Origin of the sequence: Streptococcus mitis bv. 2 str. SK95, from assembly GCF_000222705.1 — a bacterium.
Taxonomy (GTDB): domain Bacteria; phylum Bacillota; class Bacilli; order Lactobacillales; family Streptococcaceae; genus Streptococcus; species Streptococcus mitis_AY.
Window position 1 is genome coordinate 1 of the sequence record NZ_AFUB01000066.1, and the last position, 109,898, is coordinate 109,898.

The 109,898-nt window shown below is 40.4% G+C and carries 97 protein-coding genes, 3 tRNA genes and 2 pseudogenes; 36 read left to right on the plus strand and 66 right to left on the minus strand.

Annotation, left to right across the window (positions count from 1 at the left end):
• Nucleotides 1-4 precede the first annotated feature (4 nt).
• From HMPREF9965_RS12090 to HMPREF9965_RS12105, 4 genes are all read left to right on the plus strand, one after another.
• Nucleotides 5-331, plus strand: coding sequence for a PadR family transcriptional regulator (locus tag HMPREF9965_RS12090; protein WP_000273860.1), 327 nt, complete (start codon nucleotides 5-7; stop codon nucleotides 329-331).
• Nucleotides 318-911 (plus strand): DUF1700 domain-containing protein, encoded by a 594-nt coding sequence (locus HMPREF9965_RS12095; RefSeq protein WP_000198653.1) that lies wholly within the window; start codon nucleotides 318-320, stop codon nucleotides 909-911. Before HMPREF9965_RS12090 ends, HMPREF9965_RS12095 begins: the two co-directional genes overlap by 14 nt.
• Nucleotides 904-1,836: a DUF4097 family beta strand repeat-containing protein gene (locus HMPREF9965_RS12100; protein ID WP_001229033.1), complete on the plus strand. Its 933-nt coding sequence runs from the start codon at nucleotides 904-906 to the stop codon at nucleotides 1,834-1,836. Before HMPREF9965_RS12095 ends, HMPREF9965_RS12100 begins: the two co-directional genes overlap by 8 nt.
• A 62-nt stretch (nucleotides 1,837-1,898) precedes the next feature.
• Nucleotides 1,899-2,861 carry a DUF6574 domain-containing protein gene (locus HMPREF9965_RS12105; RefSeq protein WP_000191323.1) on the plus strand — a complete coding sequence of 321 codons (963 nt, stop codon included), beginning with the start codon at nucleotides 1,899-1,901 and terminating at the stop codon, nucleotides 2,859-2,861.
• Nucleotides 2,862-2,923: 62 nt separating this feature from the next.
• On the opposite strand, the gene HMPREF9965_RS12110 is transcribed toward HMPREF9965_RS12105, so the two are convergent.
• The 11 genes from HMPREF9965_RS12110 to HMPREF9965_RS12160 all read right to left on the minus strand — a co-directional run bounded on the left by HMPREF9965_RS12110 (nucleotide 2,924) and on the right by HMPREF9965_RS12160 (nucleotide 16,621).
• Entirely contained in the window at nucleotides 2,924-3,784 is an 861-nt protein-coding gene (locus HMPREF9965_RS12110; RefSeq protein ID WP_001140331.1) for a DUF4299 family protein, read from the minus strand.
• Nucleotides 3,785-3,906: 122 nt separating this feature from the next.
• On the minus strand, nucleotides 3,907-4,893 hold the full coding sequence (locus HMPREF9965_RS12115) for a rhodanese-related sulfurtransferase (protein ID WP_001030018.1): 987 nt from the start codon (nucleotides 4,891-4,893) through the stop codon (nucleotides 3,907-3,909).
• A gap of 131 nt (nucleotides 4,894-5,024) precedes the next feature.
• Entirely contained in the window at nucleotides 5,025-5,321 is a 297-nt protein-coding gene (locus tag HMPREF9965_RS12120) for a bacteriocin immunity protein (protein WP_000188100.1), read from the minus strand.
• A gap of 68 nt (nucleotides 5,322-5,389) precedes the next feature.
• Complete coding sequence (locus tag HMPREF9965_RS12125; RefSeq protein WP_000760773.1) at nucleotides 5,390-6,079, minus strand: CPBP family intramembrane glutamic endopeptidase; 690 nt, start codon at nucleotides 6,077-6,079, stop codon at nucleotides 5,390-5,392.
• Between the two features lie 160 nt (nucleotides 6,080-6,239).
• The gene (locus HMPREF9965_RS12130; protein WP_000800422.1) at nucleotides 6,240-7,724 is read right to left on the minus strand and encodes an ABC transporter substrate-binding protein; all 1,485 of its coding nucleotides are present in this window, start codon (nucleotides 7,722-7,724) and stop codon (nucleotides 6,240-6,242) included.
• Between the two features lie 107 nt (nucleotides 7,725-7,831).
• Nucleotides 7,832-8,752, minus strand: a complete 921-nt coding sequence (locus HMPREF9965_RS12135; protein WP_000818290.1) for a carbohydrate ABC transporter permease — start codon at nucleotides 8,750-8,752, stop codon at nucleotides 7,832-7,834.
• 13 nt (nucleotides 8,753-8,765) lie between these two features.
• Nucleotides 8,766-9,695, minus strand: coding sequence for an ABC transporter permease (locus HMPREF9965_RS12140; RefSeq protein WP_000714573.1), 930 nt, complete (start codon nucleotides 9,693-9,695; stop codon nucleotides 8,766-8,768).
• Nucleotides 9,696-9,906: 211 nt separating this feature from the next.
• Nucleotides 9,907-11,022: a DUF4767 domain-containing protein gene (locus HMPREF9965_RS12145; protein ID WP_000735129.1), complete on the minus strand. Its 1,116-nt coding sequence runs from the start codon at nucleotides 11,020-11,022 to the stop codon at nucleotides 9,907-9,909.
• A 113-nt stretch (nucleotides 11,023-11,135) separates the two neighbouring features.
• Complete coding sequence (locus HMPREF9965_RS12150) at nucleotides 11,136-13,016, minus strand: beta-N-acetylhexosaminidase (protein ID WP_000251381.1); 1,881 nt, start codon at nucleotides 13,014-13,016, stop codon at nucleotides 11,136-11,138.
• Nucleotides 13,010-13,879, minus strand: a complete 870-nt coding sequence (locus tag HMPREF9965_RS12155; RefSeq protein WP_000150734.1) for an ROK family protein — start codon at nucleotides 13,877-13,879, stop codon at nucleotides 13,010-13,012. Before HMPREF9965_RS12155 ends, HMPREF9965_RS12150 begins: the two co-directional genes overlap by 7 nt.
• Before the next feature lie 96 nt (nucleotides 13,880-13,975).
• Entirely contained in the window at nucleotides 13,976-16,621 is a 2,646-nt protein-coding gene (locus HMPREF9965_RS12160) for an alpha-mannosidase (protein ID WP_000432743.1), read from the minus strand.
• A gap of 108 nt (nucleotides 16,622-16,729) precedes the next feature.
• Here HMPREF9965_RS12160 and HMPREF9965_RS13435 point away from each other — a divergent pair, with 108 nt between their 5' ends.
• Nucleotides 16,730-16,921 carry a hypothetical protein gene (locus HMPREF9965_RS13435; RefSeq protein ID WP_000693085.1) on the plus strand — a complete coding sequence of 64 codons (192 nt, stop codon included), beginning with the start codon at nucleotides 16,730-16,732 and terminating at the stop codon, nucleotides 16,919-16,921.
• Here HMPREF9965_RS13435 and HMPREF9965_RS12170 read toward each other — a convergent pair.
• Nucleotides 16,918-18,198: a glycoside hydrolase family 125 protein gene (locus HMPREF9965_RS12170; RefSeq protein ID WP_000640539.1), complete on the minus strand. Its 1,281-nt coding sequence runs from the start codon at nucleotides 18,196-18,198 to the stop codon at nucleotides 16,918-16,920. The genes HMPREF9965_RS13435 and HMPREF9965_RS12170 overlap by 4 nt on opposite strands.
• A 170-nt stretch (nucleotides 18,199-18,368) precedes the next feature.
• Between HMPREF9965_RS12170 and HMPREF9965_RS12175 the strand changes: the two genes are divergently transcribed.
• Entirely contained in the window at nucleotides 18,369-20,456 is a 2,088-nt protein-coding gene (locus HMPREF9965_RS12175; RefSeq protein ID WP_000803419.1) for a GH92 family glycosyl hydrolase, read from the plus strand.
• Nucleotides 20,457-20,492: 36 nt separating this feature from the next.
• Here HMPREF9965_RS12175 and HMPREF9965_RS12180 read toward each other — a convergent pair.
• Nucleotides 20,493-22,170 (minus strand): annotated as a pseudogene (locus tag HMPREF9965_RS12180) (alpha-L-fucosidase).
• A gap of 754 nt (nucleotides 22,171-22,924) precedes the next feature.
• Between HMPREF9965_RS12180 and arcA the strand changes: the two are divergent.
• From arcA to HMPREF9965_RS12205, 5 genes are all read left to right on the plus strand, one after another.
• On the plus strand, nucleotides 22,925-24,154 hold the full coding sequence (arcA, locus tag HMPREF9965_RS12185) for an arginine deiminase (RefSeq protein ID WP_000094625.1): 1,230 nt from the start codon (nucleotides 22,925-22,927) through the stop codon (nucleotides 24,152-24,154).
• A 58-nt stretch (nucleotides 24,155-24,212) separates the two neighbouring features.
• Nucleotides 24,213-25,229: an ornithine carbamoyltransferase gene (gene argF / locus HMPREF9965_RS12190; RefSeq protein WP_000149840.1), complete on the plus strand. Its 1,017-nt coding sequence runs from the start codon at nucleotides 24,213-24,215 to the stop codon at nucleotides 25,227-25,229.
• 293 nt (nucleotides 25,230-25,522) lie between these two features.
• Nucleotides 25,523-26,470 (plus strand): carbamate kinase, encoded by a 948-nt coding sequence (gene arcC / locus HMPREF9965_RS12195; protein WP_000019633.1) that lies wholly within the window; start codon nucleotides 25,523-25,525, stop codon nucleotides 26,468-26,470.
• Between the two features lie 97 nt (nucleotides 26,471-26,567).
• Nucleotides 26,568-28,079: a YfcC family protein gene (locus HMPREF9965_RS12200; RefSeq protein WP_001291838.1), complete on the plus strand. Its 1,512-nt coding sequence runs from the start codon at nucleotides 26,568-26,570 to the stop codon at nucleotides 28,077-28,079.
• Nucleotides 28,080-28,101: 22 nt separating this feature from the next.
• The gene (locus HMPREF9965_RS12205) at nucleotides 28,102-29,430 is read left to right on the plus strand and encodes a dipeptidase (RefSeq protein ID WP_001089795.1); all 1,329 of its coding nucleotides are present in this window, start codon (nucleotides 28,102-28,104) and stop codon (nucleotides 29,428-29,430) included.
• Nucleotides 29,431-29,485: 55 nt separating this feature from the next.
• On the opposite strand, the gene adcA is transcribed toward HMPREF9965_RS12205, so the two are convergent.
• From adcA to HMPREF9965_RS12255, 10 genes are all read right to left on the minus strand, one after another.
• A complete protein-coding gene (gene adcA / locus HMPREF9965_RS12210; protein WP_000724046.1) occupies nucleotides 29,486-30,991 on the minus strand; it encodes a zinc ABC transporter substrate-binding lipoprotein AdcA in 1,506 nt (501 codons plus the stop codon).
• 9 nt (nucleotides 30,992-31,000) lie between these two features.
• Complete coding sequence (locus HMPREF9965_RS12215; RefSeq protein WP_000950024.1) at nucleotides 31,001-31,807, minus strand: metal ABC transporter permease; 807 nt, start codon at nucleotides 31,805-31,807, stop codon at nucleotides 31,001-31,003.
• Nucleotides 31,800-32,504: a metal ABC transporter ATP-binding protein gene (locus HMPREF9965_RS12220; protein WP_001269481.1), complete on the minus strand. Its 705-nt coding sequence runs from the start codon at nucleotides 32,502-32,504 to the stop codon at nucleotides 31,800-31,802. The genes HMPREF9965_RS12215 and HMPREF9965_RS12220 overlap by 8 nt, the downstream gene beginning before the upstream one ends.
• Nucleotides 32,504-32,944, minus strand: coding sequence for a zinc-dependent transcriptional regulator AdcR (gene adcR, locus HMPREF9965_RS12225; protein WP_001249331.1), 441 nt, complete (start codon nucleotides 32,942-32,944; stop codon nucleotides 32,504-32,506). The genes HMPREF9965_RS12220 and adcR overlap by 1 nt, the downstream gene beginning before the upstream one ends.
• 148 nt (nucleotides 32,945-33,092) lie before the next feature.
• A complete protein-coding gene (nt5e, locus tag HMPREF9965_RS12230) occupies nucleotides 33,093-35,120 on the minus strand; it encodes a cell surface ecto-5'-nucleotidase Nt5e (protein ID WP_001042701.1) in 2,028 nt (675 codons plus the stop codon).
• A 142-nt stretch (nucleotides 35,121-35,262) separates the two neighbouring features.
• The gene (gene dltD / locus HMPREF9965_RS12235; protein ID WP_000919838.1) at nucleotides 35,263-36,531 is read right to left on the minus strand and encodes a D-alanyl-lipoteichoic acid biosynthesis protein DltD; all 1,269 of its coding nucleotides are present in this window, start codon (nucleotides 36,529-36,531) and stop codon (nucleotides 35,263-35,265) included.
• A complete protein-coding gene (gene dltC, locus HMPREF9965_RS12240; RefSeq protein ID WP_000351970.1) occupies nucleotides 36,524-36,763 on the minus strand; it encodes a D-alanine--poly(phosphoribitol) ligase subunit DltC in 240 nt (79 codons plus the stop codon). Before dltC ends, dltD begins: the two co-directional genes overlap by 8 nt.
• 13 nt (nucleotides 36,764-36,776) lie before the next feature.
• A complete protein-coding gene (gene dltB, locus HMPREF9965_RS12245; protein ID WP_000970399.1) occupies nucleotides 36,777-38,021 on the minus strand; it encodes a D-alanyl-lipoteichoic acid biosynthesis protein DltB in 1,245 nt (414 codons plus the stop codon).
• On the minus strand, nucleotides 38,018-39,568 hold the full coding sequence (dltA, locus tag HMPREF9965_RS12250) for a D-alanine--poly(phosphoribitol) ligase subunit DltA (RefSeq protein WP_004244359.1): 1,551 nt from the start codon (nucleotides 39,566-39,568) through the stop codon (nucleotides 38,018-38,020). The genes dltB and dltA overlap by 4 nt, the downstream gene beginning before the upstream one ends.
• A gap of 20 nt (nucleotides 39,569-39,588) precedes the next feature.
• Entirely contained in the window at nucleotides 39,589-39,720 is a 132-nt protein-coding gene (locus HMPREF9965_RS12255; protein WP_025168981.1) for a teichoic acid D-Ala incorporation-associated protein DltX, read from the minus strand.
• 293 nt (nucleotides 39,721-40,013) lie between these two features.
• On the opposite strand from HMPREF9965_RS12255, the gene hslO reads away from it, so the two are divergent.
• Nucleotides 40,014-40,886: an Hsp33 family molecular chaperone HslO gene (gene hslO / locus HMPREF9965_RS12260; protein WP_000357857.1), complete on the plus strand. Its 873-nt coding sequence runs from the start codon at nucleotides 40,014-40,016 to the stop codon at nucleotides 40,884-40,886.
• The gene (gene dusB / locus HMPREF9965_RS12265) at nucleotides 40,873-41,853 is read left to right on the plus strand and encodes a tRNA dihydrouridine synthase DusB (protein ID WP_004244308.1); all 981 of its coding nucleotides are present in this window, start codon (nucleotides 40,873-40,875) and stop codon (nucleotides 41,851-41,853) included. Before hslO ends, dusB begins: the two co-directional genes overlap by 14 nt.
• Nucleotides 41,854-41,908: 55 nt before the next feature.
• Here the strand turns inward: dusB and HMPREF9965_RS12270 are convergent, their stop codons facing one another.
• The 21 genes and pseudogenes from HMPREF9965_RS12270 to HMPREF9965_RS12370 form a co-directional block, all read right to left on the minus strand.
• Nucleotides 41,909-42,595 (minus strand): YoaK family protein, encoded by a 687-nt coding sequence (locus tag HMPREF9965_RS12270; protein ID WP_000764008.1) that lies wholly within the window; start codon nucleotides 42,593-42,595, stop codon nucleotides 41,909-41,911.
• A 126-nt stretch (nucleotides 42,596-42,721) separates the two neighbouring features.
• Nucleotides 42,722-43,405, minus strand: coding sequence for a hypothetical protein (locus HMPREF9965_RS12275; RefSeq protein ID WP_000730888.1), 684 nt, complete (start codon nucleotides 43,403-43,405; stop codon nucleotides 42,722-42,724).
• A 272-nt stretch (nucleotides 43,406-43,677) separates the two neighbouring features.
• A complete protein-coding gene (locus tag HMPREF9965_RS12280) occupies nucleotides 43,678-44,451 on the minus strand; it encodes an NUDIX domain-containing protein (RefSeq protein ID WP_000763398.1) in 774 nt (257 codons plus the stop codon).
• Nucleotide 44,452: 1 nt separating this feature from the next.
• The gene (gene pnuC / locus HMPREF9965_RS12285; protein WP_000860155.1) at nucleotides 44,453-45,232 is read right to left on the minus strand and encodes a nicotinamide riboside transporter PnuC; all 780 of its coding nucleotides are present in this window, start codon (nucleotides 45,230-45,232) and stop codon (nucleotides 44,453-44,455) included.
• A gap of 9 nt (nucleotides 45,233-45,241) precedes the next feature.
• Nucleotides 45,242-46,300, minus strand: a complete 1,059-nt coding sequence (locus HMPREF9965_RS12290) for an AAA family ATPase (protein WP_000730563.1) — start codon at nucleotides 46,298-46,300, stop codon at nucleotides 45,242-45,244.
• Nucleotides 46,301-46,445: 145 nt separating this feature from the next.
• Nucleotides 46,446-48,878, minus strand: coding sequence for an ATP-dependent Clp protease ATP-binding subunit (locus tag HMPREF9965_RS12295; protein ID WP_001109662.1), 2,433 nt, complete (start codon nucleotides 48,876-48,878; stop codon nucleotides 46,446-46,448).
• A gap of 1 nt (nucleotide 48,879) precedes the next feature.
• Nucleotides 48,880-49,338, minus strand: a complete 459-nt coding sequence (locus tag HMPREF9965_RS12300) for a CtsR family transcriptional regulator (protein WP_001211251.1) — start codon at nucleotides 49,336-49,338, stop codon at nucleotides 48,880-48,882.
• Nucleotides 49,339-49,456: 118 nt separating this feature from the next.
• Nucleotides 49,457-50,186: pseudogene (locus HMPREF9965_RS12305) on the minus strand (ABC transporter ATP-binding protein).
• Nucleotides 50,186-51,193 (minus strand): ABC transporter substrate-binding protein, encoded by a 1,008-nt coding sequence (locus HMPREF9965_RS12310; RefSeq protein ID WP_000754532.1) that lies wholly within the window; start codon nucleotides 51,191-51,193, stop codon nucleotides 50,186-50,188. The pseudogene HMPREF9965_RS12305 and the gene HMPREF9965_RS12310 overlap by 1 nt, the downstream one beginning before the upstream one ends.
• Before the next feature lie 36 nt (nucleotides 51,194-51,229).
• The gene (locus tag HMPREF9965_RS12315; RefSeq protein WP_080566901.1) at nucleotides 51,230-51,988 is read right to left on the minus strand and encodes an ABC transporter permease; all 759 of its coding nucleotides are present in this window, start codon (nucleotides 51,986-51,988) and stop codon (nucleotides 51,230-51,232) included.
• On the minus strand, nucleotides 51,951-52,241 hold the full coding sequence (locus tag HMPREF9965_RS12320) for a thiamine-binding protein (RefSeq protein ID WP_000647673.1): 291 nt from the start codon (nucleotides 52,239-52,241) through the stop codon (nucleotides 51,951-51,953). Before HMPREF9965_RS12320 ends, HMPREF9965_RS12315 begins: the two co-directional genes overlap by 38 nt.
• A gap of 279 nt (nucleotides 52,242-52,520) precedes the next feature.
• Nucleotides 52,521-55,154, minus strand: coding sequence for a DNA polymerase I (polA, locus tag HMPREF9965_RS12325; RefSeq protein ID WP_004244327.1), 2,634 nt, complete (start codon nucleotides 55,152-55,154; stop codon nucleotides 52,521-52,523).
• Nucleotides 55,155-55,238: 84 nt separating this feature from the next.
• Nucleotides 55,239-56,348 carry an SH3 domain-containing protein gene (locus HMPREF9965_RS12330; RefSeq protein WP_000143402.1) on the minus strand — a complete coding sequence of 370 codons (1,110 nt, stop codon included), beginning with the start codon at nucleotides 56,346-56,348 and terminating at the stop codon, nucleotides 55,239-55,241.
• 90 nt (nucleotides 56,349-56,438) lie between these two features.
• Complete coding sequence (locus HMPREF9965_RS12335; protein WP_001278166.1) at nucleotides 56,439-56,714, minus strand: Veg family protein; 276 nt, start codon at nucleotides 56,712-56,714, stop codon at nucleotides 56,439-56,441.
• Between the two features lies 1 nt (nucleotide 56,715).
• A complete protein-coding gene (gene dnaB, locus HMPREF9965_RS12340) occupies nucleotides 56,716-58,068 on the minus strand; it encodes a replicative DNA helicase (protein ID WP_000852474.1) in 1,353 nt (450 codons plus the stop codon).
• Between the two features lie 43 nt (nucleotides 58,069-58,111).
• Nucleotides 58,112-58,564: a 50S ribosomal protein L9 gene (gene rplI / locus HMPREF9965_RS12345; RefSeq protein WP_000864212.1), complete on the minus strand. Its 453-nt coding sequence runs from the start codon at nucleotides 58,562-58,564 to the stop codon at nucleotides 58,112-58,114.
• Nucleotides 58,561-60,534 (minus strand): DHH family phosphoesterase, encoded by a 1,974-nt coding sequence (locus tag HMPREF9965_RS12350; protein ID WP_000739994.1) that lies wholly within the window; start codon nucleotides 60,532-60,534, stop codon nucleotides 58,561-58,563. Before HMPREF9965_RS12350 ends, rplI begins: the two co-directional genes overlap by 4 nt.
• Nucleotides 60,535-60,696: 162 nt before the next feature.
• Entirely contained in the window at nucleotides 60,697-61,875 is a 1,179-nt protein-coding gene (locus HMPREF9965_RS12355; protein ID WP_000656066.1) for an acetyl-CoA C-acetyltransferase, read from the minus strand.
• 87 nt (nucleotides 61,876-61,962) lie between these two features.
• A complete protein-coding gene (gene hpf, locus HMPREF9965_RS12360) occupies nucleotides 61,963-62,511 on the minus strand; it encodes a ribosome hibernation-promoting factor, HPF/YfiA family (RefSeq protein WP_000599119.1) in 549 nt (182 codons plus the stop codon).
• 79 nt (nucleotides 62,512-62,590) lie between these two features.
• On the minus strand, nucleotides 62,591-63,253 hold the full coding sequence (locus HMPREF9965_RS12365) for a ComF family protein (protein ID WP_000995707.1): 663 nt from the start codon (nucleotides 63,251-63,253) through the stop codon (nucleotides 62,591-62,593).
• On the minus strand, nucleotides 63,250-64,548 hold the full coding sequence (locus HMPREF9965_RS12370; protein WP_000867710.1) for a DEAD/DEAH box helicase: 1,299 nt from the start codon (nucleotides 64,546-64,548) through the stop codon (nucleotides 63,250-63,252). The genes HMPREF9965_RS12365 and HMPREF9965_RS12370 overlap by 4 nt, the downstream gene beginning before the upstream one ends.
• A 56-nt stretch (nucleotides 64,549-64,604) precedes the next feature.
• Between HMPREF9965_RS12370 and HMPREF9965_RS12375 the strand changes: the two genes are divergently transcribed.
• The 3 genes from HMPREF9965_RS12375 (at nucleotide 64,605) to cysK (ending at nucleotide 66,722) form a co-directional block, all read left to right on the plus strand.
• A complete protein-coding gene (locus HMPREF9965_RS12375) occupies nucleotides 64,605-65,240 on the plus strand; it encodes a YigZ family protein (protein ID WP_000395751.1) in 636 nt (211 codons plus the stop codon).
• Nucleotides 65,241-65,255: 15 nt separating this feature from the next.
• Nucleotides 65,256-65,699, plus strand: a complete 444-nt coding sequence (locus HMPREF9965_RS12380; RefSeq protein WP_000863905.1) for a PH domain-containing protein — start codon at nucleotides 65,256-65,258, stop codon at nucleotides 65,697-65,699.
• 96 nt (nucleotides 65,700-65,795) lie between these two features.
• Nucleotides 65,796-66,722, plus strand: coding sequence for a cysteine synthase A (cysK, locus tag HMPREF9965_RS12385; RefSeq protein ID WP_000158485.1), 927 nt, complete (start codon nucleotides 65,796-65,798; stop codon nucleotides 66,720-66,722).
• 111 nt (nucleotides 66,723-66,833) lie between these two features.
• On the opposite strand, the gene tsf is transcribed toward cysK, so the two are convergent.
• From tsf to yfmF, 12 genes are all read right to left on the minus strand, one after another.
• Complete coding sequence (gene tsf, locus HMPREF9965_RS12390) at nucleotides 66,834-67,874, minus strand: translation elongation factor Ts (protein WP_000808090.1); 1,041 nt, start codon at nucleotides 67,872-67,874, stop codon at nucleotides 66,834-66,836.
• Nucleotides 67,875-67,952: 78 nt separating this feature from the next.
• Complete coding sequence (gene rpsB, locus HMPREF9965_RS12395) at nucleotides 67,953-68,732, minus strand: 30S ribosomal protein S2 (RefSeq protein WP_000268475.1); 780 nt, start codon at nucleotides 68,730-68,732, stop codon at nucleotides 67,953-67,955.
• A 222-nt stretch (nucleotides 68,733-68,954) separates the two neighbouring features.
• Nucleotides 68,955-70,160 carry a peptidoglycan hydrolase PcsB gene (gene pcsB, locus HMPREF9965_RS12400; protein ID WP_000726998.1) on the minus strand — a complete coding sequence of 402 codons (1,206 nt, stop codon included), beginning with the start codon at nucleotides 70,158-70,160 and terminating at the stop codon, nucleotides 68,955-68,957.
• A gap of 93 nt (nucleotides 70,161-70,253) precedes the next feature.
• On the minus strand, nucleotides 70,254-70,748 hold the full coding sequence (mreD, locus tag HMPREF9965_RS12405) for a rod shape-determining protein MreD (RefSeq protein WP_001237917.1): 495 nt from the start codon (nucleotides 70,746-70,748) through the stop codon (nucleotides 70,254-70,256).
• Between the two features lie 2 nt (nucleotides 70,749-70,750).
• Nucleotides 70,751-71,566 carry a rod shape-determining protein MreC gene (gene mreC, locus HMPREF9965_RS12410; protein WP_001078965.1) on the minus strand — a complete coding sequence of 272 codons (816 nt, stop codon included), beginning with the start codon at nucleotides 71,564-71,566 and terminating at the stop codon, nucleotides 70,751-70,753.
• Between the two features lie 59 nt (nucleotides 71,567-71,625).
• Nucleotides 71,626-72,420 carry an energy-coupling factor transporter transmembrane component T family protein gene (locus HMPREF9965_RS12415; RefSeq protein WP_000377876.1) on the minus strand — a complete coding sequence of 265 codons (795 nt, stop codon included), beginning with the start codon at nucleotides 72,418-72,420 and terminating at the stop codon, nucleotides 71,626-71,628.
• A complete protein-coding gene (locus HMPREF9965_RS12420; protein WP_000513206.1) occupies nucleotides 72,413-73,252 on the minus strand; it encodes an energy-coupling factor transporter ATPase in 840 nt (279 codons plus the stop codon). Before HMPREF9965_RS12420 ends, HMPREF9965_RS12415 begins: the two co-directional genes overlap by 8 nt.
• Nucleotides 73,237-74,064: an energy-coupling factor ABC transporter ATP-binding protein gene (locus HMPREF9965_RS12425; RefSeq protein ID WP_000835742.1), complete on the minus strand. Its 828-nt coding sequence runs from the start codon at nucleotides 74,062-74,064 to the stop codon at nucleotides 73,237-73,239. The genes HMPREF9965_RS12420 and HMPREF9965_RS12425 overlap by 16 nt, the downstream gene beginning before the upstream one ends.
• Complete coding sequence (gene pgsA, locus HMPREF9965_RS12430; RefSeq protein WP_000712154.1) at nucleotides 74,061-74,606, minus strand: CDP-diacylglycerol--glycerol-3-phosphate 3-phosphatidyltransferase; 546 nt, start codon at nucleotides 74,604-74,606, stop codon at nucleotides 74,061-74,063. The genes HMPREF9965_RS12425 and pgsA overlap by 4 nt, the downstream gene beginning before the upstream one ends.
• Nucleotides 74,607-74,616: 10 nt before the next feature.
• The gene (gene rodZ / locus HMPREF9965_RS12435) at nucleotides 74,617-75,441 is read right to left on the minus strand and encodes a cytoskeleton protein RodZ (RefSeq protein ID WP_001227953.1); all 825 of its coding nucleotides are present in this window, start codon (nucleotides 75,439-75,441) and stop codon (nucleotides 74,617-74,619) included.
• Nucleotides 75,442-75,477: 36 nt separating this feature from the next.
• The gene (gene yfmH / locus HMPREF9965_RS12440) at nucleotides 75,478-76,761 is read right to left on the minus strand and encodes an EF-P 5-aminopentanol modification-associated protein YfmH (protein WP_000189298.1); all 1,284 of its coding nucleotides are present in this window, start codon (nucleotides 76,759-76,761) and stop codon (nucleotides 75,478-75,480) included.
• On the minus strand, nucleotides 76,758-78,008 hold the full coding sequence (gene yfmF, locus HMPREF9965_RS12445) for an EF-P 5-aminopentanol modification-associated protein YfmF (RefSeq protein WP_000424606.1): 1,251 nt from the start codon (nucleotides 78,006-78,008) through the stop codon (nucleotides 76,758-76,760). Before yfmF ends, yfmH begins: the two co-directional genes overlap by 4 nt.
• A gap of 160 nt (nucleotides 78,009-78,168) precedes the next feature.
• Between yfmF and yaaA the strand changes: the two genes are divergently transcribed.
• Both yaaA and recF read left to right on the plus strand, forming a co-directional pair.
• On the plus strand, nucleotides 78,169-78,537 hold the full coding sequence (gene yaaA, locus HMPREF9965_RS12450; RefSeq protein ID WP_000455884.1) for a S4 domain-containing protein YaaA: 369 nt from the start codon (nucleotides 78,169-78,171) through the stop codon (nucleotides 78,535-78,537).
• Between the two features lie 2 nt (nucleotides 78,538-78,539).
• The gene (gene recF / locus HMPREF9965_RS12455) at nucleotides 78,540-79,637 is read left to right on the plus strand and encodes a DNA replication/repair protein RecF (protein ID WP_000266683.1); all 1,098 of its coding nucleotides are present in this window, start codon (nucleotides 78,540-78,542) and stop codon (nucleotides 79,635-79,637) included.
• Between the two features lie 53 nt (nucleotides 79,638-79,690).
• Here recF and guaB read toward each other — a convergent pair whose 3' ends face one another.
• Together guaB and trpS are read right to left on the minus strand one after the other, a co-directional pair.
• Entirely contained in the window at nucleotides 79,691-81,169 is a 1,479-nt protein-coding gene (gene guaB, locus HMPREF9965_RS12460) for an IMP dehydrogenase (protein ID WP_000073411.1), read from the minus strand.
• A gap of 162 nt (nucleotides 81,170-81,331) precedes the next feature.
• A complete protein-coding gene (gene trpS / locus HMPREF9965_RS12465; protein WP_000165454.1) occupies nucleotides 81,332-82,357 on the minus strand; it encodes a tryptophan--tRNA ligase in 1,026 nt (341 codons plus the stop codon).
• A 195-nt stretch (nucleotides 82,358-82,552) separates the two neighbouring features.
• On the opposite strand from trpS, the gene HMPREF9965_RS12470 reads away from it, so the two are divergent.
• A complete protein-coding gene (locus tag HMPREF9965_RS12470; protein ID WP_000958774.1) occupies nucleotides 82,553-84,175 on the plus strand; it encodes an ATP-binding cassette domain-containing protein in 1,623 nt (540 codons plus the stop codon).
• A 62-nt stretch (nucleotides 84,176-84,237) separates the two neighbouring features.
• Entirely contained in the window at nucleotides 84,238-86,781 is a 2,544-nt protein-coding gene (locus tag HMPREF9965_RS12475; RefSeq protein WP_000834506.1) for a YfhO family protein, read from the plus strand.
• A gap of 30 nt (nucleotides 86,782-86,811) precedes the next feature.
• Here HMPREF9965_RS12475 and HMPREF9965_RS12480 read toward each other — a convergent pair whose 3' ends face one another.
• Nucleotides 86,812-89,454 (minus strand): YhgE/Pip domain-containing protein, encoded by a 2,643-nt coding sequence (locus HMPREF9965_RS12480; RefSeq protein ID WP_000472060.1) that lies wholly within the window; start codon nucleotides 89,452-89,454, stop codon nucleotides 86,812-86,814.
• A 128-nt stretch (nucleotides 89,455-89,582) separates the two neighbouring features.
• Here HMPREF9965_RS12480 and HMPREF9965_RS12485 point away from each other — a divergent pair, with 128 nt between their 5' ends.
• The gene (locus HMPREF9965_RS12485; RefSeq protein WP_000665073.1) at nucleotides 89,583-90,125 is read left to right on the plus strand and encodes a TetR/AcrR family transcriptional regulator; all 543 of its coding nucleotides are present in this window, start codon (nucleotides 89,583-89,585) and stop codon (nucleotides 90,123-90,125) included.
• Nucleotides 90,126-90,164: 39 nt separating this feature from the next.
• Here HMPREF9965_RS12485 and HMPREF9965_RS12490 read toward each other — a convergent pair.
• The 7 genes from HMPREF9965_RS12490 to rlmH all read right to left on the minus strand — a co-directional run bounded on the left by HMPREF9965_RS12490 (nucleotide 90,165) and on the right by rlmH (nucleotide 93,345).
• Nucleotides 90,165-90,238 (minus strand) — tRNA-Asn (locus HMPREF9965_RS12490).
• 5 nt (nucleotides 90,239-90,243) lie between these two features.
• Nucleotides 90,244-90,315: transfer RNA gene (locus tag HMPREF9965_RS12495), tRNA-Glu, on the minus strand.
• A gap of 51 nt (nucleotides 90,316-90,366) precedes the next feature.
• Nucleotides 90,367-91,119, minus strand: coding sequence for a competence system response regulator transcription factor ComE (comE, locus tag HMPREF9965_RS12500; RefSeq protein ID WP_000866080.1), 753 nt, complete (start codon nucleotides 91,117-91,119; stop codon nucleotides 90,367-90,369).
• Nucleotides 91,116-92,435, minus strand: coding sequence for a competence system sensor histidine kinase ComD (gene comD / locus HMPREF9965_RS12505; RefSeq protein ID WP_001048120.1), 1,320 nt, complete (start codon nucleotides 92,433-92,435; stop codon nucleotides 91,116-91,118). The genes comE and comD overlap by 4 nt, the downstream gene beginning before the upstream one ends.
• A gap of 21 nt (nucleotides 92,436-92,456) precedes the next feature.
• The gene (comC, locus tag HMPREF9965_RS12510) at nucleotides 92,457-92,582 is read right to left on the minus strand and encodes a competence-stimulating peptide ComC (protein ID WP_000799681.1); all 126 of its coding nucleotides are present in this window, start codon (nucleotides 92,580-92,582) and stop codon (nucleotides 92,457-92,459) included.
• Nucleotides 92,583-92,748: 166 nt separating this feature from the next.
• Nucleotides 92,749-92,822: transfer RNA gene (locus HMPREF9965_RS12515), tRNA-Arg, on the minus strand.
• 43 nt (nucleotides 92,823-92,865) lie between these two features.
• Nucleotides 92,866-93,345, minus strand: a complete 480-nt coding sequence (gene rlmH, locus HMPREF9965_RS12520; RefSeq protein WP_000694222.1) for a 23S rRNA (pseudouridine(1915)-N(3))-methyltransferase RlmH — start codon at nucleotides 93,343-93,345, stop codon at nucleotides 92,866-92,868.
• Nucleotides 93,346-93,528: 183 nt separating this feature from the next.
• On the opposite strand from rlmH, the gene HMPREF9965_RS12525 reads away from it, so the two are divergent.
• The 15 genes from HMPREF9965_RS12525 to ftsH all read left to right on the plus strand — a co-directional run bounded on the left by HMPREF9965_RS12525 (nucleotide 93,529) and on the right by ftsH (nucleotide 109,894).
• Nucleotides 93,529-94,719 carry a S1C family serine protease gene (locus HMPREF9965_RS12525; protein WP_000681809.1) on the plus strand — a complete coding sequence of 397 codons (1,191 nt, stop codon included), beginning with the start codon at nucleotides 93,529-93,531 and terminating at the stop codon, nucleotides 94,717-94,719.
• 57 nt (nucleotides 94,720-94,776) lie between these two features.
• Nucleotides 94,777-95,535: a ParB/RepB/Spo0J family partition protein gene (locus HMPREF9965_RS12530; protein WP_000410366.1), complete on the plus strand. Its 759-nt coding sequence runs from the start codon at nucleotides 94,777-94,779 to the stop codon at nucleotides 95,533-95,535.
• Between the two features lie 224 nt (nucleotides 95,536-95,759).
• The gene (dnaA, locus tag HMPREF9965_RS12535; protein WP_004244340.1) at nucleotides 95,760-97,121 is read left to right on the plus strand and encodes a chromosomal replication initiator protein DnaA; all 1,362 of its coding nucleotides are present in this window, start codon (nucleotides 95,760-95,762) and stop codon (nucleotides 97,119-97,121) included.
• Between the two features lie 159 nt (nucleotides 97,122-97,280).
• Nucleotides 97,281-98,417 carry a DNA polymerase III subunit beta gene (gene dnaN, locus HMPREF9965_RS12540; RefSeq protein ID WP_000581150.1) on the plus strand — a complete coding sequence of 379 codons (1,137 nt, stop codon included), beginning with the start codon at nucleotides 97,281-97,283 and terminating at the stop codon, nucleotides 98,415-98,417.
• Between the two features lie 64 nt (nucleotides 98,418-98,481).
• Entirely contained in the window at nucleotides 98,482-98,676 is a 195-nt protein-coding gene (locus HMPREF9965_RS12545; RefSeq protein ID WP_000285189.1) for a DUF951 domain-containing protein, read from the plus strand.
• 84 nt (nucleotides 98,677-98,760) lie between these two features.
• Nucleotides 98,761-99,876, plus strand: coding sequence for a redox-regulated ATPase YchF (ychF, locus tag HMPREF9965_RS12550; protein WP_001218724.1), 1,116 nt, complete (start codon nucleotides 98,761-98,763; stop codon nucleotides 99,874-99,876).
• 73 nt (nucleotides 99,877-99,949) lie between these two features.
• Nucleotides 99,950-100,519: an aminoacyl-tRNA hydrolase gene (gene pth, locus HMPREF9965_RS12555; RefSeq protein ID WP_000163924.1), complete on the plus strand. Its 570-nt coding sequence runs from the start codon at nucleotides 99,950-99,952 to the stop codon at nucleotides 100,517-100,519.
• Complete coding sequence (gene mfd / locus HMPREF9965_RS12560) at nucleotides 100,520-104,023, plus strand: transcription-repair coupling factor (protein ID WP_000258134.1); 3,504 nt, start codon at nucleotides 100,520-100,522, stop codon at nucleotides 104,021-104,023. It begins immediately after the preceding gene.
• A 57-nt stretch (nucleotides 104,024-104,080) separates the two neighbouring features.
• Nucleotides 104,081-104,347, plus strand: coding sequence for an RNA-binding S4 domain-containing protein (locus tag HMPREF9965_RS12565; RefSeq protein WP_001234973.1), 267 nt, complete (start codon nucleotides 104,081-104,083; stop codon nucleotides 104,345-104,347).
• On the plus strand, nucleotides 104,340-104,708 hold the full coding sequence (locus HMPREF9965_RS12570; RefSeq protein ID WP_000041917.1) for a septum formation initiator family protein: 369 nt from the start codon (nucleotides 104,340-104,342) through the stop codon (nucleotides 104,706-104,708). Before HMPREF9965_RS12565 ends, HMPREF9965_RS12570 begins: the two co-directional genes overlap by 8 nt.
• Nucleotides 104,709-104,712: 4 nt before the next feature.
• Nucleotides 104,713-104,835 carry an SP_0009 family protein gene (locus HMPREF9965_RS13440; protein WP_000429343.1) on the plus strand — a complete coding sequence of 41 codons (123 nt, stop codon included), beginning with the start codon at nucleotides 104,713-104,715 and terminating at the stop codon, nucleotides 104,833-104,835.
• Entirely contained in the window at nucleotides 104,828-106,099 is a 1,272-nt protein-coding gene (locus HMPREF9965_RS12580; protein WP_001224823.1) for a serine hydrolase, read from the plus strand. Before HMPREF9965_RS13440 ends, HMPREF9965_RS12580 begins: the two co-directional genes overlap by 8 nt.
• The gene (tilS, locus tag HMPREF9965_RS12585) at nucleotides 106,096-107,373 is read left to right on the plus strand and encodes a tRNA lysidine(34) synthetase TilS (RefSeq protein ID WP_001209064.1); all 1,278 of its coding nucleotides are present in this window, start codon (nucleotides 106,096-106,098) and stop codon (nucleotides 107,371-107,373) included. Before HMPREF9965_RS12580 ends, tilS begins: the two co-directional genes overlap by 4 nt.
• Before the next feature lie 4 nt (nucleotides 107,374-107,377).
• Entirely contained in the window at nucleotides 107,378-107,920 is a 543-nt protein-coding gene (gene hpt, locus HMPREF9965_RS12590) for a hypoxanthine phosphoribosyltransferase (protein WP_000889402.1), read from the plus strand.
• A gap of 15 nt (nucleotides 107,921-107,935) precedes the next feature.
• On the plus strand, nucleotides 107,936-109,894 hold the full coding sequence (ftsH, locus tag HMPREF9965_RS12595; RefSeq protein WP_000744583.1) for an ATP-dependent zinc metalloprotease FtsH: 1,959 nt from the start codon (nucleotides 107,936-107,938) through the stop codon (nucleotides 109,892-109,894).
• Nucleotides 109,895-109,898: the final 4 nt, after the last annotated feature.

Sequence of the window (109,898 nt, forward strand, 5' to 3'; positions counted from 1 at the left end):
TCCCATGTACTTCCCAACATCCTCTGCCTTGATCGAGTTTCTCATCTTGGCTGTACTGGAGCAGGGGGATTCTTATGGTTATGAGATTAGTCAAACCATTAAGCTCATCGCCAATATCAAAGAATCTACGCTCTATCCCATTCTCAAAAAATTGGAAGCCAGTGGCTTTCTGACCACCTACTCTAGAGAGTTTCAGGGGCGTATGCGCAAATACTACTCCTTGACTAATCGGGGCGTAGAGCAGCTCGTTACTCTAAAGGAAGAGTGGACGCTCTATACCGACACCGTCAACGGCATCATAGAAGGGAGTATCCGCCATGACAAGAACTGACTATCTGACTCAGTTAGAAACCTATCTCCATAAACTGCCTGAAGCTGACCGCATCGAAGCTATGGACTACTTTAAGGAACTATTTGACGATGCAGGTCCAGAGGGCGAAGAAGAGCTCATTGCTAGTCTAGGAACTCCAAAAGAAGCAGCTCATGATGTCCTCTCTAACCTCCTCAACAAAAAAGTTAATGAGGCACCTGCTCAAAAGAATGACCGTCAACTGCTACACATTGCCCTACTTGCCTTACTAGCAGCCCCTATCGGCATTCCGGTCGGGATCGGCATCCTCATGGCCATCATCGGTATTTTTATCGCAGCTGTCTCCGTCATTCTAGCCTTTTTCACCGTTTCGGTGACGGGTATCCTACTGGGCGGACTCTTTATCGTAGAGAGCTTTAGTGTCCTAGTCGAAGCCAAATCTGCCTTTATCTTGATTTTCGGGGCTGGTTTGCTTGCTATCGGTGCTTCTTCTCTTGTTCTATTAGGCATCTCCTATGTAGCTCGTTTCTTTGGGCTCCTGGTCGTTCGCTTGGTGCAATGGATTCTTAAAAAAGGAAAGAGAGGTGACAGACATGCGTAAATTGACGAAAGGATTTCTCATTTTTGGTGTGGTTTCTACAATCCTTGGTTTTATCATGATCATTGTAGGGGCCCAGTCCAATGGTATTCAAAGTTTGCTTGCCATGTCAAAAGATCCCATCTATGACAATCGTACCGAAGAAGTGACCTTTGGAAATGAAGTGGAAAAACTTGATTTGACCCTTGAAGAACATAGCCTAACCATCACAGAGTCTGTAGATGACAAGATCCACATCACCTATCATCCGTCAGTGTCTGGTCGTCACGATCTGACTACTGGCATGAGTGACAAAACACTGAGCGTCACTGACAAACAAGCCTCCCAACATCGTTTTCTCGGTTCAGGAATCGAAGGCCTACTTCGTATTGCCAGCAGTTATTCTCACCGCTTTGACGAAGTCGTTCTCTCCCTACCTAAAGGAAGAAAGCTGCAAGCTATCACCGTCTCAGCCAATCGTGGACAGACCACTATCCGGCAAGCCAACCTTGAAAATGCGACAATCAAAACAAAAGGCTACCACTTAAGAATAACAGAAAGCTCCATCAAGAACAGTACACTAACGACACCTAGTATTATCAATATTTTTGATACAGAATTGACAGATAGTCAAGTCAAGACGGAGGGGGGGCACATCTATGCTGAAAACATCAAGATCCAAGGCAAGGTTGAACTAGACTCTCATAACGACTTAAGACTCTTTCTTTCTAAGACAGAATTCGATCGTATCAATCTAGATATGTCTTCTAAGCACGGCGGTATTTATCGTAAAGCACAAAGAGAACATCCTAAACAAAAAGAGAATGAACTTGCCAACCCCTACAAGACAGACAAAGCAGATGTTAAGGATATACTCATTATAAAAGCCAATCAGGATATCTACCTACCCAAGGAGGAAGAGTACTCTGCTGCATCTAGAAACCATTGACAAAAACGCTTTCATCTGCTAGTCTAAAAATAGAAAATAACCATAAAAAAGGAGGTTCCACCATGACACAAGAATGGTTTGAAAGTGCCGATCTTGAGAAGAAATCGCCTCAGTCGAAATCGGAAATCCAGCCCGACGAGCCTGAGACTTCGGAAACCGTGGAGACTGAACCACAAGCAAGCGAAGAAATACCTGTCTCACCTGAAGAGTCGGAAACGCATGAGGAGGAAGCTCCCGAAACGATAGAAGAAACCCAAACCGAGGAAGAGGGAGAAGGGAAAGCTGAAGAGGAACACAACCAAGAAAACTCTGTAAAAGAGAAAAGCATCCTCAGCAAGGCTTTAGAAAGCCCCTATATCCCAGATATTGACCCTCGTAAAACTGCCCGATTAAAAGAAGAAATCGCACTATTTTGGACTTGGCTACTGGATGCTATCCAAGAACCAACTGCTAGCAAAACTACAGATCAAAAGCATCGTTACAGTGTCTTTGCCCTGCTCACTCTTCTGTCCTCGATTAACCTTTTCTTTAGTATCTATCATATCAAGCGCCTCTACTATGGCTATATGATTTCTATTGCTAATGGTTCTCCTAACCAGCTCCCACCTTTGGATCTCTTTGCTGGACTTTCTATCTTGGTCGCTAGCGCTTTATTTTACTTTTCTATCATTTTGGGAGGCTTTACTGTCCGACGTGTACTGGACCAGGAGAGCGACTTCACATTCCAAGAAGCCTTTGATCGTTACAGCAGACTCTTTGCTATCCCACTTGTCCTAACAGCTCTAGCAAGTTTCTTTGCACTCTTTGGTGGCTTGCGATTTGCTGGCATCCTCACTCTTCTAAGCATGGCCATCTTTGCCCTTGGCAATCTCTTTGTGATTAGCAAGCCAAGTAAGACCAGTAGCCTCGACCCATTTTATCGATTCCTGCTAGCTGTCTTACTTGATGGCGCTATTCTCTTACCCTTCCTCATTGCAGAGTTAGCCCTGACAGTGGACTACCTTCGCATCCTGACATTCTTTTAACCAAAATCCCTGCCATTCATTAATGACAGGGATTTTTATGCTTACTCTTTTTTGGACAGTGTCTATTCGATGGTTGCCAATCCTTCAAACTCTTGTCCTAGGATGGGTTGTACTTCTAATTGATTAGCATCTAATTGCTGGTAAAATGCTTTTGGTAGTGACTCTAGGAATTTTTCATAATCCAAGCGAGCGATGGCTTCATAGTCTTCTGCTTTTGAGCCATCACCAGAAATCTTCACTAAGTCAATCTCCCAAACAAGCTCCTTGCCTGCCAGCTGCTCGGTATAAGGAGCTGGTACAAAGGGTTCCTTTGGCAAAATCGTCTTGACTCCCTGGGCTAGGTGATAGATACCGTGCACCTTACCTTGAGCATCTGGGTAAAATTTCACACTGGCAAGGTAGGCATCAGAGCCTTGAACCTTCTTGACCAGCTCTTCAAAACGTGCCAATCCATCCTCAACCAAAAAGCTCTCCAGGTATTCCTTGTTGAGATAGATAGGGGACAAGAGCCCTTGGCAATATACTAGACGAGCCGCCTTATCCGCTAGATAATGCTTGACCGTTTGTCGGAAATAAGCTTCAAAGCCAAAGCCTTCTAGCCCTTCTACCGCTTGCCCCAACTTGCCAGATAGGGCCTGGAGGAGAGTTTCTACAATCTCCCAGTCCGCTCTAGTAAGGAGATCTGGAATCACCACTTGATAGCCTTTTCGACTATCCGCATAGTTGACCTTGAAGAGAAATTGCGACTGACCTACAATCCCACACTCGATATACTCGAGACGGTTGAGAGGCTGACGGAGATAGACCGCATCATAACTGTGTGACTCCAAGCCCTCCACCAAGGCTAAGATGGACTTGGCAGTCAAGACCTCCTGTTGTCCTAGAATGCTTTCTTTATTTGGGATAAAAAATGTTTTCGCCATAACCGGCCTCCTTTGAAATCGTTTACATATAGTATAACCTATTTTCCTGAAAGATACAGAAACAAACTTTAGATTTTTAGATAAAAAGCATAGAAAAACAGCCCCTGAGGAGCTGTTTGATGTTATACAGTAGCGACTTGATCCAAGCTTTCTCCAATCGCAGCCAAACGCTCCACCACTTCTGCCTGGCTCAAGCCGTTTTCAGCCACATAGCGGTTTCGTGGGTGAACACGACACTCGTGTGAGCATCCACGAAGATACTTGTCTTCGTTTTCTTCTGATGTCAAGATACGACGGTTACAGAAGGGATTTCCACAGTTGACATAACGTTCGCATGGTGTTCCATCAAACCAATCTTTCCCTACAATGGTAGGGTTGACATGGTTAACATCAACTGCGATACGCTCGTCAAAGACGTACATTTTCCCATCCCAAAGTTCACCTTGGACTTCTGGGTCTTTACCGTAAGTTGCGATTCCTCCGTGCAATTGGCCGACGTCTTTGTAGCCTTCACGGACCATCCAACCTGAGAATTTCTCACAGCGAACGCCACCTGTACAGTAAACCACGACACGCTTGTCCATGAATTTTTCCTTGTTGTCACGAACCCATTGTGGCAACTCACGGAAGTTGCGGATGTCTGGGCGGATAGCCCCACGGAAATGTCCTAGGTCGTACTCATAATCGTTACGTGTGTCAAGGACCACTGTATCTTCATCAAGAAGGGCTTCTTTAAACTCTTTTGGAGACAAGTAAGCACCTGTTGTTTCAAGTGGGTTGATGTCGTTGTCAAAATCGTTGTCTTCCAAACCAAGGTGGACAATTTCTTTCTTGTAGCGAACAAACATCTTCTTGAAGGCTTGTTCACTTTCTTCGTCAATCTTGAACCAGAGGTCTTCCATGCCTGGGAGGCTGTGAACGTAGTCCATGTATTTTTGAGTTGTTTCGTAGTCACCTGAAACGGTTCCGTTGATTCCCTCGTCAGCGACTAGGATACGACCTTTAAGGCCGATTGATTTACAGAAAGCCAAGTGGTCTGCAGCAAATTGCTCTGCATTTTCAATTGGAGTATAAAGGTAGTAAAGTAAGACACGAATATCTTTTGCCATAAGATTTGTTCTCTTTTCTATTCTTAAATTTTCAGAATTTTTCATTCAACTATACTAGTATACCCACTTGGGAAAACGAATGCAATTTATTTGACCGGAAATTATATAGAGAGACCTGCCACTGCACTTCATCAGTAACCATACCGAATCGCAGATAATTCTCTCAATTTTTTTATTTGCTTAGCTTGACTTTCTGACAAACACAGCTTATTGTCAATCAACACACGTGAGATGTCAACGTTCATTTGGCTCAGAATAAATGGAGTAGAGGTCCCATCATCCTCTAATCGTCTTTTATAAATCACTAGCTGATTTTTCAAGGGAGTCAGTTGAGGCGTATCCTTTATATCTTCCAGTAGATGATCAATGATCATCATGGCTTCACAACGTCTTTCGCTTCCTCCAGCAAACCATTTTAATGGTGTCATACTCATTTACCTCCTGAAATTCGCTTATAAATTGAAACACTATAATTCCTAACTCTCGTACCAATATTTTACCCAAATACCCTATGTAAAAAAGTCAGCAAAAATGGTAATGTTGCGAAAATATTATTAATCACATGCACCGCATAGGATGGATAAATGCTCTTGGTATAGCGGGTCAAACCAGCAAAGATGATTCCAACTGTTGCAAAGACGAAGATTTCTAACAGACTAGGCAGGCTTGAAAAATGAGGGAGAGCAAATAAAATAGAAGGAAGAAGCAAATCAAGGCCAAATCGCGAATGTTTAAAGAAGGCGTGTTGAAGTAATCCTCTATAAATCAATTCTTCCATCAATGGCACTAGAAAGAACAGAGTTATATAGATACCTAGCTCAGCAAAATTGGTTTCACTATAACCAATTAATACGGCCCAACCTTCAGCAGTTGACTGAACATGTTTAGCTGTCTGAACGTTAAAAGAGATCTGGAGCACTACCACTAATACTGTCAAAATCGAATACCAAAGCCATTTTTTTCTTGGAATGCGAAAGAGATAGCCGTGGCCTGTCTTAACAAGAATCCCAATCATGACTCCACTAAATAGCAAACTCAAGATATTTCGAATCCAGAAGAAGTTTCCTATCTGAGAAGAAAATTGCCAATAGTTTTGGATAATAAGCGTCAGCTGAGAAAGGCCAAATACGAAAAATAGGTAAGAGAAGACAGCACTCATTTTGAAAAGAAGACGATATTTTTTCATAATAAATCCCCTATAGATGTATGTGTATCACATCGCCAAAACTCTCAGAATCACTTCTTTCATTTTTGCATCCTAAAAATCACTACCTCCCCTAGAGAACTAGGGAAGGCAGTGATCACATTTTTAGGAATTAGGAATGAATACACGAAATCAGTTTGTCTTATGATTTTTTGTTTTTCAAGAATTCATCGTATTGTTTTTGCATTTCATCCAATACTTTTTGGTATGCACCTTCAGATTTCAATTTTTCCATCAATTCTGGAATCGCTTTATCTGGGTCTACAGTACCAGTGTTGATAGCTGTATCGAATTGTTGCATTGTATTAGTGATTGCAGAGATTTCAGATTTCACGCTATCAGTGTTAAAGATGAATCCAAGCGCTGGAGATTCTTTAGCTTCTGCCAATTGTTTCTTAGAATCTTCGATTTGTTGGTCTGTAACGTTTTCGTTGATGTAAAGGATCCAGTTGTTACCAGTGTTCCATCCACCCATGTGAGTGTTTCCTTTGTATCCTTCAAGGACGCGTACACGGTTTTCTTTACCTTCAATTTTCTCCCAGTTCTTGCCTTCTGGACCGTAAACAAGTCCATTCAAGAGTTCAGGGTTAGTGTTCAAGAGGTTCAACACTTCCATTGATTTTTCTTTGTTCTTAGAGTTGTTTGAGATGACAAAGTTAGCAACTTGAGTTGTTTGGTTTTTCTTGATGAAGTTAGTGAATGGTTTGATTTGGATATCTTTGTTAGCAACACGTGAGAGCAAGCTGTTACCGTAGTCAGCTGGTCCTACTGTTTCTTCACGAACGAACCAAGTATCTTGTTGAAGGTCGAATGAAGTGTCGCTTGTTGCTACGTCTTTTGGAATGTATCCTGCTTCGTAGAATTTGTGAAGAGTCTTCAAGTGTTCTTTGAAACGAGGAACATCGTAACGGTTTACGATCTTAGTAGTATCTCCTTCAAGGTCGATAACGAATGGAAGTCCGTTTGCTACTGGGTAGTCAAAGTTTTCAGAAGGGATGAAGTTCTTAGTAACTGCAAATGGTACTACATCTGGAGCTTTTTCTTTGATTTGTTTCAAGACTGGTTCAAGTGTTTCGTATGAATTTACACCTGAAATGTCGATACCGTATTTAGCAAGAAGAGTTCCGTTGAAGGCAAAGTTTTGTGAAGATGCAACGTTAGCCGCAACTGGAACAGCGTAGATCTTGCCGTTTACAGTGTTTCCTTTGATGTAAGCTGGGTCAAGTGCTTTATAAAGCTCTGCTCCTTCTTTCTTGTACAATTCTGTCAAGTCAGCATAAGCACCTTTTTGAGCGTTTACGATGTAGTTATCTGCAAAAGCGATATCGTAGTTTTCACCTGATGATGTGATAACTGACATTTTCTTACCGTAGTCACCCCATCCAAGGTATTGGATATCCAATTTGGCACCAACTTTTTCTTCGATGATTTTGTTTGCATTTTCTAGCAATTCATCCAAGTTGTCTGGCTTGTCACCGATTTGGTACATTTTAAGAACAGGTTTGTCACCTGAAGCTGAGTCAGCAGCTTTTTTGTTGTTACCTGAAAGGTTTCCACAAGCAGCAAGACTTGCAGCCAAAGCTACTACGCTAGCAGATGCAAAAGCATATTTTTTCCAGTTTTTCATGATAAAAACTCCTTTTTTTATTTTTAAACTTATAAACGATTTAATGATTTTAACTTCAGCTACTAAGATGAAGTTGGGAAGAGAGAAACGGTGTTTCTCAGTAAGTCCTATTCTTTCACACCACCGATGGTCAAACCTTTTACAAAGTAGCGTTGGAAGAATGGATACAGAATGGCAATCGGAAGGGTTGCAACCACAACCATGGCCATACGTCCTGTTTCCTTTGGAAGAGCGACTCCCAGTTGACCAGAAAGGCCGACTGCTTTGGCAATGTAGTCCATATTTTGCTGGATTTGCATGAGCAAATACTGCAATGGATACAAGTTGTCACTCTTGATGTAAAGAAGGGCGTTGAACCAGTCGTTCCAGAAACCAAGAGCTGTCAACAGCGTGATGGTTGCGATACCTGGGAGCGACAATGGTAAACAGATTTGGAAGAAGATCCGGGCTTCACTAGCACCATCGATACGAGCGGACTCGAGAATGGCTTCTGGAATTGTCTTCTTGAAGAAGGAACGCATCAAGATGATGTTAAATGGTGAGAGAAGCATTGGAACAATCAAGGCCCAAACTGTGTCACCCAGTTGAAGCAAACGAGTTACCACGATATAGCCTGGAACCAAACCGGCGTTGAACAACATACTAAGTAGGACGAAAATCGTAAAGAATCTGCGGTACTTAAAGGTTGTCCGTGAAATGGCATAGGCATAAGTCGTTGTGATAAAGACGTTTGTCAAGGTTCCGACCACTGTTACAAACACTGAGATAAAGAGCGCTTGTAATATCTTATCTTTAAACTGAGCCAAAAACTCGAAACCATCTAATCCAAACTGTGATGGGAAAAAGCTATATCCATGTTGAAGGATGCTCTTTTCATCTGTGATGGAAATCATGATGACAAAGATAAAGGGCAAGATACAAGAGAGAGCAATCAATCCAGAAATAATACTGAAGAATATATCTGCCTTCTTACTAAAGGAGTGAATGCCGACATTATCAATTTTTGCTTTTTTAATTTTTTCTGCCATGCTTTCCTCCTTTCTAGAATAGTGCTGAATTTGGATCGACTCGTCTTGCAAGTATATTTGAGAAGATAACGAGAATCAAACCGACAACTGACTGATAAAGACCAGCTGCTGATGCCATACCAATATCCGCTGTCTGAGTCAAACCATTATAGACATAGACGTCTAGTACGTTGGTAACATTGTAAAGCTGACCAGCATTGTGAGGGATTTGGTAGAAAAGACCGAAGTCTGCGCGGAAGATGTTTCCGACTGCAAGAATGGTCAAAACGGTTATCAGCGGTGTCAACTGTGGAATCGTTACGTTGCGAATCCGTTGCCACTTGCTAGCCCCGTCCACTGTTGCTGCTTCGTAGTAGGTTGGGTCAATTCCCATGATAGTCGCATAGTACATGACACTGCTATATCCAAAGCCTTTCCAGATACCTAGGAAAAGGAGAAGATATGGCCAGATACCCAAGTCTGCATAGAAGTTAATCCCCTTCACACCAATGGTTTCTAAGAAACGGTTAATAACCCCTTTGTCGATGTTTAGGAAAGCATCTGTAAAGAAACTGATGATAACCCATGACAAGAAGTAAGGGAACAACATAGATGTTTGGAAGATTTTAACCATTCTCTTAGAGCGGAGCTCGCTGAGGATGATGGCAATACCCACCGACACAATCAAGCCGATAAAGATAAATCCAAGGTTGTAAAGAACGGTATTACGAGTGATAATAAAAGCATCTTTAGAACTAAATAAGAACTTAAAGTTATCGAAACCAACCCACTTACTATTCATAATACTGTGGATAAATCCTTCACCACTCATATGGTAGTCTTTGAAGGCGACCACATTTCCAAATACTGGGATGTAGAAGAATAGAATCAACCAAAGTGCCCCTGGTAAAACCATCAAGAGAAAAATCCAGTTATCTCTCAAGGTCTTTGAAAACTTTTTCATAATTTCCTCCCATTTTATTCCTAAAAACTGATTTCATCGAATTTTTAGGTTTGATAACGATTACATTATTAGTATACTCCTAATTGATGGCTAGGTTAAACTACTAATTATAGAAAAAACTCCACAAATTATTTTATGTGGAGAAGTTTTTTATATAAGAAGGATGTTTCACGAGAAACCCTTTGCATGCGATAAATGTATTTTCTCTTCACTAATTGAAAACTTGTTCTAATACTGGATGATGAAACTCGACAAAATGAACCTGGGCATTTATGATAGCCCCTGATTCATTTTTCTCAATCTCCGGCTGTCCTTCTGTGTGTAAAAGAGTAGGATTGCCATCCTTGCAACCAAAGAGAATCACCTCTGTCCCTGCTTCATTCACGTAGCACGCTAGGATATCGAACCGCCTAGAACCTGAACCTGCAATATAGCCATACCATTTAAAAGTATAATTCATTCCATCCACTTGTCCAAATTGCATTATCTGGTCTGGCACTGCAAGCCCATAGTAATTACCATAAGTGGCCAAATTGGTTGACTTGAATACTTCACCTTTACTATCCGAGTAGGATTCCATGGCTTTTTTTATCTTGTCTCTTAGAGACCTATTATCTGTAATCGACTTATCCTCTACAGTTACACTAGTTTTGGAAATAAACTCCTTAAAACGCTGCGCTAAATCTGTATTTTCAGTCTCTTCAAAGTTTGCAGTACTGATAGTTTCTAGCGTCTTATCTGTATGCAAGACCTGTGCTTGCCCATCCTTCAGTGTAAACAAGTAGAAATGTTTGTTCTGCTTGTCATAGTAAGCATCTAAAATCAAGTAGTCATAAGCATTGTCACTCGATACTCCAAAAACATTCCATTTGACACTTTTCTGAGAGACTGTTGTAGCTTCTAATTTTTTGATTAGTTCATTTTTTTCATCAAAGTTTGCATGCTCTAATCTATGATAGGACTGCCCCATAGAAGAAGCCCAGCTTGCAAACTCTTCCTCCCACTTTTCGGTATTGTATTGGATTAGCTTCTGAAAATCTGAGTAGTTCTTCATAATCAAGGCTTGATCAGTCGGATTAGATAACTCAAGTTCTTCCATGGCTGCAACTGTGGCAGCCATCGGTGATTGAACAGTTGCAGCCTTGACTTCTTTTTCGTGCGAAAGAGCCTTTTGATAGGAATCTGCTAAATAGTGAAAACAGTTGATTGTCTCCTTGGTTTGTTGCTCCCTTGATATTGACGGACTAGGTGCTCTATCCTCTGTCGATTTATGGCAGGCAGATAAGACTAGCACACTCGCACCTAGAACTAGTAGTAGCTTTTTCATGTTCAAACCTCCAAACTATCCTTATACCTTCATTATACTCCTTCCCTATCTCCAAATCAAAAAAACATCTCCATGTATTTAAAAGGAGATGTTTAACTATCTGTGATAAATTTCTAGGTTGTATAAATCGTCGATGCGGTCGCAATAGTGTGCCACTGGTTAGCTGTAGTTGCTGCGAAATCCTTGTCTCCATAAAAATCGTTAAATGGAAGGATTTCGACTTCTAATTCTTCAATGCGGTCAATCTGACCTGCCAGATAAGTCTCGATGCGATTTTCAGCTCGCTTGATGCGTTGCAAGAGTCCACCCATACGGATATCGACCGTATCCAAACCAAATACCTTGTTTTCTTTCAGCCATTGGTGGCTAAAGAGGGCATGGAAGTGTTCGATTTGGCTTCTGAGTTTTGGTAATTCTTCTCTGGCGATTTCTTGCAAGCTGACTTTGTCACCGACTTTATAAGTTTCACGGATGCGTCTTCCCACATCCACTTTGCTACTTAAAATAGCATTCAACTGAGCCTGAGTTTCAAAGAGATAGGCGTAGATGCCTGCTTTTCCTTTGATTTCAGAAAGAGTCTCCGCAGCATGCGCAAAGTGGGGCTTGTCCTGTTCAGGTGTCATGTGCTGGTCAAGAATCGGGCAAAGAACATCCTGATAAAAGACATAGCGGTTGGGATTGATACCACTGAGATTGCCTGGCAGGTCTGGCAAGAGGTTAGCTAGGTCAATCTGCATGAAATCCTCAACTGATAGACCTGTATTGGTCTGGAAATGAGTAGACAAACGGTCTAGGTCATTGCGGTAGCTGAGTTCTGCCCAGATTTGCAAACTTGGTAGGATAGAAAATTGGGCTGTTTCCCCACCATTATCCCCCCAACCCGTCACGATGACTTCTTTGATGTCATTGGCACGGCAGGCTTTATTGGCCTCCATAGCGATAAGACGGCTGAAATGGTTGTTGGGTGTGAAACCAATCCACTTCCAAGCTCCCCCTGCAAAGGCGATATCCTGGCTAATCTTGTGGTGGTTGCGGAAGTTGCGATTGTATTTTTCCTCACTATCCTGGTAATAATCCCAGTAAACCAAGGTTACACGGTCTTTAAGACGATCTAGGTAGACACGAGTTTCCTCTGGAATTTCCACATCACGATCGTACTGGCCATCTGCTGACATGAGTTTAAAGAACATATCGCTCCACATTTGGCAGTGGAAACCGTATTTGTCTGCGATATCCAGCACGCGCTCCAAGTGTTGGCACATGAGAAGACTACGATCCACAACACCGTTCAAGATGAGGTAGCGTCCCAAGCCAACCAAGTGGGCTTCGTCCATCCCGATATTGACCTTGCGAGTCTGCAGTTTAGACAGAGTGGCAAACATCCCATCAATCAGGTCATAAACCTTTTCTTCGCCGATAAGGAGAATATCCTCTACATCACGGAGTTCTTGTACTTCCTTAACACCCCATTTAACGAAGGCTGACAAGTGGGCCAAGGTCTGGATGCAAGGAACAAAGGTCATGTCAAACTGCTGGGCGTAGGCTTCTATTTCCTGCAACTCCTCAGCCGAATAAGCTCCACGGAAATAACCAAAGTAAGGTTGTCCCTCAATCTGGTAGGTGTCCTCCATATAAAGCTCAAAGGTTGAGTAGCCCATGAGAGCCAAGACCTCAATCATCTGCTTGGCAGAAGCGACATTTAGCACTGCATTTCGCGAACAGTCTGCCATGTAGGCTAAATCTTCATAAGCAGCTTGTTCTTCAATCGCTACTTTTTCACCTTCTACTAGAGCTGTTGCCAACAAGGACAAGGCGCGGTAAAGTTGGTGAGGTTTGCGATAGGTTAGTTGATAGTGTCCACCTTGACCTATAATCGAGATAGACGTTTGATCAGACTGAGCGACTGCAACTTCCACATCTGGTAAAGAGATATGTTTTGTCAGCAAGTCGATTGCCTGCGTTTGTTTGGGACTAAGTCCTGTAAATCTTACCACTGGTTTTCCTCCTGTAGCCAGTTGACAAGGGCACCGTAGAGATTGGCATCTGCGTGATAGGTGCATGCCTGGATAACTGGTGCGACCGTGTATTCTTCGTAGGTCTCGACAAAGTTATCGACAGCCTTCTTGACACCTTGGATAAAGTCTGGATTTTGGCTGATAGACCCACCCAGGCTAATGACATCTGGATCGATCAGATACTGGATATTGAGCAAGCCTTGCGCCAAATTGCGGTTCATGCGCTCAATGGCTTCTTGGCAAAGGGCATTTCCTGCTGCAGCTTCTTGGTAAATCTTGCGTCCATCCCAGTCAGTCTGACCAGATTTTTCAATCACGTATCGAGCCATGTTTCCTGTAGAGGCTAGTAGCGACCAGTTGTTGAGTTTTTCAGCTGGTTCAATGGTTGTCATATAGCCAAACTCACCACCTAAGCCGTGGCGACCACGGTGAAGTTTGCCATTGATAATCATAGCTCCGCCAATTCCTGTCCCAATCACGACACAGGCCGCATTTTCAATTTCTGGATGAGCCAGCAGTTCACTAAGTCCAACACAGTTGGCATCATTTTCTAGATGGACAGGGAGTTGATGATGTGCAAGAGCTTCATACCAAGAAAAGCCATGAATGTAAGGCACTGCACTGATTCCCTCAATCACACCTGTTTCTTGATTGACCGCTCCTGGAACGCTCATGGCGACCCCTCTGTAATCCTGCTCTGACAAGCGTTGGTCTAGCCATGCCAGTAAATCTTCTAGGGTTTCTGGTGTCGGTGTACTTGTCTTATCTAGTATTTTTCCATCAGGAGTCAGACTGGCAAACTTAATCCCAGTCCCTCCGATATCAATGGTTGCAATCGTCATATTTTCACCAAAAAAGGGGCGAATCAGTAGTTTATCCTTACTCTTTCGCCCCTCCTTTCTATCTCATAGTATTCGTTATCAAACACTTTAAAACTGTTAGATTTCTTCTTTTTTAATCAATTCTGTGCGAATTTCTTGTGGAGCTAAGAGTCCTGAATGAACCGGATAAGGTCGCTCAAGCAAGTCCAAAATGGTTTGTTGGTGCTCTGATATACGCACATTTTCTTGACTCATATTGTAGTAACGGAGTACATATCCTTCTTCATTTTCCGCCACTTTAAAGGCTGTTGGGCAAACTTGTGGTAAGCTAAGTGCCGCATGACTCAAGAGGCTACCAGTCGCAGCAACACTTCCTTCTTGTTTAGCAACTTGAAGACTAGTGAATGGTGTTTGGAAGGCTTTAGCACGACGGAAGGCTGAGAAGCGTTCCCCTGCTTGGTGGCATTCGAGAGCAAACTCGACTTCAAACTCACGCAAGCACTGAGCCTCTGGTGTCGGGAAGTAACCCCAGTCTCCTAGCTCACCTGAGGCACGAAGGATGGTCACGGCAATGGTGTCATCTCCAAGGATTTCATACTCGTGCAATCCTTTATTGGCCACCGTCACTCCTTTTTCATCATCATAAAGGCTGACAAAGGCTTGTTGGTGTTGTGGATTTTCAGGATTTTCCCATGAAGTTGCTGGTTTGTTTGGTCGTGTCACTACCTCATAAATGCTTTCCGAATCATTGCTTGGACGCGTATTATGAGTCTTAACCAAGAGACGGATACGGTGGTCCTTGGCTGTGTTAGTAAAGCGAGTCTTGAAACGGATTTGTGGATTATCAACAAAGACGGTCATCTCTGTTTCAAGAAGAATGCTTGTCAGTTCATCTGAACGTCCAGCTTCACGCGTCATAAACTCGATGATACCTCTTTGTTCCGCATCCAGTTTTTCGTCTGCACTTACTGGAATTGTCAATTCATGCTTGAGCAAAACCTTGACAAAACGAGCTGTATTTTCCAAGACCTCATAGCCTTTGAGTTCTGCGTAGATAGGCTCTGTTCCTTTTGGTTGGAAATAGATGTACTCATTTCCGATGTCACCACGGTCTTCAAAGCGAACAACATCTTCATAAGCTTCATGAGTTGTCTTGTCGTAGACTGTGATATTTTCATCCACACTAACCGTTACAAATGGCGTATCAATCACTCCATTTTGGTAAATACCGTCACGGTGTTCTTGTTCTCCTTCGAGCAATTGGAAGGTTGTCCAAGAAAGTGGTGCCAGGTGAACAGGCACTGTCACGCGCACTTGTCGAGCAATACGAGCTTGGCGGAACTTGTCTTTTGGTAAATCATACTCAAAATTAGCTCCCAAATCTTCGATTTTCGCTTCTACAGCATGCCCTTCCAAGTCTTCAACACGGTAGCTTGGCAAGGTCAAGGCTGCCATCTTCTTATAGCCTTCTGTTGGGTGCAATTCTTTGAAATCACAAGTCGCCACATCAATCACTGTGCTGACCGTATCAACCTTGTCATGCAAGCCTGTGTTAATGACGGTAAAGAGATGGTCGCTTTGGGCTTCATGAGTTGCAATTTTACCCTTCCACTCGTTGAGAAGGTTAGTTTTCACAAAGTTACCGACTTGGTTGACCTTAGCAAAACGTGTCTCCATCTCACGGTGAACTTCGTCCACACTACAGCCACAGATACTATCATGGGGCGCATTTTGTAGAAGGACTTTCCAAGCATAGGTCAACTGGTCCTTGTGGTTGTGGCCGCCAGTGATGACCGTCAATGGTTCCACCACTTGTTCTAGCAAGTTACTGTTTTCTTGGAAGGCTTGTTTAAGGTAAATCCGTGATGAAGAAGTATTAGCAAGTGTGTACCAACCGTCTGTTTCTTGACTGGTCAACTCACCTGTAACCGTAGATAGTTGCTCTGGTAGAGCACTTTCTACTGCATGAACATAGTCATCAAAGGAACTATGCACAAAGGTCACATCTGGGAAGAGTTCATTGGCCACACGAATGGCTTCACTCAGATTTCGCTGTACAGGCTGGTGGTCACATCCGTTCATCATCAACCACTGGTTGGTCGAAGCGTAGTCACGCACATCTGACAGTTTTTGTTTCCAAAAGGCTAGGGCTTCATCCTTATCAACTGGGATTTCATTCCCATTGCTATACCAGTTGGCAAAGAGAATACCGAGGACACGACTTCCGTCTGCACCTTGCCAGTACATTTCTGAAAACTGGGAAGTAAACTGCTCATCTTCGAGGACTTGGTTGTCAAAGCCAATCGGCTTCACACCACGGCCAAAGGCTGCCACGTGAATACCTGATTTTTGAAGGATTTGAGGCGCTTGTCCCATGTTTCCAAAGGTATCTGGGAAATAACCAATCTGGGTTGATTTGCCCCATTTTGCACATTCTGCTTGACCAATCAAGGTATTGCGGACATTGGCTTCACTGGAAATCAAGTAATCATCCTGCAAGATGTAAAATGGACCAATTTTGAGTTTGCCTTGGTCGATGTAACCTTGAACTTTGTCGCGATTTTCAGAGCGAATTTCCAAGTAGTCATCAAGGACAATGGTTTGTCCATCCAAGTGGAAGCTCTTGAACTCAGGATCATTTTCAAAAAGATCAAAAAGATTGTCAAATAATTCCACCAACTGCATACGGTGGCTTTCAAAAGGTAAGTACCACTCACGGTCCCAGTGACTGTGTGAGATAATATGTACGACAACATTTTCCATGAAGTAAAACCTCATTCTAAATTTAAATTTTTATTTTTAACGTTTTAAATGTGAATTCGTGATTCTGACACGAATCGGTGAAACTAAAGCGAGCCCCTTTTATACTCAATGAAAATCAAAGAGCAAACTAGGAAGCTAGCCGCAGGCTGCTCAAAGCACTGCTTTGAGGTTGTAGATAGAACTGACGAAGTCAGCTCAAAACACTGTTTTGAAGTTGTGGATGGAACTGACGAAGTCAGTAACCATACCTACGACAAGGCGAAGCTGACGTGGTTTGAAGAGATTTTCGAAGAGTATTAGCGGATATCCAGGTAATCCAAGACTAACTCACAGAACATCATGTTGGCCCATGAGAACCATTCACGTGAGTAAAGCGTTGGGTCGTCAACGTGGAAGCTTTCATGCATGACACCTGTGCCCCCATCGCAGGCAACGAGCTGATCGAGCAAGAATTTCTTCTCTGCCTTATCTCTTGTTGTCAAACCTTGGATAGAGAGAGCAATCGGCCAGATATAGCGATAGAAGGTATGAGAACTTCCGAGACCGCTAGCGTATTTCCCTTGGTAGAAATATGGATTTTCAGGGCTCAGAATGGTACGACGAGTTGCTTGGTAAACCTCATCGTCAATCGCACAGTAACCAAGATATGGAGCAGCCAGTAGACTTGGTACGTTTGGATCATCCATGATGCTAGCATTCCCTAAACCATCCACTTCAAAGGCGTAAATCTTTTCACCCTTGCTATTGGTTGTGTAGGCGTAATTTTCGATGCCTTCTTGGATCTCCGCTTGGAGACCCTTAGCGTCTGCGATAATACTCTCGCTATCAGCCAAGTTTAATTCTGCAAAGATTTCTTGGACATAACCCAAGACTACTACGGCAAACATATTTGACGGAATCAAGTAGCTATACTGACAGCAGTCATCACTCGGGCGGAAGGCTGACCAGGTCATACCTGTCACTGCAAAATCAGGTCCAAGGCCATCATTTACCAGAGTATCTTCCTTGCGGTCTGTATCCCGAACGAAACGATAAGGAGAGTTCTTGTGGTCTTGTTCTACCGTCCAAAGATGAAGAATTTCCTTGGTCGCAGCGACAAAAGTCCCATCAAACTGACTAATTTCTCCTGTTTCTTTCCAGAGGAGATAAGCCAACTGCAAAGGATAGCAAAGCGAGTCCACCTCGTACTTGCGCTCCCAAATCCAGCCATTAAGCTCTGTGTGGTCAGTCTCATGGTGGCCCTTCCAGTTTTCCTCAATGTTAAAGGAGTTGGCATAAGGATCTTTGAGTACTAAGGTCATCTGACGCTTGACCAAACCTGCAATGGTCTGACGCAAGAGAGGATCTCTTTTAGCTACATGAAGGTAAGGTCTGAGTTGGGCCGTCGAATCCCGAAGCCACATAGCAGGGATATCCCCTGTCAGTACAAAGGTCGAACCATCTTCGAGGATCTCGACCGTATTGTCCAAGGTGTCTGTGTAGCAACGCTCAAAGACATCCACCCACTCTGGATGGTCTTTGGCCCGCTCTGCTACTTCATCCAGCCATTCTCTAACAATTTCTTTCGAATAAATCATCGTGCAGTTTCCTCTTTCAAACAAGTTTCATGTTCAGTATATAGTTTTTGAGACAGAAAATACATACACAAATGATAGTCATTTTTCTACAAAATTGCTTACTTTCGAGCTCCATATCTAAAGGCCCCCTTTTTCTGATATAATGTAGAAAAACAGCTAAAGGAAATACTATGAAACCACTACTTGAAACCATCGATACCCGCTTTGGGACTGCTAGCAAGCATGCCTTTTCTCGGGGAAATACCCTGCCTTACACGGGCGTCCCTTTTGGGATGAATTATTTTGTACCTCAGACCAGTGACCAGGAGGGAGCTTGGTTTTTCGATCCGCATCTGCCCATTTTTCAGGGGATTCGATTGACCCATCAACCAAGTCCTTGGATTGGCGACTATTCTTGGCTACTCCTAACACCTGTCATAGACCAGATTCGGGGAGACAGTCTCTTTCACCGCCAGTCTTCTTATGATATCGAAAAAGCTTGCTTCCAGCCTCATTATCTGAAGATTTTCTCCCTGCGCTATCAGATTGAAGCCCAACTGACACCAACTTGCTACGGCGCCTCTATTCGCCTAGAGCAAAAGCAAGGCAAAGCCCTCTCCCTCTACCTTCACGCAGCAGATGAACTGACAGTAGAACAAATAGATAAGCGGACTCTTGCCCTGCGTCAAGAGGGAAAAACAGAGACCAACAAAAATCCGCTGATACTGTTTACTGCTCTACAAATGAATACGGATATTCTTGCTATCACACAAGAAGAGGGAGACTGGCGAATTGACTTAGCAAGCAGTCAAGCCGAGATTCAACTAGGCACTTCTTTCATCTCCCCTTCTCAAGCTCTAGTCAATCTACCTCAAAAGGACTTTGATAGCTGTAAAGTAAGTGCGAAAGCGGACTGGGAAAATCTCCTCCATCGTTTTGATATTATGGATACAGGAGAAGCTGACCGAACCTTCTTTGATCACTGCCTCTACAGACTCTTCCTCTTCCCACAGACATTTTATGAGGTGAATGAGTCAGGGCAGGCCATCCACATGGATTTGGCTTCTGGTACTGTCAAGCCCGGCGTCCTCTTTAGCAACAATGGCTTCTGGGATACCTTCCGCACCACCTTCCCCCTCTTTGCCCTGATCATATCGGAACACTATCACCGCTTTTTAGAAGGTTTCCTCAATAGCTACCGCGATACTGGTTTCCTTCCAAAATGGCTGGCTCCAGATGAACGTGGCATGATGCCTGGTACTCTGCTAGATGGCATTATCGCAGACAGCGCCTGCAAGGACATGGCCCCCGACCTAGAAAAAGAACTCCTCCAAGCTATGCTTGAAACAGCCACTAAGTCCGACCCTCTCGGCATCAATGGTCGTCACGGACTAGCCCAATACCAAGAGCTTGGCTACCTCTCTACCGACCACCACGAAAGCGTCAGCCACACCCTAGACTATGCCTATAGTGACTTTTGTATCGCTAGCTGTGCCGAAAAGCTTGGTCAGAATGACATCGCGGAAACTTATAGAACTTCGTCACAAAATTACCGTCATCTATTTGACACTGCGACGGGCTACATGCGTGCGCGAGATAGCCAAGGCAACTTCCGCCCTGACTTCTCTCCTTATAGTTGGGGACGCGACTACGCCGAATGCTCTGCCATTCAAGCGACTTTAGGCATCCTCCACGACATCCCAGGCTTAATCCAACTTATGGGCGGAAAAGAAGCCTTCAGCAATTATCTTTTGAAAGCCTGTCAGGATGCTCCCCTCTTTGAGACGACAGGCTATTGTTACGAGATTCATGAAATGAGCGAGATGGCTACCGTTCCTTTTGGACAAGTCGCCATTTCCAACCAGCCTAGCTTCCACATCCCTTATCTCTTCCGCTACAGCAACTACCCAGACTACACTGCCCTTCTCATCAAGGCCCTGCGTCAGAAAGCCTTTCACCCAAGCTGGGAAGCCTATCCTGGCGATGAGGACAATGGCAGTCTCTCCGCTTGGTACATCTGGTCAGCTCTTGGTTTTTATCCGACCTGTCCGGGCAAGACCAGCTATGATCTCGGAGTCCCTCTCTTTGACCACCTCCGTATCCACCTAGCTAAGGAAAATAAATGGCTGGATATCCATGCCGAGCAAAACCACAGCCATTTCAACTTTGTCAAAGAATGCCGATTGGACAAGACCATAGTATCTAGCATTCAACACCAAGACCTCTTGAAAGCTGAGCAACTAACCTTTACACTTAGCTGGTTGCCAAATCACTCATAACCAAAAGAACCTTTGCATCGCGCAAAGGTTCTTCTTTTATGAAACTTGGACCTGAAGCTGGTCAACCAGCTGCCCATCTACCGTCAAATTCAGATAAAAATCTAAGCTTTTATCTCCTAAAAAATACAAGGTTGGTATCGTCAGCCTTTTTTCAATCTCGCCAACTTGAAACACAAGGACTTGAATCTCGTCCCGATAAACGACACCATGCACACCCGTCCCTGGTTGAATCGAAATCTTAGCTTCCAAAGGACTATTAGATTCTCTGCGCTTCACTGTAAAGCGGACATTTTCTCCCTTGGTCACAGCTAGACTTTTTTCTGAGAACTCTAGTTGCTGAACAGTTTCTTTTTTCGACAAGGTAGGTGTTTTATAGAGTGAAATCTTGGTCAACAAAGGCAAAGCCTGTGCCTCTGTAGGTCACACGTATCTTCTGCGCCTCAACGACTGTTCCTCGCAAGAGACGTTTGTAGCCAACAATATAACCAGAGCCAAACTCCTGCCATACACCATCCAACTCTACCTGAACATGGAAAGCCGCGATGCGTTGCCCCAACTTCAAATCTTCTCTTAACTCAATCACATCAAAAGTTTTAGGTGATCCTAAATCGAGCTCTAATTGGATTGGCAACTCTGCATCACTTGCCCAAGAACTGGTCTTCCGTCCATCTGTCAGGTGAGAACAGGCAAAGTCTGGTGATAGAGCCGGACCAGATACCTTGGCTCCCAAATCCAAATCTTCTTTATAGAGCTCGTCACGGTAGGCAGCAAATTCATAGAGACGCTGGATATCCTTCTCATCAAAGAGCCCATCTTTATTAGGGGGAATATTGAGCAAAAGAGGGGTTCCCCGTCCCACTGAGTGAAAGTAGATTTCGACCAATTCCTCGAGAGACTTGGGATCCTGATTCTCATGGTAAAACCAGCCCGGGCGAAGCGAAACATCTGCCTCACCGATTGAAAATAGCGTCCCCGAGGTATCTCCGTGCTGTAAATAATCCAATGCAGCCTCTGTCCCCAACTGGTCAGGCTTGACTTTTTGCCACAAGGGATCCCCTGCATAGCCCCGTTCATTGCCAATCCAGCGAATACTAGTTCCCTCAGTTGAGAAAATCAAACAATCGTCCTGCAAGTCACGAATGGTTTCAAACCAAGTCTCAAACTCATAGTTGACCTGCTGGGCCCCTTCGCCTCGAGCACCATCCATCCAAACCTCAGCGAACTTGCCAGCATTGCCATAGGCAGGATTTGATAAAATTTCCTTCAACTGAGCCAGATAATAGGCATTGTAGTCTGCTTCTCGGTTCACAAGATAGAGGGGACTATGGGCATCCCAAGGAGATAAATAAACTCCCATATCCATGTCAAACTCAGTTGCAGCTTGGGAAACTTCAAGGAGCAAGTCCCCCGCTCCTTTCCTCCAAGGACTAGCCTTGACCGAATAGTCTGTGTATGCGGTCGGGTAGAGCACAAATCCATCGTGGTGCTTGACCACCAAAATCAGCTTTTTAAAACCCGTTTCTTTAAGTACCCGAACCCATTCACGCGTATCCAACTTGGTCGGGTTGAAACGCTTAGGATCCTCTTGCCCACTTCCCCATTCTTGGTCATAAAAGGTATTGGGGCCAAAATGGATAAAGGCAGCTAGTTCATCCTCTAAATAATCCAGCTGGGCCTGACTTGGTAATGGTCCATGTGGTTTTATTTTCGTCATCATCTCGTATCTCTTTCTCTGATTATTTCTCTTGTTCACAAAGTTATCCACAATCTGTGGATAAGAAAACATGCCTAAAAACTAGCTTTTCTAGACTCCAGCTCTTTGACTTTGAACCTATCACCTTCAGCAAACTCTGCTCAAATCCCCACTGCACTAGGATTTCTACTAGAAAGCTGGCCAGTTACTAGTTGCCGGTACTATTCTCAAGAACCCTCTAGGATATTAGCTGAATATCCTGCTCTCCCCAGACTTATCCACAACTTGTGAATAAGTCCTTCTTCCTAGTTCTTACCGCGTTGACTATAACAAAAAATCTAGGTACCGTCAATAAGACAAGGCTGTCTTCCTAAATACTCAGAAAAGATTCTATAATTTGTACAATATACATTTAAAGTGGCCTAGAAGAAAGACTTTTCTGATAGATTTCATATAATTTTCTAAGTGGCTTTCAACCATTGCTCTTCTCAATTCCTCGTCAGAAATGACTTAAAATCTGGACATTTCTTCTTAAAATGTGAAATTTAGCATAATTTTTCAAAAAATATTATATTCTTTATAGTAGAAGTTTATACATTTATTTCCTCTAATTCCTTTTGCTATCGTATAATAACATAAAATACTACTAAAACCTTGTTTTGTCCGAATTTTTAATCATTTTTTACTATTGACACGCCTCTGAGAATATGATATAACGTAAATGTAAGCGGTACCAAAAAGGTGCCACCGTGAAAATTTTTAAGGAGGAAAACACATGTCTTCACATCCAATTCAGGTATTCTCAGAAATTGGGAAACTGAAAAAAGTTATGTTGCACCGTCCAGGCAAAGAGTTGGAAAACTTGTTGCCGGACTATCTCGAAAGGCTTCTTTTTGATGACATTCCATTCTTGGAAGATGCTCAAAAAGAACATGACGCATTTGCTCAAGCTCTTCGTGATGAAGGAATTGAGGTCCTTTACCTAGAGCAATTGGCTGCTGAATCATTGACTTCCCCAGAAATCCGCGATCAATTTATCGAGGAATATTTAGACGAAGCTAACATCCGTGGTCGTCAAACCAAGGCGGCTATTCGTGAATTGCTTCACGGTATCAAGGACAACCAAGAATTGGTTGAAAAAACTATGGCGGGGGTTCAAAAAGTTGAATTGCCAGAAATTCCTGAAGAAGCAAAAGGCTTAACTGACTTGGTTGAGTCAGACTATCCATTTGCTATTGATCCAATGCCAAACCTCTACTTCACTCGCGACCCATTTGCAACTATTGGTAATGCTGTATCGCTTAACCACATGTATGCAGATACTCGTAACCGTGAAACTCTTTATGGTAAATACATTTTCAAACACCATCCAATCTATGGTGGAAAAGTAGAATTAGTCTACAACCGTGAAGAAGATACACGTATTGAAGGTGGAGATGAGCTCGTTCTTTCTAAAGACGTTCTTGCAGTAGGTATCTCTCAACGTACAGATGCAGCTTCGATTGAAAAACTCTTGGTGAACATCTTCAAGAAAAATGTTGGCTTCAAGAAAGTATTGGCATTTGAATTTGCTAACAACCGTAAATTCATGCACTTGGATACTGTCTTCACCATGGTTGACTATGACAAGTTCACAATTCACCCAGAAATCGAAGGCGATCTTCGTGTGTACTCTGTCACTTATGAAGATGAAAAACTCAAGATTGTTGAAGAAAAAGGTGACTTAGCTGAACTTCTTGCGAAGAACCTCGGCGTAGAAAAAGTTCATTTGATCCGTTGCGGTGGTGGCAATATCGTAGCAGCTGCGCGTGAACAATGGAATGACGGTTCCAACACTTTGACTATCGCACCTGGTGTAGTCGTCGTTTATGCCCGCAATACCATTACCAATAAGATCCTAGAAGAATACGGGCTTCGCTTGATTAAGATTCGCGGAAGTGAATTGGTTCGGGGCCGTGGTGGACCTCGTTGTATGTCTATGCCATTTGAACGTGAAGAAGTATAATCGCTGTTCAGTATTTGTCAATAAAAAATGTAAAAAAATAGAAAGAGGAAATAATAGAATGACACATTCAGTATTCCAAGGACGCAGCTTCTTAGCAGAAAAAGACTTTACTCGCGCAGAGTTAGAATACCTTATCGGTCTTTCAGCTCACTTGAAGGATTTGAAAAAACGCAATATCCAACACCACTACCTTGCTGGTAAAAATATCGCCCTCCTGTTTGAAAAAACTTCTACTCGTACACGTGCAGCCTTTACAACTGCAGCTATTGACCTTGGTGCTCATCCAGAATACCTCGGAGCAAATGACATTCAGTTAGGTAAAAAAGAATCTACTGAAGATACTGCAAAAGTTTTGGGTCGTATGTTTGACGGGATTGAATTCCGTGGTTTCAGCCAACGTATGGTTGAAGAACTGGCAGAATTCTCAGGTGTTCCAGTATGGAATGGTCTGACTGACGAATGGCACCCAACTCAAATGCTCGCTGACTACTTGACTGTTCAAGAAAACTTCGGCCGCTTGGAAGGCTTGACATTGGTATACTGTGGTGATGGACGTAACAACGTTGCCAACAGCTTGCTCGTAACAGGTGCTATCCTTGGTGTCAATGTTCACATCTTCTCACCAAAAGAACTCTTCCCAGAAAAAGAAATCGTTGAATTGGCTGAAGGATTTGCTAAAGAAAGTGGTGCACACATCCTCATCACCGAAGATGCAGACGAAGCTGTCAAAGGTGCAGATGTACTTTATACAGACGTTTGGGTATCTATGGGTGAAGAAGACAAATTCGCAGAACGCGTTGCACTTTTGAAACCTTACCAAGTCAATATGGACTTAGTGAAAAAAGCAAACAACGAAAACTTGATCTTCCTCCACTGTTTACCAGCATTCCACGACACTCACACTGTTTATGGTAAAGATGTTGCTGAAAAATTTGGCGTAGAAGAAATGGAAGTAACAGACGAGGTCTTCCGTAGCAAGTATGCTCGCCACTTTGACCAAGCAGAAAACCGCATGCACACTATCAAAGCTGTTATGGCTGCTACTCTTGGAAATCTCTACATTCCTAAAGTATAAAACTTACTCGTATACACAACACAGGGGTTGAGACGAAAGCTATGATAGCTTATCAGTTCTAGCGAAAGAAAGCAAGGATCCTCTTTGACAAATTTGCCACCTTACTCTTGTCATCTTCCTGCTTCCTAGTCTCATTCTGATAAACGTCGGCTATGCGTTCAACCCCTTTTACTAGTAGTAATGACTAATTTGTCTTTTGAAAAGACGCTACCTCCACTTCATATTTTATCATCATACCTGCCTGTAGCTCTTGGAGTTCTGTCAGGTTTACCATATTAAAGAAAGGAGAGCTCATGTCTCATAGAAAAATCGTCGTTGCTTTAGGCGGAAATGCCATCCTCTCCACTGACCCATCTGCCCAAGCTCAACAAGCTGCTCTGGTAGAAACAGCTCGTCATCTGGTCAAGTTGATTCAAAACGGAGATGAACTGATCATTACTCACGGAAATGGTCCTCAGGTGGGTAATCTCTTGCTTCAACACTTGATGGCAGATTCGGAAAAAAACCCTGCCTTCCCCCTTGATTCTTTGGTTGCCATGACCGAGGGTAGTATCGGTTTTTGGCTACAATGTGCTCTTGATAACGCATTGCTTGATGTAGGACTTGATAAAAATGTCACTTCTGTTGTTACCCAAGTTATAGTAGACAAAGAAGACCCTGCCTTTATCAATCCAACCAAACCAATCGGTCCATTCTACTCAGAAGAGGATGCTAAAGCTGAGAGCGAAAAAACAGGAGCAACCTTCAAAGAAGATGCTGGTCGTGGCTGGCGTAAAGTAGTAGCTTCACCAAAACCAATCGACATCAAAGAAATCAACAGCATCCGCACCTTGCTCGATAATGGTCAAGTTGTCATCGCAGCAGGTGGAGGAGGTATCCCTGTTGTTAAAAATGAAAACGGTTACTTGCGTGGGGTCGAAGCCGTTATCGACAAAGACTTTGCGTCTCAACGACTAGCAGAACTCGTCGAAGCTGACCTCTTTATCGTCCTTACTGGCGTAGACTATGTTTATGTCAACTACAATAAACCAGGCCAAGAAAAACTTGAACACGTTACTGTCAGTCAACTAAAAGAATACATCAAACAAGGACAATTCGCACCGGGTAGCATGCTACCAAAAGTCGAGGCTGCTATCGATTTTGTATCCAACCGCCCAGAAGGCAAGGCTGTTATCACTTCCCTCAGCAATCTAGGCGCCTTGATCGAGTCCGAAAGCGGAACAATTATTGTTAAAGACTAGCCATTTTAGCCCTAGTACAAGCTCTAACTAGGAGTACTCAGGTAAACCAACATCATTCGTTTTTATACTTTGTGGCATAGTTTAGGAGGAAAAACAAATGAGTGAAAAAACAAAAAAAAGGTTCCAAATGCCTTCATCTTACACTGTTTTGATCATTATTATTGCTATCATGGCAATCTTGACTTGGATCATTCCAGCAGGTAAGTATGACACGAACGAAGCAGGTGACCTCATTGCAGGTACCTATCAAACTGTTGAATCTAATCCCCAAGGGATTTACGATATCCTAATGGCTCCGATTCGGGCGATGCTCGGTCACGAACCAACTAAAGCCGCTATTGACGTAGCCTTCTTCATCCTCATGGTTGGGGGATTTCTAGGTGTCGTCAATGCAACAGGCACATTAGATGTTGGTATTGCCTCTATTGTTAAGAAATACAAAGGACGCGAAAAAATGCTGATCATCATCCTCATGCCCCTCTTTGCGCTTGGAGGAACAACTTATGGTATGGGTGAAGAAACCATGGCATTTTATCCACTCCTTGTCCCTGTTATGATGGCTGTTGGTTTTGATAGCATTACTGCCGTTGCCATCATCCTACTCGGTTCACAAGTCGGCTGTCTTGCCTCTACTCTCAATCCTTTTGCTACTGTTATCGCTTCTGATACCGCAGGTGTGTCATCTATGGACGGAGTTATCCTTCGTATCATCTTCTGGTTTGTTATGACAGGTATTAGTACTTACTTTGTCTACCGCTATGCAGAAAAGATTCAAAAGGATCCTACAAAATCACTTGTCTACTCTCAACGTGAAGAAGACCTTAAACACTTCAATGTCACTGATAACGAAAATGCTCCATCTGTCTTGAACAAGAAACAAAAACATGTTCTTGCCTTGTTCATCTTGACTTTCATCATCATGATCGCCAGCTTTATCCCTTGGGTAGACTTGCACATCACTCTATTTGAAGACTTCAAGAATTGGTTGATTGGTCTTCCTGTTATTGGTGGAGCTATCGGTTCATCTGCTCTACCATTCGGTAGCTGGTACTTCCCAGAAGGTGCGATGCTCTTTGCTGTGATGGGTATTCTTATTGGTGTTGTTTACGGTCTTAAGGAAAGCAAGATTATCTCTACCTTTATGGCTGGTGCAGCAGATCTTCTCACCGTAGCCTTGATTTGTGCAGTAGCTCGTGGTATCCAAGTTATCATGAACGACGGTATGATTACTGCAACTATTCTACACTGGGGTGAAGTCGGACTTCAAGGTCTCTCTTCTCAGGTCTTCATCGTTTTGACCTACCTCTTCTACCTTCCTATGTCATTCCTTATCCCATCTTCATCTGGACTTGCTAGCGCTACAATGGGAATCATGGCACCACTTGGTGAGTTCGTTAACGTAAAACCTAGTCTCATCATCACTGCCTATCAATCTGCATCTGGTGTACTAAACCTTGTCGCTCCAACTTCTGGTATCGTTATGGGGGCTCTCGCGCTCGGCCGTATCAGTCTAGGAACTTGGTGGAAATTTGTTACTAAACTCATTGTCGTTATTGTCATCGTGAGCATGCTCCTTCTTATCCTAGGTACCTTCCTACCATTCCTTTAGAACAAAGTGTGAGGTAAAACGGATGAATTCATATATCACCGACTCCATTAAACAGAGCTTTTTACAGAGTTTAAAGACTCTTATCTCCTACCCATCTGTTCTCAAAGAAGGAGAAAATGGCACACCTTTTGGACAAGCTATTCAAGACGTTCTAGAAAAGACGCTGGAAATCTGCCGTGAACTTGGCTTTAAAACTTATATTGATCCCAAGGGCTATTATGGTTATGCAGAGGTTGGTGAGGGAGAACTCCTTGCCATCCTCTGCCACTTAGATGTTGTGCCTACAGGAGATTTGTCAGATTGGCAATCTCCTCCATTTGAAGCAACTATCAGAGAAGGCAAACTCTATGGACGAGGGGCACAAGACGACAAAGGTCCTTCACTGGCAGCTCTCTACGCAGTGAAAAGCTTGCTTGACCAAGGCATCCAATTTAAGAAGCGCGTGCGTTTTATCTTTGGTACGGATGAAGAAACTCTTTGGAGATGTATGGCACGCTACAACACCCTCGAAGAACAAGCCAGCATGGGATTTGCACCGGATTCGTCATTTCCTTTGACATACGCTGAAAAGGGGCTCCTTCAAGTCAAGATTCATGGCCCCGGCTCTGATCTTCTCAAGCTCGATGTCGGAGGTGCCTTTAATGTCGTACCAGACAAGGCAAGTTACCAAGGTCCTCTTTATGAAGCGGTTTGTAGAGGTTTGAAAGAAGCTGATTATGATCACCAAACCACAGACCAAACCGTGACCGTACTCGGGGTACCTAAACACGCCAAAGATGCTAGTCAAGGTGTCAATGCAGTCATTCGGCTTGCTAGTGTACTCGCACCTCTCCAACCCCACCCTGCCCTCCATTTTCTAGCCGACAAAGCAGGGCAAGATGGTAGAGGGCTTGGAATCTTTGGAGAAGTTGCTGATGAACCGTCTGGTTCCCTTTCCTTTAATGTTGCAGGGTTGACCATCAATCCCGATCGCTCCGAAATTCGGATCGACATACGTATACCTGTGCTAGCAGATAAGGAGAAACTGGTGGCACAGCTCACTCAGTGCGCCAAAGACTACCAACTTGACTACCAAGAATTTGACTATCTAGCACCCCTCTATGTCGCAAGAGATAGCCAACTCGTTACTACTCTTATGCAAGTTTACCAAGAAAAAACTGGAGATGAGACTCCTCCTCTCTCGTCAGGTGGTGCTACCTTTGCCCGTACCATGCCAAACTGTGTAGCCTTTGGCGCTCTTTTTCCAGGAGCACAACAAACTGAACATCAGGCAAATGAAGCAGCTGTCCTAGACGATCTTTATCGCGCTATGGACATCTACGCAGAGGCGGTTTACCGTCTCGCAACCTAACTGGATGATCGTTTCTACCAAAAAATCCCGCAGATTTGCGGGATTTTTTCTTGCATCAATGCGCCAACATTTCTTGGGCGATTTCTTGACCAGATAGCTTATCTGGATAGTAGGTTGGCCAGTTGTCCATCTCTTCAAAGAGGGCTTCTTGGCTAGTACCTCCAAAGAAGATATGGAAATGTTCTGCCTTGACTGGGGCGATATTGTGGTCACTAAACTGAACGTACTTGAACTGTCCAGCGTCCGCATCTGTCGCTTCAAAGAGGAAGCGCACGCCACGATTGCCTTTCTTATAAGTCAAGATTTTCTTGCCGACATACTTGTAGGTGAATTTCTTGCTTTGGCCACCTTGAACAAATTCCATAGTGTTATCCGTAATGTTGATCTTAGTCACATCTGTCTGATAGCCTTTTCTATAGTAAGCCTTATACTCATCCTTGGTCATCTTGCCAGTCAACTTAGCCTTGTAGTCAAAGACTTGATCGAAGGTCCCATCCTCAAGGAAAGGATAGACCGACTGCCAGTTACCAGTATAGTCACTCAAGGTACGGTCTTTGACATCTGCATCCTCAAAGTAACCATTTTGAACTGTCTTGGTGTTTTCTTCCTTCTCTGGCTCGATTTCTGGTCCTTCTTGGTCCGTTGTCTGTTTCAAAGCCTTGAGGTTTTTCTCCATGATAGAGATGTAATTTTCTCCCGCCTTGGTATCTTCTTCTGTCAGACTTTCTAGCGGATTGAGCACGTCTAGTTTGACACCTGTTTCTTTTGAGAGTGTATTGGCTAGGGCTTGTGAGGCATTTTCTTCAAAGTAGATATAAGAAATCTTGTTTTTCTTGATATACTCTGTTAATTCTGCCAAACGTGCTGCTGATGGCTCTGCATCTGGTGATAGACCTGAGATGGATACTTGCTTGAGACCATAGTCCAAGGCAAGGTAGTTAAAGGCAGCGTGCTGGGTCACAAAGCTCTTTTGTTTGGCTTGAGACAAATCATCTGTGTAGGCCTTATCCAAGGCTTGCAATTTTTCGATATAGGCAGCCGCATTCTTTTCAAAAGTCTCTTTTTTATCAGGATAATCTGCTGACAAGCTGTCACGGATATGCTCTACTAATTTGATGGCGCGTGCTGGTGAAAGCCAAACGTGGGGATCGTAGTCGTGATGGTGACCTTCACCACCGTGATCATGACCTTCCTCTTCTTCCTCACCACCTGGCAAAAGGAGCATATCACCTGTCGCCTTGATGGTTTTCACCTTTTTCTTATCCAAAGTATCTAGCAATTTAGGAACCCATGTTTCCATATTTTCATTTTCATAGACAAAGGTATCTGCATCTTGGATTTTAGCAACTGCCTTGGCAGACGGTTCGTATTCGTGAGGTTCTGTACCAGCACCGATTAGAAGTTCTACATTAGCAGTATCTCCTGCGACTTGCTTGGTAAATTCGTAGACAGGGTAAAAGGTTGTCACGATATTTAGCTTCCCATCTGCCTGTTTTTGATTGGAACAAGCCACTAAAAACAAAGCACATAGACTAGCTAGTAGTAAGCTAATTTTTTTCATTTCATTCTCCTATTTGATAAAGCGTTTCTGTAGACTGACTAACAAAAAGACAGCTACAAAGATAATGGTGATACTAGCGCTGGCAGGTGTTTCCGCATAGTAGGAAATATAAAGTCCTGCCACCATTCCCAAAAAGCCAATAGCGCTGGCTAGTAACATAACGGATTTAAAGTTTTTCCCCAGACGAAGGGCAATACTAGCTGGCAAGACCATAATAGTCGACACCAAAAGGGCTCCTGCCGCTGGAATCATGAGGGCAATGGCCACCCCTGTCACCATGTTAAAGAGGATAGACATGGTCCGCACTGGAAGTCCATCTACAAAAGCCGTGTCCTCATCAAAAGTCAGGATATACATTGGTCGCAAGAACAAGAAAGTCAAGAGTAAAACGACCGCCGCAATGGCAAAGAGGAAAATCACCTGCTCCTGGCTAATGGTCACAATAGACCCAAAGAGATATTGGTCCAAACTCATGGAGCTCGAACTTTTACCCTTACTCATCACGATAAGAGACACTGCAAGTCCTGTTGACATGAGGATGGCAGTCCCGATTTCCATAAAGTTCTTATAGACTGTCCGGAGATACTCCAGAAAGACCGCAGCGATCAAGACAATAGCAATGGTTGAAATGGTTGGAGAAATTCCCAAAACCAGACCAAAGGCTACACCAGACAAAGAAACGTGGCTGAGTGTATCACTCATCAAACTCTGACGACGCAAGATTAGGAAGGTCCCAAGGACTGGAGAAAAGAGACTCATGGCAATAACAGCCAAGAAGGCACGCTGCATGAAGTCATAGGATAACAAACTAAGCATGGTCCACCTCCTGATCGCTTTCGTGAATGTTGAAACAACGCCACGGCGAGTCTTGATTGCGCACTAGATGGATATTTCGATCCGCGTAATCCTTGACCTCCTCAGGGTCATGGGTAATCATCAAAACGGCCTTGCCATGATGGTGGGCACTGTGGTGCATAAGTTCGTAAAATTCATTTTTGCTCCCCGCATCCATCCCTGTCGTCGGCTCATCCAAGACAAAGATATCTGGGTCAGAAGCAAACATCCGTGCAATAACTGCCCGTTGCTTTTGCCCTCCCGAGAGGGAGCCAATTCGTTTATCACGGTGTTCCCACATACCAACTGAGTCTAGACTGGCCTTGATATGCTCTTCATCGTGAGCATTCAAACGACGGAACCATCCCTTTCGCGGATAACGACCCGACTTGACAAATTCATAAACCGTACTTGGAAAGCCAGCATTAAAACTGGCTATCTGTTGGGGAAGATAAGCTATCCTTAGCTTTTTTCCATGAGTGTTTGTCTTTGAGATGGTTACCTTGCCAAATCTCGGCTGCAAGATGCCCAGACTCGCCTTGATAAGCGTCGTCTTGGCAGCCCCATTTTCACCAGTCAGGGTGACAAACTCCCCACTATCAACACTATAGTTGATATGCTCGAGGACAGGTTCCTTGTCATAATAGAAAGACAAGTCCTCTACTGTAATATACCGCATTATTTGATTTCTCCTACTAAAGCAGTTAAAAACCGCTGAATAACTTCTTGTTCATTTGGAGTAAACTGATTTGCTACTTGTTCATAGGCTGAGAGCGTGTGTTCATGATGATGGTGGTGTTCTGCCGCTACTGGTCGAGCTAAATCTGTCAACTGATAAAAAATCACGCGCGCATCCTTTGGGTCTCTCGATGTCTCTAACATGCTCTCTTTAACTAAAGACTTGATAGCCTTGGTCACTGCTGCCTGACTGACATTGAGACGACGGGCCAACTCCGAGTTAGTTAGGGATTCTTCCGACAAGAGCATGAGGATGTGTTCCTGAGTATTGGTCAAGGCTACGTCACTTGTGCAATGCCCAATCAGAATTTCATGCTGGTTCTCAGATCTCAGGATCACCTCGTTTAAAAAGTTATCGATTTCCTGTGCAAGCTGTCTCATGTGTTACTCCTTCCCTAGCTATCTTTTTTGTAAAAAGCATAGATAGCCACCAATTCTTTACTGGTTAATTATATCATAAACCAAAAAAGAGTCAAGGGAAAAAGGCGTAAAAACGTTTCCCTAGACTCTTCTAGATGTGAAATTTAACCTATTTTAGCTTCGGTTTTCGGCTCGATAAGATACCTGCCAAACCAGCTACCATTCCCATCAAGAGCAAGAAGATGGACTGTTCGCTTCCTGTATTTGGGAGGGCTTTTTCTGAGACAACTGCTTTCTTGCTAAATTGACCTGCCACCTCATAAGTCAGTGGCACATTTGTAGTCGCATCATTAGCAGCTGCATTCGTTTGAGGCGTTTCTACTGGTAGACTAAAGTTTTTAGAATCCACAGAAATCGTCCGTGAGTTCGGATTGATCTTTTCATACTGGGTCAAATCAGCAGTCTTCAGATACTCTTCAAAGGCTGCATCCATAGATGGGCCTTCTTCACGCGCGCCACCTAACATAGTGTAGCCATCACCACCCGCAGCTAAGAAATCATTGGTTGCAAGATAGTACGTTTTTGCGAGGTCTAGGAGATCATAACGACTAGTCGTGCGGTTTTTGACCTGGATGGCCAAGACACGTTTACCTGATGGTAGGTTGGTATCATAGTAGACCTTCACACCTGACACTTGCAAGAAACCACCACTTGGTTCTAGCAATGGTTGGCCGTTCTCATCCAAGACCTTCTTGCCATCCTTATCGACCTGCAAGATAGATCCGAGTGACTTTTCAAACATATCCAATACTTGTTGCCCAGACACTTGGATTTGTGAGATGGTATTTCCAAATGGAAGAACGGCAATAACATTTCCTTTAGTGATCGGTTTGCCTTTTGCAATAGTTTCACGCAAACCACCACCATTTGTCACAGCGATGTCAGTCGGATGGCTAAATCCTGTCTGACCGTACTGATAGAGGGAGTCCGCTACGACGTTTCCGAGGTTGGTTTCACGAACCCGAACATTTTCACGATCTCCGTTGAGTTCTACAGGGCTGTTTGAAACGACTTCAACAGCATTTTCAGCATCGTATTTTTGTTTAATGTCTTTGACTAGTTTTTCAACTGTTGGATTAGCTGGTAATTTTTTAGCATCAGCAGCCGGAATCTGAGTTGGATTGCCCAAAAGCTTACGTGATTTGTAGGTGATTTTTCCTACATTATGAAGGTAGCTTCCCGTCTGGTTATAGGTAACATTATCTCCATAAGTCGTTGATTCTACTGTATGAGAGTGACCATCGATTATTGTTACGCGTTTCCCTTTCAAACGAGGATTTTTAGACAGGGCTTCTGCCAAGGTTGAACCACGCCATTCGACTGGAGTTGTAGTATCTACACCCAGGTGAGCAAGCACCACATAGTGTTTGTAGTCCTTACCTTCTGCACGCGCCTTGGCTTGAACTTCTTCGATGATCTTATTGACTTCAGAGATTGGATCAGTAAAAGTTACCCCTTTAATGTTTTTAGGGTGGGTTTTTGTAGCCGTTTCAGGTGTTGTCACACCAATTACAACAAATTCATCACCTTCCACAGTCTTATCTTTATCAACGATTGTAGAAGCTTCAAAAAGACGAGCTCCATTGACATAGGTATTTGAGCTAAGTAATGGGAATTTCAAGATTTCCTTGTATTTTTTAACTTCATCAAGACCAAAGTCAAACTCATGGTTTCCTACTGCCATGGCATCATACTGCATCTGATTGAGAATTTCAGCGCGTGCTTCACCCTTAGTAGAGTTGGAAATCGGCAAACCTTGGAAAGCGTCTCCCGCATCAACAACTAGAGTATTTTGGTTTGATTTCGCACGTTCCTGCTCAATGACAGTCGCTAACTTTGCATCTCCAATTACTCCCTTTTCCTCTACAATACGACCATGGACATCATTGGTGTGTAAGATAACGGTGTCCTTTTCTTCGTTTTTAGTAGATTCAACAGGAGCTGACGGGGCTTCTGCAGATGCAACGGTTGATGGAGTCTCTACCTCATTTGTTGGAGTTGCTGACGTAGCGGGAGTTGCTACAACAGCTGAACTTTCTGCAGGAGTTGTTGCTTCCTCAGCATAGACTTGTCCAGCTAAAAAAGCTGGAGCTAATAGAGCTGTCGACAAGACAGGTAACAAAGAGCGTTTATTCATTTTGAAATCCTTTTCTTTTCTTTTTTCCTTTATATTATACGATATTTCTAGAAAAAATAAAACTTTTGACTTTTTTTCATCTAAAACATTCGCCATTTAACCAAAAAACCTGAACCAAACAGTTCAAGTTTTTTTAATCAATTTATTGAAAATCTTTGATATTTCCATCATAGGTCGCCCAGTCCTTACTAAAGAAACGGTCATTCATCTTATAGTCTGGAGCTGGTTTCGGATCCGTCAAGAAGGGATTCACAACCTTATCAAAAGCCAACCAGCCCAACCAACCTAAGTGGATGGTATCCTTGATAAAGTAAGGTTCTCCTCCGTTTTTTGAAAAGTCAGCAATGTTGGTAAAGCCTTGACTTTCTATCTGGTAACGAATTTTCTCCACTGCATGTTGATACATTTCTTCACTGAGTTCTGTGTATTCCATCCATTTTTTGTTGACAGGCTGGATAACAAAGAGCACATTGACTTTTGATTTGGCAAATTGATTGAGAACCAGCTGCAAATCATTGTATTCAGACGACTTTAGGAAGTTATAATTTTTTTGATACCCTTCCCATTTTTTTAAGTCTTTTTTGACCTCATACGTGTAGAAATGATTCTCCATCCCCATATCGTTATTGGTCGTATTTGCCTCTGCATCCTTACGGGCAATTTCTTCTAAAGCGTCATAAGAAAACTGATCAGGAAGATCTTTTAAATAGTTTTCTACATGTTCTTTGTACTTGAGTTTCCCCCGAATTGAAAATTGACCAAAAAGAGAGGACTGCTTTTCATTGAATCGTGCAAAGACGTTGATGATAAGTCGATCAGCATCTGACAAGTCCTCTCCTTTTGAAAGCTTTTGAAGGATGCCTTTCAATGCCACACTCGGGTTCTGCTTTAACAAACGCGTCGCAGCATGCTTAGCCGAGATGTCCCCAGATTGATTTTCCAAAAAAGCTGTCAACTGGTCGCTATTAAAAAATCTCTGAAACGCCGCTGGCTCGTAATCCGTCTCTGTAAACCACTGAGGAGAGATGACAAACACCGCCTGCTTTTCCTCGATTTCTGGCAGAATCTGCTGCAAACCAAAATATTGATTAAGCGAGGCCGCTCCTGCCTGACCCATAAAGTACGGGCGATAGGGACGATTGTATTTTTCTGCTAAAACAGCTGGATGGACACTATCAAATCGAATCCATTCACTTGACCCTAGAAAAGGGACAAAACGCATATTGGGATCCGTTAGCGCCCTCACTTTTTGACTTCTCTCTTTAAAACTTTCTCTACTGATGGAAGCTGCAGAGTACTTCTCCTCCGTCAGATTATGGCTTGTTGTACTTGGATAAAAAAAGATGAGTAGAAGAACCAAAAATCCAGCGATGAAGATAGGCCCGAAGATCAGCCACAAGCGTTTAAGCATTCTTTAACTCCGCAATACCTTCTACAATTTTATTAGCTGTATTCCAGTCATCACGACCGAACTCCGTCACTGGAACACGAATGTCGAAACGATTTTCAATCTCAACAATCAACTCAACCGTCCCCATACTATCCAAGACACCGGCATCAAAAAGATCTTCATCCATCATGTCAGAAACATCTTCCATAAACAACTCATCAATAATTTCAATAACTTCTGATTTGATATCCATTTTTTATATCTTTCTATTTTTTAAACCACAAATCATTCAAGAATCCAGAAAAGATTAAGAATGAGAACATAACGACATGGAAGGTGATAACCATGCCAAGCAACTGAATCCAGCGATTCTCAGGTAAGGAACCCTTCCCAGCTTTTTTCCGTTCTTTATTGAGCGCTTTTTTCTTACGAACCCAAGCGTCATTGATGACCAGTCCAATCCCATGAAAGAGTCCATAAGCGATGTAGTACCAGGTCACACCATGCCAAAATCCCATAATCAGCATATTGAGAATATAGGCTACACTTGAGGTCACATTGCGATTTTTAAAGACCTTCTTTCTGGTCAATACCATGACCATCCGCATAAAGACAAAGTCACGGAACCAGAAAGACAGACTCATATGCCAGCGATTCCAAAACTCCTTTAAATCCCTTGATAAAAAGGGCTTGTTAAAGTTGATGGGACTATGAATCCCCATCAAATTGGAGATGGCTAAGGCAAACATAGAGTAGCCCGCAAAGTCAAAGAACAATTCTAAACCAAAGGTATACATCACCGCCAGAGCATAATGATTAAAGAAACCGCCTGTCTGCAAAGCCAAATTTTTCAGCGGAGGCAATAATGTCTCTCCTAGAATATGAGCCAAGATAAACTTGTAGAGAAACCCAAGCATGATATATTTGACAGCCTCTTCTAGCATATCCATCAGCTCATCCCGCTCAGGAATGGTCTCATAATTTTCATTGAAACGTTTAAAACGATCAATGGGACCACTTGAGAAAGTCGGCATAAAGAGAAGAAAACGTAAGAATTGCCAAATCGTTAAATCCTTGATGACACCGTCTCTCAACTCAACGATAACCCCAACTGCACGAAAGGTTAAGTAAGAAATCCCTAAAAAGCCAAACAAAGATTGGGGGCCGTGAATAGCAGGAGATACTTTCACAAAGACGATTGGCAATAGGGATAGAAAACTAACCAGGTAAAATATCCATTTACTATCCCGTCGTTTCCTATACCTTTTGTAGAAAGATACGAGAAGTACTTGCCAGATAACATAAAGGATAAGAGCGCTTATTTGATTCGTCTTTCCACCGACCAACATGGTGACAATAAAGAAGAGACTAACCAGCACCTCGTACCAGGCAAAACGTTTCTTAAAAAAGAGCCCGATAAATATCGGTAGGGTCGCAGCAATCACATACAAAAAATAATAAAGATTGCCATAAGGTTCCAAATGAGGTAGCTGTTTGTAAAGCTCCATCATCTATTGTTTACCTCATTAATCAAGCCCTTGATATCAATTTTACCATTAGGCGTTAGTGGTAAACTATCTCGATAGAGGAATTTCGATGGCATCATATAAGACATCATGATATCTGCTAGGTCTTCCTTAATAGCCTTGGTAATATCGATATCACGTTCAAACTGCTCGCGGACACCGTCCTTTAGGATAACATAGGCCAGTAGATTTTGCACCTTGTGGTCCTTGTTATAACGTGGAACAGCAACAGCCGACTCGATATAGCGAGATTTGTTGAGGTTTTGAGAGACATCTTCAAGCTCAATACGATAACCGTTAAACTTAATCTGGAAATCCATGCGTCCACCATAGAGAAGCAAGCCCTCATCTGTCATAGTTCCTACATCCCCTGTGTGGTAGGCCGGAAGACCTTCGAACTCAAAGAAAGCTTCTGCTGTTTTTTCAGGGTTATTCATATAGCCTTTTGAAACAGCTGGCCCAGAAACAATGATTTCTCCCTGTTCACCATTTGGCAGTTTTTTGCCTTCCTCGTCAATGATAAAGGTCGGAGAATCGGCCTTGGTATAGCCGATTGGTAGACGTTTGAGAGTCGTCAACATCTCGTCTGTTACGGCAACAGCTGATAGGGCTACTGTTGCTTCTGTCGGGCCGTAGGCATTGATAATACGGGCATTTGGGAACCGCTCGCGCAGTTTTTGCGCTGTTTTGACAGTCAATTCTTCACCATCAAAGTAGAAATGCGTGATTCCAGGCATTTTCTCACCATTGAAATCTTCTGACAACATGGCCATATCTGCAAAGGAAGGCGTTGAGGTCCAGATAGCGATTGGCAATGAAAAGATGGTCGCAAATAGTTGCTTAAAGTCCTGAGTAATGGCTGAAGGAAGAGCGAAAAGCGTACCACCCAGTGCTAAGGTTGGCGCCCAGTACATGACAGATAGGTCAAAAGAATAAGGGGGCTGGGCCAACATTTGTGGACGACTTGGCGTCGCAAACTCTTTATCTGTAATCATCCAGTTGGTAAAACTGAGGAGATTGTCATGGGAAATCTGCACTCCCTTTGGCTTACCAGTCGTACCAGAAGTAAAGATGATGTAGTAGTTGTCATCTCCCTTGACTGGATGCGTAATCTCGTAGCTAGAAGCTTGAGCAAAAGCTTCATGAACTTGCTCCAAATTCAGCATCGGTGTGCTAGTTTGCTCTAATGGAAAATCCGAGATGGCAATAATCAAACTTGGCTCTGCAACTTCTACGATAGCAGAAACTCGTTCCAAGGCCGAATGGCTGTCAATTGGAATATAGGCATGCCCCGACTTAGTCAGCGCTACAAAGGTAGCCAACATCTCATACTCCTGACCACCAAAAACGACGACTGGAGATTTCTCAGGCAAGCCAAGTCGATCAATAGCTGCTGCTAAACTATCTGAATCAGCCTTCAGATCACCATAAGTGTGCTCTTGGCCTAAAACATTGTAGACAGGATATGTTGGCTGTGTTTGAGCAAAGTGCTCAATCGTTTCAATCATATCTTTTATCGGTTTATTAGACACGGTTTTTCTTCTCCTTCAAACTAGAACTCATTATAAATAAAGGTTCCTTGACTCTGACCAAGGTAACTAAAAAAATAAAGCAAACCAAGTAAGATTACAAAATATAGGACGGTCTGTCCCAAAAACATATACAATTTTCTGTGTTTTCCCATAGTTAGTGTGTTCAATTTTCTATGATTTTTCAAAAAAGCTATGCAACTATGCATTTACTATCTTATCTTCCTAACATTTTACCATTTTATCAACCTTTTTTTCAACTGTTTACCGTCACTTAACAGTTCGGTTTAGCTTATTTTAAGATAAATTAAAATGTTAACAATAAATGTGAACAAAAATTTCCATTTCTATAAATCTCCTATACCAGTCATCAGAAATTAAACAGTTTAAAAATTGACAGCAAACACACGGCTCCCCCTTTGGGCATTTTTATGCTAAAATAGAAGGTATGGATAAGATTATTAAAACTATATCAGAAAGCGGAGCCTTTCGTGCTTTTGTCCTTGACAGTACAGAAACCGTCCGCACTGCTCAAGAAAAACATCAAACCCAAGCCAGTTCAACCGTTGCACTTGGTCGTACCCTTATCGCTAGCCAAATTCTCGCAGCCAATGAAAAAGGAAATACCAAGCTAACGGTTAAAGTTCTTGGAACGAGCTCTCTCGGTGCCATCATCACGGTCGCAGATACCAAGGGCAATGTCAAAGGTTACGTTCAAAATCCAGGTGTTGACATCAAAAAGACTGCAACTGGTGAAGTCCTTGTCGGACCTTTTGTCGGAAATGGTCAATTTCTCGTTATCACCGACTACGGTACTGGAAATCCCTACAACTCCATGACTCCTCTCATCTCTGGAGAAATCGGTGAAGACTTGGCTTATTACCTGACAGAAAGCCAACAAACCCCTTCAGCAGTCGGCCTCAATGTTCTTTTAGATAAAGACGACAAGGTCGAAGTTGCCGGCGGTTTCCTTCTCCAAGCATTACCAGGAGCCAAGGAAGAAGAGATTGCTCGCTTTGAAAAACGCATCCAAGAAATGCCAGCTATCTCAACCCTTCTGGAAAGTGAAGACCATATCGAAGCCCTCCTCAAGGCCATCTATGGTGACGAATCTTACAAACGTCTATCTGAAGAAGAAATTCGTTTCCAATGTGACTGCAGCAAAGATCGCTTTTTAAACGCTCTTGCCAGCCTTCCAAACTCAGACCTTGAGGAAATGAAAAAGGAAGACCACGGGGCAGAAATCACTTGTCAATTCTGCCAAACTACTTACAACTTTGATGAAAACGACCTGGAGGAACTCATTCGTGACAAATCTTAATACACCCTTTATGATTGGCAATGTTGAGATTCCCAATCGTACTGTTTTAGCGCCCATGGCTGGTGTCACCAACTCAGCCTTTCGTACCATCGCAAAAGAGCTCGGAGCTGGACTCGTTGTAATGGAAATGGTCTCTGACAAGGGAATCCAATACAACAACGAAAAAACCCTACATATGCTTCATATCGATGAAGGAGAGAACCCTGTTTCTATCCAACTTTTTGGTAGCGACGAAGACAGCCTCGCACGCGCAGCAGAATTCATCCAAGAAAACACCAAGACTGATATCGTCGATATCAACATGGGCTGCCCTGTTAACAAAATCGTGAAGAACGAAGCTGGCGCGATGTGGCTCAAGGATCCAGATAAGATCTACTCTATCATCAACAAGGTCCAATCTGTCCTTGATATCCCCCTCACTGTCAAAATGCGTACAGGATGGTCTGATCCATCCCTAGCCGTGGAGAATGCCCTAGCTGCTGAGGCTGCAGGTGTCTCTGCTCTCGCTATGCACGGCCGTACCCGCGAACAAATGTACACAGGTCACGCAGACCTTGAGACCCTTCACAAGGTCGCTCAAGCTCTGACCAAGATTCCATTTATCGCCAATGGTGACATCCGTACGGTCCAAGAAGCCAAACAGCGTATCGAAGAAGTCGGGGCTGACGCGGTTATGATTGGCCGCGCAGCCATGGGAAATCCCTACCTCTTCAACCAGATCAATCACTACTTTGAAACTGGAGAAATTCTCCCTGATTTGACTTTTGAAGACAAGATGAAAATCGCCTACGAACATTTGAAACGCTTGATTAACCTCAAAGGAGAAAAAATTGCAGTCCGTGAATTCCGTGGCCTCGCTCCTCACTACCTTCGTGGTACATCTGGTGCAGCCAAGCTTCGTGGAGCTATTTCACAAGCTAGCACTCTGGCAGAAATTGAGGCACTCTTGCAACTAGACAAAGCATAGTCTCACATCTACAACTCACAAAAACGGCAAAGCTCAAAAATGAGTCTTGCCGTTTTTATATGTTTTCATCTTGTAAATCTAATTGCTTCACTCTAGCTATATAGTAGGACATAATCAAAAACAAATTGAGGCTGACAATCCATATAGACCATTCATGAAGAAAATGCATCAATACAGCCAAGCTGATTGCGCCCACTATGAAGCTTCCCACAACAATCCCATAATTTAAGGCCTGACGGCGGTATTCTTGGATATTTCCTTCTCTTCTAGCAATGCGATACAAAGCGGTCAACATCTTTCGGTAATTTCCAGACGTCATAAAAATGACATAGGGATGATCTTCAATCAAACTGCCCGTAAATGTTAGCATCATCATTCCTGTTCCAAAAGCGATGAAAGGAACTTCTAATAGAGGAAATCGTGAAAAGAAAGGTAGAATAAGAGTTCCAATAAATAAAGGAAGCAGCATCTTAACCCGCCAGTAGGCCGTTTTACGGTATTCTTTCATGTGCAATGCAAACAGAAATCCTAGAGAAAAGAAAATAATGGAGCAGAATCGTAGCATCGTATTAATGACATTTGAGTCGTGCCAATCAGATATCAGTAGGAGAATATTCCCTGTCTGTGTCGCTACCAAACTATGGTATTGAATATGGCAAAACACATCCAAAGAACCACCTACAAATCCAAGAAATACTCCCATCAATCGTGTGTTTTGAGGTAAGATTAATTTATCCGCCATGTATTATCACTCGTTTTCCTTTGATTTTTTTATTATACCACTTTCTCTTGGAGAAACTAAGTGAAAAACAGTTGACTCACTCTTTTACAGAACGATTTCTAGTAAGAGTTAAAACACCAAATTTTATTATTGAATCAAGGCAACGCTCGAAACTTTACCATCCGCACCTGTTGTAATTTGAATGATTTTTCCACCACCGATTTTGGCATTATACTTGCCATCATCAAGTGTGTAAGAGTAGCCTCTGATAGAATAGTTTTCTTTCTTTCCATCTGCAGTTTCTACTGTAAATTGGCCTCCTGATGAAACTGTAATAGTTTCGCCATTAGCTCCCTTCCAGTTGCCTGCAGCTGCTGAGAAATCACCATCAACCATGGTTAAAACACCCTTGTAGCGTTTGTTGTGTTCTGCTTGCTTGTCTTGAAGTTTGCGGTCAGTTGTTGGATCATAGCTTGACTGGTTAGACTGGTCTTGAGAGCCTTGCTGAGTTGATGGTGCCTGAGATGGGGCTTGTTGACTAGGAGCTGCTTGTTCTTGTCTTGATTCAGGTGCTGGTTTCGCTTGTGACTGATCTGCCGTTGTAGAAGACTGACCAGAAGATGCCTGAGCCTTTTCAGATGAAGCTGAGCTTGAAGATTTTTGAGTCTTGCTTTCTTTACTAGAAGAAGCCGCTTTGGAACTTGATGACTGACTTGTTTTTGCAGAGCTGCTAGTTTGAGTGGTTTCATTTTTATTTCCACAAGCTCCCAGTAGCAAGGTAGAAGCCAATACAATCGCTGCCATCAATTTGATATAGGTTTTCTTTTTCATTTTTCTACTCCTTTGTAACATTTTTGAAATGTTAAGAAATCTTTTTGTAATATAATTGTAACATTGGACTTTGAATCTGTCAACTATTTAGAGAAACTATTTTAAAAATTATTCTCTCTACTATTTTTATTCGAAATTGAAACAAAAAAATAGAAAATTTTTTAGATAAAAGTCCTATTTTTTGCACCGCTCTTGTGTAATTCTAAGAAAGATAACCATTCATAAAAATGATGATAAATAAAGAGGTCGGGAACTTTTCCCGACCTCACTTTTTATTTCAATCGATAGGTTTTTCTTGGTTTCTTTTTGGGCACTCGCTTGAGTCCGACTTCTTCTACATATTCTCCGTATTTTACGAGAAAGTTATTGCTGACGATTGTGCGACCGGGGTTGATGAGATTGACCAGTTCAGTCCCTTCATAGACAGTGAACTCCTCCTCCAGTAGATAAAGGAAGGTAGGATTCCAGTCAAGTCGCCCTTGGATTCGTTTGATGGACTCTTGGATAATGGCATAATGGTCAAAGGCGAAGGCTTGCTCCTCCAGCTCGACTCCATCTAGGTAGCATTTGCCTGTCTGAAAATCGACATCTACGAAAACGACATCCTTAGCATCGTCACCTGCCTGAACGAGGTCTAAGGCACGACTAGGTAGGTACACTAAGTGGGCAATGGTCACTGTCCAGCCCCGTGGATCACGACCGGGGGTCGATACCGTCATCAATTGCTCGATTTTTTCCAAAGGTAGATCCAGATTGACTTCTTCTCTCACTTCGCGCTGACAGGCATGTGCAGCATCTTCCCCCTTATCCATAAAGCCTCCAACCAGAGCCAAACAGTTTTGATAAGGGTGAGCCTTGCGACGGATCAGCAGGAGCTTGATTTTTCCTTCGACAAAGCAGTAGGCCACCATATCCACTGTCACACTTGGTTTTTCATATTGAGGGAGTTCTTGCTTGTAGTACCAGTCTAAAAACTCCTCCTGACTGGCATGGATTTCATAATATTCTTTTTCCGTCATCCCGGCTGGAATCTTTATGTCTGCCATCTTATGCCTCCTTTCGAACTGCCTTGGTCCATTGGTACCAACCCACTAGACTATTGAGTGTGTAAACCCAGTACATCCCCTGAATGTGGATATTTTCACCCCACCAGAGATAAATACTAAAGAGATTGGTTGCAATCCAGAAAATCCATTGCTCACGGTAGAGACGTGTCATCAAGAGCTGACCAACACCATTAGTCGCATCGGTTACACTATCACGGAAAGGGCGAGCACTATTGATACTTTGATAAGCCAAGCCCATACCAATCCAGATAATGGCAGTCAAGGCCAAGTACTTGAGCCAGTCAAGAACAGATAATTTCTTAGCTTCAAAGTGGGATTCTTCTGGTTTTCCTTGGTCATTGATACGATTGGACAGCCAAGCATAGAGACCAATCGGCTGCATGATAAAGAAGTAAACAGTCGTCAAGACTTCGCCATAAAAAGTCGCATTCATGGCTAAAATCAAATAGATAGCCGAGTTAATAGCCCCAAAGAGATAATTGCTTGCACGACCTTCTGCTACCAAGATAACACAGACAATCCCAGTCCAGGATGCAAACAAGCTCAGCCAGTCATGACTTTCCGTATTTTGTGTGAATTCCAAGATCAAGGGAACACTTGACAAGGCGATGAGATACAACCACTGGAAAAGGCTACGTCCGACAAAGAGATCTTTCCAGAGCAGGCGCATGATCCCTGCAAAACCAATCTTGCGAGCTTCTGCATGGACATTGTTAAAGTTTTCGATAAATTGTGTGATTTTTTTAGTTACTGTTTTCATCATTTTCTCCTAATCTGCTTGGTAAATGGCATCGATAGCCACTTTGGCTGCTTCATAATTGCCTAGGTAATCCTCAGCTAGATAAACTAGTGGAATGGTGGTTAAATATCGCTCTCTCATCTGGTCCAGATGCTGGGAAAAACTGTAGCGAATATGGTCTTCCGCCATGGTCATATCTCTAAATCCGTCATTGACATAAGAACCGACAGGCTGCACAAAGAGAATCAAGTCCCATTTTTCCTTAGCCAAGATAGAAACAAAGAGATTGTCAAAGGTTTCTCCTGATAAGTCCCCTTGGTCCTCAGTCTCCATGTAATAATCATAGTAGCCCTTGGTTACTAAGGAGTTGGTGTCAGCTATTACTAGGCCTCGATTGGCATTGCTATCTATTAACTTGGAGGTCTGGTCATACTGCCCTAAAAGGAGATAATAGTAATCCTTTGGAGTCAATTCATCGTCGCGGACATTGTTTTTGATCTGGTACTCACGTGCGTATTCCAGGCTGACCGGCGCATCGTAATACCTTGCCAAATCCTTGGCCAGAGTGGTCTTCCCATTGCTGGCACTTCCCATAATCAACACTTTCTTTGTAAACTGACGACGGAAGGGTTGTGCGATGTATTTCCAATATTTGCTTGGATTTTCTCGAATCATAGTCGCTGAGATACCAAACTTTCTTTCTTGCAAGACGGTCTCAAAGCCACGCTTAGATAGCTCTTGCTGGTAGTCTTCTTCTCCCACAAAAAAAGTCAGTTCTTGCTGGGCTTCATCGTAGGAAATCTCCGATAACATCTGGTCCAACCACTCCTGCCAGCCCATAGGATAACGGGGAAGGTTGGTCTCATCCAGCTTGCAGACAGAGGTCAACTCGTCATCACGAAAAGCCTCTCGGATATAGCGAAATCTTTTTTGAAGAGTTAAGCCTATCTGCTCCCCTCGGTCTCCCTCATAGCCTGAAACGACTACCCAGACCTGATCACACTGGCGCTTCGCTCTCTGGATCAGGTCGATATGCCCTTGATGGAGAGGAGCAAAAGTCCCAAATACCACTGCTGTTTTCTTTTTCATAAACGTTTACCTTTTTATAATTTTTGATATTTTTATTTTTCTATGTTTTTATTATATCTTATATTTTTATTTTGTCAATACTTTTATATCATTTTTTATAAAAAAGTAGCAAAAAAGAATCAAGATTGCTCCTGACTCTCCATTTTTAAGCAATATCAAATTTCAATTGTCCGGCTTTGACACCGATTTTGAGGATTTTGCCTGCCACCAAATCTCCCTTGAGAAGGAGTTCTGCTAGCTTGTCTTCCACTTCTGTTTGCAGGGTTCTGCGAAGTGGACGGGCTCCCATTTCTGGATTGTAACCGTGACTAGCTAGCAACTTCAGGGCCGAAGCTTGCAGTTTCAAGTCGATGCCCTTCTCTGCTAGGCTAGCAATCAATGGTTTGACCATGATCTTGACAATTTCCTGCATATGTTCGCTATCCAAGCTATGGAAGACTACCTTTTCATCAATACGGTTGATAAACTCTGGTCGATAAGCTTTTTTCAACTCTTCAAAGATTCGTTTTTCCATATTCTCCTGGTCAAAACGAATGTCCTTGACCCCAAAGCCGACAGTCTTGTCGTCACGAAGGGCTGTCGCACCAAGGTTTGACGTCATGATGATAATGGTATTTGAAAAATCCACCTTGCGTCCTTTGCTATCTGTCAAGACACCATCGTCCAAGACTTGCAAGAGAACATTAAAGATATCTGGGTGGGCCTTCTCTACCTCGTCAAAGAGAAGCACTGAGTATGGTTTGTTGCGAACCTTCTCCGTCAACTCCCCACCTTCTTCGTAGCCCACATAGCCCGGAGGGGCACCGTTGAGACGGCTAGCTGCAAATTTCTCCATATATTCACTCATATCAAAGCGGATAAGGGCTGATTCGTCATCAAAGAGAACTTCTGCCAGAGCCTTGGCCAATTCGGTCTTACCGACACCCGTTGGCCCTAGGAACATAAAGGAACCAATTGGACGCTTGTGACTGCGAATACCTGACTGATTGCGGCGAATCGCACGGCTAATACTTGAAACAGCTTGATCTTGGCCAATGACACGTTTGTGCAACTCCGCTTCCAAGTTCAGGTATTTCTTAGCATCTGTTTGCGTCAGCTTTTGGACTGGGATCCCTGACAAGCGGCTCAAGGTGGTTAAAATTTCAGATTCTGTCACCAAGTCTTTATAGACAGGCAATTCTTGTTCTTTTGCGATTAGCTGGCCTGCTTGTTTCCACTTGCCATCCATCAAGGCCTTGTCAGCTGGACTCAAGTCGGATTCGTCCATTCTCACATGCTTGGATTTGTTTTGCACAGTTGCTGCCGCCTCATCCAAGAGATCGATAGCAGAGTCTGGCAAGTGACGACTGGTCAAGTAACGATGGGCCATCTTAACAGCCGTTTCGACAGCTTCATCTGTGATTTGCACACGGTGGTGTTTCTCATAGGCAGCCTTCAAACCTTGCAAAATAGTCATGCTGTCAGCTAAACTTGGCTCTTCAATCGTCACTTTGGCAAAACGACGAGAAAGGGCTGCATCTTTTTCGATGTGTTTTTGATATTCTTCCTGAGTGGTGGCACCAACCGTTCTCAAAGTTCCACGAGCCAAGGCTGGCTTCAAGATATTGGCCGCATCTAGAGTCGAGTCAATACCGCTCCCAGATCCCATGATGGTGTGGAGTTCATCGATAAAGAGGATTACCTTGCCGTCTTCCTCGATATCCTTGATGATATTGTTCATGCGCTCTTCAAAATCTCCTCGGAAACGTGTCCCCGCAACAACATTCATCAAATCAAGCTCCAAAACGCGCATCTTGGCCATTTCCACAGGTACATCCCCACTAGCAATACGCTGGGCAAGGCCTAGGGCCAGAGCGGTTTTCCCAACACCCGCATCTCCAACCAAGACAGGATTGTTCTTGGTCTTTCGACTCAAAATCTGAATCATACGTGAGATTTCCTTGTCACGACCGATAACTGGCTCTAACTTGCCAGAGCGCGCTTGCTCCGTCAGGTCATGCGTGTAGTCCTCTAGACCGCCACTTGGATTCTGAGGCATGCCCATCATATTGGCCATGGAATTTTGCTTGTCTGCTACCGTGCGATGGCGTTGGCGCAAAGCCTTAAGATCTTCTCTTGTCCAACCAGCACGTTCCTCTAAATTGCGACGAAGAGCAGCAATTCTGACCTGATCTTTCTGGTCTTCATAAGAGAAGCCTGCTCTCTCCAAGATGCGAGTTGCCAAGGCATTGCCATCATGCAAAATCGCATAGAGGACATGCTCTGTCCCTAGCACCTTAGCATGGACCACTGAAGCCACATACTCTGCTTCTGCAAAGAGAACCTCCAAACGATGGGAAAAGGGCAATTCCGTAAAGGTTTCGTCTTGGCTATAGTCCGTTTCAGTCAGTTCTAAAGCAACCTCTTCTAAACGGTCCATCTCGTATGGGTAATCATTTAGAGTCGCACCTGCCACACTGTAACTGTGATTGGACATGGCAATCAATAAATGCCAAGACTCTAGATAACGAGCTCCAAAATGGCCAGCAACCATGTAGGCACTCTCGATACATTCATTCAATGCTTTTGAATAGTTCATCTTACTTCTCTTTTCTATCTACCTCTTGTAATAGCTGTCGGAGCATATTGGCACGGACAACTGAGGATTCTTCCCCTAGGACACGATCTGTTGCTACTGAAGTCAGCAAGGTCATCTCCTGCTTGCTCATCAAGTCCTGCTCCACCAAAAGCTGGAGAATATCCTCATAAATCTCCTGACTAACTCGCTCACCAATCGAGTAAAGCAAATCACGGAGCATCTCATGATGATTGGAAAACTCAATCCGTCCGATGCGAATGTAGCCTCCGCCACCACGCTTGCTCTCAACCAAGTATCCTCTGCTTTCAGTAAAACGTGTCTTGATGACATAGTTGATCTGACTAGGCACAACCTGAAAGGTATCCGCCAACTGACTCCGCTGCAATTCCACGATACCAGCTTGGTCTAAAATTGCCTTGATATAGGCTTCGATATGATCTGATGTATTTTTAAATCTCATAGTAAATCAAACTCCTTCTTTGAACCTTGACTATCTTTGACTATTATACCGAAATTTTTGATTTTTTTAAAGAAAAAGGGAGCAAGTAAAGAATAATCTTCACCAACTCCCTATTTTTCTACTTATCTAAGCCCAATTCTGCTAAGATTTGACGTTTGTAGGCAATTTTTTTGGACTTCCTTGTCCTCGTCTTCAGACCAATCTAGTTTAATTTCTGAAACAATCTGCCCAGGCCGATTTTTTAGGATGTAGATGCGGTCGCTAAGATTGAGGGCCTCTTCAATACTATGTGTGATGATCAAGGTCGTTAGTTGCAACTGTTTGTGAATCTCCAGATACCAAGCGTGGAGTTCCATCTTTGTCATCTCATCCAAAGCACTAAAGGCCTCATCCAAAAGAAAGAGCTTGTGCCCAAAAAGGTAGGTCCGGAGTAAGGCCACACGCTGTCGCATCCCACCGCTGAGCTCATGAGGATACTTGTTCCGTACCGCCGTTAGCTGGAAGGTCGCAAGAATTTCATCTGCTCGGGCAATGGCCTCCGCCTTATCCACCTTTTGAATCAAGAGGGGCAAGATGATATTGCCAAGCACCGTCTTATGCTCCAAGAGTAGATCCTTTTGCAACATATAACTCACGCGCCCCTTAGGATTTTCCTCGCCATCAAGGACAATTCGCCCCGACTGGACTTCTAAAATCCCAGCGATTAGGTTAAAGAGAGTGGTCTTTCCAACACCACTTGGACCTAGGATCGAAACCACTTCACCCGAAGTCACCTGCAGATTGATGTCCTCTAAAATCTTTTCATCGCCATAGGCATAGCTTACGTGTTCTAGTCTAATTTCTGTCATTATTTTACAAATTCGTTAGTGAAGCCCTTGTCAGTCAAGTCTTCTTTGAGGATACCATGTTCTTTATCCCATTTGTAGAAGGCATTCCAGCGGTCAGCGTCAAATTGTCCCCATTTTCCCTTGTCACTTGCGTATTCTTTTGACAAGTATTTTTGAGATTCGATGACAAAGTCACGTTTTTCCTTGAGTTCAGGTGCGTTCTTAATGAGGATATCGGCTGCTTCTTCTGGATGCTCCATAGCATATTGGTAGCCTTTTTTAATAGCTTGGATGACTTTGCGAGCTTCTTCTTTGTTGTCTTTGAGATAGTCGTTGTTTGCGATGATAACGGGTGAGTAGTAGTCAAACTCTTTGACATAGTCTTTCAAGTACATGAAGTTAGCGTCTACGCCCTGAGATTTGGCAAGGATACCATCCCAACCGTAGTAGATCCAAGCAGTGTCAAAGACGCCATTGGCAATCGGTGTGATTGAGTTTGAGTCGTTGTTTGGTACTTTTTCGACCTTCTCAAAGTCTCCACCTTGTGATTCTACCAAGGTTTTCAACATAGCAAGTTCAGTGGGGTCATTCCAAGTACCGTATTTCTTACCAACCAAGTCCTTTGGACTGCTTACATTGTCAGATTTACGAGAGATAATTCCTGATGTATTGTGCTCTACGATAGCGGCAACGGCAGTGATTCCTGCCCCTTTTTCCAATTTCTTAGCCATGTAGTCTTGGAAATACACTGCAAATGGTGCCTTACCATTGATAACCAAGTCAGAAGAACTTTCTTCTGGTGGCAATTTCAAGTCAACATCCACTCCAGCTTCTTTGAAATAACCTTTTTCCTTGGCAACATACAGCCCTGTGTGGTTGGTATTTGGGGTCCAGTCTAGGATAAAGTCAATTTTTTTGAGTTCTGCTTCTTTGTTATCCTTAGAAGCAGTTTCTTGGCCACAAGCCACAAGTACGACAGCTACAAAAGCCGTTACAAGCGTTAAAAACACTTTCCATGTTTTCTTCATTTTGATTTCCTCTTTTCTTTTTCTAAAACGCTCTATTTAAGTACGTTTCCATTTAATCACATATTTTTCACTAATATCGACCAATTTCATACCCAAAAGGCTGATAATCGACACCAAAATAATAATGGCGAACATAGTATCATACTGAAACAGTTTCTTGGACTGAATCATGTAAACACCTAGTCCTTCAAAACCTCCCAACCACTCAGACACCACGGTTGTGATAAAGGCGTAGGAGACACTGACTCTCAGGCCTGCATAAAAGTAAGGCAGGCTGACCGGGATTTTAAAATGCCACAGGATTTGCCAAGGGTTTGCACGCATCAGACTAAACAAGGTCAGCATATCCTTGTCACAATGCCTAAAACCGTCCAAAATGCTGACGATGATAGGGAAGGTTGTCGTCAAGATAATCAAGACAATCTTGGGCAAGATTCCATAGCCTAGCCACAAGACCAGAATAGGGGCTATGGCAATGGTCGGAATGGTCTGGATAACCACCATCATGGGATAGATAAGATCATTGAGCCAAGTCAGGCTATCCATGAGCACGGCCATGATACAAGCAATCAAGACTCCTAAAACTAGCCCTAGTAAAGCTACTCTCAAGGTTGCCCAGCTATGATACCAGAGAAATTCTCGATCACGGACAAAGGACTGGAGAATCTCAAGAGGAGTTGGCAGGATAAACTTGGGTAAAAGTTTGAATATTCCCGCTAACTGCCAGACCGACAAGACTCCGAGAAATCCCAAAAGACTAATCTGTCGTCTCATCATACTTTTCAAGTTTCTCATCGATGCTTAAAATCTCTCCTACATTTATTTTGACATTGGCAAAGACATTATCTGCCTCCTGCCCGGCCACTTCAAGCGCTTCTTTGAGAATGCGCATAAGCTCATCAAACTCTCCTTCCAAGACCGTTTCAAAGGGTGTCACCACCATGGTCACGGACTGAGCTTGCAGATAAGCAATCACTTGATCGATAATAGCGATTCGATCAATCCCCTGTGATAGGGGCAAGACTTGCAAGGCAATGCTTGCTTTCATAAAAACCTCCTCTTCTCAGGTTTCCTTTTGACAAAAAGAAAAACCTTTACCATATATACGGAAAAGGTGCAGAATTCGACTAAGTATCCTTCCCTACGCTGGCATTACCCAGATCAGGTGCGGTCGAAGTTTAACACTTCCTCTCAGACTGTACACAGACTCCCGTATCTTATATGGACATATGATAACGCAAAAGCAAGGATAAGTCAAGGAAACTGCTTACAGAAAATCTTGAAAAAGAGTTTGAAGACAAATGCTTCAAACTCTATCATATCTTTCTTATTTAGCCTCGTACCAAGTTGCTCCTTCATTCTCATCAGCGATGAGGGGAACACTGAGCTGGATGGCTTCTTCCATGGTTTGTTTCACTAGTACTTTGACAGCTGCTAGTTCTGATTTCGGAACTTCAAGGACGATTTCATCATGCACTTGCAAGAGCATCTTGGTCTGATAACCACCCTCAACTAGAGCTTTGTCTAGCTGGATCATGGCAATCTTGAGAATATCTGCTGCCGAACCCTGAATAGGGGAGTTGATAGCTGTCCGCTCCGCAAAACCACGAATATTGAAATTTCGTGAATTGATATCTGGCAACTCACGACGACGCTTGAAGAGAGTCTCTACATAGCCCTTATCACGCGCTTCACGCACCACCTCATCCATGTAGTTTTTAATACCTGGGAAGCGTTCAAAGTAAGTGTCAATGTAGGTTTTAGCCTCCTTACGGCTGATACCAAGATTGTTTGCCAAACCAAAGTCTGAAATCCCGTAAACCACTCCGAAGTTAACCGCCTTGGCATTGCGACGGTCGTTTGGAGTCACATCCTCTGGACGTTCAATTCCAAAGACCCGCATGGCCGTTGAAGTATGGATGTCAGCTCCTTCTTGGAAAGCCTTGATTAAGTGCTCATCCTTAGAGATATGCGCCAAAACGCGCAACTCAATCTGTGAATAGTCCGAACTGAGTAGTACACTATCCTCCCACTCTGGCACAAAAGCCTTACGAATGAGGCGGCCTTGTTCCAAACGAACAGGAATATTTTGCAAGTTTGGATCCACACTAGACAGACGCCCTGTCTGAGTCAAATCCTGCACATAGCGTGTGTGAATCTTGCCATCATCTAAAATCCAGTCCTGCAAGCCAACCACGTAAGTCGATTGAATCTTCGCAATCTGACGGTAATCGAGAATTTTCTTAACAATTGGCGCAATAGGAGCCAGACGCTCTAGCACATCCACGGCTGTCGAGTAACCTGTCTTGGTTTTCTTAGTATATTCTAGAGGAAGACCAAGCTTTTCAAAGAGCAGCACGCCCAACTGCTTAGGCGAGTTAATATTAAACTCCTCACCAGCTAGCTCATAAATCTCTTGAGTCAGTTTTTCAATGACGACCTCATTTTCAGCCTGCATCTCAAGCAGGGTTTCTTTTTTGACCTTGATTCCAGCGATTTCCATCTTGGCAAGGACAAAAGCCAGAGGTTGCTCCATGTCATAGAGGAGATCTAACTGCCCATGTTCACTGAGTTTTTCAAGTAAAACAGGCTCAGTCTCAACCAATACAGCAACCTTGCGAGCCAAGTGCTCCAAGAATTTCTCTCTCTCAGGGATAGCTTTCTTAACACCCTTACCGTAGAACGTCTCATCATCGACCAAATAAGTCTGGCCGTAGAGATTCGCAATGGTTGAGATTTCATTATTCTCGACAGTAGAGAGGAGGTATTTGGCCAAACGACTGTCAAAAGCAGGGGCCTGGAGATTCAAGCCCAAGCGATTTAAAAGAACCTTAGCTTTCTTAAAGTCATACACTTTCAGAGGTGTTTTTTCTAGAAATTCCTTGAGAATCGGCTCCTGCAAGAGCTCAAGTTTATCTGTAGCGTAGAGTTTATCCCCACAAGACCATGCAAAACCAACCAAATCATCTGTATGGTAGTTCTCGCCAAAGAGTTCAAAGTGGAAGATAGAATCCGCACTCAGCATGTCTTGACTGACTTGGTCAACGATAGTGAAATCCAAGCTCTCAGGCGCATCCTTCGACGAAACATTTAGAGCTTGTTTGAGCTGTTTGAAACCCATCTCATCGTAGAATTTCCCGAGATTTTCCACATCTGGGCCATTATAGACCAAATCATCAAGGCCAATCTCAATCGGTGCCTGAGTCTCAATGGTCGCCAAGGTTTTAGACAGGAAGGCTTGTTCCTTGTCATTGATGAGATTTTCCTTCATCTTAGAAGCCTTCATCCCATCAATATTTTCATAAATACCCTCAAGCGAACCATACTCCAGCAAGAGCTTGATACCCGTCTTTTCACCGATTTTCGTGACACCAGGGATATTATCAGACTTATCACCCATAAGAGCCTTAAGATCAATGAACTGAGCTGGTGTGAGGCCCATTTTTTCCATAAGGTAATCTGGTGTAAAGGCCTCAAACTCAGCCACACCTTTCTTGGAAATCTCGACCACCGTACGCTCATCCGTCAACTGGATCAAATCCTTATCTCCGCTAACGATTGTCACATCAAAAGAATCCTTCTCAGCCAAGCGACCTAGGGTCCCGATGATATCATCCGCTTCATACTGGGCCAACTCATAATGGCGAATCCCAAGATGGTCTAACAACTCACGAATGAAGGGAAATTGCTCACGAAACTCATCTGGAGTTTTAGCACGGCCACCCTTGTAGTCTGCATACATCTCTGTTCGAAAAGTCGTCTTACCTGCATCAAAAGCTACCAAAACATGACTGGGCTCAACCCGCTCTAAGACATGATTCAACATGAGTTGAAAGCCGTAAATTGCATTGGTATGAAGGCCATTAGCATTTTTAAAACGATCCAACTGCTGATAGAGCGCAAAAAAAGCTCGAAAAGCAACTGAAGATCCATCAATTAATAATAATTTTTTCTTGTCCATACACCCATTATAAAGGAAAGCAAGGAAAAATACCATCGGAAAGAATAGGCAAATGGTAGTGAAGTCCTCTTTTTTATATTCTTTCTAGATTCTAGCTCCGTTACTGTCCACTCGATAGCCATCCACAGTAGTATTCACTGCTAAAGCCCCTGAAGCATTGACATAGTAATACTTTCCTCCTACCTGGAACCACTGGCTAGACTTCATAGCCCCTGAACTCTCCAAATAATACCATGTTCCATTTTCCTTGAGCCAACCTGTCTGCATCTCCCCTGATGCCTTTAGATAGTACCAATGCGAGCCATCCTTCACCCAACCTGTTGACATGGTTCCATTTTCTTTGAAGTGATACCAACTGCCATTTATTTTCTTCCAACCAGTTGCGAGTTTCCCGTTCTCACGGTAATTCCAAATACCGTTTTGCTTCTTCCAACCATTCTCCACCGATTCTGTTTCCATATACTGGATGTATCTCCTCATTCCACTATAGGACAGGTAACTAAGCCACTTATAACCGTCCTTTTCTACGATTTGATCGTAGCTAACATTTTCACCAGGATAGTAGTAGTCAATAACTTGTGCTGTACTTGACGGCTGGTTTCGAATGGCAGACTTTTGAGTAAACGTGTGAGTCCCACTAGACGCCAACCCTGACCTGATAGGATTTCCAGTTCTACCACCATTCCCTACCAAGTCCTTAAAGTGGATAAAGCCTGTCATAGAACTAGCTTTTACGCTGCGACGATTGTATTTCTCCCTAACTCCATAGTTATACTCTTCGATCTCAATCGTATCTCCTGATACATTTGATACCCAGGCCACATGCCCATAATAACCTTCTGTCGACCAAGCGATAGAGCCAACTTCTGGCTTCGTGTCAACACGGTAGCCTTCTCGCTTTGCGCGGTGCCCCCATTCATTTGCATTTCCATAAGCAGGCGGAATCTCAAAGCCATTTACACTACTCAAACGAAAGGCCGCAAAAGACGTACACTGGCGAGAATACATCCGCCACTGGTCGATTTCAACACTGCCATTTTTGTAGTGAAGCGGATAGTCATCACCACGCGCTACACTGTCAGCCTGAACCGATTCACCACCAAACAAAAAAGCACTCGTAACCAACAATGTAGCCAGCCCTACACCCAACTGAGTATATCCACTCTTCTTAACTTCTGATTTTAAAAACGTCATTCATTCTCCTTAATAATATAAATTTCCGAGGTTACCCTCCTTTATACTATTCGGGAGAAAAAGAAAAAAGTGAGCAAAGCTCACTTCATTTTAGGATTCTTGGTCTAGATAGCGAATCAAGTTCTTCTCTGTCAAGATATCTGAGTAGGTGAAGGATTCAACATAGACGTTAGCTTGTTTGTCTCCCTCAACATCCCCAAATTCAACGATAAATAGAGACGGATAAACTTCAATTAGCTTACCCAGTCTATTTTTTTGGCGCTTACGGCCATTCTCCAAAGTCATTTCAACGACTTGTCCCTCATGCGCCTTGATCTCTTCTTTGATTTTTTTCATCTTGGCTACATCTGTAAATGCATCTGACATCTTATGCCTCCCTCTTTGAGATACTTGAAAATTTATTGTATTCTTTTTGGAAAATCAATTCCACCGTTCCACGAGCTCCACTACGGTTTTTCTCAATGATAACCTCAACCTTGTTATTTGGAATTCCTTCCTCTTCTTCACCCGCACGATCATAGTAGTCGTCACGGTATAGAAAGGCTACGATATCCGCATCCTGCTCGATAGAACCCGATTCACGAATATCAGACAAGACTGGTCTCTTATCCTGACGCTGTTCCACTCCACGAGATAACTGACTAAGAGCAATGACTGGAACCTTTAGTTCCTTTGCTAGAATTTTCAACTGACGAGAAATTTCTGAAACCTCTTGTTGACGATTCTCACGACCAGTCCCTGTGATAAGCTGCAAATAGTCTATCAAAATCAAACCAAGATTGCCTGTTTCTTGAGCCAGTTTACGAGAACGAGAACGAATTTCCGTAATCCGAATCCCTGGAGTATCATCGATATAGATACTCGCGTTGGCTAAATTTCCTTGGGCAATCGTGTACTTTTGCCATTCCTCATCGGTCAATTGACCCGTACGGATAGAATGGGACTCCACCAAGCCTTCTGCTGCCAACATACGGTCTACTAGGCTTTCTGCACCCATTTCTAGTGAAAAGATGGCTACAGTCTTGTCCAATTTGGTTCCGATATTCTGAGCAATGTTCAAGGCAAAGGCTGTCTTACCAACCGCTGGACGAGCTGCGATGATAATTAGTTCTTCCTCATGCAATCCAGTCGTCATATGATCTAAATCACGGTAGCCTGTCGCAATACCTGTGATATCCGTTGTTTGTTGTGACCGAACTTCTAGGTTCCCAAAGTTGATATTTAGAATATCACGGATGTTCTTGAAACCACTACGATTGGCGTTTTCACTGACATCAATGAGGCCCTTTTCAGCTTGAGCAATGATTTCATCTGCAGGCTTAGAGGCCTCATAGGCTTGGTTGACAGACTCTGTCAACTTGGAAATCAAGCGACGTAGCATAGCCTTTTCTGCAACGATTTTAGCGTAATACTCTGCATTGGCAGAAGTTGGTACAGAGTTGACAATTTCAACAAGATAGGATAAGCCACCAATATTTTGGAGATCCCCTTGGCTATCCAAAATTGTCCGAACCGTTGTCGCATCAATCGCTTCCCCACGATCCGACAAATCTACCATCGCTTGGAAAATCAACCGATGAGCATACTTAAAGAAGTCTCGAGAATCAATATATTCTCGGACAAAAACGAGCTTGCTCTCATCTATAAAAATAGCCCCCAGAACAGATTGTTCGGCCAAAATATCCTGAGGTTGAACTCGCAGTTCCTCTACTTCTGCCATCCGACTTTCCTTCCTTTTACAATCTTGTCAAGATGTTGTAAACTTAACCTTCTTTTACACGAAGATTGATGACGCTTGTAACATCTTGGTAGATTTTTACTGGTACATCAATCAAACCTACTGCTCGAATTGGTGCCTTTACTTGAATGTGACGTTTGTCAATATTAATTCCAAATTGCTTTTGCAGTTCTTCTGCAATTTTCTTGTTGGTGATAGAGCCAAAGGTACGACCATCTGGGCCAACCTTTTCAACGAACTCTACAACAGTCTCTTCAGCTTCAAGCTTGGCTTTGATGGCTTTTGCTTCAGCAATCATTTCAGCATGAGCCTTTTCTTCTGATTTTTGTTTTCCACGCAATTCACCCACTGCTTGAGCAGTCGCTTCCTTGGCCAAATTCTTTTTAATCAGGAAGTTTTGAGCGTAGCCAGTTGGCACTTCCTTGATTTCACCTTTTTTCCCTTTTCCTTTGACATCTGCTAAAAAGATTACTTTCATTCTTCTTTCTCCTTTTCTTTTAATTCATCTAAAATAAGTTGAGTCAATTTTTCTCCTGCTTCTGACAGACTCATATTCTCGATTTGCGCAGCTGCTAGATTAAAGTGACCTCCACCACCCAGATCTTCCATAATACGTTGCACATTGATTTTACTACGACTTCGAGCCGAGATAGAGATAAATCCTTGTGTATTTTTTGCTAGAACGAAGCTGGCTTCAATGCCAGACATAGCCAACATAGCATCGGCAGCCTTACTGATAACAACTGTGTCATAAGTCGTTGAGTCCTTAGCTTGGGCGATCAAGATATCTGAACCCAACTTATGACCTTGTAAAATGAGTTCATTTACCTCACGGTACTCTTCAAAATCTGTCGCAGCAATCTCCTGGATAGCAATACTGTCACTTCCACGTGTTCTGAGATAGCTGGCCACATCAAAAGTTCGACTCGTCACGCGAGATGTGAAATTCTTGGTATCCAGCATCATACCAGCCATCAAAACACTAGCCTGCATACGACTCAAACGATTTTTCTTAGAATTTTGGAACTGAATCAATTCTGTTACCAACTCACTCGCACTGCTTGCCCCACTCTCAATATACGTTATAACGGCATTCTCAGGGAAGTCCTGATCACGTCTATGATGGTCAATGACAATGGTTTGAGTAAACAGTTCGTAAAAATCTTTCGATAAAGTCAAAGCTGTCTTTGAATGATCCACTAAAATCAACAACGAACGATTTGTGACTAACTTCATCGCATCTGTAAGAGGCAAGAGTTTAGTGACTCCTTCTTTCCCCAAGAATTTGACGGCGCGCTCAATGTCTGGCGACATTTGTTCTGCATCATAAACAGCATAGCTATTTTCAGTGATATTGCTCGCAAACAACTGCATGCCAACCGCAGATCCCAAGGCATCCATATCCAGATTCTTGTGACCGACTACAAAGACTTGGTCTACACTGCGAATCTTATCTGAAATAGCTGTCATCATCGCTCTAGTACGTGTTCTTGTTCTTTTAACAGAGGCTGCAGAGCCACCACCAAAATAGACAGGGTTCTTGGTCTCATCATTTTCCTTGACAACCACTTGGTCCCCACCACGAACCTCAGCTAAGTTCAAGTTCCTTAAAGCAACTTTCCCTATCTCATCATGATTTCCATCACCATAAGAAAAGCCCATGCTCAAGGTCAATGGCAACTGTCTCTGTTTTGACTCCTCACGAAAGGCATCAATCACAGAGAATTTATCATTCATCAAGCCCTCAAGAACTGTGTAATCAGTAAATAGATAAAATCGATCCATCCCCACACGACGAGAGAACATAGCATACTTACTAGCAAATTCTGAAACAAAATTGGCCACAAAACTATTGATATGGCTGATATCGGAATCGGATGTCGCATCCTCCAAATCATCATAGTTATCTACCGAGATGACTCCAATGACTGGACGGCTAGTTACCAATTCAACAGTTGCTTCGTATTCCCCTGAAACGTCAAAGAAATACAGGACACCCGAAACCTTGTCCATATGAACGGCATAGCGTGTTTCGCCCAAGTTAGCATAAGAACCAGGGTTCCCCACAGAAGCCTTGATAATGGTTTGAATCAAGTCAACATCAATTTCGCCTTCTTCAGTCGTCAAAATCAACTCAGCATAAGGATTAAACCATTCGACTTCGCCACTAGATAAGTCTAATTTCAGAACACCAACTGGCATTTGATCAAGCAGCGTGTTCAAGCTATCTTCCGCTTGATGGTTTACGTATTGGATTTGTTCAATTTCGCTCTTTTCATACTGTTTTTTTTGCCATACAAATAAAAGCAGATAAAGAAGTACAAATAAAAACAAGGCACTGATTGTTACAACATTATTTTGTGAAAAAATAATCAGCATTGTTAAGGTTCCGAAAGTTGCAATCCCTAGTAGAACCGCAGAAATCGGAGTTAAATTATTTTTTTTCATTCTAAACCTCTTGCGCATTATTATATCACAAAAGCCCTTAAAAAGCGACCTTTAAAAAGTGGTAAGCCTCCTTTTCCTTATTGATTTTTTTATGGTTTTAATGCAAAAAGGAGGATAAGCTAACCATCCTCCTGCACATCTATATACTCTGGTTACTGTCACTTAACGTTCAACGATGAGGGCTGTTCCCATCCCTCCTCCGATACAAAGAGTCGCTAACCCAGTTTTAGCATCACGTTTCATCATCTCATGTACCAGCGTCACTAGTATTCGGCAACCAGAAGCCCCAATTGGGTGACCGAGAGCAATGGCACCACCATTGACATTGACAATATCTGTGTTGAAACCAAGTGTTTTCCCAACCGCACAAGCCTGAGCAGCAAAGGCTTCATTTGACTCGATCAAGTCGAGATCATCAATTGTCAAATTGCCTTTTTCAAGAGCCTTGCGAGTCGCATAAATCGGTCCACATCCCATCATCTTAGGATCCAAACCTGCACTTGCATGCGAACGAATGCGAGCAATGACTGGAAGTCCCAATTCTTCAGCTTTTTCAGCACTCATGACCAAGACAGCTGCTGCCCCGTCATTGATTCCTGAAGCATTACCAGCTGTAACTGAACCGTCTTTTTTGAAAACAGGACCTAGCTTAGACAGGCTCTCCAAGCTAGCATCTTTTCTAGGATATTCATCTGTATCAAAAACGATAGGATCGCCTTTGCGTTGAGGAATGACCACTGGCACAATCTCTTCCTTAAAGCGGCCAGATTCTATAGCCGCAACTGCTCGTTTTTGTGATTCTAAAGCAAGAGCGTCTTGTTCTTCTCGACTGATACCATATTCTTCAGCCACATTCTCAGCTGTAATCCCCATATGGTATTCGTTAAAGGCATCAGACAAACCGTCCTTAATCATGGTATCTACAACTTTCGAATCGCCCATACGGCCGCCCCAACGGAAGTTTGGCAAAACATATGGAGCCTGACTCATATTTTCTGCACCACCAGCCACGACAATATCTGCATCGCCGCACTGAATCGCTTGAGCAGCTAACTGAACTGCCTTTAACCCAGAACCACAAACCTTATTAATGGTAAAGGCTGGTGTAAATTCAGGGAGCCCCGCTTGAATGCTCATTTGGCGAGCCACGTTTTGGCCTAAACCTGCGCCTAGGACATTCCCCATAATCACTTCATCTACCTGCTCTGGTTTAATATTCGCTTTTTCCAAAGCGCTCTTAATGACCAAAGAGCCCAAATCAACAGCAGAAACATTCTTTAAGCTCCCACCAAAGGAACCTAAAGGAGTTCGCACCGCCGAAACAATCACCACGTCTTTCATGACTATCTCCATTTATACCTTGTATAATGATGCAATACAAAAGTGGTTTACAATTGTGTAAACCACTTTTACATAGTTGTCAAGATTTTATGATTCCTTAACTTCTAGCAAACCAACTTCACCATCTTCACGACGATACAAAACATTTGTTGTTTGATCTTCTACGTCTACATAGATAAAGAAATCATGTCCCAACAAGTCCATTTGAAGAAGAGCTTCTTCCAAATCCATTGGTTTTAAATCAATTTGTTTTGAACGAACCACTTTTGGCTGCACAACATTTGCATCTTCAACTAGAGCATCTGTAAAGAGTTGGCTTGTTGCAACTTTATTTTTATTCTTGCGTTCGATTTTTGTTTTATTTTTTCGAATCTGGCGTTCAATTTTATCTGTTACAAGATCGATAGAACCATACATATCTTGAGAAATATCTTCTGCACGAAGAGTAATTGAGCCAAGTGGAATTGTTACTTCAACTTTTGCTGTTTTTTCACGGTAAACTTTCAAGTTGACACGTGCATCCAACTCTTGTTCAGGTTGAAAATATTTTTCGATCTTTTCGAGTTTAGAAACTACATAATTGCGAATTGCTTCTGTTACTTCTAGGTTTTCACCACGGATACTATATTTAATCATATAAGTACCTTCTTTCTAAACATTTTTATTTTTCTAACTATATTATAACGCTTTCATTTTCATTTTGCAAATTTTTTCCTTATCTTACAAGAGAAAAAGTTTTGACTTCCAATACACCTGCCTCTTCAAAAATTCGCTTCACACGATTGATAGTCGCCCCTGTCGTATAGATGTCATCAATAACCAAAATCTTCTTAGGAAGAGGGGCTTCCGTTTTAATATAAAAGGGAATTTCAGTAGCTAATCGTTCTGAGCGATTCTTAGAAGAACTAGCCTTCTCCTCTCTTTTCCCTAGTAAGTCTTGAAAGGAAAATCCTGCCGCCTCAACCAAACCTTCAACCTGATTAAATCCCCTCTCAAGCAATCTTTCAGGACTTAGAGGAATTAGCACAAATTCATAGTCTCCATACTTTTTCAACTCATCTGCAAGTACAGGAGCAAAAACCTTTCTAAGCAGAAAATCCCCATCAAACTTATATCGACTGAAAAAGTCTTTCATAGCTTGATTATAGGTGAAGATTGCTTTATGATCAACTTGAATCCCATCTTCACACCAAAGTTTACAATCTTGACACGTGGTTAACAACCCTCTTTTCATGCAGTTTGGACAATGGCCTTCACCAATCTTCTCAAAAGTAGAATCACAAGCTGAGCAAAGATAGTTGTGCTTATTCTTAAACAGTAAGAGGTGACTAAATGTCAAGTCACTCTTTGTTGACTGATCACATAATAAACAATTCATAATCCCGCCTCCTTGTTCATCTGCTTGATTTCCTTGATTGCCTTTTTGATGGAAGTATTTAATCCATCATGAAAGAAGAGCAACTCACCAGTTGGTCTGTCCATACTACGCCCAACTCGCCCACCAATCTGAATCAAGCTAGACTTGGTAAAGAGGCGATGATTGGCCTCCACTACAAAAACATCCACACAAGGGAAGGTAACTCCACGCTCCAAAATTGTCGTACTGATAAGTATCGTCAACTCTCCATCTCGAAAAGCTTGTACCTGCTCTAATCGATCTACTGTGACTGAGGATACAAAGCCAATGTTTTCATTTGGAAACTGTTCCTGCAAGATCTCTTTTAGTTTCTCGCCTTTCTTAATCTCTGATGCAAAGATTAACAAGGGATAACCTGTTCTTCTCTGTCTCTCAATAGAGGTCTTTAACTTAGGTGACAACTGACTCTTATCTAAATAACGATTAAAATCTGATAACCAAACTGGCTTTGGAATGATCAATGGATTTCCATGAAATCGTCTTGGCAAGCTCAACCTTTTTAATTCTCCAGTGCGAACCTTCTTATCTAACTCATCTGTAGAAGTCGCTGTAAGAAATATCTTTACCCCCTCAACCTTTACACACTTGTTTACAGCATAGTAAAGCATAGGGTTGTCAACATAAGGAAAGGCATCTACTTCATCCACTATCAGCAAATCAAAAGCATGATGAAATTTTAATAGCTGATGAGTCGTTGCAACAACTAGTGGCGTTCGAAAATAGGGTTCTGATTCGCCATGGAGCAGTGCTATTCTACAAACAAAATCATTCTGCAGTCGTTTATACAACTCCAAACAAACATCGATTCGAGGACTGGCCAAACAAACTGAACCACCATCATTAATCACTTTGGCTACAACTTGATAAATCATCTCTGTCTTTCCAGCTCCCGTGACAGCATGAACTAAGGTCGGTTCTCTCTTTTCAACTGCTCGAATCAATCCCTCGGACACCTTCTCCTGAAAAGGGGTTAACTGACCACGCCATTTGAGAACATCTTGCTTCGGAAAATCCTCCTGCGGAAAATAGTATAAAGCTTGATCACTCCTGACTCGCTTCATCAGTAAACACTCCCTACAATAGTAAGCACCGATAGGCAAATACCATTCTTCTAGAATACTACTATTACAACGTTGACAGAAAAGTTTCCCCTTCTCTTTTCTCATTGCTGGCAGTTTCACGCCCATCTGACGTTCTTCTTCAGTTAATTCTTTCTCAGTAAACAAGCGACCGAGATAATTTGGATTTACTTTCATACTTCTTTATTCGTAAAAATCTAGCGCTTTAGGTGTTTTTTTAGTACAATTAAATCATGGAATTTAGAACAATTAAAGAGGACGGGCAAGTCCAAGAAGAAATTAAAAAGTCACGCTTTATCTGTCACGCAAAGCGTGTCTATAGTGAAGAAGAGGCTCGTGACTTTATCACTGCTATCAAAAAAGAACACTACAAAGCCACCCATAACTGCTCTGCTTTTATTGTAGGGGAACGCAGTGAGATCAAGCGTACGAGTGATGATGGCGAGCCTAGTGGTACCGCTGGAGTCCCAATGCTTGGCGTCTTAGAAAATCATAATCTTACTAATGTCTGCGTAGTGGTTACTCGCTACTTTGGGGGGATTAAGTTAGGTGCTGGTGGTTTGATTCGTGCTTATGCAGGTAGTGTAGCCTTGGCTGTCAAAGAGATTGGCATTATTGAAATCAAAGAGCAGGCTGGTATAGCCATTCAAATGTCTTACGCTCAATACCAAGAGTATGGTAATTTCCTTAAAGAACATAATCTCATGGAACTCGAGACAAACTTTACAGATCAAATCGATACCATAATTTATGTTGATAAGGAAGAGAAAGAAAATATCAAGTCTGCTCTTGTAGAGTTTTTTAATGGAAAGGTTACTTTAACAGATCAAGGTTTACGAGAAGTTGAAGTTCCTGTAAACCTAGTGTAAATAAAGGAGAAATACATGGCGTTTGGAAAATTTATTCAAGGACTTGCTGGTAATTTTAGCGAGCAAAACAAAGAAGCTCTTATCAAAGAATATGGTCAATACCTACTAGAGAATGAAGAAATCCAAAGTGGATATAAACTCATTCGTGACGCAATCATCTTTACAAATATTCGTATCATCTTTACAGATAAGCAAGGCGCTACTGGTCGCAAGATGTCTGTTAAGTCACTCTTTTTGATGAACATTGTCAACGTTGAAATGGAAACTGCGGGAGCAGGTATAGACGATAGTGAGATTACGATCACTTATTTAGAGAATGTCTTTCTAAAAGCACATAATGAACATTTTAGTTACCACAAATTTGAATTTCCTAAGAAAACGGATATTCTTCCCCTCTACACTTATTTACTAGAACTTGCTTATCACAATCGATTGAAAATTAATGGCTTAGAGCTTTGATATAAAAAAATCCTATCGCTTCGATAGGATTTCTATATTTTACAAATAGCCTAGAGCACGTTATACTAGTATCATCTTATACAAAGAGGTATATCTATGACTATTTATAACAATATCACTGAACTAATTGGACAAACACCAATTGTTAAACTCAACAATATCGTTCCAGAGGGTGCTGCAGATGTTTATGTAAAACTTGAAGCTTTTAACCCTGGATCGTCAGTAAAAGACCGTATTGCCCTTAGCATGATTGAAAAAGCGGAACAAGATGGTATTCTAAAACCGGGTGCTACCATTGTTGAAGCAACGAGTGGAAATACTGGTATCGGACTTTCTTGGGTAGGTGCTGCTAAGGGATATAAAGTTGTTATCGTCATGCCCGAAACGATGAGTGTGGAACGACGTAAGATTATCCAAGCCTATGGTGCTGAACTCGTCCTTACTCCTGGTAGCGAAGGAATGAAAGGGGCTATTGCTAAAGCTCAGGAAATCGCTGCTGAACGTGACGGCTTCCTTCCGCTCCAATTTAATAATCCAGCTAATCCTGAAGTACACAAAAGGACAACAGGAGCTGAAATTCTGGCTGCTTTCGGTTCTGATGGTTTAGATGCCTTTGTAGGCGGTGTTGGTACCGGTGGAACGATCTCAGGTGTTTCTCACGCTCTTAAAGCAGCAAATCCAAACATTCAAGTTTATGCAGTAGAAGCAGATGAATCTGCGATCTTATCTGGTGAAAAACCAGGGCCTCACAAAATTCAAGGCATCTCAGCTGGATTTATTCCTGAAACACTTGATACAAAGGCCTATGATGGTATCGTCCGCGTAACGTCAGATGATGCTCTAGCTCTTGGCCGTGAAATTGGTGGAAAAGAAGGCTTCCTTGTTGGGATTTCTTCAGCTGCAGCTATTTACGGGGCAATTGAAGTTGCCAAGAAATTAGGTACAGGTAAGAAAGTCCTTGCTTTAGCACCAGATAACGGCGAACGTTATTTGTCTACAGCACTCTATGAATTTGAAGTGTAGTCTCCTAAATGCACTTAGCCCTTATTAAAGGGCTTTTTCTTTGACCAATTTAAAGAAAAATCTAAGTTCTCTACAGCAAAAGAAAAAGGAAGCAAATTGCTTCCTTTTTAATTAGTTATTCAAGGCTGCTGCCATTGTAGCTGCAACTTCTGCTTCGAAGTCATTTGCAGCTTTCTCGATACCTTCACCAACTTCAAAGCGAGCGAACTCAACTACTGAAGCATTTACTGATTCAAGATAAGCTTCAACTGTCTTGCTGTCATCCATGATGTAGACTTGTGCAAGAAGTGTGTATGCTTGGTCAACTTTAGTATTGTCAAGCATGAAGCGATCCATTTTACCTGGAATGATTTTGTCCCAGATTTTTTCTGGTTTGCCTTCTGCAGCCAACTCAGCTTTGATGTCTTCTTCAGCTTGAGCAATCACTTCACCAGTCAATTGAGCTTTTGATCCATATTTCAAGTGTGGAAGAGCTGGTTTACCAACCATTGCACGGCTATCATTATCTTGGTCAATCACGTGGTTCAATTGTGCCAACTCATCTTTAACGAACTGCTCATCCAATTCTTTGTAAGAAAGAACTGTTGGTTTCATCGCAGCAATGTGCATTGAGATTTGTTTAGCAAGTGCTTCGTCTCCACCTTCAATAACAGAGATGACACCGATACGGCCACCATTGTGTTGGTATGCTCCAAAGTGTTGTGCATCTGTTTTTTCAAGCAAAGCAAAACGACGGAATGAGATTTTTTCACCGATTGTAGCTGTTGCAGATACATAGGCTGCTTCAAGAGTTTCACCTGAAGGCATTGTCAAAGCAAGTGCTTCTTCGTTATTAGCTGGTTTACCTTCAGCAATTACTTTAGCTGTTGCATTTACCAGCTCAACGAATTGAGCGTTTTTCGCAACGAAGTCAGTTTCAGCATTTACTTCAACTACTGCTGCAACGTTACCGTTAACAAATACACCAGTCAAACCTTCTGCAGCAACACGGTCAGCTTTCTTAGCTGCCTTCGCCATACCTTTTTCGCGAAGCAATTCAATTGCTTTTTCGATATCACCTTCAACTTCAACCAATGCTTTCTTAGCGTCCATAACACCGGCACCAGATTTTTCACGCAACTCTTTTACAAGTTTAGCTGTAATTTCTGCCATTTTGATTCTCCTATATTTTTTAAAAATAGGAGAGCCGGGCTAAGCCCTGCCCTCCTAGGTAATGATTACGTATTTGAATTAAGCGTTGTCGCCTTCTACAACTTCAACGATTTCTTCGATTGAGTCAGCTTGAGCTTCTGAAGCTGCAAATTCTGCTTCAACTGCTGCTGCATCTTCACCTTGACGTCCTTCGATGATAGCGTCAGCCAATTTAGCTGTGATCAATTTAACCGCGCGGATAGCGTCATCGTTAGCTGGGATGATTACATCAATATCGTCTGGGTCAGTGTTTGTGTCAACCATCGCTACAACTGGGATACCCAATTTTTTAGCTTCTTTAACAGCGATTTGTTCTTTATGTGGGTCAACTACGTACATTACATCTGGGATACGAGGCATGTCTTCGATACCACCCAAGAATTTTTCAAGACGTGCACGTTGTTTGTTAAGAAGTGCAACTTCTTTCTTAGGAAGAACGTCGAAGATTCCTTCTTCTTCCATACGTTTGATTTCTTTCAAACGAGCAATACGTTTTTGAATAGTTCCCCAGTTAGTAAGAGTTCCACCCAACCAACGGTGGTTGATGTAGTATTGACCTGAACGTTCTGCTTCTTCTTTAACAGCATCAGCAGCTTGTTTTTTAGTACCAACGAACAATACAACTGCATCGTTAGCTGCCGCATCACGCATAAAGTCGTATGCTTGGTCAGCATATTTTACAGTTTGTTGCAAGTCGATAACGTGGATTCCGTTACGCTCAGTGAAGATGTACTTAGCCATCTTAGGGTTCCAGCGACGAGTTTGGTGACCAAAGTGTACACCAGCCTCAAGAAGTTGTTTCATTGAAATTACTGCCATGAGTATTTCTCCTTTTTGTTTTTTCCTCTTCTAGATTTCAGCTTGCAAAACGACCCAAGGGCAACAGTTTCACAATTCATCAAGAATGAGTATTATCGTTTACACGACAGGTTTTATTTTATCATATTTCAACAGTATTTTCAAGCTATTTAGTAGAATTTTAGTAGGACTTTCGAATAAAAACATTAAAAGAGACTCGATTGAGTCTCTTCGTTTTATACATTAGTTTGGATAGATGTATGTTACGTAACCTTCAGAAGTTGTAGTTGGGTTGAACCATCCACGTTTGTTTCCGATTGTACGATCTCCACCGTAGTTTGATTCTGATACTTGAATACGAGTTGATGATGAAACTGCTGTAACAACCGCTACGTGTCCATAACCACCATCATTCCAACATGCAATCGCACCAACTTGTGGAGTTGAACCTGTACGGAATCCTGCTGCAGCTGCACTTGTTGCCCACTGAGCTCCGTTACCCCAGTAATCTCCAGCCCAAGGTGCCAATGTTTTAGCTCCCCAAGTACATTCACCAGTTGGATAACTTGAAGCATTTGAGCTGTAAGTTGGACGTTGTCTAGCAGGCGCTGGCGCAGGTGCTGGAGTGTAGCTTGAATCTTCCTCGTCAGTTGTTGATGTTGCCTGTACTTGAGCTGAGAAACTTGTGTTCCCAGAAGCAACAACCGACTGCTGTTGGCTTGTTTGACGTGCTTTGTAAGCTGCTTCTGCTTCTGCAGCCGCACGCGCTTCTGCCTCCGCTGCTGCTTTCTTCTCTAGCAAACTAGCTTTTTCACCTTCTGCAGTAGCTTTTTCAGCAGCAAGATTCAACTCTGCAACCTTCAACTCAGCTTGCTTAGTTGTCAATACCTGCGCATCATCAGCCAATTTTTGTTGGTTAGCAATAACTGTATTGATTGCTTCATTATTGGCTACTTGTTTATCAGAAATTGCTTTTTTATCAGCCTTTTGTTGCTCCAACATTTTGTTGTTAGCCGATACAATCTCGCTCATTGCAGCAACACGCGAAATGGCTTCTGTGATTGATTTTGAGTTTACAATTGTATTAATGTAGCTAGTCGCAGCTCCATTTGTCTGTGCGCTACGTGCTTGTTTTTCTAAAGAAGCATTACGAGCCACGATATTTTTAGAAAGCTCTGTGATTTCTCCTTCAAGTTTTTTAGATTCAGCTTGTAATTTTTCGTTTTCAGCTTGCAAGCTTGCTTGCTCTGCTTGAATTGTTGAAACTTGACCTTGGATTTGATCCACTTGCTTTTGAGCTTCTTGTTGTTGCTCTGTTAAACTGCTAATTTTATTATCTTGAGCAGCAATTTTTTCATCAGTTGTTTCTGCACGAACAGTTGTCAATACTGCCGTTTGTGAGACCAATACTGTACTTAACAAAAGTGACGCTAAGATTTTTTTCTTCATATTCTGTCGATACTCCTTCTATTTGAGACATTACTAGTATACCAAAAAAAGACATAATAAATATTACGCCTTTGTTACATTTATATTTCTTTCTCATAGATAATATTTTTCAAAAATGTATTGGAAAATCGCCATCCATAAGAAGTTCAGAATCATTGAAGGAACAAGGCTATAGACAATGAAAACCGACATAGAATCTACAGTCAATCCCACAGCAAGAGCTAGAAGATAACTCCCCATATCAAACAGAAAACTGATCACAATAATGGTCAACATCCTTGTCCAACGATTTGTCAAAATCACGCTGTTAAACTTGTGGAGCGAAGCACCTATCAAGATAAACAAAAGCGTGGCAATTCCAATCAAGTGGAAAAAATAAATATCATAAACCAAGCCCACTATACAACAATAGGCTAGATAGAGATACTCCGAGACCTCGATTGTCTCAAATAAGAGAAACAAGAATAGAAAATGACTGGCTAAATGAAAGTGGGGGAAAAAGGATCCCACCAGTTGTCCAATATGAGCATCAATTAGCACAACAAAAGGGAGTAAAAAGAAAATACCAATTTGTTTTAACAGTCTCATTGCTAATTCCCCACTAACTCTACCACATGAAGATCTTTGATATCAGCACTTAACTTTACAGTTACCTCTCGTGTTAGATAGTCACTGCTGTGCGTTGTACCAACAATCTCTCCAACAGGAATATCTTTGACATTAAAGTTTCCTAGCCCCCCTGTAGTCACCTTGTCTCCAGCACTGATATCACTATTACTATTTAATTGACTGATTTTAAGAAGTTCAGTTTCCTTGTCATAACCAACAATGATTCCGTATATTTCAGTAGAACCATGCAGGATTTTAACAGAAATCTTATCCGTATTTTCAGCGTTGGTTAAAAGATTGACAGTCGTTGAATGATCTTCCACCTTTGAAACACTACCAACCAATCCACCATTAGCGATGACCAACATATTTTCAGAAACTCCTTTTGAACTTCCCGCATCAATTGTTAACTCTTGCTTCCAAGATACTGGAGCACGCATAATCACATCTGCTGCTAAGGTTTTTGTAGCCTGTAATTTTGACTTCATCTCTAGAAGCTGACGTAGTTGTTCATTTTCTGTTTTTAAACGTTCTGATTGATTAGACTCCACCTCTAATTGATAGAGTTGTTTTTTCAGACTTTCGTTTTCATTGTAAGTCTGTGTCAAATGTCCCAAATCTGATTTGAAAGCATCAAACCACTGAAAAGGTTTTTGAACAATTCGATCTACTAAGGAAATCCCATCTCCTAGTTTTGTCACAATAGCACTTGAATAGGTTGTCACTAATAGTACAGAAACTGCTAGAACTGTGACAAAAACAATGATTAGATATTTTGATTTTTTAAAACGGTTCATATTCCTACCTTTTTACTAAAGATCTACTACTGTGATTTTTTATCAATCTTATAAATCCACTAAGATTTTAAGAAAAATAAGAAACATCCCAGCACCAAAATCACAAGAATTGCCAGTGTATCCTTTTGACTCCATCTCAATTGTCTATACTGACTTCTACCCTTTCCTCCCTGATAACCACGCGCTTCCATGGCTATTGCCAATGAATCTGCACGCTTTAAGCTCGTCGCAAAAAGAGGAATTAAAATTGGAATCATAGCCTTTACTTTTTGAATAATGCTACCTTCGCCAAAGTCAACTCCACGGGCCTTTTGAGCATTCATAATTCTCGTCGTGTCATCCATCAAGGTTGGAACAAAACGCAAACTCATTGATAACATGAGACCAATTTCATGAACGGGAACTTTCACGCGTTTCAGAGGTGCTAAAAGAGCTTCAACTGCAGCTGCCAGACTCAAAGGCATGGTCGTTAACGTTAGCAAAGTTGAAAAGAAAATAATCAACACAAAACGACAGAAAATAATCCCTGCTTGTTGCAAAGCATAATCCGTTATTTTTATAAAAGAAAACTCAAATAAGACATTTCCACTTGAAATGAAAAAGAGCTGAAAAAGAGTCGTAAAAGCAATCAAGAAGAACATGGACTTTAATCCCTGAACGAAAAATGAGAGGGAAACGCCCGACAAAGCGATAAATATACCTGTCGCTACAAAAAGAATGAGATTAGCGAGAGGATTATTGGCCCAAAATACAATCAAAATCAACAGGATCATAGCGAGCAATTTGCTACGGGGATCCAAGCGATGAATGATGGAATCTCCTGGTATATAACGCCCTAAAATCATACTATCCATTTAGCGACTCCTTAAACTCCTCTATCTTGATTGGCAGTTTTTTAAAAGCTACACCTCTATCTGCCAAACGTTTACAAAAGGCTGTGATTTTAGGCACACCTAACTGCACATTTTCCATAAAGGCTACATCTTGAAAAACTTCACTCGGTTTGCCACTTTTGACTAAACGCCCCTTTTCCATAACGTAAACCTGATCAGCATACTCAGCTACGTCATCCATCAAATGCGTTACCAGAACGATTGTCATTCCAGAAAGGTGAAGTTTTTTAAACAAGGTCATCAATTCTTTTCTGCCCAAAGGGTCTAGCCCTGCTGTTGGCTCATCCAAAACCAAGACAGTTGGCTCCATAGCTAGCATACCTGCTATAGCCACACGTCTCATCTGACCACCCGAAAGTTCAAAAGGACTGCGCTCAAAAAGTGACTCATCAATGCCCACCAAGGCTAACTTTTCACGCGCAATTTTCTTAGCTTCTTCCTCAGAAACTCCAAAATTTTGCGGTCCAAACGCAACATCTTTCAAAACAGTCTCTTCAAAAATTTGATTTTCAGCAAATTGAAACACTAGACCAACCTGCTTTCGAATCTGACGAATTTCTTTATTGGTTGATGTAGAGGTAATGACGGTATCAAAAACTTGAACAGAACCCTTACTTGGTACCAATAGGCCATTTAAAAGCTGTAAAATCGTTGATTTCCCACTACCTGTGTGCCCTACTAAAGCTGTATAGGAACCATCCTCAATCGTCAAGGAAACATCAGTCAAGGCTGATGAAGATAGGGGGGTCCCCTCTTGATAAGTAAAGCTCACATTTTCTAGAGTAATTCCCATAACTTGTCCTCTAGCTCTCCTTCTGTCAAATAGCCATCTGGCAACTGATAGCCCGTCTCTCTCAAAGATTCTCTCAATTGATTCGTAAAAGGCTCATCTAACCCTATCTGGTCAAGATCATCCCGAGAAAAAAGCTCTCTTGGGCTGCTGGTTGACTCCACTTGGCCTTTTTTCATGACCAAGACACGGTCACTCATCGCAACTTCTTCTAAGTCATGTGTAATGGAAACGACTGTCATCTGGTGGTCTTTTCGAATCTCTTGAACTGTCTGAATCAGTTCTCTACGACCCTCGGGGTCCAACATACTTGTAGCCTCGTCCAAAATTAAAATAGCTGGCCTCAAGGCAACAACTCCTGCAATAGCCACCCGTTGTTTTTGTCCACCAGACAAACGAGCTGGTTCTCTCTTCTTAAAGTCCAGCATGCCTACCAACTCCAAAGATTCAGCCACTCTCTTTTTCATTTCTTCACGAGGAAGTCCCTGATTTTCTAGGCCAAAGGCAACATCATCTTCAACAGTCGCACCCACAAATTGGTTATCTGGATTTTGAAAAACCATACCAATTTGACGACGCAAGTCCCAAACATTCTCAGAGGACAGCAATTGCCCATCTATCCAGATTTCCCCAGACTCTGCTTCAAGCAATCCATCAATCAAACGGATAGTTGTCGATTTCCCACTCCCATTATGACCTACAATCGAAAGCCATTCTCCACGTTTCACGTGAAACGATACATTATTAACATCATAATGATCCTGATCTTCCTTGTAACGAAAAGACAGATTTTTTACTTCAATAATCGATTTCATTTCGAACCAAATGTCCCTTTGAATACATGAGCGCTACCCTTGAAATAATCATAGCCAGAGTAGATAGTGAAAAACAAAGCGATATAAAGCAACAGCTGACCAATTAAATTCCAATGTAAGAGCAAAAAGATAATGGCAAACATCTGACTAAAGGTCTTGATTTTCCCTGGCATCGCTGCTGCTAGAACTGTCCCCCCCGTCTCAACAAGCAACAAACGCAAGCCTGTCACCGCAAGTTCACGACATATGATAATAGCAACAACCCAAGCTGGAGCCATACCCAACTCAATCAACATGATAAAAGCTGACATAACCAACAACTTATCCGCCATTGGATCTGCAAACTTCCCAAAGTTGCTGACCACATTCCATTTTCGAGCAAGATAGCCATCGAGATAATCCGTTATACTAGCAACTGCAAAGATGATTGCTGCCAGCAGGTGACTGCCTTGTGAATGACCCAAAGTCAAAATAAGAATAAAGAGAGGTATAAAGAGAATTCTACCAACTGTTAATACATTAGGGATTTGTTCTTTTTTCATTGTTTCTTCCTTAGTCTGTAGTGAATGTAAGTGTTACAGTTCCAGTCTCAGTCGTCAACTTGGAAGTATCAACTGTTTGATTATCTACAGTCACAGTAACTCCCTTCACTACACCTAAGGTGATAGTAACGGGATTCTTAGTTGAAACTGTTGTTTTTGCATTTTTATTGTCTGCGGATAGTGTCACACCACCCTCTAGCTCGCTTCCTGAAACACTAACCCAGCTAGTTACATCCGAAACTGCCAGCTGAACCGTAGCTGTTTCCTTACTCGTTTTATACCGAGCTTCAATGCGGTTTCCTTCGCCTGACACTGTAATAGTTGATTCCGTAGTAGAAGATGGGCTAGACGTCTGACTACTAGAAGATGAACTAGATGAGGTTGTGGAACTAGTTGAGCTAACAACACTATAATTAGGCGAAGAAGGACGCGTTGGTTGAGTCTGGATATAATTCCAAACATAATAAGTCACAAAAATTAAAATCGACAAGGCAAATAAAATGAAATAAATCAAGGGCAGATAAGAAGTCTTTTTCTTATTTGATCGTCTGCGACCAGACAAGTCTTCTTCATCGACATCTACCTCTTCATAAGTGATCATACTACCTGAATCATAGGCATCCAAAATAATTCGTTCATCCAATTCAACTGCCCAAGCATATTTTCTCAAAAAAGAACGAGCATAAAAGGGACTAGGAAGTTGATCAAAATCATCAGCCTCCATAGCCTCTAATAAATTCATCTGAATATCCGTTTTTGTCTGCAGTTCTTCTATACTCAATCCCTGGTTAATTCTGGCTAGACGCAGAACCTCACCAATTGTTTTTTTTCTCATACTTAGCATTCCTTCTTTCTAGGGTTACTTAATCTTTTAAGCTGGAAAGATTGTAAAATCAACTAGATCACCATCATCTATCAAACGATGACCTGCTTCAAGAACATCGTCTAAAGTAATTTCTTGTAAAATTTTTGGTAAATCCAAAATAGTTTCTCCTCTGTCGACTGGTTCATACTGTGTTGCAATAAACTCCAAGGAGTTCATACTACTGAAAAATTCCCCAAACATCTCACTCTTGACAAGATCAAGATGTTCCTCTGTAAGATCTGAATCTTTCGTAAAGTTGCGAATAGCCTTTCGAAATTGATGCGACAAAGAAACAGGTTCTTTCGTTTCCATCGTCAACATCACAAAATGAAAGCGACTGTTGACTTCTACCTCTAAGGACAGCGAGGCATCCAACTTCCCTGTCTCATATAACTTTTGAAATCGCTCAGAAGTCCAACCAAACATCATCGTAAACAATAATTTTAGCAAAACATTATAACGGTAGCAATCTTCTTCTGCCACCTCACCTGCTCCCCTAATTCCAACAGCAAGTTTTGGTGAAGAGACTTCCATCCGAAGGCTATCTGTTTCTTTGACAGCTTGTAAAGTAAGCTTCTCCTTCCTTACTACCATTTCTTCCACGTTTCTAAGTTTCTTTTGTGAAAAATACTTCTCAACCGTATCTACATCAAAATTGCCAACTAAAAACAAAGACATATTGACATGTTTGTAAAAGGCTGTAAAGTTATCTTTTAAGTCATTTAGCTGAATATTGTTAATTGATTTTTCACTTCCAACAATATCTGCCGCCAGAGGAGTATTGGGATAAAGATTTGCTAATGTTGCAAAAAACAGACGCGAATCTGGATCATCTTGGTACATCTCACGTTCTTGTTGAATGATTTCCCGCTCTCGCTCAACTGACTCTTCTGTAAAATGAGCAACTGTTACCAATTCCTCAAGCAAATCCAAATTTTCTGATAAATGATCTATTGTTGAAAACAAATAGCTCGTCTTTGTAAAACTTGTAAAAGCATTGCTATCAGCTCCCAAGCGTGTAAAAGACTCCATAATATCTTCAGCATTTTCTCTCTCAAATAATTTATGTTCAAGAAAATGTGCAATTCCATCTGGATAACACTGTAAACCTTTTTCAGATAGTGTAAAGCTTGTGTCTACTGATCCAAATTGAACTGTTACAACTCCGTAAACTTCATTAAATTGTTTCTTAGGAAGGAGAGAAACTGTCAATCCATTTGATAGACGAGTCTGATAAACCGTCTCCTTTACAGCAGGATAGTATTTTTCTTCAAAGGTAACTGGTGTCATTCTATTCCTTCCATAAAGTATATCGCTTGTAACCGAACACTATTTGCTGCTTTGCAGATAGCTTCTTTATCAACTTTATTTAATTTTTCAATCCAATTGTCAAAATCTGATGTAGATTTCCCTAACAAACTTTTCAAGTAAACTCGCTCGATTAGTGAGCTCTGACTATCTTGCGCAAGCAACAAGGTTCTGCGAATCATCTCCTTAGTCTGTTCAATCTCCAAATCTGTAAAATTACCTTTTTTTAGTTCAAGTAATTGATGATTCATCAACTTCCTAGCTTGATTGCGATTTCCCCGATCAATGCCAGCATACATCCTCAATTGACCACTAAATAAATCCAATTGACTGGAGATAGTGTAAGCTAGACCAGCATTTTCCCGAACATTTGTAAAAAGCTTAGAGTGAGCAAAACCACCTAATAGACCATTCATTACTACCATGGCCAAATGATGCTTGTCTCCATAGCTCGTAGAACAATGGTAAGCCAATTCCAAAACAGATTGGCCCACATTCTTACGAACCATTCCTTCCCGAAGGACATTTGAATATGGTTGTTTGTACTGAGGCTTGACATCGATTTGACGCCCAGTAAAGGAGAATGACCTCAACCACTCCTTCACTTCTACTTCATTAAAATCACCCAAGAAAAAGAAATCAATTCGATCATTTTTCAGAGCATCTTGAAAGCAAGTGTAGCTACTTTCCGGAGACTCATTTGAAATGCGATTTCGTAAATCACTGTATCTCAATTGAAGACGCTCATCACGGAAGAACAAGCTATCCAACTCCTTATGAGCAAAATAAAATGAATCATCCATATCAGTAGCCAAACTGGCCAATAACTGTTTTCTTTCAATTTCAAATAAGGCTGGCTCAAAAGCACCATCTTGAGCTAAGGGGGCAAATAAAGTCTGTCTCACCAGTTTAAAAATTTGAGAAGTCAAGACATTTTTTTTACTCAAAAACTCGTCCCGCACATAGGTAAATGTTAGGTCAAGAATATGTGCCTGTCCTCTACGATAAGCACTCGTAGAAATATCCGTTCCATATAAACTTGCCAAGTATCTGCGAAAAGCTTGAGATGTTGGGTGAGCTTTATTGGCAGTTTCCAACATACTTGCACTTAACATGCGTCCTGCTATTGTCTCAAGAGATAAGAGAGCAGTAAAACGAATAGTGATTTTATTTATTTTAAACTTTTTGGATTGAATAAAATGTGCTGAAATTCCAGACACCAACTCCATACCTTACCTCCTTACATATAGAGTTCTATTATACCACGAAAATCAAAATTTTTCTTGTTCTCTTTATAGCTTTAAAAAGTAAAACCGTTTTCATTTTAACTGACTTTCCTTCAGCTATTTCAGGGAAAATATGGTATAATACCAAAGATTGAGGTGAATTATGGAATACAAATTATTTGAAGAATTTATTACGCTCCAAGCCCTTCTAAAAGAGCTTGGAATTATACAGAGCGGTGGTGCTATTAAATCCTTTTTAATGGAGCATCAAGTTTACTTTAATGGTGAGTTAGAAAGTAGACGTGGGAAAAAAATCCGTATTGGAGATACGATTGACATTCCTGATATAAAGATTGACATCACCTTGACACAACCAAGTTTAAAAGAACAAGAAGAATACCAAGCGGATAAGATTGAAAAAGAGCGAATTGCTAAACTTGTCAAAGAGATGAATAAAGGTGTCAAGAAAGAAAAACAAAAAACTTCTTCATCACCTAAAGCCAAACAAGCTCCACGTTTTCCAGGAAGATAACTATGTGGCTTCAACATTTAACAATTAAGACCTTTCGAAATTACAAAGAGGCAAAAATTGATTTCAATCCAAAATTAAACGTCTTTTTAGGCCAAAATGCTCAAGGAAAAACCAATATTCTAGAAGCAATCTATTTCTTAGCCTTGACACGTAGTCATCGGACTCGTACAGATAAAAATCTCATTCATTTTGATGACGAGCAACTTCATCTTTCTGGCTTGCTACAGAAAAAAACAGGTTCTATCCCTCTAGAAATTGATTTAACACCAAAAGGGCGTGTGACTAAAGTCAATCACTTAAAACAAGCTCGCCTATCAGACTATATCGGACATATGAATGTTGTTCTCTTCGCACCTGAAGATCTCCAGTTAATTAAAGGAGCGCCATCCGTTCGTCGAAAATTTATAGACATCGAACTGGGACAAATTAAACCAATTTACTTGTCAGACCTGTCAAACTACAACCATATACTCAAGCAGAGAAATACTTACCTAAAATCCAGTCAAAAGATTGATGAAACATTTCTGTCAGTCTTAGATGATCAGTTAGTAGAGTACGGTTGTCGCGTCATAAAGCATCGGATAAAATTCATTAAAGATTTAGAGAAATTTGGTCAAATAAAACACTTAGAAATCTCAAATAAATTAGAAGAGTTGTCAATATCTTATCAATCATCTGTCAACTTCACTGATAAAAAACAGCTAACAAGTTCTTTTAAAATGGCTTTAGAAAAAAGCAGATCAAGAGATTTGTTTAAAAAGAATACTGGTGTCGGCCCTCATCGAGATGACATTGCTTTTTATATCAATGGTATGGATGCTAGTTTTGGAAGCCAAGGTCAACATCGCAGCCTTGTTCTTTCTATCAAACTGGCAGAGATTGAGTTAATGGAAAGTATTACCAACGAGTCTCCAATACTACTGCTTGATGATGTCATGAGTGAACTTGACAACACACGGCAACTAAAATTACTAGAAACCATTTCTCAATCTATCCAAACCTTTATTACAACAACAAGTTTAGATCACTTACAAAACTTGCCAGAAAACCTTAGTATTTTCAATATTCAAAACGGAAAAATATCTGTAAATCAACATTGACAACACTGTAAACAAAAAGAGCTCCTGAAAATCAGGAGTTCTTTTTCTACTTCTTACATAGAGTAGTTTGGTGCTTCATTAGTAATTTGTACATCATGAGGATGGCTTTCTTTCAAACCTGCACCAGACATTTCAATAAATTGGGCGTTGTCGTGCAATTCTTTAAGGTTAGCTGCACCACAGTAACCCATACCAGAGCGAATACCACCAATCATTTGGAAGACAATATCAGCTGCTGCACCTTTATAGGCAACACGACCTTCAATTCCTTCTGGAACAAGTTTGTTTGCTTCATTGACAGAACCTTGGAAGTAACGGTCGCTTGAACCTTTCTTCATTGCAGCGATTGATCCCATACCACGGTAAGTCTTAAACTTACGCCCTTGGAAAATTTCAGTTTCACCTGGTGCTTCATCTGTTCCAGCAAACATTGATCCAAGCATAACTGCATTTCCACCTGCAGCAAGAGCTTTCACAATATCTCCAGAGTACTTGATTCCACCATCAGCAATAATCGTTTTTCCATATTCACGCGCAACTGCTGCCGCATCATAAATTGCTGTCACTTGTGGGACACCTACACCTGCAATCACACGAGTAGTACAGATAGAACCTGGTCCAATCCCGACTTTGACAACATCCACACCCGCATCATAAAGAGCACGCGCACCTTCTGCAGTTGCAATATTACCAGCAATCAAAGTGCGATCTGGGAAGTGAGCACGAATCTCAGCAATTTTACGTAGAACCCCAGCAGAGTGACCATGCGCAGTATCAATAACAATCGCATCCGCTCCTGCTTCAAAGAGAGCCTCTGCACGTTCAAATGTATCTGAAGTGACACCCACCGCACCAGCAACTAGAAGACGACCAAACTCATCTTTAGCCGCATTTGGAAATTCAATCACTTTTTCAATATCTTTAATAGTAATCAAGCCAGAAAGACGACCTTCTTCGTCAACCAAAGGAAGTTTTTCAATACGGTGTTCTTGAAGAATATTTTCAGCTGTTGCAAGATCTGTTCCAACTGGAGCAGTGACAAGATTTTCACTGGTCATATGGTTTGAGATTGGTTGATTGTAATCTGAAATAAAACGAAGATCCCGGTTTGTTAGAATACCAACCAATTTACGATTTTCAAGTGTTTCTACGACTGGAACACCACTGATACGGTAGCGTCCCATCAGTTCGTCTGCTTCAGCAATGGTATGTTCTGGAGTCAAGAAGAATGGATCAATAATAACACCATTTTCAGAACGTTTTACCTTGCGAACTTCGTCTGCTTGTTGCGCAATTGACATATTTTTATGGATTACTCCAAGACCACCTGCACGAGCAATGGCAATGGCCATTTGACTTTCTGTGACCGTGTCCATGGCGGCTGTTATAATTGGGATATTTAAAGTCAGATTATCTGCCAATTTTGTTGTTAAATCTGCATCATTAGGCAACACATGACTTTCTGCTGGAATGAGCAATACATCATCAAAGGTAAAACCTTTTTTTAAAAATTTAGTATCCCAATTAGACATTGAAGTTTCCTCTTTTCTTTCTTTTTGAGCTTGACTCTTTTTGTATTGTATCTATCATACCATTCTACGAAAATTTGTCAATTATATTTATAACAGAAAACATAAAAAAACTATCCCTGTGATTCTATGGAAGAGATAGTTTTACGATTCATATTTTATCTATTATTTAAAATAATTTAGTCCCATTGCTCCCTTAACTTCAGATAGAGTTTGCCCTGCAACCTCACGAGCTTTTTCACTACCTTTTTGAAGCATATTGTACACTTCACCCATATCCTTAGCAAATTCGATACGGCGCTCACGAATAGGATCAAGTTCGCGTTCTAATATTTCAAGTAGATAACGTTTCGTCTTCACATCACCAAGACCACCACGTTGATAATGTTCTTTCATATCTGCAATTTCTTGAGCATCTTCTGGACGACCAAACACATCTAGATAATGGAAAACCATATTTCCTTCAATCTTACCTGGATCCTCAACCCGAATATGATCCGGGTCTGTATACATACTCATGACTTTTTTACGCAAAGTATCAGCATCATCAGCTAGATAAATACCATTATTAAGGGATTTAGACATTTTAGCATTTCCATCTAGACCAGGCAAACGTCCTGCTCTCTCATTTTCTGGATAAATACCTTCTGGTTCCACCAAGACATCACAGTTATATGCGTTGTTAAAAGAACGAACAATCTCACGAGTTTGCTCAATCATTGGTTTCTGATCTGTTCCAACAGGAACATAATTGGCCTTGAAGGCAGTAATATCTGCTGCTTGCGCAATCGGATATACCAAAAATCCTGTCGGAATACTTTCTCCAAACCCTTTTTGAGCAATCTCTGTTTTTACTGTCGGATTACGTTCCAAACGAGCTAGTGACACCAAATTCATATAGTACATAGATAGTTCAGCCAACTCTGGAATCTGGCTTTGAATAAAGATAGTTGATTTACTTGGATCTAATCCAACTGCTAAGTAATCTAAGGCAACATTCCCAATCGATTCTACAATCGTTTGAGGGTCTTTGGCGTGATCTGTCAAGGCTTGTTGGTCCGCTAAAAAAACAAACATGTCATACTTGTCTTCTTCCTGCAGTAATACTCTATTTTTTAGACTCCCAACATAATGTCCAATATGCAGTTTTCCTGTTGGGCGATCTCCTGTTAAAATAATGGGTTTCGTCATTTTTTTCTCCTTCGAAATGGTCTCTTCAATTATAGCATTTTTTTGTTAAAATAACAGAAAATTATTTAAATCAAACGACTAACTCATTGTAAATAAAATTGTAAACTTAATTGACACAAAATTGACAGATAAAAATTTGAATATTTCTCTCTTTTCTAGTAGAATAAATGTATTACATATTATAGGAGAAAAACATTGCTTACAGTATCTGATGTTTCACTACGTTTTAGTGATCGCAAACTTTTTGATGATGTCAACATCAAATTTACAGAAGGAAATACATACGGATTAATTGGTGCTAATGGTGCTGGTAAGTCTACATTCTTAAAAATTCTAGCTGGTGATATCGAACCTACAACTGGCCACATCTCTCTTGGTCCAGATGAACGTCTCTCTGTTCTCCGTCAAAATCATTTTGACTATGAAGATGAACGAGCAATTGATGTCGTTATCATGGGAAATGAAAAACTTTATAGCATCATGAAAGAAAAAGATGCTATTTACATGAAGGAAGATTTCTCAGACGAGGACGGTGTTCGTGCGGCTGAACTTGAAGGTGAATTTGCCGAACTTGGAGGTTGGGAGGCAGAGAGCGAAGCATCTCAACTACTTCAAAATCTTAATATTCCAGAAGAATTGCACTATCAAAACATGAGCGAATTGGCCAATGGTGAAAAAGTGAAGGTTCTCCTTGCTAAAGCCTTATTTGGTAAACCTGATGTTCTTCTTTTGGACGAGCCGACCAACGGTCTTGATATCCAGTCTATTACTTGGTTAGAAGATTTCTTGATTGACTTTGATAACACTGTTATCGTTGTATCCCATGACCGCCACTTCTTAAACAAAGTATGTACTCACATGGCCGACCTTGACTTTGGAAAAATCAAACTCTATGTCGGAAACTATGACTTCTGGAAGGAATCTTCTGAGCTTGCTGCTAAATTGCTAGCAGACCGTAATGCCAAGGCAGAAGAAAAAATTAAGCAATTGCAAGAATTCGTTGCTCGATTCTCTGCTAACGCTTCTAAGTCAAGACAGGCAACGTCTCGTAAAAAAATGCTTGACAAGATTGAACTAGAAGAGATTGTGCCATCTAGTCGTAAATATCCATTTATCAACTTTAAAGCAGAACGTGAGATTGGTAATGATCTCTTGACAGTAGAAAATCTAACTGTAAAGATCGATGGTGAAACTATCTTGGACAATATTAGTTTCATCTTGCGTCCAGGTGATAAGACAGCTCTGATTGGACAAAATGACATCCAAACGACTGCATTAATTCGTGCAATTATGGGTGACATCGACTATGAAGGAACCGTCAAGTGGGGAGTTACTACTAGCCGTTCTTACTTGCCAAAAGACAACTCGGCTGATTTTGCAGGAGGAGAGTCAATCCTTGACTGGTTGCGTCAATTTGCAAGTAAAGAAGAAGATGACAATACCTTCCTACGTGGTTTCCTTGGTCGTATGCTCTTTTCTGGAGATGAGGTTAATAAACCTGTAAACGTCTTATCAGGGGGAGAAAAAGTGCGTGTCATGCTTTCAAAACTCATGCTCTTGAAATCAAATGTCCTTGTACTCGATGATCCAACAAATCACTTGGACTTGGAATCTATCTCAAGCTTGAACGATGGATTGAAAAACTTTAAAGAATCAATCATCTTTGCTAGTCATGATCACGAGTTCATTCAAACTTTAGCAAACCATATTATTGTTTTGTCTAAGAATGGCGTCATTGATCGTATCGATGAAACTTATGATGAATTCCTAGAAAATGCAGAAGTACAAGCAAAAGTTAAAGAACTTTGGAAAGACTAAAATAAGACTTCAAAACTCAGTTGGGGTAACCAACTGAGTTTTCTATCATTCTACGAGGTAACATGAAATCATTTTTTAAAACATATTGGACCTATTTTGTTTCTTTCATCATTCCTTTAGTAATTATGACTGGAGTATACCTAACTCAAGGTATCTACTGGAATAGCAATACATCTCCACTATTAGGAGACGGTTTCCATCAATACGTTATTTTTGATGTAGCTTTACGAAATATTTTACATGGAAATGGTAGTTTATTTTACACCTTTACAAGTGGCCTCGGACTAAATTTCTATGCTCTATCTAGTTATTACTTGGGTAGTTTTCTCTCACCCCTAGTTTACTTTTTTAATCTGTCGAATATGCCAGATGCTGTTTATCTGACAACTCTTTTAAAATTTGGATTGATTGGTCTGTCAACCTACTTTAGTTTAAATAAATTATTTCAATCTATCCCTCAGCCTTTAAAACTGACCTTATCAACTTCCTACGCTTTAATGAGCTTCACTGTCAGTCAGTTAGAGATAAAAACCTGGCTAGATGTTTTTATCTTGATTCCTTTTATTATAACTGGTTTACACCTACTTATAACACAAAACAAGCGCCTACTATACTTTACAAGCTTGTCAATCTTGTTTATCCAAAATTATTATTTTGGATATATGACGGCATTGTTCCTAATTTTCTGGTATCTCTGCCAAATTTCTTGGGACTTTAAAACTCGAAAATCATCTTTTCTTGATTTTGTTGTTACCTCCTTTTTAGCAGGAATGGCTAGTTTGATTATGACTCTTCCTACACTGTTTGATTTACAAACTCATGGGGAGAAGTTAACTGCCATCACAAAATTAAAAACAGATAGTAGCTGGTATCTGGATATTTTCGCAAAACAATTCATTGGATCTTTTGATACAACTAAGTATGGAGCTATACCAATGATTTTTGTTGGATTGCTTCCCTTTATTTTAACTATTCTATTTTTCACAATAAAATCCATAAGGTTTCACGTGAAACTTACCTATGCAATTTTCTTTACTTTTTTAATAACAAGCTTTTACATAGAGGCACTTGATCTATTTTGGCAAGGGATGCATACCCCAAATATGTTTTTGCATCGCTATGCTTGGATCTTTTCTACTCTGTTAATTTATACTGCAGCAGAAGTCTTAAATCGCCTAAAAGAACTGAAACTCTGGAATCTATTTGTCTCACTTTTTCTTGTACTGACAGGATTTTTGGCTACTGTATACTTTAAATCACACTATTCTTTTTTAACTGATTTGAATATCCTACTCACTCTTGAATTTCTACTAGTTTATGCTCTTTTACTTCTTGCAGTCATTAGAAAATTTATCTCTATAAATCTATTTGCAATTCTTTTGTCTTTATTTATAACAGTTGAGATAAGCTTAAATGCTTCATCTCAAATGGAAGGAATAGCTAAAGAATGGGCCTTTGCTTCTCGTAGCGCCTATAATAGAGATATCACCGCTATGGAATCCATTCTAAACCAAATTGACAATCCATTTACACGTACTGAAAAACTGCAAATTCAGACTGGGAATGACAGTATGAAATTTAACTACAATGGAATCTCTCAATTTTCGTCTGTACGAAATCGTTCAGCTAGCACTAGTTTGGATAAACTGGGATTCAAATCCTCTGGAACCAACCTCAATCTCCGTTATGCAAATAATAGTCTTTTAGCAGATAGTTTATTTGGAATCCAGTACAATATTTCTGAAAATTCACTTGATAAGTATGGCTTTCAAGAGATTTATCAAAAGGATCATTTAACCTTATATAAAAATCAACTCTCTTTACCCATTGTCTTTGCTACTCAATCTATTTACACAGATGTAAACTTTAATAATCATACTCTGGATAATCAGGCTTTATTTATAAACCAGCTTGCTAATCTCAACTTAGATTACTTCTCCCAAATAGCATCTGATAAAACAGATACTTCAGATGGTTTAACGAGCATCACAGGTTCTGCGAATGAAGATGCAAAGATTGATTATCAAATTGAGGTTCCTCAAAATAGCCAAGTCTATCTCTCTTTTTCAAATCTTCATTTTACAAATGATAAGCAAAAGAAAGTTGACATCCTTGTCAATGGTGAAAAAAAGACTTTTACAACTGACAATGCCTTTAATTTCTTTAATTTGGGTTATACTGAAGAACAGAAAGCTTTCAATATCAGTGTTAGTTTCCCTGAAAATTCTCAGGTGTCATTTGAATCTCCAACCTTCTATCGTTTAAATACTCAGGCTCTTACTGAGGCAATTCAAAAAATTAAAGAACAACCTGTAGAAGTATCCACCTTTAAAAATAAAGTCTTTGCTACATATGAAGTAAAACAAGATACCTCTATTTTCTTCACTATTCCTTATGACAAAGGTTGGTCTGCATACCAAGATGGGAAAAAACTTGAAATCAAGCAGGCTCAAACTGGTTTTATGAAAGTTGATGTTCCAAAGGGAAAAGGCACCATTACACTTTCCTTTATCCCCAATGGTTTTGTTATTGGAGCAGCCTGCTCACTAACTGCCCTTCTTCTTTTTGGGATCTATAATCACATACGAAATTTATCTAAGACATAAAAAGATTGACCAAGGAATTGGTCAATCTTTTTAATCTTCTTCTATTTTCTTAGGTTGATAAGCTAGCATACCTAAAGCAGTAAAGAAAACTAGTATTATAATAAGGAAAATGACTTGTTGATGAATATTTCCTGTCATAGAAATTGTTTGTCGTAATCCAGAAACCGAATAACTCATTGGTAACCAAGGATTAATAGCTCTAAAGAAATTATTTGTCAAAGCAAGTGGATAGGTACCTGCACTTGATGCTAACTGTAATAAAAGCAAAATAAGAGAAAAGAAAGCTCCTATACGGCTATTCCATGTTGTTAATGCAGTTACCATAGACATAAATGTTAAGCTTGCGATAATAATTAAGAACAAGGTTCTCATTTCATGATTTGCTGTTAGACCAATAAGATGAACGCCACCATAGACTAAGACAGCGGCTAAAACAGCTATAACTCCATTTATCTCAAAGCGAGATTTGAACCAAGCCCAGCGAGTTTCAGGATGACGACCTGAAGGTAATTTAGCAAAAATCATATTTGTTGATAATGCAGCGACAAAGAGAGCGACTGATATCATATAAGGAGCCATAGCAATCCCATTTACAGGAACTTGATCATTGTCTATTTTTGAAAGATTGAGTGGATTTGACAAAATCTCTGCATTTTTAGATTCTGTTGATGCTGATTTGAGTTGATCACTAGCATTACCTAGTCCTTGTCCTAAAGAAGCAACTCCTGCCTGTAAATCTTCCAATCCAGAAGTTAACTTTGTTCCACCTTCTGCAAGTTTCCCAGATCCATCTGCCAATTTATTAGCTCCATTCTCTAATTGAGAAGCACCTGAAAGTAACTGACTGGATTTGTCTGCTAATTGACCAGATCCTGATTGTAATTTATCAACTCCTGCCATTAATTCTTGACTCTTTTGATTCAATTGGTTAGAGCCAGTTGATAATTTTTCAATACCAGATACTAATTCTGGAGTTTTTTCAACTAATTGACCAACTCCTGCTGTCAAGCTAGAAGATTTTTGTGTCAAGGTGTTTGAGCCTGAAACTAGTTGATCCAAACTACCTGTCAAGGTGGAATTCTTTTCACTTAGTTGACTTGCGCCCTGAGAAACTTTATCAACACCTGCAGTATATGCATTTACACCTGATGCAATCGACTGACTAGCAGGAACTAATTTACTCGTCACTGCTCCCTGTATTTCTGTTAATCCACTTGACAATCCTGTCAAAGAAGTAGAAGCAATAGGTAATACTTGATTAGCTTGATTTTTTAACGTCGAAAGATTTGAAGATTGATTTTGTAAGTTTTCTAAACTTCCCTGTAAACCTTGTACTAAAGCTATAATTGACTGAGCCGATTGAATACTATCAGTCGAATTTTGAGATACAGAAGCACTTATTTCAGCTTGTTGCTCACTTGTCAAGGATTGATAAGCTGCTGTCGATTGAATATTTGCTAATGTAGCTGCTTTATCAGACTGAGCACTTGCTAACATTTGATTAGAAAGAGATACTATACTTGATAAAACAGAATCTAATTGTTTTGTATCTCCAACATCAATATTTTGAATAGCTTGATTTAACTGATTCAGACCAGAAGATAATTGATTAATTTGATCTTTTTTCCCAGACGAAGCATCTAACTTGCTAGAAAGTTGTTGAATCCCTTCACTTAATTGCTCCACCCCCATTCGAAGTGTAGCTGATTGATTAGATAACTGATTAGCACCTGTTGCAAGACTTCCCACTCCATTAGTGTAGGCACTAACACCAGATGAAAATTGATTAAGACCAGCATTAAGCTGAGAAACACCGCCAGTATAGGATTCTACACCAGTATATAACTGATTGATTCCTCTTACTAATTCAGGACTTTTAGAAGATAATTGACCTAATCCCCTATCTAATTGACTCACTGCACCAGTATATGTAACTAAACCACTATTAAAATTCCCTAAGCCAAGATGAAGTTGTTCAACACCAGAGACATAAGAGGATAATCCTTTAGTAAACTGCTCCGTTCCATTTGAAAATGTTAAACTTGAATCTGCTAAAGAGTGTAGGTTAGTAGTCAATGTTTGGCTTCCTGTCACTAACTGATTCGCTCCATCAGTTAATTTTTCACTACCAGAAGCCGCTTGACTCATACCATCCTTTAATTCGACCATCTTATCAAATAAAGCTTTAGTATAGGTCTCGGTTACATTGGTAGAAACATTCTGCTTCAATTGTGTCATCGCAGAATCACTCATCTTGCTTGCAATAAAGCTATGCCCACTTGAAGTCTGATAATCAATCTGCATCTGTTCAGGATGATTTGTTAGGATAGAAGCAGCTTTTTCAGACAAGTCACTTGGTAAAGTCACTACCATGTAGTAATCACCATCTTCTAGCCCTTTTTCCCCTTCCTCTTCATTAACAAAATGAAAATCTAAAGCCTTATTTTCTTTTAAATTAGACACCATGTCTTCACCTATTGTCATTGTCTGTCCATTATAAGAAGCTTCCTTATCTTTATTGACAACTGCTACAGGTAACTCTGACAATTGACCATATGGATCCCACATGGATGATAAAAATATGATGTTGTATAATGCTGGAATGAGAGAAATCCCTATCATTACAATGATAAAGGTCGGTTTTTTAAATATTGCTTTCCATTCTTTAAACATGTTTCCTCCTTTTTTACACATATTGTCTAAAATTTTGATATAATAGATTATACATCAAAAAATCCAAATTACAAGGTAAAAAATACTTTTTTAGACATATTGTCTATTTTTGTATACAAGGAGGAATTATGAAAGAAAGTAACAAACGTTTAAAAACAAAACGAATTATCGAAAATGCCATGGTTCAATTATTGATGGACCAACCCTTTGATCAAATTTCTACTGTCAAGTTAGCAGAAAAAGCCGGAATCAGTCGTTCCAGCTTTTACACTCACTACAAGGATAAGTATGATATGATTGAGCATTACCAAAGTAAGCTCTTTCATACCTTTGAGTATATTTTCCAAAAACATGCTCATCATAAAAGAGATGCTATTTTAGAAGTATTTGAATATTTAGAGTCTGAGCCACTCTTGGCTGCACTCTTATCTGAAAATGGTACAAAAGAAATCCAAAATTTCTTGAGAAATAAACTGCATATTATACTTAGCACTGACCTTCAGAAACGCTTTATGAAACTACAACTCAATCCAATTGAATTAGAATACAGCAGCATTTATCTAACAAATGCCCTATTTGGTGTTTGCCAGACGTGGATTGCCCACGGAAAAAAAGAAAGCCCGCAAGAAATGACAGACTTCCTTATGAAAATGTTAGGTGATGCAAACTAAGAATAAAAAAGAACACCGAGTGGTGTTCTTTTTATCTGACTCCGCCAGTAGGACTCGAACCTACGACATCATGATTAACAGTCATGCGCTACTACCAACTGAGCTATGGCGGATAAAATAGTCCGTACGGGATTCGAACCCGTGTTACCGCCGTGAAAAGGCGGTGTCTTAACCCCTTGACCAACGGACCATCTATCTGTAGCAGATATAACCATTATATCAATTTCTTACTGATTGTCAATCACTTTTTAGATTTTTTCTCTAGAATATCTTTTAGTTTACGAACTTTCAAACGAGTGATGGGGCAGCGATGATCTTCATAAAAGACAACTTCTAGATTCTTTCGATCAATTTCTCTAACATTTCCAATATTGATTAGGAAAGATTTATGAGGAGAATAAAATCGCTGGGTATGTTTGTCCTTTTCCTGAATATCCGTCATTGTTCCATAGAACTCTTTGGCAAAATTCTTACCAATAATTCGCAGTTTATGAGAAACACCTGTTGTTTCGATATACAAAATATCATGGTAAGGGATTTTCAAATCATTTCCCTTATAGTTGTAATCAAAATAGTCTACAACATCTTCGTTTTCAAGCAGCATGCTCTTAGTGTAAAAAATACTCTGCTCGATACGTTTTTTGAACAATTCATCATTGATGTCTTTGTCTACAAAATCTAGAGCTGATACCTGGTATTTATAAGTTAAAGTAGCAAATTCAGATCGACTGGTAATAAAGACAATAATAGCATAAGGATTGTGATGGCGGATAAACTGAGCTACTTCAAAGCCCTTTTTCTCAATTCCATGAATATCGATATCTAGGAAATAGAGCTGGTTTACTTCATCGTTTTCAATATATTCCTTAAACTCACGAACTTTTCCTGTTGTCTTGTAAGAAATAGGAATATTTGATTCCTCCGAGATTTCATTCAATATTCTCTCAAGTCTCACTTGATGCTCAATAACATCTTCTAAAATTAGTACTTTCATTCAAATTCCCTCTTAAATCTAATAATTTGTCTAAATGTGTTGTCTTCCATCTCTGTTTCCAAAATAATGTTGTCATACTTATCTAAAATCTCTTTGACATTATTAAGCCCTAGACCTCTATTTCTTCCCTTGGTAGAGAAACCTAAGGCAAATAAGTCTTCTGAAGGCGTCATAGTGATTTTACATGAATTCTGGATGACTATAACTGTTTCAAAATCCATTTTAATGACTGCAACTTCAATTTGTTTCAAGTAACTATCTGCGGCACCTTCAACAGCATTGTTTAATAAAATACTCATGATACGAACAAGATCAAGTAAATCTATTGACAGTCTAGTAATGATATCCTTTACTTCCAATGTAAACTCTACATCATTTTTTCGTGCATAGACAATCGATTGAGCAATTAAACTTCGTAAAGCAGAATCTTCTATATTATTTAAATCAAAGTAAGTATATTTTTCTGACCTCAATTTCTGATTTGCTTTTACTAGGACTTCATTGTAAACCCTGTTAATTTCTTGTAAATCTCCACTGTCAATCGCCATTTGCATGCTGACAAGCATCCCTGCATAGTCATGACGAAAACCTCGAATTTCATTATATAACTCCACAATTTCGTCAGTATAAGTCTGTAAATGTTTTTGTTCAAATTTCTTTTGTTTTAGAGCAATCTCTTTTTCAATTTGAACCTTGTAAGAGTTCATTGCAAAGAAGGTTAAAAGGAGCCCAACAAAAACTACGGATGATAAAATACTTCCAAAACTATTTAAATGAGAAATAGTACTCACGATATCTGAAATAAAAGAGACGATATGCAGGAAGATAAATACATATAGCACTTTTTTCAAAAAAGAATAGAGATATTCTTTGTCAAAATATTTAAACTCCAAATGGAAATAAGATATGACAATTTTAATAACCAAATAGGTTAAAATAAGTACAAATATAATAAAATAATTATTATATTCTAATGCAATATCATCTCCTGTTATAGATGATAAAGTTACCGATATAAAGTTATTACTACTATGATATAAGAGAGAAAATAATAGGCTTATAAAAACTCCCTTAGACTTATCATACTTCTGAAATCCAACAAAGTAACCGAATATGAGTAAAGGAAATAAAAATTTAGACAAACCGTAACCATCTAAGGCTAGCAAATACATTATTTCTTCTAATATTAATTGTAGTAAAAATACATAAAGACTATAAATATATTTTTCTTTTTTAGTTGCATTACAAGTCCATTCATAAATTTTACTAATGATAAAAACATAAAAAAAAGCTATTACTAATCCAAATAAATTCATTACTTTTTACCTTTATTTTAGTTATTTTCTTTTTGGAAAAATAAGATTACGTATTAATTCTGGAATTCTCCATTCCCCACCCCAAATCTCCTGCAATTCTGTTTCTGTTACTTCTTTAAATTGTTCCAACTTTACTGTATTTTTCATAATGAAATCTCCTGTATTGTTTTTCTTGTAAGTTATCTTACAAATCTATTATACAAAATGAAGATCACTTAAGAAAAATTTCTTCTCAACTGTACTTTTTTACACCTGAAATGCACCTTTTGAAGAAAAAAGCTGGGAAATAATCCCAGCTTTTTCTTTAATGTACTGATCCCAGCAGGATTCGAACCTGCGACCGTTCGCTTAGAAGGCGAATGCTCTATCCAGCTGAGCTATGAGACCTAACATGACCATTCTATCAAAAAACAAGAAGTAAGTCAATCTTCTATTTATGATAAGGGGATCCCTGCTGAATGGTAAAAGCACGATAAATTTGTTCAACAAGAACTAATCTCATTAACTGATGTGGCAAGGTCAAACGTCCAAAACTAACAGAAAGATTCGCTCGATACTTCACAGCAGGGGATAGTCCCAGACTTCCACCAATAATAAATGTAAGGGTAGAAAATCCCTTTATAGAAGCCTGTTCCAGTTGTTTACTGAATTCTTCTGAGGAGAAAATTTTTCCTTCAATTGCTAACACAACTACAAAATCTCTTTCTCCAATTTTAGAAAGAATTCGATTTCCCTCTATTTCTAATATTTTGTGATTTTCTGACTCACTTGCCTTATCTGGAGTTTTTTCATCGGCTAATTCAATAATTTCTACAGTAGCAAAACGAGAAATTCGTTTAGTATATTCAGCAATGCCATCTTTAAGATATTTTTCCTTCAGTTTTCCAACTGTTACGATTTTTATTTTCATTCTTCTATTCTAACATATTCACACTTCATTTCACATCTTATTCACAAAGAATCATCTAGAAAAACTAGCAAATTCACAGAAAAAAGCGAGTTATCCACAACTTGTGTAAAACTTCTACCTTTAAGCTTGAATTAAGTTAATAGATTTATACTTTAATCAAATAAAAAACAAACGGAGGCGTTTATGAAACACTTACAAAAATTTTACAAAAAAGGAGTTACCTTTCTTATCATCATTCTGATAGGATTTTTGAGTGGTGCCCTAGGAAGTTTTGTGACACTGCAACTTTATCAAAAACAAGTAAGTCAAGCCACAAATAACACTACAAACACTGTTACTCAGACTTCCTACAAAAATGAAAATGCAACAACTCAGGCCGTTAATAAGGTAAAAGATGCCGTTGTGTCGGTCATCACTTATTCAGCAAATCGGCAAAATAGTGTTTTTGGAAATGACGAGACAGATACGGATACCGACTCTCAACAGGTAGCAAGTGAAGGTTCTGGTGTTATTTACAAAAAGAATGGGAAAGATGCCTACCTTGTGACAAATACCCACGTTATTAAAGGAGCTTCAAAAGTTGATATCCGTTTAGCAGACGGTACAAAAGTTCCTGGTGAAATTGTCGGTTCTGATACGTTCTCTGATATTGCTGTCGTAAAAATTTCTTCAGAAAAAGTCACAACCGTAGCAGAATTTGGAGATTCTAGCAAGCTTAATGTCGGAGAAACTGCAATCGCAATTGGTAGTCCTCTGGGCTCAGAATATGCCAATACAGTTACCCAAGGAATCATTTCAAGTCTCAATCGAAATGTCTCTCTAAAATCTCAAGATGGTCAAGCGATTTCTACAAAAGCTATTCAGACAGATACGGCTATTAACCCTGGTAACTCTGGTGGTCCACTGGTAAATATTCAAGGACAAGTCATCGGTATTACATCAAGTAAAATTGCAAGTAATGGTGGAACCTCTGTCGAAGGTCTTGGTTTTGCAATCCCATCAAATGATGCTCAAAATATTATTAAACAGCTTGAAAGTGATGGTAAAGTGACTCGCCCTGCTCTTGGAATTCAAATGGTTAATTTAGCTAATATCGGAGCTAGTGATCTTAGAAAACTCAATATTCCAAGTAGCGTAACTTCTGGTGTAGTGGTAAAATCTGTTCAAAGTAATATGCCTGCATCTGGTCACCTTGAAAAATACGACGTTATTACCAAAGTTGACGACAAGGAGATTTCTTCGTCAACAGATTTACAGAGTGCTCTTTACAACCATTCTATCGGAGACACCATTAAAATCACCTACTATCGGAATGGGAAAGAGGAGACTACAACTGTTAAACTAGATAAAAGTACAAGTGATTTAGAATCTTAATTGACATCAGTGTAAAGAAAACTTTACATATAATAAAAGATATGTTAGTGTAGAATCATGGAAAAATTTGAAATGATTTCTATCTCGGAAATACAAAAAAATCCCTATCAACCTCGAAAAGAATTTAATGCAGATAAACTAAGGGAATTGGCTGAGTCAATCAAAGAAAATGGGGTCATCCAACCCATCATCGTTCGTCAATCTCCTGTAATTGGTTATGAAATCCTTGCAGGAGAGAGACGATATCGGGCTTCTCTCTTGGCTGGTCTGACTTCTATTCCAGCCGTTGTGAAACACCTCTCAGATCAGGAAATGATGATTCAGTCTATCATTGAGAATTTACAGAGAGAAAACTTGAATCCGGTTGAAGAGGCACGCGCCTACGAATCTTTGGTAGAAAAAGGATTTACTCACACTGAGATAGCGGATAAAATGGGAAAATCTCGTCCTTATATCACTAATTTTATTCGTTTGCTTTCCCTACCAGAGCATATCTTATCTGAAGTAGAAAATGGAAAAATTTCTCAAGCTCATGCACGTTCACTAGTTGGTTTGAATAAAGAGCAGCAAGACTATTTTTTTCAACTAATCAAAAATGAAGACATCTCTGTGAGAAAGTTAGAAACACTGCTGACAGAGAAAAAACAAAAGAAGCAGAAAAAAAGTGATTCTTTCATCAAAGATGAGGAAGATAAATTAAAAAAACGACTTGGGTTAAATGTAGAAATTAAACTTTCTAAAAAAGATACTGGAAAGGTTATTATTTCTTTTTCAAGCCAAGAAGAATATGACAGAATTATCAACAGCCTGAAATAAGGCTGTTCTTTTATTTTTTTCAACCCACAAATTTATCCACTATTTTTTATAGCAAAAAACCAAAGAATTCAAGGGAATTCCTTACTTATCCCCAACCTGTGGATAAAAAGTGTAAACATTGTGGATTCTTTTCCACAGATTGTGGAAAAATGCTAGCATCTATGGTAAAATAAATCTAACAGTAAACCTTTTCACATCAAATATAGCAAAGGAGGGGATAATTGGTGAAAGAAAAACAATTTTGGAATCAAATCTTAGAATTGGCTCAAGAAAGATTGACACGTTCTATGTACGATTTCTATGCCACACCTGCTGAACTCATAAAAGTGGAGGGAAATGTAGCTACTATCTTTTTACCTAGACCTGAAATGGAAATGGTTTGGAAAAAACAGCTCAAGGATATCATTGTAGCTGCTGGTTTTGAAGTTTACGATACTGAAATAAAAACTCAATTTGTCTTAACAAAACCTGAGGAAGAATCTTCAACCTATGTCATGGATTCTGAAAATAGCAATCATTATGTTGCTTCACAGGCCAATCTTGCTATTCCATATTCTGAAACAGGATTGAAGGAAAAATATACCTTTGATAACTTTATTCAAGGAGATGGGAATATCTGGGCTAAGTCTGCTGCTCTGGCTGTTTCCGAAGATCTCGCCTTGACTTATAATCCCCTTTTCATTTATGGTGGTCCTGGACTAGGGAAAACCCACTTACTGAATGCTATCGGAAATGAAATTCTAAAAAATATTCCTGAAGCTCGGGTTAAGTATATTCCTGCTGAAAGTTTTATCAATGATTTTCTTGAACACCTGAGGCTCGGGGAAATGGAAAAATTTAAAAAAACTTACCGTAGCCTTGATCTCTTACTGATTGATGATATCCAATCTCTCAGCGGTAAAAAAGTTGCAACTCAAGAAGAATTTTTCAATACCTTCAATGCTCTTCATAGCAATCAAAAACAAATCGTTCTGACTAGTGACCGAAGTCCTAAACATTTAGAGGGCCTTGAGGAAAGGCTTGTCACGCGCTTTAGCTGGGGATTGACTCAAAATATCACCCCTCCTGACTTTGAGACACGTATCGCCATTCTTCAAAGTAAAACGGAACATTTAAACTACCATTTCCAGAGTGATACCCTAGAATATCTGGCTGGTCAATTCGATTCAAATGTTCGAGAACTTGAAGGAGCAATCAACGATATCACTTTAATTGCCAGAGTAAAGAAGATTAAAGACATCACTATTGATATCGCTGCTGAAGCTATCAGAGCTCGCAAACAAGATGTTAGCCAACTGCTAGTCATTCCAATTGACAAAATCCAAACTGAAGTTGGTAATTTTTATGGAGTGAGTGTCAAAGAAATGAAAGGGACGAGACGAGTTCAGAATATCGTTTTGGCGCGTCAAGTAGCCATGTATCTAGCTAGAGAACTGACAGATAATAGTCTTCCAAAAATTGGAAAAGAATTTGGCGGAAAGGATCACACCACCGTTATTCATGCCCATGCTAAAATAAAATCCTTGATTGATGAAGACGATAATTTACGCTTAGAAATCGAAGCAATCAAAAAGAAAATTAAATAGTTTGTGGATAACTTTTCCTTTTCTATCTTTTTTATCCACATTTTTTAAACAAGCTAAAAAGCTTGAAGTCACTAAATAGAAATCAGTTTTCCACAGAATTCACACACTCTATTATTTCTATTATCCTTCTAATACTAAAAAATAAATAAAGGAGAATCCATGATTCATTTTTCAATCAATAAAAATTTATTTCTACAAGCCTTAAATACCACAAAAAGAGCAATTAGCTCAAAAAATGCTATTCCAATTTTATCAACAATTAAAATTGATGTTACAAATGAAGGAATTACTTTAATTGGATCAAATGGTCAAATCTCCATTGAAAATTTCATTTCTCAAAAGAATAAAGATGCTGGTCTTTTGATTACTTCCTTAGGTTCGGTTCTTCTTGAAGCCTCTTTCTTTATCAATGTTGTATCCAGTCTTCCAGACGTAACACTTGATTTCAAAGAGATTGAACAAAAACAAATTGTCTTAACAAGTGGCAAATCAGAAATTACCCTAAAAGGAAAAGATAGCGAACAATATCCACGTATTCAAGAAATTTCAGCAAGCACTCCTTTGGTTCTTGAAACCAAACTACTCAAGAAAATTATCAATGAAACAGCTTTTGCTGCAAGTACGCAAGAAAGTCGTCCAATCTTAACAGGTGTCCACTTCGTATTGAGCCAACACAAGGAACTAAAAACAGTTGCGACAGACTCTCATCGCCTTAGCCAGAAAAAATTGACTCTTGAAAAAAATGGTGATGATTTCGATGTGGTCATTCCTAGCCGTTCTCTACGCGAATTTTCAGCGGTATTTACAGATGATATCGAAACTGTGGAGATTTTCTTTGCCAATAATCAAATCCTCTTTAGAAGCGAAAATATTAGCTTCTACACTCGTCTCCTAGAAGGAAACTATCCTGATACAGATCGTTTGATTCCAACCGACTTTAATACGACAGTAACTTTTGATGTTGTTAATTTGCGTCAATCTATGGAACGTGCACGTCTCTTATCAAGTGCGACTCAAAATGGTACTGTGAAGCTTGAAATTAAAGGTGGTGTTGTTAGCGCCCATGTTCATTCTCCTGAAGTTGGTAAAGTAAACGAAGAAATCGATACTGAGCAGGTAACTGGGGATGATTTGACTATTAGTTTCAACCCGACTTACTTGATTGATTCCCTCAAGGCTTTAAATAGCGAAAAAGTGACTATTAGCTTTATCTCAGCTGTTCGTCCATTCACTCTTGTTCCAGCAGATACTGATGAAGACTTCATGCAGCTCATCACACCAGTCCGTACAAATTAACTTAAAGAGGTTGAGCCTAGCTCGCCTCTTTTATGATATAATCGAAAAAGAAAAGGAGAGTAGTATGTATCAAGTTGGAAATTTTGTTGAAATGAAAAAACCACATGCTTGTACCATTAAATCAACTGGTAAAAAAGCCAATCGTTGGGAAATTACACGTGTTGGAGCAGATATCAAAATCAAATGTAGCAATTGCGAACATCTTGTTATGATGAGTCGCCATGATTTTGAACGAAAAATGAATAAGATTATTGACTAAGAACCCTTAGTTAGAGAGTTAGCAAGTTTTCCCTTTTTGTGTTATAATGTTAGGGATTGAAATGAGAACGGAGAATGAGAAAATATGGCTTTAACAGCAGGTATCGTTGGTTTGCCAAACGTTGGTAAATCAACCCTTTTTAATGCAATTACAAAAGCAGGAGCAGAGGCCGCAAACTACCCATTTGCGACTATTGATCCAAACGTTGGGATGGTGGAAGTTCCAGATGAACGCCTACAAAAACTAACGGAAATGATTACACCTAAAAAGACAGTTCCAACAACATTTGAATTTACAGATATTGCAGGGATTGTAAAAGGAGCATCAAAAGGAGAAGGTCTAGGTAATAAATTCTTGGCCAATATCCGTGAAGTAGACGCGATTGTTCACGTAGTTCGTGCTTTTGAGGATGAAAATGTTATGCGCGAGCAAGGACGTGAAGACGCCTTTGTGGATCCACTTGCAGATATTGATACCATTAACCTAGAGTTGATTCTTGCTGACTTAGAATCAGTTAATAAACGCTATGCGCGTGTAGAAAAGATGGCACGCACACAAAAAGATAAGGAATCTGTGGCAGAATTCAACGTCCTTCAAAAGATTAAGCCTGTTCTTGAGGATGGAAAATCAGCACGTACCATTGAATTCACAGATGAAGAACAAAAGGTTGTCAAAGGTCTCTTCCTTTTGACGACTAAACCAGTTCTTTATGTTGCCAATGTGGACGAGGATGTGGTTGGAGACCCAGAATCTATTGATTATGTTAAACAAATTCGTGAATTCGCAGCGACAGAGAATGCTGAAGTAGTAGTTATTTCCGCGCGTGCTGAGGAAGAAATTTCTGAGTTAGACGATGAAGACAAGCAAGAGTTTCTTGAAGCACTTGGCTTGACAGAATCAGGCGTTGACAAGTTGACTCGTGCAGCTTACCACTTGCTTGGACTGGGAACTTACTTCACAGCTGGTGAAAAAGAAGTTCGCGCTTGGACCTTTAAGCGTGGCATGAAAGCTCCTCAAGCAGCTGGTATTATCCACTCAGACTTTGAAAAAGGCTTTATTCGTGCAGTAACCATGTCATATGAGGATCTAGTGAAATACGGATCTGAAAAAGCTGTAAAAGAAGCTGGACGCTTGCGTGAAGAAGGAAAAGAATATATCGTTCAAGATGGCGATATCATGGAATTCCGCTTTAATGTCTAATAACATTTAACAAATAGTGTCAATTAGGTTGGAAAAAAATTCCAACCCTTTTGGCTTTTGAAAGGAAAAATAAATGACCAAATTACTTGTAGGATTGGGAAATCCAGGGGATAAATATTTTGAAACCAAACACAATGTTGGATTTATGTTGATTGACCAATTGGCTAAAAAACAAAATGTCACCTTTACACATGACAAGATATTTCAAGCTGACCTAGCATCTTTTTTCTTCAATGGAGAAAAAATTTATCTCGTCAAACCAACGACGTTTATGAATGAAAGCGGGAAAGCTGTTCATGCTTTATTGACTTACTATGGTTTGGATATTGAAGATTTACTCGTCATTTACGATGATCTTGACATGGAAGTTGGGAAAATTCGTTTAAGATCAAAGGGCTCAGCAGGTGGTCATAATGGTATAAAGTCTATTATTCAACATATAGGTACTCAGGTCTTCAACCGTGTTAAAATAGGTATTGGAAGACCTAAAAAAGGTATGTCAGTTGTTCACCATGTTTTAAGTAAGTTTGATCAGGATGACTATGTAGGTATTTTACAGTCAATTGACAAGGTTGACGATGCTGTAAATTACTATTTACAAGAAAAAAACTTTGAGAAAACAATGCAGAGGTATAACGGCTAAATGGTGACTTTATTAGATTTATTCTCAGAAAATAATCAGATAGAAAAATGGCATCAAAGTCTGACAGATAAGAAAAGACAACTAATACTAGGTCTGTCAACTTCTACCAAGGCTCTTGCAATTGCAAGTAGTCTAAAAAAAGAAAATAAGATTGTGTTACTGACTTCAACTTATGGAGAGGCGGAACGAATTATCAGTGATCTTCTTTCTATCTTAGGAGAGGAATTTGTCTATCCATTTTTGGTAGACGACTCTCCTATGGTAGAGTTTTTGATGTCTTCACAAGAAAAAATCATTTCCAGAGTTGAAGCCTTGCGTTTTTTAACTGATTCATCTAAGAAAGGGATTTTAGTTTGTAATATCGCAGCAAGTCGATTAATTTTACCTTCTCCAACTGGATTTAAAGAAAGTATTATAAAGATTGCGGTTGGTGAAGAATATGATCAACATGACCTTCTTCACAAATTAAAGGAAATAGGCTATCGCAAAGTTACACAAGTACAGACTCAGGGGGAGTTTAGTATTCGAGGAGATATTTTAGATATTTTTGAAATGTCTCAGTTAGAACCTTTTCGAATTGAGTTTTTTGGTGATGAAGTAGATGGAATTCGGACTTTCGAAGTAGAGACACAATTATCAAAAGAAAATCAAACAGAACTCACCATCTTTCCAGCAAGTGATATGCTTTTGAGGGAAAAGGACTATCTACGAGGTCAGTTAGCTTTAGAAAAGCAAATTTCGAAGACTTTATCACCAATTTTAAAATCATACTTGGAAGAGATTTTGTCAAGTTTTCATCAAAAACAAGTACATTCAGATAGCCGCAAGTTTTTATCCTTATGTTACGATAAAACATGGACTGTATTTGATTATATTGAAAAAGATACACCAGTATTCTTTGATGATTATCAAAAATTGATGAATCAGTATGAAGTTTTTGAAAGAGAATTAGCGCAATACTTTACAGAAGATTTACAGAATGGTAAATCATTTTCTGAGATGCAGTATTTTGCAGATACAGAGCAAATCTATAAAAAACAAAGTCCAGTGACCTTTTTCTCTAATCTTCAAAAGGGTTTAGGAAATCTCAAGTTTGATCACATTTACCAATTTAATCAATATCCTATGCAGGAGTTTTTCAATCAATTTTCTTTTCTTAAAGAAGAAATTGAGCGATATAAAAAAATGGACTACACCATTGTTCTGCAGTCTAGCAATTCAATGGGAAGTAAAACATTGGAGGATATTTTAGAGGAATATCAGATCAAACTGGATTTCAGAGATAAGTCAAGTATCTGTAAAGAATCTGTAAATTTGATCGAGGGTAATCTAAGACATGGTTTTCATTTTGTAGATGAAAAAATCCTCCTGATTACTGAACATGAGATTTTTCAAAAGAAATTAAAACGTCGTTTTCGAAGACAACATACGTCAAATGCAGAGCGCTTAAAAGATTATAATGAACTTGAAAAAGGGGACTACGTTGTTCACCATATCCATGGAATTGGTCAATATCTAGGCATTGAAACAATTGAAATCAAAGGGATTCACCGTGATTATGTCAGTGTTCAATATCAAAATGGGGATCAAATCTCCATCCCAGTAGAGCAGATTCAGTTACTGTCCAAATATGTTTCAAGTGATGGTAAAGCGCCAAAACTTAATAAATTAAATGACGGTCATTTCAAAAAGGCCAAGCAAAAAGTTAAGAACCAGGTAGAGGATATAGCTGACGATTTAATCAAACTGTATTCTGAGCGTAGTCAGTTGAAGGGTTTTGCTTTCTCAGCTGATGATGATGATCAACATGCTTTTGATGATGCCTTCCCTTATGTTGAAACGGATGATCAACTTCGTAGTATTGAGGAAATTAAGAGAGATATGCAAGATTCTCATCCCATGGATCGACTTCTGGTTGGAGATGTTGGTTTTGGGAAGACTGAGGTTGCAATGCGTGCTGCTTTTAAGGCAGTTAATGATCACAAACAGGTGGTCGTTCTAGTTCCGACGACGGTTTTAGCACAACAACACTATACGAATTTTAAGGAAAGATTCCAAAATTTTGCAGTTAATATTGATGTGTTGAGTCGCTTTAGAAGTAAAAAAGAGCAGGCAGAGACACTTGAAAAATTAAAGAATGGTCAAGTTGATATTTTGATTGGAACCCATCGTGTTTTGTCTAAAGATGTTGTGTTTTCTGATTTGGGCTTGATGATTATTGATGAGGAACAACGATTTGGTGTCAAGCATAAGGAAACTTTGAAAGAACTGAAAAAACAAGTAGATGTTCTAACCTTGACAGCAACACCAATCCCTCGAACCCTTCATATGTCTATGCTGGGAATCCGAGATTTGTCTGTTATTGAAACTCCTCCAACCAATCGCTATCCGGTTCAAACCTATGTTTTAGAAAAGAATGACAGTGTGATTCGTGATGCTGTCTTGCGTGAAATGGAGCGTGGAGGTCAAGTTTACTATCTTTACAATAAAGTTGACACGATTGACAAGAAGGTTTCAGAATTACAGGAGTTGATTCCAGAGGCTTCAATTGGTTATGTTCATGGGCAAATGAGTGAAATTCAGTTAGAAAATACTCTACTGGACTTTATTGAAGGTCAGTATGATATTTTGGTGACAACTACCATTATTGAGACAGGAGTTGATATTCCAAATGCCAATACCTTATTTATTGAAAATGCGGACCATATGGGCTTGTCAACCTTGTATCAATTAAGAGGGAGAGTTGGTCGGAGTAATCGCATTGCCTATGCCTATCTCATGTATCGTCCAGAAAAATCAATCAGTGAAGTCTCTGAGAAGAGATTAGAAGCAATCAAAGGGTTTACGGAATTGGGCTCAGGATTTAAGATTGCTATGCGAGATCTTTCAATTCGTGGAGCAGGAAATCTATTAGGAAAATCGCAGTCTGGTTTCATTGATTCTGTTGGTTTTGAATTGTATTCGCAGTTATTAGAGGAAGCTATTGCTAAACGTAACGGCAATGGGAATACAAGAACCAAAGGAAATGCTGAGTTGATTTTACAAATTGATGCTTATCTTCCTGATACTTATATTTCAGACCAACGACATAAGATTGAAATTTACAAGAAAATTCGTCAAATTGACAATCGTGTCAACTATGAAGAATTACAAGAAGAGTTGATGGACCGCTTTGGAGAATATCCAGATGTAGTAGCATATCTTTTAGAGATTGGTTTGGTCAAATCTTACTTGGATAAGGTCTTTGTAGAACGTGTGGAAAGAAAAGAAAATAAGATTACAGTTCAATTTGAAACAATTACTCAGCGGCTGTTCTTAGCTCAAGATTATTTTAAAGCCTTATCTGCAACAAACTTAAAGGCAGCTATAGCTGAGAATAAGGGATTAATGGAAGTTGTATTTGATGTCCGAAACAAGAAGGATTATGAAATTTTAGAAGGTCTTCTGATTTTTGGAGAAAGTTTAGTAGAGATAAAAGAATCAAAGAAAGCTAATTCTCTTTGACGTTTTTCTTCTATAAAAGGGATAAAAATGGTACAATAATAATTTGAGGTAATAAAAATGAGATTAGACAAGTATTTAAAAGTATCACGAATTATTAAGCGTCGTACAGTCGCAAAGGAAGTAGCAGATAAAGGTAGAATCAAGGTAAATGGAATCTTGGCCAAAAGTTCAACGGATTTGAAAGTTGATGACCAAGTTGAAATTCGCTTTGGAAATAAGTTGTTGCTTGTTAAAGTACTGGAGATGAAAGATAGTACAAAAAAAGAAGATGCAGCTGGCATGTATGAAATTATCAGTGAAACACGGGTAGAAGAAAATGTCTAAAAATATTGTACAGATGAACAATCCTTTTATTCAAAATGAACACCAACGTCGTCGTTACCTGATGAAGGAAAGACAAAAGAGGAATCGCTTTATGGGTTGGGTTCTTATTTTGATGATTTTATTGTTTATTTTACCGACCTATAATCTGGCCCAAAGCTATAATCAGTTATTGCAACGTCGTCAGCAATTGACAGAGTTGAAAGAACAATACCAAACTCTTAGTGATGAAAAGGATAAGGAATCTGCTTTTGCTGCAAAGTTGAAAGATGAAGACTATGTAGCGAAATATGCACGCGCCAAGTACTATTACTCAAAGAAACGAGAAGCAATTTACACGATTCCTGATTTGCTTCCGAGGTAATGTCATGGAAAATTTATTAGAAGTTGTTGAGCAATTTTTAAGTTTATCAGATGAAAAATTAGAGGAATTGGCAGCTAAAAACCATTTATTACGATTACAAGAAGAAAGGGAAGAGAAGAATGCGTAAGTTCTTAGTAGTGTTATCACTACTATCTGTTTTTATCATAACTTCAAGAGTAGTTAGCACAGAAAAACAGCTCCCTTACTCTTCACAAGAAATTTATTATCTAACTGAGTCTGATCATGGATTCTACTATAAAGAACCCCTTGAATCGCCAATGGTTTATGGAGAAACAGCTGTCTATGCTAATGAAGATCTTGTAAAGGAGTCTGGAAAATTGACTTCTGGAACCACCTTTAAAATCGTAGAATGGCGTTTGAATAGACAAGGTATTCCTGTTTTTAAATTAAACAATCATCAATTTATCGTTGCAGATAAGCGTTTAGTCTATGATCAAAGTCAAGTTCAAATTCAAAATAGACAAGTATGGTTGGAACCGGGGTTTGTTATCTATAACAGTCCTTATGGTGCTAAAGAAATTTCTTCATCCCTCTCTCCCTATCAACGCGTAACAGTAGATAGAACCCTCTTTGCTGAGGGACAAGAATTTCTTCATATTGATCAAGTTGGGTGGGTATCAAAAGAGTTCGTCTCAGAAGAGGACAATCGTATCCAGAAGGTTCAAGAAGTCTTGTCAAACAACTATCAGAATGAAAATTATTCTATTTATGTTAAACAACTGAGTACAGGTAAAGAGGCTGGGGTGAATGAAGAAAGCAAACTCTATGCAGCTAGCATCTTGAAACTAGCCTACCTTTATTATGCTCAAGATAAGATAAATAAAGGTGACTATACGCTGGACAGTAGCTTCAAGTATGTCCCAGAAGTGAATAATTTCCCTGGATCCTATAAACCAGAAGGTAGTGGTAGTTTACCTAAAACAGGAGACAACAAAGACTACAGTCTCCAACAATTAATTACCAAGGTAACAAAGGAGTCTGACAATGTTGCTCATAATATTTTAGGTTATTATGTGACCAATCAATCTGACGGGGCTTTTAAAGAAAAAATGTCCACCATTATGGGTGAAGATTGGGATGTGAATGATAAATTAACTTCTTCAAAAATGGCTGGAAAAGTCATAGAGGCTATTTATAATCAGAATGGCTTTGTACTAGAGTCTCTAAGCAAGACGAATTTTGATAACCAACGAATTGCGAAAGGTGTTTCGGTTAAGGTAGCTCACAAAATCGGAGATGCTGACGAGTTTAAACACGATACTGCCATTGTATTTACAGACTCACCTTTCGTTCTCTCTATTTTCACTAAAAATTCTGATTATGACACCATTGCTAAGATAGCTAAGGATGTCTATGAGGTTCTAAAATGAGGGAGCAGGATTTTTTAAATCATTTTCTCAGAAAAGAGTATTTCAAAAAACATTCTAAAATCGTATTAGCTCTGTCTGGCGGACTGGATTCGATGTTTTTATTCCATCTATTGTCCACTTATCAAAAAGAGTTGGGAATTGAGGTGATTTTAGCACATGTAAATCATAAGCAGAGAAGTGAGTCTGACTGGGAGGAAAATGAACTAAGGAAGTTAGCTGATGTAGCTGGACTTCCTATTTATATCACAAGTTTTTCAGGAGACTTTTCAGAGGCGCGTGCTCGGGAGTTTCGTTATGATTTTTTTAGAAAAATTATGAAAGAGGTTGGAGCAACTGCTTTGGTCACTGCCCACCATGCAGATGATCAAGTTGAAACGATTTTGATGCGCTTGATTCGAGGAAGTAGGCTACGTCATTTGACAGGAATAAAAGAAAGTCAAGTAGTTGATGATATCGAAATCATTCGCCCCTTGTTACATTTTCATAAAAAGGATTTTCTACCAATTTTTCATTTCGAAGATCAATCAAATCGTGAGAATGCCTATTTTCGCAATCGTATTCGAAATAGGTATTTACCAGAGCTTGAAAAAGAAAATCCTCGTCTTAAATCCGCTTTTTTAGATTTAGGAAGGGAAATTTCAGATTACCAAGTAGCCATAATGGAGCTCTCTGAACAGATTGATGTGGAAGATTTGAATGTGCTCTTTTCATACTCTCAACAAACTCAAGGGGTTTTACTGCAGAACTATCTCAATCAATTCCCTGACTTAAATCTTACGAAAGCTCAGTTTGCAGAAGTTCGACAGATTTTAGCAACTAAAAGTCAGTATCGTCACTCACTGAAAAATGGTTATGAATTGATAAAAGAGTATCAAAATTTTCGAGTTTGCAAAATCAGTCCACAGTCTGATGAAAAGAAAGATGAACTTGTGTTACACTATCAAAATCAAGTTCGACATAAGGGCTATTTATTTTCCTTTGGCATCCCTATTGAAGGGGATTTTGTTCAAAAAGTAACGGTTTCACGGGAAACAGCTGTACATATTAGATGTCGAAAACCTGGCGATGTTCTTATCCTGAATGGGCATCGAAAGAAACTGAGGCGTTTATTTATAGATTTGAAAATCCCTATTGAAAAACGAAAAACAACCCCTATTATTGAGCAATTTGGAGAAATTGTCTCAATTTTAGGAATTGCGACCAGTGATTTGAGTAAAAACACGAAAAATGATATAATGAACACTGTAATTTATATAGAAAAAATAGATAGGTAAAAAGATGTTAGAACACGATATTAAAAAAATCCTCGTTTCACATGATGAAATTACAGAAGCAGCTAAAAAGCTAGGTGCGCAACTAACAAAAGAGTATGAGGGGAAAAATCCAATTCTTATTGGAATTCTGAAAGGATCGATTCCTTTTATGGCTGAATTGGTCAAACATATTGATACGCATATTGAGATGGACTTCATGATGGTATCTAGTTACCATGGTGGAACAGCAAGTAGTGGTGTCATCAATATCAAGCAAGACGTTACGCAAGATATCAAAGGGAGACATGTTTTATTTGTAGAGGATATCATTGATACAGGTCAAACTTTGAAAAATTTGCGAGATATGTTTATTGCAAGAGAAGCAGCTTCTGTTAAAATCGCGACTTTGTTGGACAAACCAGAGGGACGTGTTGTTGAAATTGAAGCGGATTATACTTGTTTTACTATTCCAAATGAGTTTGTAGTAGGTTATGGTTTGGACTATAAAGAAAATTATCGTAACCTTCCTTATGTCGGAGTTTTGAAAGAAGAAGTTTATTCAAATTAGAAAGATTTATCTTTAATGAAAAAACAAAATAATGGTTTAGTTAGAAATCCATTTCTATACTTGTTAATTATCTTCTTCCTAGTGACAGGATTCCAGTATTTTTACTCTGGAAATACTGCTGGACGAAGCGAAAAAATTAACTATACAGAACTGGTAAAAGAAATTACTGCAGACAATGTAAAAGAATTAACCTATCAGCCAAATGGTAGCATCATTGAAGTGTCTGGTGTTTATAAAAATCCTAAGACTAGTAAAGAAGAAACAGGAATTCAATTTTTCACTCCTACAGCTACAACAGTAGAAAGATTCTCAAGTACTATTCTTCCGTCGGATTCAACAGTTTCAGAATTGCAAAAGCTTGCTTCTGAACACCAGGCTGAGGTAACAGTCAAACATGAGAGTTCAAGCGGTATGTGGATCAATATCCTTGTCTCTGTTGTGCCATTTGCTATTCTCTTCTTCTTCCTATTCTCTATGATGGGAAATATGGGAGGAAATAATAGTAGAAATCCAATGAGTTTTGGACGTAGCAAGGCCAAAGCTGCTAACAAAGAAGATATCAAGGTACGATTCTCAGATGTTGCAGGTGCCGAGGAAGAAAAACAAGAATTAGTCGAAGTTGTTGAATTCCTAAAAGATCCAAAACGATTTACAAAACTTGGTGCGCGTATTCCTGCGGGTGTTCTTTTGGAGGGTCCTCCGGGAACAGGTAAGACTTTGCTTGCTAAGGCGGTTGCTGGAGAAGCAGGAGTTCCATTCTTTAGCATCTCAGGATCTGACTTTGTAGAAATGTTTGTCGGAGTTGGTGCAAGCCGTGTTCGTTCTCTTTTTGAGGATGCAAAAAAAGCAGCACCAGCCATCATCTTTATCGATGAAATTGATGCTGTTGGTCGCCAACGTGGTATCGGCCTTGGTGGAGGAAATGATGAACGTGAACAAACCTTGAACCAACTCTTGATTGAGATGGATGGTTTTGAGGGAAATGAAGGAATCATCGTTATCGCTGCAACGAACCGTTCAGATGTTCTAGATCCAGCTCTTCTCCGTCCAGGACGTTTCGATAGAAAGGTCTTGGTTGGCCGTCCTGATGTTAAAGGTCGTGAAGCAATCTTGAAAGTTCACGCTAAAAATAAACCTCTGGCAGACGATGTTGATTTGAAATTAGTTGCCCAACAAACCCCAGGTTTTGTGGGAGCTGACTTAGAAAATGTTCTAAACGAGGCGGCCTTGGTTGCAGCCCGTCGCAATAAATCAGTCATTGATGCTTCAGATATTGATGAGGCAGAGGACAGAGTGATTGCTGGACCATCTAAGAAAGATAAAACAGTATCACAAAGAGAACGTGAATTGGTTGCCTACCACGAGGCTGGACATACCATTGTTGGTTTAGTCTTGTCAAATGCTCGTGTTGTCCATAAGGTTACCATTGTACCACGTGGCCGTGCAGGCGGATACATGATTGCGCTTCCTAAAGAGGATCAAATGCTTCTTTCTAAAGAAGATATGAAAGAGCAATTGGCAGGTTTGATGGGTGGTCGTGTAGCTGAAGAGATTATCTTTAATGTCCAAACGACAGGAGCTTCAAATGACTTTGAACAAGCTACACAGATGGCGCGTGCAATGGTCACTGAATACGGTATGAGTGAAAAACTTGGCCCAGTTCAATACGAAGGTAATCATGCTATGTTTGGTGCACAAAGTCCTCAAAAATCAATTTCAGAACAAACAGCCTATGAGATTGATGAGGAAGTTCGTTCATTATTAAATGAAGCACGAAACAAAGCAGCTGAAATTATTCAATCAAATCGTGAAACTCACAAACTGATTGCAGAAGCATTGTTGAAATACGAAACATTGGATAGTACACAGATTAAATCTCTTTACGAGACAGGAAAAATGCCTGAGAATGTAGAAGAGGAATCCCATGCCCTATCTTATGATGAAGTAAAATCAAAAATGAGTGAAGAGAAATAACCCT

Excerpts from the sequence above, each read along its gene's own strand:
- HMPREF9965_RS12090 (WP_000273860.1), top strand. The coding sequence starts at position 5 with ATGTACTTCCCAACATCCTCTGCCTTGATCGAGTTTCTCATCTTGGCT.
- HMPREF9965_RS12095 (WP_000198653.1), top strand. The coding sequence starts at position 318 with ATGACAAGAACTGACTATCTGACTCAGTTAGAAACCTATCTCCATAAA.
- HMPREF9965_RS12100 (WP_001229033.1), top strand. The coding sequence starts at position 904 with ATGCGTAAATTGACGAAAGGATTTCTCATTTTTGGTGTGGTTTCTACA.
- HMPREF9965_RS12105 (WP_000191323.1), top strand. The coding sequence starts at position 1,899 with ATGACACAAGAATGGTTTGAAAGTGCCGATCTTGAGAAGAAATCGCCT.
- HMPREF9965_RS12110 (WP_001140331.1), bottom strand. The coding sequence starts at position 3,784 with ATGGCGAAAACATTTTTTATCCCAAATAAAGAAAGCATTCTAGGACAA.
- HMPREF9965_RS12115 (WP_001030018.1), bottom strand. The coding sequence starts at position 4,893 with ATGGCAAAAGATATTCGTGTCTTACTTTACTACCTTTATACTCCAATT.
- HMPREF9965_RS12120 (WP_000188100.1), bottom strand. The coding sequence starts at position 5,321 with ATGACACCATTAAAATGGTTTGCTGGAGGAAGCGAAAGACGTTGTGAA.
- HMPREF9965_RS12125 (WP_000760773.1), bottom strand. The coding sequence starts at position 6,079 with ATGAAAAAATATCGTCTTCTTTTCAAAATGAGTGCTGTCTTCTCTTAC.
- HMPREF9965_RS12130 (WP_000800422.1), bottom strand. The coding sequence starts at position 7,724 with ATGAAAAACTGGAAAAAATATGCTTTTGCATCTGCTAGCGTAGTAGCT.
- HMPREF9965_RS12135 (WP_000818290.1), bottom strand. The coding sequence starts at position 8,752 with ATGGCAGAAAAAATTAAAAAAGCAAAAATTGATAATGTCGGCATTCAC.
- HMPREF9965_RS12140 (WP_000714573.1), bottom strand. The coding sequence starts at position 9,695 with ATGAAAAAGTTTTCAAAGACCTTGAGAGATAACTGGATTTTTCTCTTG.
- HMPREF9965_RS12145 (WP_000735129.1), bottom strand. The coding sequence starts at position 11,022 with ATGAAAAAGCTACTACTAGTTCTAGGTGCGAGTGTGCTAGTCTTATCT.
- HMPREF9965_RS12155 (WP_000150734.1), bottom strand. The coding sequence starts at position 13,879 with ATGACGATTGCAACCATTGATATCGGAGGGACTGGGATTAAGTTTGCC.
- HMPREF9965_RS12160 (WP_000432743.1), bottom strand. The coding sequence starts at position 16,621 with ATGGAAAATGTTGTCGTACATATTATCTCACACAGTCACTGGGACCGT.
- HMPREF9965_RS13435 (WP_000693085.1), top strand. The coding sequence starts at position 16,730 with ATGAAAATCAAAGAGCAAACTAGGAAGCTAGCCGCAGGCTGCTCAAAG.
- HMPREF9965_RS12170 (WP_000640539.1), bottom strand. The coding sequence starts at position 18,198 with ATGATTTATTCGAAAGAAATTGTTAGAGAATGGCTGGATGAAGTAGCA.
- HMPREF9965_RS12175 (WP_000803419.1), top strand. The coding sequence starts at position 18,369 with ATGAAACCACTACTTGAAACCATCGATACCCGCTTTGGGACTGCTAGC.
- arcA (WP_000094625.1), top strand. The coding sequence starts at position 22,925 with ATGTCTTCACATCCAATTCAGGTATTCTCAGAAATTGGGAAACTGAAA.
- argF (WP_000149840.1), top strand. The coding sequence starts at position 24,213 with ATGACACATTCAGTATTCCAAGGACGCAGCTTCTTAGCAGAAAAAGAC.
- arcC (WP_000019633.1), top strand. The coding sequence starts at position 25,523 with ATGTCTCATAGAAAAATCGTCGTTGCTTTAGGCGGAAATGCCATCCTC.
- HMPREF9965_RS12200 (WP_001291838.1), top strand. The coding sequence starts at position 26,568 with ATGAGTGAAAAAACAAAAAAAAGGTTCCAAATGCCTTCATCTTACACT.
- HMPREF9965_RS12205 (WP_001089795.1), top strand. The coding sequence starts at position 28,102 with ATGAATTCATATATCACCGACTCCATTAAACAGAGCTTTTTACAGAGT.
- adcA (WP_000724046.1), bottom strand. The coding sequence starts at position 30,991 with ATGAAAAAAATTAGCTTACTACTAGCTAGTCTATGTGCTTTGTTTTTA.
- HMPREF9965_RS12215 (WP_000950024.1), bottom strand. The coding sequence starts at position 31,807 with ATGCTTAGTTTGTTATCCTATGACTTCATGCAGCGTGCCTTCTTGGCT.
- HMPREF9965_RS12220 (WP_001269481.1), bottom strand. The coding sequence starts at position 32,504 with ATGCGGTATATTACAGTAGAGGACTTGTCTTTCTATTATGACAAGGAA.
- adcR (WP_001249331.1), bottom strand. The coding sequence starts at position 32,944 with ATGAGACAGCTTGCACAGGAAATCGATAACTTTTTAAACGAGGTGATC.
- nt5e (WP_001042701.1), bottom strand. The coding sequence starts at position 35,120 with ATGAATAAACGCTCTTTGTTACCTGTCTTGTCGACAGCTCTATTAGCT.
- dltD (WP_000919838.1), bottom strand. The coding sequence starts at position 36,531 with ATGCTTAAACGCTTGTGGCTGATCTTCGGGCCTATCTTCATCGCTGGA.
- dltC (WP_000351970.1), bottom strand. The coding sequence starts at position 36,763 with ATGGATATCAAATCAGAAGTTATTGAAATTATTGATGAGTTGTTTATG.
- dltB (WP_000970399.1), bottom strand. The coding sequence starts at position 38,021 with ATGATGGAGCTTTACAAACAGCTACCTCATTTGGAACCTTATGGCAAT.
- HMPREF9965_RS12255 (WP_025168981.1), bottom strand. The coding sequence starts at position 39,720 with ATGGGAAAACACAGAAAATTGTATATGTTTTTGGGACAGACCGTCCTA.
- hslO (WP_000357857.1), top strand. The coding sequence starts at position 40,014 with ATGGATAAGATTATTAAAACTATATCAGAAAGCGGAGCCTTTCGTGCT.
- HMPREF9965_RS12270 (WP_000764008.1), bottom strand. The coding sequence starts at position 42,595 with ATGGCGGATAAATTAATCTTACCTCAAAACACACGATTGATGGGAGTA.
- HMPREF9965_RS12275 (WP_000730888.1), bottom strand. The coding sequence starts at position 43,405 with ATGAAAAAGAAAACCTATATCAAATTGATGGCAGCGATTGTATTGGCT.
- HMPREF9965_RS12280 (WP_000763398.1), bottom strand. The coding sequence starts at position 44,451 with ATGGCAGACATAAAGATTCCAGCCGGGATGACGGAAAAAGAATATTAT.
- pnuC (WP_000860155.1), bottom strand. The coding sequence starts at position 45,232 with ATGAAAACAGTAACTAAAAAAATCACACAATTTATCGAAAACTTTAAC.
- HMPREF9965_RS12290 (WP_000730563.1), bottom strand. The coding sequence starts at position 46,300 with ATGAAAAAGAAAACAGCAGTGGTATTTGGGACTTTTGCTCCTCTCCAT.
- HMPREF9965_RS12295 (WP_001109662.1), bottom strand. The coding sequence starts at position 48,878 with ATGAACTATTCAAAAGCATTGAATGAATGTATCGAGAGTGCCTACATG.
- HMPREF9965_RS12300 (WP_001211251.1), bottom strand. The coding sequence starts at position 49,338 with ATGAGATTTAAAAATACATCAGATCATATCGAAGCCTATATCAAGGCA.
- HMPREF9965_RS12310 (WP_000754532.1), bottom strand. The coding sequence starts at position 51,193 with ATGAAGAAAACATGGAAAGTGTTTTTAACGCTTGTAACGGCTTTTGTA.
- HMPREF9965_RS12315 (WP_080566901.1), bottom strand. The coding sequence starts at position 51,988 with ATGAGAAACTTGAAAAGTATGATGAGACGACAGATTAGTCTTTTGGGA.
- HMPREF9965_RS12320 (WP_000647673.1), bottom strand. The coding sequence starts at position 52,241 with ATGAAAGCAAGCATTGCCTTGCAAGTCTTGCCCCTATCACAGGGGATT.
- polA (WP_004244327.1), bottom strand. The coding sequence starts at position 55,154 with ATGGACAAGAAAAAATTATTATTAATTGATGGATCTTCAGTTGCTTTT.
- HMPREF9965_RS12330 (WP_000143402.1), bottom strand. The coding sequence starts at position 56,348 with ATGACGTTTTTAAAATCAGAAGTTAAGAAGAGTGGATATACTCAGTTG.
- HMPREF9965_RS12335 (WP_001278166.1), bottom strand. The coding sequence starts at position 56,714 with ATGTCAGATGCATTTACAGATGTAGCCAAGATGAAAAAAATCAAAGAA.
- dnaB (WP_000852474.1), bottom strand. The coding sequence starts at position 58,068 with ATGGCAGAAGTAGAGGAACTGCGAGTTCAACCTCAGGATATTTTGGCC.
- rplI (WP_000864212.1), bottom strand. The coding sequence starts at position 58,564 with ATGAAAGTAATCTTTTTAGCAGATGTCAAAGGAAAAGGGAAAAAAGGT.
- HMPREF9965_RS12350 (WP_000739994.1), bottom strand. The coding sequence starts at position 60,534 with ATGAAAAAAAATAATTTAACTCCGATTTCTGCGGTTCTACTAGGGATT.
- HMPREF9965_RS12355 (WP_000656066.1), bottom strand. The coding sequence starts at position 61,875 with ATGAAAGACGTGGTGATTGTTTCGGCGGTGCGAACTCCTTTAGGTTCC.
- hpf (WP_000599119.1), bottom strand. The coding sequence starts at position 62,511 with ATGATTAAATATAGTATCCGTGGTGAAAACCTAGAAGTAACAGAAGCA.
- HMPREF9965_RS12365 (WP_000995707.1), bottom strand. The coding sequence starts at position 63,253 with ATGAATTGTTTATTATGTGATCAGTCAACAAAGAGTGACTTGACATTT.
- HMPREF9965_RS12370 (WP_000867710.1), bottom strand. The coding sequence starts at position 64,548 with ATGAAAGTAAATCCAAATTATCTCGGTCGCTTGTTTACTGAGAAAGAA.
- HMPREF9965_RS12375 (WP_000395751.1), top strand. The coding sequence starts at position 64,605 with ATGGAATTTAGAACAATTAAAGAGGACGGGCAAGTCCAAGAAGAAATT.
- HMPREF9965_RS12380 (WP_000863905.1), top strand. The coding sequence starts at position 65,256 with ATGGCGTTTGGAAAATTTATTCAAGGACTTGCTGGTAATTTTAGCGAG.
- cysK (WP_000158485.1), top strand. The coding sequence starts at position 65,796 with ATGACTATTTATAACAATATCACTGAACTAATTGGACAAACACCAATT.
- tsf (WP_000808090.1), bottom strand. The coding sequence starts at position 67,874 with ATGGCAGAAATTACAGCTAAACTTGTAAAAGAGTTGCGTGAAAAATCT.
- rpsB (WP_000268475.1), bottom strand. The coding sequence starts at position 68,732 with ATGGCAGTAATTTCAATGAAACAACTTCTTGAGGCTGGTGTACACTTT.
- pcsB (WP_000726998.1), bottom strand. The coding sequence starts at position 70,160 with ATGAAGAAAAAAATCTTAGCGTCACTTTTGTTAAGTACAGTATTGGTC.
- mreD (WP_001237917.1), bottom strand. The coding sequence starts at position 70,748 with ATGAGACTGTTAAAACAAATTGGTATTTTCTTTTTACTCCCTTTTGTT.
- mreC (WP_001078965.1), bottom strand. The coding sequence starts at position 71,566 with ATGAACCGTTTTAAAAAATCAAAATATCTAATCATTGTTTTTGTCACA.
- HMPREF9965_RS12415 (WP_000377876.1), bottom strand. The coding sequence starts at position 72,420 with ATGGATAGTATGATTTTAGGGCGTTATATACCAGGAGATTCCATCATT.
- HMPREF9965_RS12420 (WP_000513206.1), bottom strand. The coding sequence starts at position 73,252 with ATGGGAATTACTCTAGAAAATGTGAGCTTTACTTATCAAGAGGGGACC.
- HMPREF9965_RS12425 (WP_000835742.1), bottom strand. The coding sequence starts at position 74,064 with ATGAAATCGATTATTGAAGTAAAAAATCTGTCTTTTCGTTACAAGGAA.
- pgsA (WP_000712154.1), bottom strand. The coding sequence starts at position 74,606 with ATGAAAAAAGAACAAATCCCTAATGTATTAACAGTTGGTAGAATTCTC.
- rodZ (WP_001227953.1), bottom strand. The coding sequence starts at position 75,441 with ATGAGAAAAAAAACAATTGGTGAGGTTCTGCGTCTAGCCAGAATTAAC.
- yfmH (WP_000189298.1), bottom strand. The coding sequence starts at position 76,761 with ATGACACCAGTTACCTTTGAAGAAAAATACTATCCTGCTGTAAAGGAG.
- yfmF (WP_000424606.1), bottom strand. The coding sequence starts at position 78,008 with ATGGAGTTGGTGTCTGGAATTTCAGCACATTTTATTCAATCCAAAAAG.
- yaaA (WP_000455884.1), top strand. The coding sequence starts at position 78,169 with ATGGAATACAAATTATTTGAAGAATTTATTACGCTCCAAGCCCTTCTA.
- recF (WP_000266683.1), top strand. The coding sequence starts at position 78,540 with ATGTGGCTTCAACATTTAACAATTAAGACCTTTCGAAATTACAAAGAG.
- guaB (WP_000073411.1), bottom strand. The coding sequence starts at position 81,169 with ATGTCTAATTGGGATACTAAATTTTTAAAAAAAGGTTTTACCTTTGAT.
- trpS (WP_000165454.1), bottom strand. The coding sequence starts at position 82,357 with ATGACGAAACCCATTATTTTAACAGGAGATCGCCCAACAGGAAAACTG.
- HMPREF9965_RS12475 (WP_000834506.1), top strand. The coding sequence starts at position 84,238 with ATGAAATCATTTTTTAAAACATATTGGACCTATTTTGTTTCTTTCATC.
- HMPREF9965_RS12480 (WP_000472060.1), bottom strand. The coding sequence starts at position 89,454 with ATGTTTAAAGAATGGAAAGCAATATTTAAAAAACCGACCTTTATCATT.
- HMPREF9965_RS12485 (WP_000665073.1), top strand. The coding sequence starts at position 89,583 with ATGAAAGAAAGTAACAAACGTTTAAAAACAAAACGAATTATCGAAAAT.
- comE (WP_000866080.1), bottom strand. The coding sequence starts at position 91,119 with ATGAAAGTACTAATTTTAGAAGATGTTATTGAGCATCAAGTGAGACTT.
- comD (WP_001048120.1), bottom strand. The coding sequence starts at position 92,435 with ATGAATTTATTTGGATTAGTAATAGCTTTTTTTTATGTTTTTATCATT.
- comC (WP_000799681.1), bottom strand. The coding sequence starts at position 92,582 with ATGAAAAATACAGTAAAGTTGGAACAATTTAAAGAAGTAACAGAAACA.
- rlmH (WP_000694222.1), bottom strand. The coding sequence starts at position 93,345 with ATGAAAATAAAAATCGTAACAGTTGGAAAACTGAAGGAAAAATATCTT.
- HMPREF9965_RS12525 (WP_000681809.1), top strand. The coding sequence starts at position 93,529 with ATGAAACACTTACAAAAATTTTACAAAAAAGGAGTTACCTTTCTTATC.
- HMPREF9965_RS12530 (WP_000410366.1), top strand. The coding sequence starts at position 94,777 with ATGGAAAAATTTGAAATGATTTCTATCTCGGAAATACAAAAAAATCCC.
- dnaN (WP_000581150.1), top strand. The coding sequence starts at position 97,281 with ATGATTCATTTTTCAATCAATAAAAATTTATTTCTACAAGCCTTAAAT.
- HMPREF9965_RS12545 (WP_000285189.1), top strand. The coding sequence starts at position 98,482 with ATGTATCAAGTTGGAAATTTTGTTGAAATGAAAAAACCACATGCTTGT.
- ychF (WP_001218724.1), top strand. The coding sequence starts at position 98,761 with ATGGCTTTAACAGCAGGTATCGTTGGTTTGCCAAACGTTGGTAAATCA.
- pth (WP_000163924.1), top strand. The coding sequence starts at position 99,950 with ATGACCAAATTACTTGTAGGATTGGGAAATCCAGGGGATAAATATTTT.
- mfd (WP_000258134.1), top strand. The coding sequence starts at position 100,520 with ATGGTGACTTTATTAGATTTATTCTCAGAAAATAATCAGATAGAAAAA.
- HMPREF9965_RS12565 (WP_001234973.1), top strand. The coding sequence starts at position 104,081 with ATGAGATTAGACAAGTATTTAAAAGTATCACGAATTATTAAGCGTCGT.
- HMPREF9965_RS12570 (WP_000041917.1), top strand. The coding sequence starts at position 104,340 with ATGTCTAAAAATATTGTACAGATGAACAATCCTTTTATTCAAAATGAA.
- HMPREF9965_RS13440 (WP_000429343.1), top strand. The coding sequence starts at position 104,713 with ATGGAAAATTTATTAGAAGTTGTTGAGCAATTTTTAAGTTTATCAGAT.
- HMPREF9965_RS12580 (WP_001224823.1), top strand. The coding sequence starts at position 104,828 with ATGCGTAAGTTCTTAGTAGTGTTATCACTACTATCTGTTTTTATCATA.
- tilS (WP_001209064.1), top strand. The coding sequence starts at position 106,096 with ATGAGGGAGCAGGATTTTTTAAATCATTTTCTCAGAAAAGAGTATTTC.
- hpt (WP_000889402.1), top strand. The coding sequence starts at position 107,378 with ATGTTAGAACACGATATTAAAAAAATCCTCGTTTCACATGATGAAATT.
- ftsH (WP_000744583.1), top strand. The coding sequence starts at position 107,936 with ATGAAAAAACAAAATAATGGTTTAGTTAGAAATCCATTTCTATACTTG.